The 115,343-nt window shown below is 32.4% G+C and carries 87 protein-coding genes and 2 tRNA genes (2 of these 89 running past the window's edge); 41 read left to right on the plus strand and 48 right to left on the minus strand.

Annotated features, from left to right (window positions below):
- The 5 genes from ACKTTR_RS13350 to ACKTTR_RS13370 form a co-directional block, all read left to right on the plus strand.
- Positions 1–5,623, plus strand: partial view of a DUF6443 domain-containing protein gene (locus ACKTTR_RS13350; RefSeq protein WP_408028312.1) — the 3' portion only. It extends 572 nt beyond the left edge of the window; only the last 5,623 of its 6,195 coding nucleotides appear in the window; its start codon lies beyond the left edge, outside the window; the stop codon is at positions 5,621–5,623.
- An 8-nt stretch (positions 5,624–5,631) separates the two neighbouring features.
- Entirely contained in the window at positions 5,632–6,147 is a 516-nt protein-coding gene (locus tag ACKTTR_RS13355) for a hypothetical protein (protein ID WP_408028313.1), read from the plus strand.
- Between the two features lie 31 nt (positions 6,148–6,178).
- Positions 6,179–6,712 carry a hypothetical protein gene (locus ACKTTR_RS13360; protein WP_408028314.1) on the plus strand — a complete coding sequence of 178 codons (534 nt, stop codon included), beginning with the start codon at positions 6,179–6,181 and terminating at the stop codon, positions 6,710–6,712.
- A gap of 262 nt (positions 6,713–6,974) precedes the next feature.
- Complete coding sequence (locus ACKTTR_RS13365; RefSeq protein WP_408028315.1) at positions 6,975–7,631, plus strand: IS1 family transposase; 657 nt, start codon at positions 6,975–6,977, stop codon at positions 7,629–7,631.
- A 358-nt stretch (positions 7,632–7,989) separates the two neighbouring features.
- Positions 7,990–8,664, plus strand: coding sequence for an IS1 family transposase (locus ACKTTR_RS13370; RefSeq protein WP_408028316.1), 675 nt, complete (start codon positions 7,990–7,992; stop codon positions 8,662–8,664).
- A gap of 191 nt (positions 8,665–8,855) precedes the next feature.
- Here the strand turns inward: ACKTTR_RS13370 and ACKTTR_RS13375 are convergent.
- The 16 genes from ACKTTR_RS13375 to mraZ form a co-directional block, all read right to left on the minus strand.
- Positions 8,856–8,929 (minus strand) — tRNA-Arg (locus ACKTTR_RS13375).
- A gap of 11 nt (positions 8,930–8,940) precedes the next feature.
- A complete protein-coding gene (locus tag ACKTTR_RS13380) occupies positions 8,941–9,387 on the minus strand; it encodes a GatB/YqeY domain-containing protein (RefSeq protein ID WP_408028317.1) in 447 nt (148 codons plus the stop codon).
- A 70-nt stretch (positions 9,388–9,457) separates the two neighbouring features.
- Positions 9,458–11,320, minus strand: a complete 1,863-nt coding sequence (gene ftsZ / locus ACKTTR_RS13385; protein WP_408028318.1) for a cell division protein FtsZ — start codon at positions 11,318–11,320, stop codon at positions 9,458–9,460.
- Positions 11,321–11,405: 85 nt separating this feature from the next.
- Positions 11,406–12,746, minus strand: coding sequence for a cell division protein FtsA (gene ftsA, locus ACKTTR_RS13390; protein WP_408028319.1), 1,341 nt, complete (start codon positions 12,744–12,746; stop codon positions 11,406–11,408).
- Positions 12,733–13,473, minus strand: coding sequence for a cell division protein FtsQ/DivIB (locus tag ACKTTR_RS13395; RefSeq protein ID WP_408028320.1), 741 nt, complete (start codon positions 13,471–13,473; stop codon positions 12,733–12,735). The genes ftsA and ACKTTR_RS13395 overlap by 14 nt, the downstream gene beginning before the upstream one ends.
- 1 nt (position 13,474) lies before the next feature.
- Entirely contained in the window at positions 13,475–14,821 is a 1,347-nt protein-coding gene (gene murC, locus ACKTTR_RS13400) for a UDP-N-acetylmuramate--L-alanine ligase (protein WP_408028321.1), read from the minus strand.
- Positions 14,821–15,912: an undecaprenyldiphospho-muramoylpentapeptide beta-N-acetylglucosaminyltransferase gene (gene murG / locus ACKTTR_RS13405; RefSeq protein ID WP_408028322.1), complete on the minus strand. Its 1,092-nt coding sequence runs from the start codon at positions 15,910–15,912 to the stop codon at positions 14,821–14,823. Before murG ends, murC begins: the two co-directional genes overlap by 1 nt.
- 72 nt (positions 15,913–15,984) lie before the next feature.
- Positions 15,985–17,175 carry an FtsW/RodA/SpoVE family cell cycle protein gene (locus tag ACKTTR_RS13410; protein WP_115901785.1) on the minus strand — a complete coding sequence of 397 codons (1,191 nt, stop codon included), beginning with the start codon at positions 17,173–17,175 and terminating at the stop codon, positions 15,985–15,987.
- 16 nt (positions 17,176–17,191) lie between these two features.
- Positions 17,192–18,526, minus strand: a complete 1,335-nt coding sequence (gene murD / locus ACKTTR_RS13415) for a UDP-N-acetylmuramoyl-L-alanine--D-glutamate ligase (RefSeq protein WP_408028323.1) — start codon at positions 18,524–18,526, stop codon at positions 17,192–17,194.
- A gap of 2 nt (positions 18,527–18,528) precedes the next feature.
- The gene (locus tag ACKTTR_RS13420; RefSeq protein WP_408028324.1) at positions 18,529–18,906 is read right to left on the minus strand and encodes a four helix bundle protein; all 378 of its coding nucleotides are present in this window, start codon (positions 18,904–18,906) and stop codon (positions 18,529–18,531) included.
- A 38-nt stretch (positions 18,907–18,944) separates the two neighbouring features.
- On the minus strand, positions 18,945–20,171 hold the full coding sequence (gene mraY, locus ACKTTR_RS13425; RefSeq protein ID WP_408028325.1) for a phospho-N-acetylmuramoyl-pentapeptide-transferase: 1,227 nt from the start codon (positions 20,169–20,171) through the stop codon (positions 18,945–18,947).
- 3 nt (positions 20,172–20,174) lie between these two features.
- Entirely contained in the window at positions 20,175–21,641 is a 1,467-nt protein-coding gene (locus ACKTTR_RS13430) for a UDP-N-acetylmuramoyl-L-alanyl-D-glutamate--2,6-diaminopimelate ligase (protein WP_408028326.1), read from the minus strand.
- Positions 21,642–23,654 (minus strand): penicillin-binding protein, encoded by a 2,013-nt coding sequence (locus tag ACKTTR_RS13435; RefSeq protein ID WP_408028327.1) that lies wholly within the window; start codon positions 23,652–23,654, stop codon positions 21,642–21,644. It abuts the gene before it with no gap.
- A 6-nt stretch (positions 23,655–23,660) separates the two neighbouring features.
- Positions 23,661–23,990: an FtsL-like putative cell division protein gene (locus tag ACKTTR_RS13440; RefSeq protein WP_408028328.1), complete on the minus strand. Its 330-nt coding sequence runs from the start codon at positions 23,988–23,990 to the stop codon at positions 23,661–23,663.
- Positions 23,990–24,886, minus strand: a complete 897-nt coding sequence (rsmH, locus tag ACKTTR_RS13445) for a 16S rRNA (cytosine(1402)-N(4))-methyltransferase RsmH (protein WP_408028329.1) — start codon at positions 24,884–24,886, stop codon at positions 23,990–23,992. Before rsmH ends, ACKTTR_RS13440 begins: the two co-directional genes overlap by 1 nt.
- Complete coding sequence (mraZ, locus tag ACKTTR_RS13450) at positions 24,873–25,340, minus strand: division/cell wall cluster transcriptional repressor MraZ (protein ID WP_124590512.1); 468 nt, start codon at positions 25,338–25,340, stop codon at positions 24,873–24,875. The genes rsmH and mraZ overlap by 14 nt, the downstream gene beginning before the upstream one ends.
- A gap of 203 nt (positions 25,341–25,543) precedes the next feature.
- On the opposite strand from mraZ, the gene ACKTTR_RS13455 reads away from it, so the two are divergent.
- From ACKTTR_RS13455 to ACKTTR_RS13485, 7 genes are all read left to right on the plus strand, one after another.
- Complete coding sequence (locus ACKTTR_RS13455; RefSeq protein ID WP_408028330.1) at positions 25,544–26,308, plus strand: alpha/beta fold hydrolase; 765 nt, start codon at positions 25,544–25,546, stop codon at positions 26,306–26,308.
- A gap of 23 nt (positions 26,309–26,331) precedes the next feature.
- Positions 26,332–26,943 (plus strand): ribosome biogenesis GTP-binding protein YihA/YsxC, encoded by a 612-nt coding sequence (yihA, locus tag ACKTTR_RS13460; protein ID WP_408028331.1) that lies wholly within the window; start codon positions 26,332–26,334, stop codon positions 26,941–26,943.
- 31 nt (positions 26,944–26,974) lie between these two features.
- Entirely contained in the window at positions 26,975–27,661 is a 687-nt protein-coding gene (locus tag ACKTTR_RS13465; protein WP_408028332.1) for an RluA family pseudouridine synthase, read from the plus strand.
- A gap of 33 nt (positions 27,662–27,694) precedes the next feature.
- The gene (locus ACKTTR_RS13470; protein ID WP_408028333.1) at positions 27,695–28,726 is read left to right on the plus strand and encodes an alkane 1-monooxygenase; all 1,032 of its coding nucleotides are present in this window, start codon (positions 27,695–27,697) and stop codon (positions 28,724–28,726) included.
- 3 nt (positions 28,727–28,729) lie between these two features.
- A complete protein-coding gene (locus ACKTTR_RS13475) occupies positions 28,730–30,103 on the plus strand; it encodes an aldehyde dehydrogenase (protein ID WP_408028334.1) in 1,374 nt (457 codons plus the stop codon).
- 50 nt (positions 30,104–30,153) lie between these two features.
- Positions 30,154–30,888: a nitroreductase family protein gene (locus ACKTTR_RS13480; protein WP_408028335.1), complete on the plus strand. Its 735-nt coding sequence runs from the start codon at positions 30,154–30,156 to the stop codon at positions 30,886–30,888.
- Between the two features lie 269 nt (positions 30,889–31,157).
- A complete protein-coding gene (locus ACKTTR_RS13485; protein WP_408028336.1) occupies positions 31,158–31,385 on the plus strand; it encodes a hypothetical protein in 228 nt (75 codons plus the stop codon).
- A 38-nt stretch (positions 31,386–31,423) separates the two neighbouring features.
- Here the strand turns inward: ACKTTR_RS13485 and ACKTTR_RS13490 are convergent, their stop codons facing one another.
- Positions 31,424–33,808 (minus strand): penicillin acylase family protein, encoded by a 2,385-nt coding sequence (locus ACKTTR_RS13490; RefSeq protein WP_408028337.1) that lies wholly within the window; start codon positions 33,806–33,808, stop codon positions 31,424–31,426.
- A 260-nt stretch (positions 33,809–34,068) separates the two neighbouring features.
- Between ACKTTR_RS13490 and ACKTTR_RS13495 the strand changes: the two genes are divergently transcribed.
- From ACKTTR_RS13495 to ACKTTR_RS13505, 3 genes are all read left to right on the plus strand, one after another.
- Positions 34,069–34,377 (plus strand): hypothetical protein, encoded by a 309-nt coding sequence (locus tag ACKTTR_RS13495; protein WP_408028338.1) that lies wholly within the window; start codon positions 34,069–34,071, stop codon positions 34,375–34,377.
- 63 nt (positions 34,378–34,440) lie between these two features.
- On the plus strand, positions 34,441–34,761 hold the full coding sequence (locus ACKTTR_RS13500) for a hypothetical protein (protein ID WP_408028339.1): 321 nt from the start codon (positions 34,441–34,443) through the stop codon (positions 34,759–34,761).
- A 115-nt stretch (positions 34,762–34,876) separates the two neighbouring features.
- Positions 34,877–36,214 carry a sigma-54-dependent transcriptional regulator gene (locus tag ACKTTR_RS13505; RefSeq protein ID WP_408028340.1) on the plus strand — a complete coding sequence of 446 codons (1,338 nt, stop codon included), beginning with the start codon at positions 34,877–34,879 and terminating at the stop codon, positions 36,212–36,214.
- Here ACKTTR_RS13505 and ACKTTR_RS13510 read toward each other — a convergent pair.
- Positions 36,207–38,630 carry an ATP-binding response regulator gene (locus ACKTTR_RS13510; protein WP_408028341.1) on the minus strand — a complete coding sequence of 808 codons (2,424 nt, stop codon included), beginning with the start codon at positions 38,628–38,630 and terminating at the stop codon, positions 36,207–36,209. The genes ACKTTR_RS13505 and ACKTTR_RS13510 overlap by 8 nt on opposite strands.
- Before the next feature lie 195 nt (positions 38,631–38,825).
- On the opposite strand from ACKTTR_RS13510, the gene ACKTTR_RS13515 reads away from it, so the two are divergent.
- The 3 genes from ACKTTR_RS13515 to ACKTTR_RS13525 all read left to right on the plus strand — a co-directional run bounded on the left by ACKTTR_RS13515 (position 38,826) and on the right by ACKTTR_RS13525 (position 40,837).
- Complete coding sequence (locus ACKTTR_RS13515) at positions 38,826–39,953, plus strand: DegT/DnrJ/EryC1/StrS family aminotransferase (protein ID WP_408028342.1); 1,128 nt, start codon at positions 38,826–38,828, stop codon at positions 39,951–39,953.
- A 16-nt stretch (positions 39,954–39,969) separates the two neighbouring features.
- Positions 39,970–40,371, plus strand: a complete 402-nt coding sequence (locus ACKTTR_RS13520; protein WP_408028343.1) for an MFS transporter — start codon at positions 39,970–39,972, stop codon at positions 40,369–40,371.
- 271 nt (positions 40,372–40,642) lie between these two features.
- Positions 40,643–40,837: a hypothetical protein gene (locus tag ACKTTR_RS13525; protein WP_408028344.1), complete on the plus strand. Its 195-nt coding sequence runs from the start codon at positions 40,643–40,645 to the stop codon at positions 40,835–40,837.
- A gap of 77 nt (positions 40,838–40,914) precedes the next feature.
- On the opposite strand, the gene fabD is transcribed toward ACKTTR_RS13525, so the two are convergent.
- Positions 40,915–41,799 carry an ACP S-malonyltransferase gene (fabD, locus tag ACKTTR_RS13530; protein WP_408028345.1) on the minus strand — a complete coding sequence of 295 codons (885 nt, stop codon included), beginning with the start codon at positions 41,797–41,799 and terminating at the stop codon, positions 40,915–40,917.
- Positions 41,800–41,864: 65 nt separating this feature from the next.
- Between fabD and ACKTTR_RS13535 the strand changes: the two genes are divergently transcribed.
- The 5 genes from ACKTTR_RS13535 to ACKTTR_RS13555 are packed head-to-tail and all read left to right on the plus strand — an operon-like array spanning position 41,865 to position 46,182.
- On the plus strand, positions 41,865–42,554 hold the full coding sequence (locus ACKTTR_RS13535; protein WP_408028346.1) for a queuosine precursor transporter: 690 nt from the start codon (positions 41,865–41,867) through the stop codon (positions 42,552–42,554).
- Between the two features lie 13 nt (positions 42,555–42,567).
- Positions 42,568–43,833 carry a mechanosensitive ion channel family protein gene (locus tag ACKTTR_RS13540; RefSeq protein WP_408028347.1) on the plus strand — a complete coding sequence of 422 codons (1,266 nt, stop codon included), beginning with the start codon at positions 42,568–42,570 and terminating at the stop codon, positions 43,831–43,833.
- Positions 43,826–44,893: an ABC transporter permease gene (locus ACKTTR_RS13545; RefSeq protein WP_408028348.1), complete on the plus strand. Its 1,068-nt coding sequence runs from the start codon at positions 43,826–43,828 to the stop codon at positions 44,891–44,893. Before ACKTTR_RS13540 ends, ACKTTR_RS13545 begins: the two co-directional genes overlap by 8 nt.
- Before the next feature lie 34 nt (positions 44,894–44,927).
- Positions 44,928–45,371, plus strand: a complete 444-nt coding sequence (locus tag ACKTTR_RS13550) for an acyl-CoA thioesterase (protein WP_133537781.1) — start codon at positions 44,928–44,930, stop codon at positions 45,369–45,371.
- 1 nt (position 45,372) lies between these two features.
- Positions 45,373–46,182, plus strand: a complete 810-nt coding sequence (locus tag ACKTTR_RS13555; protein ID WP_408028349.1) for a DNA/RNA non-specific endonuclease — start codon at positions 45,373–45,375, stop codon at positions 46,180–46,182.
- Positions 46,183–46,274: 92 nt separating this feature from the next.
- Here the strand turns inward: ACKTTR_RS13555 and ACKTTR_RS13560 are convergent, their stop codons facing one another.
- The 5 genes from ACKTTR_RS13560 to ACKTTR_RS13580 are packed head-to-tail and all read right to left on the minus strand — an operon-like array spanning position 46,275 to position 53,037.
- Complete coding sequence (locus ACKTTR_RS13560) at positions 46,275–46,844, minus strand: TetR/AcrR family transcriptional regulator (RefSeq protein WP_408028350.1); 570 nt, start codon at positions 46,842–46,844, stop codon at positions 46,275–46,277.
- Positions 46,845–46,854: 10 nt separating this feature from the next.
- Complete coding sequence (locus tag ACKTTR_RS13565; protein ID WP_408028351.1) at positions 46,855–48,255, minus strand: efflux transporter outer membrane subunit; 1,401 nt, start codon at positions 48,253–48,255, stop codon at positions 46,855–46,857.
- A 2-nt stretch (positions 48,256–48,257) separates the two neighbouring features.
- The gene (locus ACKTTR_RS13570) at positions 48,258–51,395 is read right to left on the minus strand and encodes an efflux RND transporter permease subunit (protein WP_408028352.1); all 3,138 of its coding nucleotides are present in this window, start codon (positions 51,393–51,395) and stop codon (positions 48,258–48,260) included.
- 11 nt (positions 51,396–51,406) lie between these two features.
- Complete coding sequence (locus ACKTTR_RS13575) at positions 51,407–52,528, minus strand: efflux RND transporter periplasmic adaptor subunit (protein WP_408028353.1); 1,122 nt, start codon at positions 52,526–52,528, stop codon at positions 51,407–51,409.
- A 14-nt stretch (positions 52,529–52,542) separates the two neighbouring features.
- Entirely contained in the window at positions 52,543–53,037 is a 495-nt protein-coding gene (locus ACKTTR_RS13580) for a GbsR/MarR family transcriptional regulator (protein WP_408028354.1), read from the minus strand.
- Positions 53,038–53,828: 791 nt separating this feature from the next.
- Here ACKTTR_RS13580 and ACKTTR_RS13585 point away from each other — a divergent pair.
- Genes ACKTTR_RS13585 through ACKTTR_RS13595 form a run of 3 tightly spaced genes read left to right on the plus strand, consistent with a single transcriptional unit; the run spans position 53,829 to position 63,304 of the window.
- Positions 53,829–60,392: a DUF7507 domain-containing protein gene (locus ACKTTR_RS13585; protein WP_408028355.1), complete on the plus strand. Its 6,564-nt coding sequence runs from the start codon at positions 53,829–53,831 to the stop codon at positions 60,390–60,392.
- Between the two features lie 15 nt (positions 60,393–60,407).
- Entirely contained in the window at positions 60,408–61,343 is a 936-nt protein-coding gene (locus tag ACKTTR_RS13590; RefSeq protein ID WP_408028356.1) for a PorP/SprF family type IX secretion system membrane protein, read from the plus strand.
- 11 nt (positions 61,344–61,354) lie between these two features.
- Positions 61,355–63,304 carry an OmpA family protein gene (locus ACKTTR_RS13595; RefSeq protein WP_408028357.1) on the plus strand — a complete coding sequence of 650 codons (1,950 nt, stop codon included), beginning with the start codon at positions 61,355–61,357 and terminating at the stop codon, positions 63,302–63,304.
- A gap of 82 nt (positions 63,305–63,386) precedes the next feature.
- On the opposite strand, the gene cls is transcribed toward ACKTTR_RS13595, so the two are convergent.
- On the minus strand, positions 63,387–64,829 hold the full coding sequence (cls, locus tag ACKTTR_RS13600; RefSeq protein ID WP_408028358.1) for a cardiolipin synthase: 1,443 nt from the start codon (positions 64,827–64,829) through the stop codon (positions 63,387–63,389).
- A 131-nt stretch (positions 64,830–64,960) separates the two neighbouring features.
- Here cls and ACKTTR_RS13605 point away from each other — a divergent pair, with 131 nt between their 5' ends.
- Positions 64,961–66,322, plus strand: a complete 1,362-nt coding sequence (locus tag ACKTTR_RS13605; protein ID WP_408028359.1) for a TlpA family protein disulfide reductase — start codon at positions 64,961–64,963, stop codon at positions 66,320–66,322.
- Positions 66,323–66,399: 77 nt separating this feature from the next.
- On the opposite strand, the gene ACKTTR_RS13610 is transcribed toward ACKTTR_RS13605, so the two are convergent.
- Positions 66,400–66,481, minus strand: a tRNA-Leu gene (locus ACKTTR_RS13610).
- 101 nt (positions 66,482–66,582) lie between these two features.
- Between ACKTTR_RS13610 and ACKTTR_RS13615 the strand changes: the two genes are divergently transcribed.
- From ACKTTR_RS13615 to ACKTTR_RS13640, 6 genes are all read left to right on the plus strand, one after another.
- Positions 66,583–67,971, plus strand: coding sequence for a dipeptidase (locus ACKTTR_RS13615; RefSeq protein WP_408028360.1), 1,389 nt, complete (start codon positions 66,583–66,585; stop codon positions 67,969–67,971).
- Between the two features lie 136 nt (positions 67,972–68,107).
- On the plus strand, positions 68,108–68,476 hold the full coding sequence (locus ACKTTR_RS13620; protein WP_408028361.1) for a BlaI/MecI/CopY family transcriptional regulator: 369 nt from the start codon (positions 68,108–68,110) through the stop codon (positions 68,474–68,476).
- Positions 68,476–69,972: a M56 family metallopeptidase gene (locus tag ACKTTR_RS13625; protein WP_408028362.1), complete on the plus strand. Its 1,497-nt coding sequence runs from the start codon at positions 68,476–68,478 to the stop codon at positions 69,970–69,972. Before ACKTTR_RS13620 ends, ACKTTR_RS13625 begins: the two co-directional genes overlap by 1 nt.
- 98 nt (positions 69,973–70,070) lie before the next feature.
- A complete protein-coding gene (locus ACKTTR_RS13630; protein WP_408028363.1) occupies positions 70,071–71,171 on the plus strand; it encodes a DUF4407 domain-containing protein in 1,101 nt (366 codons plus the stop codon).
- A gap of 72 nt (positions 71,172–71,243) precedes the next feature.
- A complete protein-coding gene (locus ACKTTR_RS13635) occupies positions 71,244–73,157 on the plus strand; it encodes a DUF3857 domain-containing protein (RefSeq protein ID WP_408028364.1) in 1,914 nt (637 codons plus the stop codon).
- A 5-nt stretch (positions 73,158–73,162) separates the two neighbouring features.
- A complete protein-coding gene (locus ACKTTR_RS13640) occupies positions 73,163–75,178 on the plus strand; it encodes a DUF3857 and transglutaminase domain-containing protein (RefSeq protein WP_408028365.1) in 2,016 nt (671 codons plus the stop codon).
- 59 nt (positions 75,179–75,237) lie between these two features.
- Here ACKTTR_RS13640 and ACKTTR_RS13645 read toward each other — a convergent pair whose 3' ends face one another.
- Complete coding sequence (locus ACKTTR_RS13645) at positions 75,238–75,696, minus strand: Lrp/AsnC family transcriptional regulator (RefSeq protein ID WP_408028366.1); 459 nt, start codon at positions 75,694–75,696, stop codon at positions 75,238–75,240.
- A gap of 164 nt (positions 75,697–75,860) precedes the next feature.
- On the opposite strand from ACKTTR_RS13645, the gene ACKTTR_RS13650 reads away from it, so the two are divergent.
- The 3 genes from ACKTTR_RS13650 (at position 75,861) to ACKTTR_RS13660 (ending at position 79,238) form a co-directional block, all read left to right on the plus strand.
- Positions 75,861–77,060: an aminotransferase class I/II-fold pyridoxal phosphate-dependent enzyme gene (locus ACKTTR_RS13650; RefSeq protein ID WP_408028367.1), complete on the plus strand. Its 1,200-nt coding sequence runs from the start codon at positions 75,861–75,863 to the stop codon at positions 77,058–77,060.
- A gap of 194 nt (positions 77,061–77,254) precedes the next feature.
- Positions 77,255–78,742, plus strand: coding sequence for a Na+/H+ antiporter NhaC (nhaC, locus tag ACKTTR_RS13655; protein ID WP_408028368.1), 1,488 nt, complete (start codon positions 77,255–77,257; stop codon positions 78,740–78,742).
- A 37-nt stretch (positions 78,743–78,779) separates the two neighbouring features.
- A complete protein-coding gene (locus ACKTTR_RS13660) occupies positions 78,780–79,238 on the plus strand; it encodes a GNAT family N-acetyltransferase (RefSeq protein ID WP_408028369.1) in 459 nt (152 codons plus the stop codon).
- Here the strand turns inward: ACKTTR_RS13660 and ACKTTR_RS13665 are convergent.
- Both ACKTTR_RS13665 and ACKTTR_RS13670 read right to left on the minus strand, forming a co-directional pair.
- On the minus strand, positions 79,215–79,451 hold the full coding sequence (locus tag ACKTTR_RS13665; RefSeq protein WP_408028370.1) for a hypothetical protein: 237 nt from the start codon (positions 79,449–79,451) through the stop codon (positions 79,215–79,217). The two genes, ACKTTR_RS13660 and ACKTTR_RS13665, sit on opposite strands and share 24 nt — an antisense overlap.
- A gap of 1 nt (position 79,452) precedes the next feature.
- Positions 79,453–81,402: a putative porin gene (locus ACKTTR_RS13670; RefSeq protein ID WP_408028371.1), complete on the minus strand. Its 1,950-nt coding sequence runs from the start codon at positions 81,400–81,402 to the stop codon at positions 79,453–79,455.
- Positions 81,403–81,472: 70 nt separating this feature from the next.
- On the opposite strand from ACKTTR_RS13670, the gene ACKTTR_RS13675 reads away from it, so the two are divergent.
- Positions 81,473–82,072, plus strand: a complete 600-nt coding sequence (locus ACKTTR_RS13675) for a ribonuclease HII (protein WP_408028372.1) — start codon at positions 81,473–81,475, stop codon at positions 82,070–82,072.
- Positions 82,073–82,105: 33 nt separating this feature from the next.
- The gene (locus ACKTTR_RS13680; RefSeq protein WP_408028373.1) at positions 82,106–83,161 is read left to right on the plus strand and encodes a nucleoid-associated protein; all 1,056 of its coding nucleotides are present in this window, start codon (positions 82,106–82,108) and stop codon (positions 83,159–83,161) included.
- Positions 83,162–83,228: 67 nt separating this feature from the next.
- Here the strand turns inward: ACKTTR_RS13680 and ACKTTR_RS13685 are convergent, their stop codons facing one another.
- On the minus strand, positions 83,229–83,819 hold the full coding sequence (locus ACKTTR_RS13685; protein ID WP_408028374.1) for a PhnA domain-containing protein: 591 nt from the start codon (positions 83,817–83,819) through the stop codon (positions 83,229–83,231).
- Positions 83,820–83,870: 51 nt separating this feature from the next.
- Between ACKTTR_RS13685 and ACKTTR_RS13690 the strand changes: the two genes are divergently transcribed.
- The gene (locus ACKTTR_RS13690; protein WP_408028375.1) at positions 83,871–84,374 is read left to right on the plus strand and encodes a GNAT family N-acetyltransferase; all 504 of its coding nucleotides are present in this window, start codon (positions 83,871–83,873) and stop codon (positions 84,372–84,374) included.
- On the opposite strand, the gene rimM is transcribed toward ACKTTR_RS13690, so the two are convergent.
- The 3 genes from rimM to ACKTTR_RS13705 all read right to left on the minus strand — a co-directional run bounded on the left by rimM (position 84,371) and on the right by ACKTTR_RS13705 (position 85,781).
- Positions 84,371–84,898, minus strand: a complete 528-nt coding sequence (rimM, locus tag ACKTTR_RS13695; protein WP_408028737.1) for a ribosome maturation factor RimM — start codon at positions 84,896–84,898, stop codon at positions 84,371–84,373. The two genes, ACKTTR_RS13690 and rimM, sit on opposite strands and share 4 nt — an antisense overlap.
- A 16-nt stretch (positions 84,899–84,914) precedes the next feature.
- Positions 84,915–85,418 (minus strand): 30S ribosomal protein S16, encoded by a 504-nt coding sequence (locus ACKTTR_RS13700; RefSeq protein ID WP_408028376.1) that lies wholly within the window; start codon positions 85,416–85,418, stop codon positions 84,915–84,917.
- A gap of 171 nt (positions 85,419–85,589) precedes the next feature.
- Positions 85,590–85,781 carry a cold-shock protein gene (locus ACKTTR_RS13705; RefSeq protein WP_028891302.1) on the minus strand — a complete coding sequence of 64 codons (192 nt, stop codon included), beginning with the start codon at positions 85,779–85,781 and terminating at the stop codon, positions 85,590–85,592.
- A 240-nt stretch (positions 85,782–86,021) separates the two neighbouring features.
- Here ACKTTR_RS13705 and dnaE point away from each other — a divergent pair, with 240 nt between their 5' ends.
- Both dnaE and ACKTTR_RS13715 read left to right on the plus strand, forming a co-directional pair.
- A complete protein-coding gene (dnaE, locus tag ACKTTR_RS13710) occupies positions 86,022–90,395 on the plus strand; it encodes a DNA polymerase III subunit alpha (protein WP_408028377.1) in 4,374 nt (1,457 codons plus the stop codon).
- 8 nt (positions 90,396–90,403) lie between these two features.
- Positions 90,404–90,760, plus strand: a complete 357-nt coding sequence (locus ACKTTR_RS13715) for a hypothetical protein (RefSeq protein WP_408028378.1) — start codon at positions 90,404–90,406, stop codon at positions 90,758–90,760.
- Between the two features lie 4 nt (positions 90,761–90,764).
- On the opposite strand, the gene ACKTTR_RS13720 is transcribed toward ACKTTR_RS13715, so the two are convergent.
- The 15 genes in view from ACKTTR_RS13720 to ACKTTR_RS13790 are tightly spaced (at most 46 nt apart) and all read right to left on the minus strand, a layout consistent with a single transcriptional unit that may run on beyond the window.
- A complete protein-coding gene (locus tag ACKTTR_RS13720; RefSeq protein WP_408028379.1) occupies positions 90,765–91,586 on the minus strand; it encodes a hypothetical protein in 822 nt (273 codons plus the stop codon).
- A gap of 11 nt (positions 91,587–91,597) precedes the next feature.
- The gene (locus ACKTTR_RS13725) at positions 91,598–92,950 is read right to left on the minus strand and encodes an ATP-binding protein (RefSeq protein ID WP_408028380.1); all 1,353 of its coding nucleotides are present in this window, start codon (positions 92,948–92,950) and stop codon (positions 91,598–91,600) included.
- Between the two features lie 36 nt (positions 92,951–92,986).
- Positions 92,987–93,682, minus strand: a complete 696-nt coding sequence (locus tag ACKTTR_RS13730; protein ID WP_408028381.1) for a hypothetical protein — start codon at positions 93,680–93,682, stop codon at positions 92,987–92,989.
- Positions 93,675–98,033, minus strand: a complete 4,359-nt coding sequence (locus ACKTTR_RS13735) for an eCIS core domain-containing protein (RefSeq protein ID WP_408028382.1) — start codon at positions 98,031–98,033, stop codon at positions 93,675–93,677. Before ACKTTR_RS13735 ends, ACKTTR_RS13730 begins: the two co-directional genes overlap by 8 nt.
- A gap of 46 nt (positions 98,034–98,079) precedes the next feature.
- Entirely contained in the window at positions 98,080–99,138 is a 1,059-nt protein-coding gene (locus ACKTTR_RS13740; protein ID WP_408028383.1) for an eCIS core domain-containing protein, read from the minus strand.
- Between the two features lie 24 nt (positions 99,139–99,162).
- Complete coding sequence (locus ACKTTR_RS13745) at positions 99,163–100,938, minus strand: contractile injection system tape measure protein (protein ID WP_408028384.1); 1,776 nt, start codon at positions 100,936–100,938, stop codon at positions 99,163–99,165.
- Positions 100,938–106,040 carry a hypothetical protein gene (locus ACKTTR_RS13750; protein ID WP_408028385.1) on the minus strand — a complete coding sequence of 1,701 codons (5,103 nt, stop codon included), beginning with the start codon at positions 106,038–106,040 and terminating at the stop codon, positions 100,938–100,940. Before ACKTTR_RS13750 ends, ACKTTR_RS13745 begins: the two co-directional genes overlap by 1 nt.
- 45 nt (positions 106,041–106,085) lie before the next feature.
- Positions 106,086–108,824, minus strand: a complete 2,739-nt coding sequence (locus tag ACKTTR_RS13755; RefSeq protein WP_408028386.1) for a hypothetical protein — start codon at positions 108,822–108,824, stop codon at positions 106,086–106,088.
- The gene (locus tag ACKTTR_RS13760; protein WP_408028387.1) at positions 108,812–111,985 is read right to left on the minus strand and encodes a baseplate J/gp47 family protein; all 3,174 of its coding nucleotides are present in this window, start codon (positions 111,983–111,985) and stop codon (positions 108,812–108,814) included. The genes ACKTTR_RS13755 and ACKTTR_RS13760 overlap by 13 nt, the downstream gene beginning before the upstream one ends.
- 8 nt (positions 111,986–111,993) lie before the next feature.
- On the minus strand, positions 111,994–112,407 hold the full coding sequence (locus ACKTTR_RS13765; RefSeq protein WP_408028388.1) for a GPW/gp25 family protein: 414 nt from the start codon (positions 112,405–112,407) through the stop codon (positions 111,994–111,996).
- A 2-nt stretch (positions 112,408–112,409) separates the two neighbouring features.
- Positions 112,410–112,700, minus strand: coding sequence for a PAAR domain-containing protein (locus ACKTTR_RS13770; protein WP_173359354.1), 291 nt, complete (start codon positions 112,698–112,700; stop codon positions 112,410–112,412).
- A 4-nt stretch (positions 112,701–112,704) separates the two neighbouring features.
- Positions 112,705–114,450: a type VI secretion system tip protein VgrG gene (gene vgrG, locus ACKTTR_RS13775; RefSeq protein WP_408028389.1), complete on the minus strand. Its 1,746-nt coding sequence runs from the start codon at positions 114,448–114,450 to the stop codon at positions 112,705–112,707.
- Positions 114,451–115,137 carry a CIS tube protein gene (locus tag ACKTTR_RS13780; protein WP_408028390.1) on the minus strand — a complete coding sequence of 229 codons (687 nt, stop codon included), beginning with the start codon at positions 115,135–115,137 and terminating at the stop codon, positions 114,451–114,453.
- Positions 115,137–115,298: a DUF5908 family protein gene (locus ACKTTR_RS13785; protein WP_408028391.1), complete on the minus strand. Its 162-nt coding sequence runs from the start codon at positions 115,296–115,298 to the stop codon at positions 115,137–115,139. Before ACKTTR_RS13785 ends, ACKTTR_RS13780 begins: the two co-directional genes overlap by 1 nt.
- A gap of 1 nt (position 115,299) precedes the next feature.
- On the minus strand, positions 115,300–115,343 hold the 3' end of the coding sequence (locus ACKTTR_RS13790; RefSeq protein ID WP_099215620.1) for a phage tail protein. 394 nt of this gene lie beyond the right edge of the window; 44 of the gene's 438 nt are visible here — the last part of the coding sequence; the start codon falls outside the window, past its right edge; the stop codon is at positions 115,300–115,302.

Raw genomic sequence — 115,343 nt, forward strand, 5'->3', positions numbered from 1 at the left:
TAGCGTAAGAAGTGTGAGTTATAGTATCAATACGGTACCTAGTACTCCATCAACACCAACAATTACTAAAAATTGTGGAAATACAGTACTAACAAGAGGTACTCCTCCTAGTGGAATCACTTGGTATTGGCAAAGTACCAGCTCTGGAACCAGTACTGCTAATTCAAGTACGAGTATTACCAGAACTAGCGGAACAATCTATTATCTAAGAGCTAGAAATAACACTACAGGCTGTTGGAGTAGCTCTAGAAGTGTAAGTTATTCTATCAATACAGTACCTAGTACTCCATCAACACCAACAATTACTAAAAATTGTGGAAATACAGTGCTAACAAGAGGAACTCCTCCTAGTGGAATTACTTGGTATTGGCAAAGTAGTAGCTCTGGAACCAGTACCGCTAATGCTAATTCAAGTATTACCCGAACGAGTGGAACTGTATACTACTTAAGAGCTCGTAACAATACCACAGGGTGTTGGAGTAGCACAAGAAGCGTAAGTTATACGATTAACACCCTACCAAGCACACCATCAGCACCAACAATCACAAAAAATTGTGGAAACACAGTGTTAACAAGAGGAGCTCCTCCCAGTGGGATTACTTGGTATTGGCAAAGTACCAGCTCTGGAACCAGTACTGGTAATTCAAATACTAGTATTACGAGAACTAGCGGAACTGTTTATTATCTAAGAGCTAGAAATAATACAACAGGGTGTTGGAGTAGCACAAGAAGTGTAAACTATAGTATCAATACGGTACCAAGCACTCCAAGTACACCAACAATCACTCAAAACTGTGGAAATACAGTGCTAACTAAAGGAAGTTCTCCTAGTGGGGTTACTTGGTATTGGCAAAGTAGTAGCTCTGGAACTAGCACTTCTAATTCAAACACGAGTATTACTAGAACTAGCGGAACTGTTTATTATCTAAGAGCTCGTAATAATACCTCAGGGTGTTGGAGTGGCGTTAGAAGTATTACTTATAGTATTGACTCTCCTCCAATATGGTACGCTGATACAGACGGGGATAGTTATGGTGATGCGAATACCACAACTAGTGCTTGTCAAGCTCCTAATGGATACGTAAGTAACAATGATGATTATGATGACAGTAATAATTTAATTACCAATATTGCGCCAAAGAATTACTATCGAGATATAGATAATGATGGTTATGGAAATTTATCTGTAAAAGTATATCAAAGTAGCGCACCAACTGGCTATGTTACCAACTCTTTAGATTGTAATGATAGTAATGCTGCACTTCACCCCAACACTAAATGGTATGCTGATACAGATGGAGATGGTTTTGGAGACCCTAATTCAGTTAAAACTCAATGCGCTCAACCTAGTGGCTATGTATTAAGTAAAGAAGATAATTGCCCTACTATAAAAGGCACTTATTTTGGTTGTGACGAAACTCAGACGAATTATAGTGCCCCCAATTTAAGTGATGAAAACTATGTGTTTATTAGAGAGTATCAAGAGGCCAAGGCTACGCCTAGTATGATTGCTAAAAATAGTGATGTAATAGAAAATATCACATATTTTGATGGATTGGGAAGAGCCAAGCAACAAATAGCTATTAGAGGAGGAGTTAAACAAAGTTCTTCAGCAGCTCTTAATTTATTAGCTTCTGATTGGTTAGAAGGTATGGGTAGCACTTCTTTTTATAACCAAAATGGTTCTACAGCTGAAAACCAAAGAGTATTAGGAGCTAGTCCAAGAGGAACAAAAGAGGTGTTATGGTTATGTGGAAATGATGTAACAAGTAATGCAGACGGAGGATGGAATACCGATTATATTGCTATAGACAATACTAAATCATACCGTTATACAGTATGGGTAAAACGAACTGGAAGTCAAAATGGGAGAACATACCATGGAACACAAAATGTAAACAACTTAAGCGGTACAGCTAATAACAATCCTTATTTTTGGAGTGGTGACTTACCACAGTTAGATACTTGGTATTTATTAGTAGGAATTATTCACCCAGCAGGATATACTGGCTCAGATAAAGGAATTAGTGGTGTGTATGATATTAATGGAACAAGAGTGATTGATGGAACTGAATTTGTATGGGATAGTAGCACTACCACATCTCGTTTTAGAAGTTACTTATACTACTCAACAGATGTTAATACTAATCAATATTTCTGGAATCCAGTGTTGGAAACTGTAGATGGTACAGAATTAAGTATTGATGCAATAGTAGGAATCACTAGTACAAAAGCAAATGACATTGTTACACATATAGAATACGATGAATTAGGACGCCAGACTAAAGAATACCTCCCCTATGCTGTTGAAAGCGCTAATGGGGCAATTGTAACAGGTGATGTAGCTACAGCTACAAAAAGCTATTACCAAATAAAGCATAGCGAGGATTTTGCAGGCGTAAACTTACCTGATGTAAATGCTTATTCAGAAAAACAGTTTGATGGCTCACCACTCAATAGAGTACTAAAACAAGCGGCTCCGGGGGAAGCATGGAAATTAGGTAACGGACACGAAATTGAATTTGATTATAGTTCTAATATTTCAGGAGAAGTAAAAAATTACTATGTTACTACTTCTTTTGCTGATAACACCTATACTCCTACTCTAGAGCTTAGCTCAGTGAATAATGGGTATTATGAAGCTAGAGAACTTTTTAAATCTATTACCAAAGATGAAAACCATGATGGAGGTGCAAGTAAGTTACATACAACTGAAGAGTTTAAAAACAAGCAAGGACAAGTAATTTTAAAACGAACGTATGCTTTAGTATCTGGTATTGAAACAGCTCACGATACCTACTATGTATATGACGATTTTGGAAACTTAACCTATGTATTACCACCAATGATTGATGCTTCAACAAATACTTTGGCTGTAATAAAATCTAAACTGGATGATTTAGGCTATCAATATGTATACGATAACAGAAACCGACTCGTAGAAAAGAAAATACCAGGAAAAGGTTGGGAATATATTGTTTATGATAAATTAGATAGGCCTGTACTTACTCAAGATGCTCTGATGAGAAAATCAAATAACTTAGATTTAAGCTATGATAGATGGTTAATTACAAAGTATGATGTCTTAGGAAGAGTGGCTTATACAAGCTATACAGAAAATAACGGTACTAGACCTTATTTACAAAATGTGGCTATTACAGGAAACTACACTCAATTTGAGACAATAACCTCAAAACAAACTTATGGAGGAGCGGATATTTATTATACAAAATCTGCTATCCCTAATGCGGTTACAGGTGTTTATACCATCAACTACTACGATACGTATATTGATTTACCAGATGGTTTAGAACAAACTGTTACTACCAGTTACGGAATAACCTCCACTAGTCGAACTAAAGGTTTAGCAACGGTGTCTAAAGTCAGAGTTTTAGGCACAAACAACTGGATCACTACAGTTACCTATTACGATGAAAAAGCACGTCCTATTTATGTGTATTCTAAAAATGATGAATTAGAAACTACTGATATTGTAGAAAGTAAGCTAGATTTTTCTGGTAAAGTATTAGAAACCAAAACTACGCATAAAAAGTCAGGTAAAGCTGACATTGTAACTATAGATAGCTTTGAGTATGACCATGTAGGAAGAATGACCAAGCAAACACAAAAAATAAATGCACAAGCTACAGAAACTATTGTAGCTAATGAGTATGACGAGTTAGGACAATTAAAAACCAAAAAGGTAGGTGGTAATTTACAAGAAGTAGACTACACCTACAATATCCGAGGTTGGTTAAAAAATATAAACCAAGATGGTAAAAATGATAACGATTTGTTTAACTTTACTATCAACTACAACAATCCAACAAACGGAGCTACGCCCCTGTTTAATGGGAATATAAGCGAAACTTCTTGGAATACATTAAGTGTGAATAATACAAGTAATCCCGTGAGTACTAATTATGTTTTTTCGTATGATGCACTGAACAGAATCACAGCAGCGACAAGCGATGCAAGCGGAAATTATAACGTATCAGGAATCACTTACGACAAGAATGGTAATATCAAAAACTTAACCCGAAACGGTTGGCAAAACAGTGCTACATTTACCAATATGGATGTTTTAAGTTATGACTATGGTAATACGAATCAATTAAATTATGTTACTGATGGAGGTAATAATAATTACGGTTTTATAGACGGTAACAAATCTGGTAATGATTTTGAGTATGATAGTAATGGTAATATGATTATTGATAGAAATAAAGGTATTACCAACATTACTTACAATCATCTAAACTTACCTCTAGAAATAAAGGTTGATAACTCCGATAGTAAAAAGATAAACTATACCTATGATGCTATGGGGACTAAGCTAAGGAAGGTGATTAATGACAATGGGAATATTACAACCTTAGACTATGCGAATGGGTATACTTATGAGAATAATACATTGGAATATTTTCCAACAGCAGAAGGTTATGTAAAGAAAGACAATACAGGGTTTAAATATGTATATCAATACAAAGACCACTTAGGAAATGTACGATTATCATATACAGACAATAATAATGATGGCATTATCACTGCTAGTTCAGACCCAAGCACAACCGAAATTATAGAAGAAAATCACTACTACCCATTTGGTTTAAAACATGAAGGTTATAATACAGCTAAGAATATAGGTGTTGGTAGTCATATAGCTCAAAAGTTTAAATACAATAGTATAGAACTAGAAGAAGCTTTAGGGTTGGATTTATATGAAATGGATATGCGTCAGTACGATCCTACAATAGCTCGTTGGACTTCCATAGACCCAATAACTCATTATTCGTTTTCAACATATAGTGCTTTTGATAATAACCCTGTCTATTTTGCAGATCCATCAGGTGCAGACAGTTGGACATATGTTTCAGATGGAATATATAGAAATAATGAAACAGGAGAAGAAACAACAAATTGGCAAAGAGCCATCTCTGAAACCCAAAGTCATTTTGGAGAAGATTCAGAAAAGAATCCAAGTTTTAAAATAAACATAAATAACTCACAATCAATAGCTGGACCGCATGTAAGTATTCAGGGACAAGTTACTTGGGGGATACAATTTAGAGAGGGACAGAAATTTTTAGGTTTTGGAGAAAAGGTAGATGCAGGACTATATAAAGTACTTGGAAAAGCAGAGCTATTATGGAGTAGTAAAACTGGGTTTATACTGAATGTGGAACTACCTGAGAGTATTGAAGAGTTTTTAAAACGGGAAAGTGACTATACATTAGGTTACAATTCATCGATGGGAATTGGAGGTCAAATTTCAGGAACAATTGATGCAACAGGTAAAGCCACTTTGGATGAAGGAGGTTTTAATGAAGGTCCTTTTAACCTTACACTTAATAATTCTGGAGGAAGTGCAGGTGTTGAAATTTATTCTAAATCCAAAACTATATCTATGTTAAGCTTTAGTGGTTCAATATCAATAGAAAATGTGGACGTTAGAACGAGAGGGTACGGTGGCACTTCTGCTGATGGTATGGCATTAAGTAAAACCGCTCGTGATGGTTACTTGAGAATGATGCAGCATAATAGAGTTGATAGAGAAAATCGAAAGTGGATTCTATTAGCTAAGGCTTTAAGAGCAATAAGAAGTGGTAAAGGAGCAAAATAAATTTCATTATGTATTTATCGTTATTTAATAATTTTATAGGGAATGAAGCTAATTTTCATTATATGAAGGGTAGTCAAGACTTAATCAAGAAGGAAATTAACTATCAAATAGGTTTAAAATTTGCACAAAGCCACCTATTTACTAGCCATGTAAAGAATGATTTTGATTTTGATTTAGAAAAAATCAAAAAAAGTATATTAATAGGAAAAGATTTTTCATACAGAGTTAAAGGAAATATTGTTAATGACAATAAAGGTATATATATTGAATACTATCTGAGCTTGTCAAAATTTTGGCTTAAGCACTTAAGTTTATGTATCACTCCTACTATTATTTTTATGTTTATTTTTAGTCATTATAATCTTATTTATCTATATATCCCTCTGGGATATTATTTGGTTTCTGATTTTTTATTTAGTATACTAAAACTCCGTAATAATATTAAAAGTAGAGAGGATTTTACAACCTTTTTAAATGAAATAAATGATAAAATTAAAAATAATAATACTAATTCTAGGAATTAGTTGTTTTCAGTGTTTAGCTCAAAAAATTAATTTGAAGATTAATAATTTAGAACTAAATCTTGATGAGAACCTAATTTTAGAAAATAGGTGTGAATATAAAGCGAGTGAATTTGGATACTTTGAACAATTTAAGGGCATTAGTTTATATCTACCTGTTTCTACACTTAAATACAAGTCCCTAAACGAAAAAGACAAATCTTATATTTATGACTTAAAAATAGACAACAGTCGCATTATCTTAACTGTTACTGAATATCCTGAAAAGGATATATCATTAGAAGATTTGGTTTTATTGGATTTTTTAAAATTAAAATCAGATCGTCAGTTACTTAAAAACTATCGTTTTGGGTTGGAAAGAATACAAGACAGTTCTTTTTATTGGGTTAGAGAAGTAACTCCAAGTCTAGAGTTTAAATTATATAGTACAATGTTTTATTATTTTAATAATCATTCAAAAAAAATATATCTTCTAAACTTTTCTACATCTGATTTTAATAACTGTAAAAATAATAAATTGATGATAGATGTTTTGAATGAAATAGTAGTGAGTAAAGGGTCGGATTAGCAGGTAGTGTATCAAACTGTTGCCATTCTCTCTCCGAGATATTTCTACAAAAAACTGTTCTATATAAGGGAATTGGTAGTGTAGTAAAAAGGTGCTTTTATAAAATGACAGAAATTTTATATTGATAATCAGTTAATTAAATAGACAATAAGCCTCTGTTTAGAGGCTTATTCACGTTCATTGAAATAGTAGAAGCCTCTTAAAACCCATTATTATTGAGTTCGTATCCGCTTAATGTAGTAAATTGGTGCTTAAAAAAGTTATGAATTGTAGCTACTGTACTTCTTCCAATGCTATTAAAAAAGGAAAGCGAAACAATAAACAACGATTTTACTGTAAAGAGTGTAATAAAAGTTTTCAATTAAATTATAGTTATCAAGCATATAAAGTTGAAACTAATAATTTTATTAGAAGCTTATTAAAAGAAAGCTGTGGAGTTAGAAGTATTGGACGAATACTGAGTATTTCTACTAAGACCGTTTTGTCAAGAATGTTAAATATTAGTAAGCAAATTCGAGTTCCATACTTTAACACCTTTGGATGTAAATTTGAAGTAGATGAACTATTTATAAAAATAGCGAATGGGAAATCACAAAACTGGTTAACCTACGCTATAGAACAACAAACCAAACAGGTAATTGGATTTATAATAGGTAGTAGAAATACAGAAACCCTTAAACAGGTTATTGACAAGGTTTTACTACTAAAGCCGAAAAGGATTTATACAGATAAATTGAATATCTATCTGAGTATCATTCCGAAAGAAATTCATAAACGATTTCAGTATTGTACCAATCGAATCGAGCGAATGAATTTAAACTTGCGAACGCATATAAAAAGATTAAGTAGAAAAACGATTTGTTATTCTAAAAAACTAGAGTATTTAGAGGCACATTTAAAGGTATATTTTTGGGGATAAGTGAGATTAATTTTTTATATTTAGAGTAGCTATGAAATATTCAGCCACATATCAAAATTTTTCATTTTTGGGGAACACTGCCCGAAAAAAAGCGACCGCAAAAAATTTTTTTCGTGTTAACTATAGGTACGACGCACTGAACAGAATCACAAGTGCCACCAGCGATGCAAGGTAGTGTAGTAAAATAGCGCTTATTGAAAATAAGGTTTTATTTTATTTAAAAATCAAGAGGTTAAATAAAGATGTCGTTCTAAAAAGGACGGCATCTTTTGTTATTTGAAATAGTAAAAATTCATTAGAAACTATTAAGTCTAAGTTTCTTTCCGCTTCATGTAGTAAATTAGCACCTAAAAAAGCTATGAATTGTACAAAGTGTAATTCTTCCAACTATATTAGAAAAGGATTACAAAATAATACGCAGCGGTTTTACTGTAAAAATTGCAAAAAATATTTTCAATCAGATTATAGATATCAAGCATACAAATCAGAAACAAATGATTTCATAAAAAAATTGCTTGAAGAAGGTTGTGGAATCAGAAGTGTTAGTCGAATTCTGAATATTTCTAGTAAAACTGTTTTATCAAGAGTTCTAAAAATAAGTAAACAGATAAAAACTCCGTATTTTAATAAGTTTGGGTGCAAATTTGAAATTGATGAAATGTGGAGTTTTATTGGTAACAAGAAAAATGTTACTTGGATAACTTATGTATTAGAAAGAGAAACAAAAAGTATTGTAGACTTTTATGTTGGTAGAAAATCAAAAGAAACAATAAAACCGTTAATTAATAAAGTTCTCTTACTTCAACCAAGTAAAATTTATACCGATAAATTGAATATTTACCCAAGTTTAATTCCCAAAGAAATTCATAAACGATTTCAGTATTGCACAAACAGAATTGAACGAATGAACTTGAACTTAAGAACACACATTAAGCGATTAAGTAGAAAAACTATTTGTTTTACAAGAAGTCATAAATACCTAGAAGCTCATTTGAAAATTTATTTTTGGGGTAAAATGTATCATTTATTCTAATATTATCAATCGCTACACATTCAATAATATTTATCAACATATATTAATGTAAACTTCAAATATAAGTTGTGTAATTTAAGTTACATTAGTTCATGTCAATCTTTTGTAATATTACCTCAGTTGAGCAATTTTTCCTAATATTTCCCTTAAAAAACAGCAGATACAATTTGTATCTGCTATTTTGTTTTTTGCGACCCAGAGAGGACTCGAACCCCCAACCCTCAGAGCCGAAATCTGATGTTCTATCCAATTGAACTACTGAGTCTAAAAATCTTATTAAGCTAACTTGGCTTTTACAATTGCTGAAATTGTTTTCCCATCTGCTTGTCCTGCTAATTGCTTCGACACTATTCCCATTACTTTCCCCATATCTTTCATTCCTTCTGCACCAACATCTGCAATAGTTTTCTCAACAATATTTCCAATTTCTTCTTCGCTTAAAGCTTCTGGTAAAAACTGTTCTAAAATTACCGCTTCTGCCAATTCTGGTTCTGCTAAATCGTCACGCCCTTGTTCTGTAAACACAGTAGCACTATCTTTACGTTGTTTTACCTGCTTTTGAATAATTTTTAATTCTTCTGCTTCTGTAAGCTCTCCTGCTCCTGCTTCAGTATTTGCTAGCATAAAAGCTGATTTTAATGCTCTTAAAGCTGTTAAAGCTACGGTATCTTTGGCCTTCATAGCTTCTTTCATTTTATCCATTACCTGTTTTTGCAAACTCATAATTTTATGTTTTTAAAGTATTAAAAAATCCCGATAAATCGGGATTTTAAAAATAAGTGTTATTCTTTTATTAATCTACATTATCGTGTAAAAACGAGTTGTTAGAGCGTAATAAATCGTTGTTATCTGTATTTAATGCTGTATCTGACTTACTAATGTCTGATCCTGCTTCAATATCAACTCCTAATCTTTTATAAGCTGGTTGACGCTCAATTTCATCTATATTTTTACTAACCTGGTCGTTAAACTTGTAGTTAAAACCTTTCATCTTTTCACGTCTTTCTTGTGCTCTTTTTTGCAATTCAGAAATTGTTAAGTCTAACGGAGAAACTTCTTCGCTTGAAGTGTTTATGTTATTAATTTCCTCTTGCGTTTTAGATTTCACCTCAAATTGTAACTCTTCTTCCACCTCTTCCTTAATTGTTGGAGTAGAACTTTTACCAATTGTTGGTTGTGCACTAAAATCATCTAGTACATAACGTTTTTCAACTTTATGATACTTTACTTCTTCGGCTTTTACTTCAATATTTTTAATCTCGCTAGTTGTTTCAACTAAATGAGAAGCTGGTTTTATTTCTTCGTAAGAGTTTAATGGTAAATCAAACAACAGGTCTTGTTGAGTCGGTTGCTCTTTTATTTCTCTTTCTTCTACTTTAGGTTCAGCTATATTTGTGATGATAAAATCGTCTTCAGAAACTGTTTCTATTTCAACCTCATCATATACTACATCAATATTTTTTATTGCTTCTGTTGTAGGAATAATCTCAGACTTTGGCTCAGGCTTTTCTTCCTCTAAAACATGAACAACTTTATTTGATGGTGTATTTCTTATAGGCTCGTCAATTGCTGGAGAGGTTTGTACTTGCTGATCTCCAAAATTATAAGTTGCCTTTTGTTCATCTTCTAAAGTATGAACTATTTTTTTTACCTCTGTATTGGTAATATTTCCTTGTTGATCAGCAGCGAAACCCGTAGCTACAACTGTTACTGCTATTCCATCTTCTAATGTTTCATCCTCACCAATACCCATAATTATATTGGCATCATAACCTGCTTCATCTTGAATGTAATCATTAATTTCACCTATTTCATCTAGGGTAACTTCATTACCTCCAGAAACGATTAATAATAACACGTTTTTAGCTCCTGTAATTTTATTATCGTTCAACAATGGTGAATCTAATGCTTTTACAATAGCATTTTTAGCTCTGTTAGCTCCTGTTTCTTTTGCAGACCCCATAATTGCTGTACCACTATTTGATAATACCGTTTTTGCATCATGTAAATCGATATTTTGCTTGTAGTGATGGGTAATTACCTCTGCTATACCTTTTGCTGCAGTTGCTAATACTTCATCTGCTTTAGAGAATCCAGCTTTAAACCCTAAGTTACCATAAACTTCACGCAGTTTATTATTATTGATAACAATTAGTGAATCTACATTATTACGTAGCTCATCAATTCCTTTTTGAGCTTGTTTTGAGCGCATTCTTCCTTCAAATTGAAATGGCATAGTAACGATACCTACCGTTAAAATGTCCATATCTTTAGCAATTTTAGCAATGATTGGAGCTGCTCCTGTACCGGTACCTCCTCCCATACCTGCGGTAATAAACACCATTTTGGTATGTGTACTCAACATTTGTTGAATTTCCTGCATACTTTCAGCCGCTGCTTGTGCTCCAATTTCTGGATTTGCACCTGCTCCTAACCCAGAGGTTAAGTGTGCACCTAATTGAACTTTATTAGGTATCGGACTGTTTTCTAATGCTTGTGCATCTGTATTACAAATTACGAAATCTACTCCGTGAATTTGTTTACTATACATGTGGTTTACTGCGTTGCTTCCTCCCCCACCAACACCAATTACTTTAATGGCATTCGATTGTGTTTTTGGCATGTCGAATGAAATGTTATCAAATTCAGCGCTCATAATAACTTTTCTTTTTTATTAATTCTTATTCAATTTTACACTCCTTTTTAGGGGATTAATCAGGAGTATTTCTTATATATACTAATTACTCTGCGTTATCTAAAAACTCTTTGAATCGTTCTGTAAACTTATCAAAAAACGATTTAGATTTTTTCGCTTTGTGTTCCTTCTCTTCTTGGATTTCTTCTATTATTTCTTTTTCTTCCTCAATAGCTTCTTCTACTAACGCCTCTGGCGCTTCTTCAATAACTACTTTTTCTTCTGTTTCCTTTTGTAAACCTTCCATCAACAACCCTACAGCTGTTGCAAATGCTGGACTCGATAATGCTTCATCAGAGTCTCCTGCTAAATGTTCATTTGGATACCCAATACGAACGTCCATTCCAGTAATATATTCTACTAACTGACGTAAATGTTTTAATTGAGCTCCACCTCCAGTTAATACAATACCTGCGATTAATTTTCCTTTTTGAGTTTCGTGGCCGTAGTTCTTAATTTCTAGGTATACATGTTCAATAATTTCTTGAACTCTCGCATGGATTATTTTTGATAAATTTTTAAGCGTAATTTCTTTAGGTTCTCTTCCTCTTAACCCTGGAATTGAAACAATTTCCGTTTCTTTATTTTCTCCAGGCCATGCTGAACCAAACTTAATTTTTAATAATTCTGCTTGTTTTTCAATTATTGAACAGCCTTCTTTTATATCTTCTGTTATTACATTTCCTCCAAAAGGAATGACTGCTGTATGGCGAATAATTCCGTCTTTGAATATCGCTAAATCTGTAGTACCGCCACCTATATCAATCAATGCTACACCTGCTTCTTTTTCTTCTTGACTTAATACTGCTGATGCTGAAGCTAAAGGTTCAAGGGTAATATCAGAAAGATTTAATCCTGCACTTTTGATACATCTGCCTACGTTTCGAATAGAAGACACTTGACCTACTACAACGTGAAAGTTAGCTTCTAATCTTCCACCATACATTCCGATAGGTTCTTTTATATCTGGTTGGCTATCAACTTTAAATTCTTGTGGTAATACATGAATAATTTCTTCACCAGGCAGCATAACCAATTTATGTACCTGACTCACTAAATTTTCTATGTCAGTTGCATCTATTACTTCTTCAGACTTTTCTCTTGTTATATAGTCACTATGATGCAAGCTACGTATGTGTTGACCAGCAATACCTACTACAACATTTTCTATCTTGTAACCCGAAATACTTTCTGCTTCTTCAGCTGCTTGCTGAATAGATTGAATAGTTTGCGTAATGTTATTAACTACCCCACGTTTTACACCTAAACTTTTCGCTTTACCAATACCTAAAACTTCAAGCTTACCGTATTCGTTTTTACGACCAATCATGGCAACAATCTTGGTTGTACCAATATCTAAACCAACTGCAATTTTATTGTTTTCCATCTTGATTTTGTTTTGTGCACACAACTTGGTTGTGGTATTTTACATTTATCGCTTTATAGTTATTAATGGTTTTGTCTGTAAATGCTTTGTTATAAAAAGCTGTTAGCTTTTTAAACTTCATTGAAGCATCTGTTAACTCTCCAAAAATTATCTTATAATCGCCACTACGAACTGTAAATGTGTATTCGTTTTGGGCGTCTCTTTGAATAGCAATAATTTCTTTAGCGAAAAAACTGTTGCTATTTATGGTCTTTATTAACGTTGTTAATTCTTTGATTTCTTCTGGCTCCCTTACTCCTAAAACTAATGGTACTCTTGCTGAAAAATTTGTTGATAAAGGAATTTTTACTCCATACTTATCAACATAAAAAGATTTATCTTTATCAACAATTCGAGCTATCGGTGTTCGTTGTTTTATGGTAGTTTTTAACACCCCATCTACGGTTAAAAACACAGCTGTTTTTTCAACATACGGATTCGCCGAAACATTAGCCTCTAGAAAGTGTAAATCTACCAATCTTTTTGGTTGGTTTTTAACAAATTCATTATTTTGTATTAACATTTTATCAACCATACTGTGTGTCAAAAAGTTATTGTCCCCTGCCTTGAACTCAACTATGGGCCCTTTTACCTTTTTTAGACCATTTCTTTTGGTTGTAAACCCATACAAAAACGCCAAAAACATCAACAACAAGAAAAAAGAGAGATATGTTGCTACTTTTTTCATACTAGATTTTATGTTTTTCTTTAATTTTATTTTTTACTTTATCAACTAATAAGCCAATATCTCCAGCTCCTAGCATTGCTACAATTTTTGACTCTGATTTTATGATTTCGTCACTTAGTTTTTCCTTAGATACTAACTTTTTAGTATCGATGGTAATTTTCTCTAACAACCAGCTTGAGGTAACTCCTTTTATTGGTAATTCTCTTGCTGGGTATATATCTAGTAATAACACTTCATCAAACAATGATAAAGCTTCTGCAAAGTCATCTGCAAAATCTCTTGTTCTACTAAATAAGTGTGGTTGAAATACAGCCAACACTTTTTCTTTAGGATACATTTCTCTGACAGATTGCGCTACTGCTTTTATTTCAGTAGGATGATGCGCATAATCGTCAATTAGTACAACTTCTTCTGTTTTTATCTTATAAGAAAACCTACGTTGTACCCCTTTAAAACTTCCTAATTGTTCTTTAATTTTTTCTAGTGACACTCCATAAACATCTGCAATAGCCAATGCAGCCAAAGCATTCATCATATTATGATTTCCGGGTAAATGAAATACTACATTTTTAATTTCTGATGTTGGTGTTTTTACATCAAAAACATATTTTCCTTCTTCTATTTTTACATTATAGGCTTTGTAGTCTGCTTCTTCATTAACAGCATATGTTAAACCTTTTAAGGGTAATCCTTTTGCTACAATTAAGGTATCTGAAACTTTACTTGCAAAATCTCTAAATGATTGTTGTAAAAATTCGTTTTCTCCATAGATATCTAAATGATCAGCATCCATAGAAGTTACACACGCAATGTTAGGTGACAACTTTAAAAACGAACGGTCAAATTCATCGGCTTCAACAACAGAAACCTTATCTTCTCCTAAAATTAAATTAGAATTGTAGTTTTCTGCAATACCTCCTAAAAACGAAGTTGCTTTTTCAGGCTGCATAATATGCCCTAAAATTGAAGAAGTTGTTGTTTTCCCATGTGTTCCTGCTACAGCCAAACAAAAAGTATTCTTTGTGATTTCTCCCAACACTTCTGCTCTTTTCAAGACTGTATATCCGTTATCTTTAAAATAATTTAATTGTACGTGATTTTTAGGAACTGCTGGTGTATACACCACCAATGTTTTTTCTTTATTTAAGAATGAAATCGGAATATTCTTTACAGCATCTTCAAAATGTACTTCAATTTCTATTTCTTCTAAACTCTTAGTGATAGGTGTTGGTGTTTTATCGTATCCTGCAACTACTTTTCCATTGACAGAAAAGTAGCGAGCTATAGCACTCATTCCTATTCCGCCAATACCTATAAAATAAACGTTATGTATCGTTTTTAAATTCACTAACTAATTAATTTTTCTATTTCGTTAACGATATTACTTGTTGCATTTGGCAACGCTAACTCGTTAATATTTTCACTTAAACTTTCTTGCTTCCCTTTGTCTTTTAATAATGTTTCTAATACAACAGGAAAGGTGTCTAATTCACTCTCTTTAACGACTAGAGCTCCATGTTTGTCGGCAATAGATTTTGCATTTTTTGTTTGATGATCTTCTGCCACATTTGGTGATGGAATAAAAATAGTGGGTTTACCTACTATACATAATTCCGATACTGAACTTGCTCCTGCTCTCGACACGATAAAATCTGCAGCAGCATACGCTAAATCCATTCTGTTCAAAAACTGATGTACTTGAACATTTTCTAGTTCATCATACTTTTTATATTCTTCATAATACAGCTTACCACATTGCCATATCAATTGAACTCCTTGTTTTTTGAAGAAATCTAAATTTGATTCAACTAACTGATTTATCTTACGAGCACCAAGGCTTCCTCCTAATATTAAAATTGTCTTTTTTGATGTATCTAATTCAAAAAACTCTTTTCCTTCTTCTATCTTCGTATGAATAAATAGTAAATCTTGACGAACTGGATTTCCTGTTTTTATTATTTTATCTTCAGAGAAAAAGCGTTCTAAATTATCATACGCAACACATATTTTTTGTGCTTTTTTTCCTAACAATCTATTAGTTATTCCTGGATACGAATTTTGTTCTTGAATTAAAGTTGGTATTCCTTTTCTATTGGCAACCATTAATGTTGGTCCACTTGCAAACCCTCCTGTTCCAACAGCAACATCTGGTTTAAATTTTCGTATAATTCTATATGCTTTCCATAAACTACTTACTAGTTTAAAGGGAAATATTAAATTCTTTAAGGTCAGTTTTCTTTGGATTCCTGAAATCCAGAGTCCTTTGATTTCATACCCTGCTTGTGGAACTTTTTCCATTTCCATTTTATCTTTTGCTCCAACGAACAAAATATTTGCCTCAGGATAACGAACTTTTATTTCGTTAGCAATTGCTATTGCAGGATAAATATGACCTCCTGTACCTCCACCACTTATTATGACATTAATCGACTGTTTCATACAATCTTTTTTATTTTAACATTATGGTTGTATGTAAAACACATAATAGTTCCAACCCATAAACCTGTATTTTTAGTCAAGTGTTTCATGCAAAATATCTAAAGGGTTATCATCTAAAATTGTTTCTTCAGTTTCGTTTTTAGAAGCGCTTACACTTAAAATCATTCCTAATGCGAAACATGTCATCCAAATTGAGGTACCTCCACTACTAATTAGCGGGAGTGTTTGTCCTGTTACTGGTAAAATATTCACTGCTACTGCCATGTTAATCATTGCTTGAAAAACAATGGGAATTCCCACACCCACAACTAATAAAGTTGCAAATATGGTAGTAGCTTTTTTGGCAGTTATTAAGATTCTGAAAAGCAACAAGAAATAAATAAATATGACCACTATTGCTCCAGCAAAACCGTATTCTTCAACAATAATTGCATAGATAAAATCGGATGAAGACTGCGGCAAAAAGTTTTTCTGTACACTTTTCCCTGGTCCTTTCCCTATTACTCCTCCTGTTGCAATTGCTATTTTGGCCTTTTCTACTTGGTAATCTTCTTCTCCATCTGACTGAGAAAAACTTTCAATTCTACTTTTCCATGTATTTACACGGTTAGGCATTGCATCTGGAAATGCTTTAGCTACTAAGATGAAAAACAGAAAAGCAAAAAGTCCTATCCCTAATATATACCCTATATATTTTAGTGGATATCCTCCAATAAATGACACCATTAAAATCATAAAGAACACCATAGCTGTGGTTGAAAAGTTTGCAGGTAATATCAATACTAATACTAAACCAACCGGAAGCCATAACTGTAGTAAACTTTCTTTAAAAGAAATTACTTTTTCTTTATTTTTTGCCAAATAACGTGCAACATATACCATTAATACTAAACCTGCCAATGTAGAAGTTTGAAACCCAATACCTACAAAGGGAATACGAATCCATCTACTTGCATTAGCTCCTCCAATGGTAGTTCCTTGTGCTAAGGTAAAAACCAGCAGTAAAACAACAACAGGTAACATTAAAACAGAGCCTCCACTGAAATATCTGTATGGAATTTTATGTACTCCATAAATGACTGCAAACCCTGTAATTAATAATACAATATGTTTTACCAAATGTCCTAAGGTAGACCCATTACCAACTACGTATACCAAATTGGTGCTTGCACTGTATATTGGCATAAATGAAAATATTGCCAACACTGCAACTATAGCCCAAATGGCTCGATCTCCTTTAATATGTCGAAAGATGTTTTTCATCAATCTTTAGTGTGCGTTATATATTTCTTACAGCTTCTTTAAATTTCCTTCCTCTATCTTCATAGCTTTCAAACAAATCAAAGCTTGCACATGCTGGCGATAATAAAACTGTATCTCCTTTTTGCGCTATTTTATATGCTACTTTTACTGCTTCTTCAGCTCCGGCTGTTTCTACCATAACATCTACTACATTTGCAAAAGTGTCTATGATTTTTTGATTATCTAACCCTAAACAAACTATTGCTTTTACTTTTTCTCTTACTAAAGGTAGTAAATCGGTATAATCATTTCCTTTATCAACACCTCCTACAATCCAAACTGTTGGATTATCCATACATTCTAATGCATAAAAAACCGCATTGACATTGGTAGCTTTACTATCATTAATGAATTCAATTCCATTTACTTTTTGCACTTTTTCTAAACGGTGTTCTACACCTTCAAAATCAGACAAACTTTCTGCAATTGTTTCTTTTCTTACTTTCAATAACCTTGCAGCCATTGATGTAGCCATTGCATTTTTAGTGTTATGCTTTCCTTGTAATGTTAGCTCAGAAACCTTCATTAATTTTTCTTCTGTATTAAATTTCATTATTATCGTGTCTTGTCTTAAAAAAGCTCCGTACTCTAATTCTTTTTCCATTGAAAATGGCACTAACGTTGCTTCTGTTTTGTTATTTTTTAACCAAGTTTGAATTGCTTCATCATCGGCATCATATATTAAAAAATCATCTTTTGTTTGATTTTTTGTAATTCTGAATTTTGAGTTTATATAGTTTTCAAATTCATATTCATATCGATCTAAATGATCTGGTGTTATATTGGTGATTATCGCAATATGTGGCCTAAATTTTTCAATTCCATCTAATTGAAAGCTACTTAGCTCTAACACATATTGATCATATTTATCTTCAACCACTTGTTCAGCAAAACTATCACCTATATTTCCTCCAACTCCCACATTTAAACCTGCTCTTTTTAATACATAATGTATTAACATGGTTGTGGTTGTTTTTCCGTTTGAACCTGTAATTCCCACAATAGTTGCTTCTGTAAACTGAGCAGCAAATTCTATTTCTGAAATCACTTTAATTCCTTTTGAAACTAACTTTTGCACAAGTGTAACTTTTTCTGGAATTCCAGGACTTTTCATCACCACATCAGCATTTAAAATTTTATCTTCTGTATGCTGGTTTTCTTCAAAATCAATTGAATTATGTAAAAGAACTTTCTTATATCGTTCTGCTATACTTCCTTTATCTGAAACAAAAACTTCATATCCTTTTTGCTTCCCTAAAAGCGCTGTTCCTACACCACTTTCTCCTCCACCAAGCACAACTAATCTTTTCATTTTTAATTAATGATTTTAGATTTATTGATTGATGATTTACTTTTCACTGTTTTTATAGAAGTTACGATAATTGAAGTCAATTCGTTTGCCTCATTATGCAGTCTTTTCAATTCTTCTTGATTATTTTCATGAATCGACATAAAAACCTCTAAAAAAAACATACTTTCATCTACTTCTTCTTCAACAATTTTTAATTTATGAATAAAGTCAGCTGAAGATTTTGCCCTACAAGCAGCTCTATAATTAGCTCCAACCGAACTAGAACATCTTATCAATTGTCTACAATACGCATCAAACTCTCTTGTTTTAGGATATTCTTTGCATAACCTCCAACAATCGATAGCAAATTGTTTTGTTCTATTTTTAATCTGTTCTTTCATTTAACCTTATATCTTAAATCAAAACTCCAAAATCTCCTTTATCTTAACTTCAATGTTACTATGGTAAATACCGCTAACAAAATTCCTACGATCCAAAAGCGTACTACAATTTTACTTTCGTGATAGTTTAATTTTTGATAATGATGATGTAGGGGTGACATTTTAAAAATTCGTCTTCCTTCTCCAAACTTCTTCTTTGTGTACTTAAACCATGAAACTTGTAGTATTACTGATAAATTCTCTACTACAAATATTCCTGCTAAAACTGGCAACAACAATTCTTTTCTGATGGCAATTGCTATTACCGCTATGATACCTCCAATAGTTAAACTCCCTGTATCCCCCATAAACACTTGTGCTGGATAGGTGTTATACCATAGAAAACCGATTAAAGCTCCTGCAAAAGCCAAAATAAATACTGTCATTTCTCCAGACTTTGGGATGTACATTACATCTAAATAATCTGCAAAAATGATATTACCAGATACCCATGCAAAAATTGCCAGCGTTATCACCATAATTGCTGATGAGCCTGCTGCTAAACCATCAATACCATCTGTTAAATTCGCACCATTTGAAACTCCTGTAACAATAAAAACAGCAACAAAAATGAAGACTATCCATCCATATTTTTCATATCCATCTCCCAAGAAGCTTAACGCTTTTGCATAGTCTAACTCGTTATTCTTTAAGAAAGGAACTGTTGTTTTTGTCGATTTATGTGCTTCTCCAAATACCTTCTTTTTACCATCTACTTGCACAACTTGTTCTGAAACTGGCAGTTGTTCTTTTATGGTTACATCTTGATGAAAATACAGCATTGAACCTACGATTACCCCTAATCCTATTTGTCCTAAAACCTTGAACTTCCCTTTTAACCCAGCCTTATCTTTTTTAAATACCTTTATATAATCATCAGCAAAACCAATAAGCCCCATCCAAACAGTGGTTATTAATAGAATAATGATGTATATATTTTCTAGTTTTGCTAAAAACAGTACAGGAATTAATGTTGCAAGGATTATAATTACACCTCCCATAGTTGGTGTTCCTGCTTTTTGCACTTGACCATCTAAACCTAAATCTCTTACTGTTTCTCCTACTTGTTGTCTTCTTAAGTAATTGATAATTTTTTTACCAAAAATGGTTGAAATCAACAGAGATAATATGAATGCCATCGCAGATCGAAATGTGATGAATTGAAACACACTTGCTCCTGTTAAGCTAAATTCACTTTCTAAATATTGAAATAAATAATACAGCATTCGTTAGTGTTTTTTTAGTTGATTAAAATAGTTGGTTACTTCTTCTAAATCATCAAAATGATGCCTAACACCATTTATTTCTTGGTAGGTTTCATGACCTTTTCCTGCAATGAGTACAATATCTCCTGAAGTTGCTAGCTTACAAGCTGTTTTAATAGCTTGTCTTCGATTTACAATTGATAATGTTTTTTTATAATTTTCTGCCGCAACTCCAGTTTCCATTTGATCAATTATCGACTGAGGATCTTCTGTTCTAGGGTTATCTGAAGTAAAAACAACTTGATCGCTTAACTGAGAAGCAATTAATGCCATTTTTGGACGCTTTGTTGTATCTCTATCTCCACCGCAACCTACAACTGTAATCACTATTTCATTTCCTGTTCGGATATCGTTAATAGTTTGTAATACATTTTTTAGTGCATCTGGTGTATGTGCATAATCTACTATTGCAGTAACTCCCTCTTCAGAAACTGTGTATTGAAATCTTCCACTCACACTTTCTAACTCACTTACGATACGTAAAATTTCTATTTTTTCAAGCCCTAACAACTCTGCCACTCCATAAATAGCCAACAAATTATACGCATTAAACTCCCCTATTAACTTCGTCCAAACTTCTACTCCATTGATTGTTAATAAGGTTCCTGAAAGGCGTTTTTCTAACACTTTTGCCTTAAAGTCTCCGATTGTTTTAAGCGCATAGGTTTGTTTATTTGCCTTTGTATTTTGCAACATTATTTGCCCATTCTTATCATCAATATTCACTAAAGCAAATGCTGATTTTGGCAATGAATCAAAAAACGATTTTTTAACATCACGATACTCTGCAAATGTTTCATGGTAATCTAAATGATCATGCGATAGGTTTGTAAACACTCCTCCTGCAAACTCTAATCCTTCAGTACGTTTTTGATGAATTCCGTGAGAGCTTACCTCCATAAAACAATAATCAACCCCAACTTCTACCATTTTTGATAAATATTTATTTATCGCTACTGAGTTTGGTGTTGTATGTGTTGCTTTATATTCTTCTTCATCAACCATTACTCGGACTGTTGATAACAACCCAACTTTATATCCTGCTTTTTTAAACAGTTGATACAACAAGCTTGCAATTGTAGTCTTACCATTTGTTCCTGTTACTCCTACTAACTGCAAGCTTTTTGACGGGTTGTTATAATAATTTGCTGCTATTATTGCTAATGCAGCATTAGAATCTTCTACTTCAATATAGGTAACCTCTTCATTTTTATCGTCTGGAATGAACTCACAAACAACGGTCTTGGCACCTAACGATACTGCTTTCGCTATAAACTGATGCCCATCTACTGTCACTCCTTTTTGAGCAACAAAAACATCATCTTCCTGCACATGTCTACTATCAAACTGAATATTGTTTATACCAATATCAGTATTTCCGTAAACTTCTTTTACAACTACCTTATATAATATGTCTTTTAATTTCTTCAACTATGATAATTTTAAATATATCGTTGCACCTTGTGAGACTTTTTCTCCTCTTTCTACAGATTGCTCTGTTACCTTTCCTACTCCTGAAAATTTAACTTTCAATCCCATATTCTCTAATAATGCAATCGCATCCATTCCGCTCATCCCAATTACTTTAGGCATAATTGTTTTATACTTCCTTAATTTCTGATAATATTCTTGATACTCTTTATCAAGAGTTTCTTCCGAAATTCCATCAGAAACAAGCTGATTATTGATTGCTGTTGAAGTATAAATTTTTTGAGCTATTTCTTTAAATATAGGAGCAGCTACCGTAGCTCCGTAATATCCTTTTTCTTTTTTAGGACTATGAACTACTACAATGCAAGAGTATTTTGGTTCATCTGCCGGAAAGAAGCCTGCAAAAGAAGCTACATATTTTTGGTTTGAATAATACCCTCCTTCATACTCTCCCTTGGCATTTTTAGTTCTTGGAATATATTTTTTTGCTGTCCCAGTTTTTCCTGCCATAGAGAAGTTTGGGGAATATATTTTTTTCCCTGTTCCATACTTTATGGTATTTTCCATCACTTTTCGAACCTTATCTATGGTTTCTTGTGATGCTATCTTTTCTTTTATCACTTCTGTACCAAAGCTTTCTTCTACTTTCCCTCCAACTCTTAACTCCTTAACAAAGTATGGTTTTACCAATTTTCCATTATTTGCTACTGCATTATAAAACGCTAATGTTTGCAATGGCGTAAGAGAAACTCCATAACCCCAAGCCATCCATTCTAATGAAATTGGGCTCCAACTTTTCTCTGTAGGTTCTGGTATATATGGTTTTCCCTCTCCTTTAATTTTAACTCCCGTTAATTGATCTAGACCAAAAGACTTAATTTTATCAGTAAATTTTTTAGGGTTTTTATCGTAATGTTTTTGTATTGTTTTCACAATTCCAACGTTTGAAGAAACCTCAAACACTCTTCCTAACGATATTTTTCCGTACCCTCCTCTTTTACTATCTTCTACTTTACGGTTATTAATGTAAATCCTTCCTTTTTCACAATCTACCACAGTAGAAGTATCTACTACCTTATCTTCCAAAGCCACCATTAAGCTAGCCAACTTAAAAGTTGATCCAGGTTCATGACTTTCCCAAACAGCGTAGTTTCTTTTTTCGTAATATTTACCTTTAGAAGTTCTTCCTAAATTAGATATTGCTTTAATCTCACCTGTTTCAACTTCCATCACTACAGCACAACCATGATCTGCTTCAAAATACTCCATCTCTCTTAACAAAGCATGATGTGTAATATCCTGAATATTTACATCTATTGTAGTAATTACATCACTACCATCTACCGGCTCCTTCTCATTTACATCATTAATAGGCTTCCACTGTCCTTTAGCTATTTTTTGCTTTAAACGCCAACCATTTTCACCTTGCATATAATCTGCAAAAGCACCTTCAATTCCTGCACCTCCTCTATAATCATCGTAACCAATAGTACGCTCTGCTATTTTCCCTATAGGATGTACTCGTACTGTTTTTTGCTCTGCTATAAAACCTCCTCGATATACCCCCCTGTTAAAAATAGGGAAGCTTTTCATTTTCACGTAATCATTGTATCCCACATTACGTGCTATTAATAAATAACGGTTTCTACGTTTTTTTGCATTGCGTAATTTCTTTTGATAATAGCTAGCTGGTTTCCCCAACAAATCAGAAAGTGCTTCCGAAAGTCCGCGAATATTTTTCTCAAAAACCTCTGAATCTACCGCTACTACATCCATACGAATGGTAAACTTTGACATTGAAGTAGCTAGCAAATTTCCATCTGCTGCATATACATTACCTCTATTTGCAAAAATAGTGTCGTTTTTAACTGTTTTTTCTTCAGAAAGTTTTCTATACCTATCCCCTTCTACATATTGAAGTTTAAAAAGTCTAAAAATGATAACCACAAAGAAAAGCGTCATTAAAACAACAATCACATAGAGTTTGTTTAATATGCCTTTTTTTATTACCATTTTATATTACTCTTTATTATATGTTACTTTTATTTTTTGGGGCGGTTTTTTCGCAGGGTACAACCCTTTACTTTTTACTTTATCTCGAATACTGCTCTCTAACTTCATTCGCATTAGCTCAGTACTCGTATCTACATCTTCAGCCCGCAACTCTCTTTTCTTCTTATTAAGCGCTGCTATTTGCACCACTTTTGCATCTGCACTATGCGAACTATAAATCATTACTAACAATAGCACCACCACAAAAATTAGAATCCGCCAGTTTTTAAATGAGCTTTCGTCTGTAAGAAAACTTCCCCTTAAAAGATCGTATATATTCTTCCTGACTTTAGACATTACTTTAATGTTGCTATTCTTAGTTTCGCACTACGTGCTCTATTATTTTCTTTTATTTCTTCTTTTGTTGGCACAATCATTTTTCCAACTTTTTTAAGCGGCTCATTGGTATTACCATAAAAATCTTTTTCTGGCTCACCACTAAACAACCCTGTTCTTATAAATCGTTTTACCAACCTATCTTCTAACGAGTGATATGAAATCACACTCAATCGCCCATCTTCATTCAACAAATCTGGAATCTGCTGCAAAAACTCCTTCAGCACCTCTAACTCTTGATTTACCTCTATTCGTATTGCTTGAAAGATTTGTGCTAGAATCTTATGCTCTTTCGCTTTCGGAAGGAACCTTTGTAACACCTCTTTCAACTCAAAACTTGTTTTGATTTCTTTATCCACCCTAGCTTCCACAATAGTTTTTGCCAAGGTTCTTGCATTTCGCAACTCTCCGTACAAAAACAACACATCTGCCAAATCTTCTTCAGAATATGTATTAATGATTTTTTTTCCTGATAATTCAGATTTCTGATCCATTCGCATATCTAAATCCGCATCAAAACGAGTTGAAAACCCTCTTTCTGCTTCATCAAACTGATGCGAAGACACTCCTAAATCAGCCAACACCCCATCCACTTTCTTCACTCCATAAAAACGTAAAAACCTCGATATGAATCGAAAGTTCTCACCAATCAAAACAAAACGCGGGTCATCAATTTTATTTTGTTGCGCATCTGGATCTTGATCGAAAGCAAACAACCTTCCCTTTTCTCCTAATCGACTTAATATTTCTCTAGAATGCCCTCCACCTCCGAAGGTAACATCTACATACACTCCATCTTCCTTTATATTAAGTGCATCTACACTTTCTTTCAACAAAACTGGATTATGATAACTCATCTGCTTCCGTATTACCCATCACCTCTTCTGCTAATTCAGCAAAATCGACAACAGCATCATCAATTACTTTTTCGTACTTATCCTTATCCCAAATCTCAATAATATTCACCGCAGAAGAAAGCACTACTTGCTTTTCTATTCCCGCAAATTGACATAAATCTTTCGGAATCAATATCCTTCCTGAAGCATCCACATCTACCATTTTCACACCAGCTGTAAACCTTCTGATAAAATCATTATTTTTCTTTACAAATCGATTTAGTTTATTGATTTTTGCCATCATCAAATTCCACTCTTGCATTGGATACAACTCCAAACAAGACTGAAACACAGAGCGTTTAATCACAAAACCTTCTTGCAACACAGAAGACAACTGCTTCTTGAACGCCGATGACATCATCAACCTCCCTTTAGCATCTACCTTGCACTCATATGTTCCAATTAAATTTATCACGTAAAGAAACTATAGTTTGCATCAAAAATAAAAAATATTTACCACTTTTTACCACTTTTTACCACATTGTTAATAAGTTTTGGTTTTTAAGCTAAAAAACTGATACTAAAAGACTTCTATATCACTACTACACATGAAATAATAAAAATGAAAAAGTGATAAAAAAGAACTACATTTGTGGTTAAGTCAAATCAGAAACATATATGACTGAATTTTTAAAGAAAGAAGACAAATTTACATACGCTGAAGCAGGAGAAGGAAGCCCAATTATCATCCTTCATGGACTAATGGGTGCTTTAAGTAATTTTGACTCCACTTTTAATCATCTTTCACAAAAAGGATATCAAGTTTTTATTCCAGAATTACCCTTATACACATTACCTCTCCTTAAAACTAACGTAAAAAATTTAGCCAAATTTTTACATGATTTCATAGAGTACAAAGGACTTAAAAATGTTACTCTATTAGGAAATTCTTTAGGCGGACATATAGCTTTATACTATACAAAACATTATTCTGAAGATGTTAAAGCATTAGTTTTAACAGGTAGCTCAGGACTGTACGAAAACTCAATGGGTGATAGCTACCCTAAGAGAGGAGACAAAGAGTTTGTTAGAAGAAAAGCACAAGATGTTTTTTACGATAAAGCCATTGCTACAGACGAACTCGTTGATCAAGTATATGAAGTTATTAACGACAGAAACACCTTGATTAGAACATTAGCTATTGCTAAAAGCGCAATTCGTCATAACATGGCTAAAGATTTACCCAACATGAAACAACCTACTTGTTTAATTTGGGGAAAACAAGACAGCGTTACTCCACCAGAAGTTGCTGAAGATTTCAAAAAACTTTTACCTGATGCCGATTTATTCTGGATTGACAAATGCGGACATGCAGCTATGATGGAAACACCACAAGAGTTTAATGAAATTTTAGAAGGTTGGCTTTCTAAACGCGAAATATAACAGCTAAACTAGCTTAATATAGTATGAAAATAAAATCTGCTGAATTTGTAATGAGTAACAGCAATGTTACCAAAGCTCCTAAAGACAGAATACCTGAGTATGCTTTTATAGGGCGCTCAAATGTCGGAAAATCTTCATTAATCAATATGTTGATGGAGCGTAAAGATTTGGCAAAAACCTCTGGTAAACCAGGAAAAACACAACTTATCAATCATTTTAAAATTAATGACGAATGGTTTTTAGTAGATCTTCCTGGATATGGTTATGCACAAGTTTCTAAAAAGAAACGTCAAATTTTTCAATTTTTTATTGAAAACTATTTTAAAGAACGTGAACAGCTAGTTTGCACCTTTGTTTTAATCGATTCTCGCCATGATCCACAGAAAATAGACTTAGATTTTATGCAGTTTTTGGGTGAAAACCGCATTCCGTTTTGTATTGTTTTTACCAAAGCTGATAAACTAGGGAGTTCTAAACTCAACAAACAAATTACCGCTTACAAAAAGAAGTTATTAAATTACTGGGAGGAGTTACCTATTTCTTTTGTCACCTCGTCTTCTACAGGAATGGGACGTGATGAGTTTTTAAACTTTATCAATCAAGTTAACGAAGATGTAGCTGAGAATTTTAAATAATTTTCACCATCCCTTAAGGGAAGTATTAATAATGCACTCTACAAAAGAAAACTTACAAGTTCTACACGAAGACAATCACCTTATAGTGGTTAATAAGCGTGCAGGTGATATAGTACAAGGTGACAAAACAGGCGACAAACCGCTTTCAGATGTTGTTAAAGAATACATCAAAGATAAATACAACAAACCTGGAAACGTGTTTCTAGGAACCGTTCATCGATTAGACCGCCCAACTACAGGTATTGTCATTTACGCACGTACTTCAAAAGCATTAGAACGCCTGAACAAAATGTTGCGCGATAAAACCATCAAAAAAACGTATTGGGCAATAGTTCAACAGCAGCCTAAAAAAGCCACAGACACGTTAACAAACTATCTAAAAAAGAACCCTAAGAATAATAAATCAACTGCTTTTACTAAAGAAGTTGAAGGAAGCAAAAAAGCCATACTTCACTACAAAACACTTAAAAATTTAGATAATTATTCATTATTAGAGGTCGACTTAGAAACTGGACGTCATCATCAAATTCGCGTACAGCTTTCTAACATTGGCTCTATTATAAAAGGCGATTTAAAATACGGAGCTAAAAGAAGTAATAAAGATGCAAGTATCCATTTACATGCTCGAAAAATTCAATTTACACACCCTGTCAGTAAAGAGCTTATTAAAATCACTGCCCCAACCCCTTCTGATCCCGTTTGGGATGCTTGTTTGTAATTTGTATATTTAGACAAATTTCACTCAACCAAGATGAAAGCTCTTAAATTTTTAGCGATTTTAATACTTCCTGTCACCGTTTACATTTCGTTTACCAGCACAGGTTGGCTAACCTTACTCCCTTTACTAGTTTTCTTTGGTTTGGTTCCGCTACTTGAATTACTTTTTAATCCAGACAAACAAAATCTAAACAACGAAGAAGAGGAGCAAGAAAAAGAAAACAAGCTTTACACCTATATTCTATACGCAACAGTACCTATTCAATTAGTTTTCCTAGGATGGTTTTTATGGATGATGAAAGATGCACAATTAATTACCTTAGAGTATATAGGAAGAATTTCTGCTATGGGATTAATGTGTGGTGTAATTGGTATTAATGTAGGGCATGAATTAGGACATCGTAATAATCGTTTTGATCAATTATTAGGCGAAATTTTACTATTAACCTCATTAGATACTCACTTTTTACCCTACCATAATGCAGGACATCATTTTAATGTAGCCACCCCAAAAGATGCTGCTACCGCCAAAAAAAATGAAGTAGTATACCTTTTCTGGATTCGTTCTCATTTTCAAAGCTATTATCAAGCTTGGGAAGCAGAAAATACGCGTTTAAAAAATTCTGGAAGAAGTTGGTTTGACCTACAAAACAGAATGCTTATCTATACACTTTGCAACATATTATTGTTAGTAGGTATTTTCTTTTTATTCGGGTTAAAAGCATTACTAGCTTTTATCGCCGCTGCTGTTTTTGGAATTTTATTACTTGAAACTGTAAATTATATAGAACATTACGGACTATTACGTAAACAAAACGAAAAAGGTCGTTACGAACGAGTAAAAAGAACACATTCATGGAATTCAGATCATAGAATTGGTATGTTAATGCTGTTTAATTTATCTCGTCACTCTGATCATCACTATAACGGAAGTAAGCATTATCAACTTTTAAAATCACTCCCTGAAAGTCCACAAATGCCAATAGGATATCCAGGTATGATGCTAGTAGCATTGGTTCCTCCATTATGGTTTTCAATAATGAATAAAAAATTACAAGACTTATAGCTTATGAATATTCCCGAACTGGTTCAGTTGCAAAAAAACTATTTTGCTACCCAACAAACCAAAGATATTTCCTTTAGAAAAAGTACTTTAAAAAGATTGCAAAAAGAGCTTATTGCAAGAGAAAAAGACATCATAAAAGCATTACATGATGACTTTAAAAAACCGGAATATGAAGCAGTAATGACCGAAACTTCTATTGTGTTAGCTGAATTAAAAATGGCCATAAAAAACATACATTCATGGAGCAAACCTCAACGTGTGTTACCGTCTTTACTAAATTTTCCTTCCTCTGCAAAAATTTATAAAGAACCTTACGGAACTGCACTTATCATTGCTCCTTGGAATTATCCATACCAACTAGCTTTTGCACCTTTACTTGGCGCAATTGCCGCAGGAAATACCGTGGTACTAAAACCTTCAGAATTAACACCCAACACTAGTAAAATTACCAAAGAAATTATTGAAGCTGTTTTTGACAAAAACCATGTTACTGTAATTGAAGGAGGTGTAGATGTTTCCACAGAATTACTAGCACAACGTTGGGATTATATTTTCTTTACAGGTAGTGTTCCTGTAGGTAAAATAGTAGCCAAAGCCGCTGCCAATCATTTAACTCCTGTTACCTTAGAGTTAGGAGGAAAAAGTCCGTGTATCATTGATGAAACCGCCAATGTTAAATTGGCCGCAAAACGTTTGGTTTGGGGTAAATTCATTAATGGTGGACAAACCTGTATTGCTCCTGATTATTTATTGATTCATACATCGGTTAAAGAACAATTTATACAACAGTTTAAAGAAGAAATTTTTAGAGCTTATGGAGAAAACCCACAAAACTCTCCTGATTTCCCACGCATAGTAAACACTCGTAATTTTGATCGTTTAGCTTTAATGCTAGAAAATGAAAATTGCGTGATTGGCGGACAAACCGATAGAGACGATCGTTACATTGCTCCTACCTTAATTGATGAACCTAGTTTGGATAGTGAAGTAATGAAAGGTGAAATATTCGGACCTATTTTTCCACTAATCTCCTACGAAAACGAATCGGATATTGAAAAAGTCACTTCAAAATACGACAAACCTTTGGCCTTATACGTTTTTACTAATCGAAATTCATTTGCTAAAAAAATGATTCAACGTTTTTCATTTGGAGGCGGAACCATAAATGACACTACGGTTCATTTTGCCAATCACAGATTGCCTTTTGGCGGTGTAGGAGAAAGCGGTATAGGCGGTTATCACGGAAAGAAAACTTTTGATACATTTTCTCATCATAAAGGAGTGGTTTCTCGCGGAACATGGTTAGACATTTCTACTCGATATGCTCCATACAAAGGAAAATTGCAACAATTAAAAACTTTAATGAAACTGGGATAGTTTTGTTAGACAAAAGACAATCAGACACAAGAATCAAGACACCATAATAAATGAGTGAAAAAACAGTATCAGAAGCAGTTAACTATCGTCGTTCAGTAAGAGTGTACGACCCTGAAAAACCAATAGACACTACTGTTGTAAAAAAATGTTTAGAGCAAGCTAGTTTAGCTCCTACCAGTAGCAACATGCAACTATGGGAGTTTTACCATATCACCTCAAAAGAAACAATCGATAAAATAGCTCCGTTGTGTTTTAATCAAAATGGTGCTAAAACTGCGCAACAACTGGTGATTTTTGTAGTTCGTAAGGATTTATGGCGCAAACGTGCTAAAGCCAACTTAGCTTTTATGGACAAAACTTTTGGAGCTAACAACCCAAAATCGGAACAAAGCGGTAGGGAAAAAGTAGCGCGTAACTACTACGGAAAATTAATCCCGTTTACCTATTTTGACATTTTTGGAATTTTTGGTTGGCTTAAATACTTAATGATTCTTATTATTGGTCTTTTCCGACCTATTTATCGTGAAGTCCGCAATAGTGATATGCGCATTGTAGCTCACAAAACTTGTGGATTGGCAGCACAAACATTCATGCTCTCAATGGCTGCTGAAGGTTACGACACCTGTCCTATGGAAGGTTCTGATACTTGGCGTGTAAAACGTTTGCTGGAGCTACCTTTTGGTGCTGAAATTAATATGATTGTTTCCTGCGGAATCCGTAAACCCGAAGGAGTGTATGGTGAACGTTTTAGAATTCCTTTTGAAGAGGTTTATAAAGAGATGTAATCTACCTCAGACAAACTATTATCTTATCATAGATATATTTTAAAAATATTTTTATATATTGTTTTTTCATTGTTAGAAAAAGTTATTAGAAAAAGATAAAAAATTGACTATAGCAAGCTAAGATATTTTCATACATAAAGGATAGAGATTGCTCTGCAAAAATTAGTTTGTTTATTTTTTTCACAACTTCTTTATAATTGGAAAAAATAGACTCGAACCTTGAGTGTCTTTAAACAGTTCAGGAATTAACAATTTTTAAATTTTTATTTATGAAAAAATCAATTTTAAACTTAGGAAAAGCTTTAAGTAAAGCACAACAAAAAAAGGTGAGAGGAGGAGAAGGAACAGTAATTACTGAAGCTCCATTACCTGGAGATGAGTGTATCGAAGGAATGTGTAGCAACATGGTTAATCCAGACCATGATTGGAGATTTGGTGGAAGTGGTACTACCTTCGTTGAAGGTGTATGTAGAGATGGTAGATGCTATTATGAATAGACTTCTAATAAGGGAGGGGAATTTACCACCTCCCTTTATTACCTTTTAGGCAACAACACTAATTTATTGTTACTTTTGTTGATAGCTGTCTCATTAAGATTCATTTTTACAAACTCACCATTGACATATTTTTGGGCTTGGTCTTTGTAATACGGGCTAAACACATTTCCCGATTGTCCTGTTGGTAAAATAGCAATGCTATTTTCTACATCAGAAAAATCAATTACTCTTCGTGTTGAAGGCCCTCCGTGAATTTTATACACACCTGTACTATCCAATTTAAAAATCTGGTTATTAATCACCTCATTTCCTCCAATAGTTTCAAACGGGCCAACATTAAAGAACTTACGTAACAAACCACCTGCTTTACCAATAGCGTGTTCGTATTCCACTGAAATTACGCGATTCCACGTCCAATTATCTACATTTTCTCCCAATTGGTTTTGTAAAAACGCAATAGCTTTTTGAAAAGCTGTGGTAATTATTTCATTTCTAGTTTCAACTTTATTTGTTGTTGAAATATCATCCCACCAAACTGAGTGTTGTCTTTTAGCTTGTTGTGCTAATACTTGATCTTGTAATTGCGTATCAATAAACAACTGAAAACTATCTCCTAACTCATCTTTGTAAGTAGCGGTTAAGAATTCATATAAAAAGCGATTGTAAATCGTCGGAGCTACGTTGGTTTTTAAATATTCTCCATCCCACTTTTCTAACACCGAATATGCTTTTTTAGCCGAAGGAGATAGTGACGACTTATCTACACTTGCTAACAATTCTCTCCCAATTTCTGGAACTACAGGTGAGGTTACATCGTAAATCATTTCAGCTACGTCTTGTTTGGTGAAATCATTTTTAGACTCTAACAACCGTACAATTCTTTTTGCTCTGTCTTCTGGTTGATAATAGCCCGGATATAACTTCCCTCTTACAGAATCGGGTTGGTTATTTGCTGAATACACATAATTCCAACTAGGATTTTCAGCCTGTGGATTTTCTTCAAAATCTAAATACTCTATAATTTCATCCTTACCAGAAGCTCCATTTAAGTACATTTTAGAAGACAAACTATCTCTTAATTGATACAGTTTAGCAGATGCAAACCAACCTACATTCCCTTTAGCATCTCCATACATTACATTTAATCCTGGTGCATGAATTTTTGCTGTTCCTGTTTTAAAATCTTCTAACGAATTTGCATGCGACATTTTGTGTGACGCTTCTAACAATTGATTAGGCAACTGCGTATAAATCCAGTTCATTGCAATTGGTCTTTCATCTGCTACATGCTCTATCAATCCGTTCATAATAGGACCATGTTTACTCACTTTTACTTGATAAGTAGTGTCTTTTCCTCCCTTAACCTTTATATGCTTATCCCACAACTCATATTTCTGGTATCCATGAGGTGTTTTATACTCCATTGAATTTTCTGGATTGTTTTCTTCTTCATAAAAATTCAAGTCATCGTTTGCTAACATCGTCAACCCATAAGCATAGTCTTTATTATGTCCTAATAATGGGAATGGCATCAATGCTAAATTAAATCCATAGATTTCAAAATCTGGAGTTTTTATATGATTTTGATACCAAACCGAAGGTTGCGAAAAATTAATATGTGGATCGTTTGCAAAAATCACCTTTCCGTTTTTAGTTTTAGGTGGTGCAATTACCCAAGAATTACTTCCTATAAAAGGCGCAACTGGTAGTTGATCCATAATTTCACTCACCGCTAAAGACAACCCTGCTTTAATTGTTTTTTTATTGGTTGTTTTATTCAATGTTAAATTTTCGTTGAACGAGTTTAGCAATTCATTTACATACGGTTCTCCTAATTTCTCTTTTACTTCTGTTAGTAGCGGATCTGTTTTATGCGCAATCGCAAAGCTAAATGCCATGTAACCAAAAACATTATATACATCTTTAACTGTATAGTTTTCTTTATCCAATCCTACTAAATAAAATTCTAATGGTGTTGCTCCTTCTTCTATAAACTGATTAACTCCGTTTAAATATGCTTGCGTTAATTGATACGCTTCTGAGTTTTTATCTAATTCCTGAATAGTTTTTTCCGAAGCTTCTTCAATTCCTAATCCAGAGAAAAATTTATCTACCCTTACCAAATCTTTTCCAAAAATTTCTGCTAATCTTCCAGCTGCAATTCTTCTAATGAGTTCCATTTGCCACAATCGGTCTTGAGCATGCACATATCCTAAAGCAGTATAAGCATCTAGTTGATTTTGTGCATTGATATGCGGCACTCCAGCTTCATCATAATACACCGTGACTTCACCTGAAATATCAGCTAACGCTAACTCTCCTTTATACGTTGGGTGTAAGGTTTTTGTGAACAACCAAACACCAATACTTAATAGTACTAAAAGTAATAGAACAATTTTTAAAGACTTTTTTAATAACTTCATTAGGGATGATTTTCTTCAAAGATAACAGAATTATTTATTGTTTCTTTTATGAGTAAATCGTGTAATTTTTACACAGTTTCAGTTATTTACTTACACACTTTTTACACATAAAATTATTATTGACATCACCCCACAAAAACAACAAAACCCTAACAAACAACATATTACAAGCTTTTAATATTTTAACTACTGTTGATGGCATATTTATTTCAATACAACAAGCAAACAATAAATAATTGTAACTTAAAAAACTTAATATCATGAAAAATTTAATTTTAGCAGCGGCAATTTTAGCAGGAGCTTCAACTTATGCAACAGAAAACAATACTACTTCTCCTATCATTCCAATTCACACAGTTGTAGAAAATGGTTTTAAAGAAGTTTCTTTAGATAAATTACCAGCAGCTATTGTAAAATCTGTAAAAGAGAGCTTTCCTAAAGGTAAATTAAGTAAGGCTTTTGTAAATGAAAAAGAGCAATACAAATTAGAAATCAGTTTAGAAAATGAAAGCAAAACACTTTTTGCTGACAAAGAAGGAAATTGGTTAGACGCTAAAGAAGTAAAATAATCCATACATATTTCCCTTGTTGTATTACACTATTAAATAATTATAACTTAAAAACTTAATGTCATGAAAAAATTAATCTTAGCAGTAGCAATCTTAGCAGGTGTTTCAACTTACGCAACAGTAAACAACACTATTTCCCCTATTACTCCTGTTCATACAATTGTAGCAGATGGATTCCAAGAAATCTCTTTAGATAAGCTACCAGCAACATTAGTAAACTCTATTAAGGAAAGCTTCCCTAAAGCTACCTTAAGTAAAGCTTTTGTTAATGAAAAAGAGCAGTACAAATTAGAAATTAGTGCAAATAACACAACCAAAACTATTTATACTGATAAAGAAGGTAACTTATTAGACGAAAAAGAAGTTAGCAATTCAAAAAAGTAATTTTTTTATTTCCCTCCTCAATTTTATTGACGAAAGAGCGTTTTCATGTAAAACGCTCTTTTTGTTTTTTACAAAGAGCCTATATTATACAAACAATTTAGAATAAACATTTTTTATGAAAAAGATTTTACTGGTAGAGGACGATGTTACTTTTTCTAATATGTTAAAGCATTTTTTAGAGCGACATCAGTATACAGTAGAGGTTAGCTATACTATTAAAAATGCTTCTGCTCTCTTAAAAAAGCATTCTTATAATTTAATTTTTACTGATTTACGCCTTCCTGATGGTAATGGTATTGATTTATTAAAACAGAGTAAAAATACCGACAGTAATATTCCTGTTGTTTTAATGACAAGTTATGCTGAAGTTTCAACAGCTGTACAAGCGATGAAACAAGGTGCTTTCGATTATATTTCTAAACCTTTTAACCCTGATGAAGTTTTAGAAGTGATTAGTAATGCTCTTGACGTTAAACCTGAAGAAGTTACCCAAACAAAAAAGAAAGACAATAAAGTTTCTAGCTCAAGTTCTAATATTGTTTCTGGTATAAGTTCAGCTTCTAAAAGCCTATACGAGCATATTCATTTAGTAGCTCCAACTGACATGTCTGTTCTCATTACAGGTGAAAGTGGTACAGGTAAGGAAGTTGTTGCCAGCACAATTCATACCCAAAGTTTACGCAAAGACAAACCATTTATTGCAGTAGACTGTGGAGCCATACCTAAAGAAATTGCTTCAAGTGAATTTTTCGGACATCAAAAAGGATCTTTTACTGGAGCTATAAATGATAAAATCGGACATTTTGAAGCTGCAAATGGAGGTACTCTTTTTTTAGATGAAGTTGGGAACTTAAACTATGAAAGTCAGGTACAATTGTTACGCGCTTTACAAGAAAGAAAGATTAAGCCTGTTGGAAGTAGTAAAGAAATTATAGTAGATATTCGTTTGATTACAGCAACCAATGAAGATTTATTATTAGCTGTTGAAAAAGGTAATTTTAGAGAAGATTTATACCATCGCTTAAATGAATTTTCTATCAAGGTTCCTAGTTTAAAAGACAGAAAAGATGATTTAATTCTTTACGCAGACTTTTTTTTAGAAAAAGCTAACAAGCAACTCAATAAGTCAATTGCTGGGTTTTCTCAAGAGGTAGTAGCTCTATTCCAACAATATAATTGGCCTGGAAACTTACGAGAACTATCCAATGTTATAAAAAGGGCTACACTTTTATCTCAAACTGAAATTATAGAAAAAGATGTTTTACCCGAAGAGTTAAAGAATACTGAGAATCAATACAGCTTACCTAATGAATTTTCTACCAAGGAAAATGAAAAAAAACTTATTATTAGAGCTTTACATGAGGCTAAAAATAACAAAACTAAAGCTGCAAAACTTTTAAATATTACCAGAAAAACCCTGTATAATAAATTAAAAGAACACAAGATTAGTTAAGATAAGCTTTTAGTTCAATTAAAAAGGTCTTTACCTCTTTTTCAAAATTCCTCCATGAGACTTTATCTATCTCGTTACTAACCTCAAACTCTTCTAAAAAAACGATTAGTTTAGTCGCTTTTAATTGTTTTGACATTCCCAACATTTTATGGCTGATATTATTGAACTCTTCTAAGTTATTCTTGTTTACAAACTCCTTTAATAACAATAAGTTCTCTTCTATATCTTTTAAAAAAGATTGTAATGTTTTATTTACCTCTACCTCATCGTTATTTAAAAATGTTTTCAAGGAAGTTACATCAAAACTATTCGTTTTTTTATTATCACACTGATTATCGACCACATTTTTACCTTGGATTTTAAAATCAAAGAAACGTTGTAAAATTTCTTTTAACCTTTTAGAGTGAAAAGGTTTAATTAATGCATCTGAAAAACCATTTTTAATATATTCACTTTCCGATAAATTTGCCCTTCCAGTCATTGCTACGATGGGCTGACCTTTATAAGAATTATGCTTCTTTAAAGTCTCCATAAAATGGATACCATTCATTTTAGGAAGCTGAATATCAGTTAATACCAAATCGTAAGTAATATTATCTATTTCATTTAGTGCTTCTTGAGCATTACCAAAAGAGGTCACCATTACCCCTAACCCCTCTAAAACATTCTTTAAAAGTGATCTCAAAGAAGCATCATCTTCTACTATTACAGCATGAATACTAAGTGTTTCCTGTTGAGGTTCCACTTCTTTCTCTTTTGGTTTTCCTTCGGCAAAAGTAACAGGTACAAATAATGAAAATCTACTTCCTTTCCCTAAACTACTTTGTAGAGTTAAAGAGCCTCCCAAAAGTTCCGCTAGTCTTTTAGAAATAGTTAAACCTAATCCAAATCCGTTTTGTCCATTCTCTTTTTCGTGTACTTGTGTAAATTCTTTAAACACTTTTTCTTGTTTGTCTTTACCTATTCCTACTCCAGTATCAATTACCGCTATCTCTACATAACTTTTTTCTTTTACACTTCTTAACTTACTCTGTATTGTTATTGAACCTTCTTTTGTAAACTTACAGGCATTGGTTACTAAATTATATAGTATTTGTTTTATTCTAAAAGGGTCACTAACAATTAGTGAGTTTATTTTTTCATCATGCTTTACTTCTACTGAAATTGGTTTGTTCTGAACAAGGTTTTTAGCACTATTTGCGACCTCTTCTATGTTTCTCTTTAAATCAAAAGGAATAGCCTCAATAGTTATTTTACCATTCTCTAATTTAGAGAACTCTAAAAGATCTCCAACAAGTTGCCCCATGTAAACCGATGCATTTTGTATATGCACTACATAGTTTTTCTCCTTAGTATTAGCTATTGATTTTTGCAACAACTCACTAAACCCTGTAATTGTACTTAAAGGAGTTCTTAAATCATGACTTACCATAGATATTAACTGCTCTCTACTTTTTAAAAGTGACGAGGTTATTGCATTTGCACTTTCCAATTCTTGCCTGTAATGCTGACTTCTCCAAAAGTCATTTAAAATTATTATTGAAAAAAGCACAATGATCACAAAACCGACTCCCGTGGCTAAAAGAATTATATTCTTGCTACGCCCCAAAGTTTCTTCATGCTTTTTATGAGCTTGGTTTGCATTAAAAATAACATCCCTTTCTAGCACACTTAAAACCTCTCGTAACTTTCTTGATATTGTGATATCATTTTCTATTAACTCCCTTTCTTTTATTCGTAAAAACCTTCGTTTAATAGTTGTTTCTCTTTGAGCTTTTTGAAGTATTTCTTTAGAAGCAGAAACTAGAGAGTCTATTTGTTTTTGTTCTTCAGCGTTAACCGGCTTTTCCTCATCTTCTCTATCAAATAACTTAAGATACCTTTCTAAACTCAATCCTGTTTTTTTATTAAAAACCTCGGCATCATCAACAAGATCTTTTACTGATCCTTTTCCAAGTAATGAATCTATAGACCCTAGCTTATCTATGGCTTCGTTAATAGATTTCTCGGAAGCATTTCTTTGGTTTAACCTTCTTAAACTGGTTATGTTTTTCCGCTTTTTATTTAAAACTAACTTAACACTATCTAAAATCGATTTTTTTGACACATCTTTTGCAAGAAAATTAAGTGAATCAATCTTTTTTAATAACGATTTATTTTCCGTTACGTACTCATTATATCGCTTATAAGAATTCAACTGAATAGCTGCCCTCCCTAAATTTTCATTTTCATATATATCAGCAATTAAGCCTCCTGTTTGTATAATATTGTTTCTATCTGAAACACCTTGCTTTTGTATTTCTATATATGTTTTTATTTCAGAAAACAACAAGATTCCTGAAATAACAGCTAAAACCGCCAAAGTGGCATAACCTATTAAAACTTTAAAAGCTATTTTACGTTTAGATGTTTTCATTCAGTGATACTTAACCTTAGTTTCTGCTCTCTACAAAACGCCAATAATCAACCTTTGTTGCTCTATATTTTATTTATTAAACATATTGTATAATCTTATACAAGACATACTGTTATTGCTCTTATTATTTTCTGTAAAGACCTCGTAACAATCAAAGATAGTTTGTATTTTTGATGATTATAAAATCATGTCAAAATGAGAAAAATTCAAATGGTTGACTTACAAAGTCAATATCAAAAAATAAAAGATACAGTAGATACTTCTATTCAAGAAGTTTTAAATTCTTCAGCATATATTAACGGACCATATGTTCATGGATTCCAAGCAGATTTAGAGAATTATTTAGGTGTTAAACATGTAATTCCATGTGCTAATGGTACTGATGCTCTTCAAATAGCCATGATGGGCTTAGGGTTAGAACCAGGAGACGAAGTGATTACTGCCGATTTCACATTTGCTGCAACTGTTGAGGTGATTGGTTTATTAAAATTAACTCCCGTTTTAGTTGATGTTGAACCAGATACTTTTAATATTGACATTGAAGCTCTAAAAAAGGCAATTACTCCTAAAACAAAAGCTATTGTTCCTGTTCATTTATTCGGACAATGTGCTAATATGGAAGCTATTTTAGAAGTTGCAAATGCTCATAACTTATTAGTAATTGAAGATAATGCTCAAGCCATTGGAGCTGACTATACCTTTGCGGACGGAACTAAGAAAAAAGCAGGAACTATTGGAAATGTAGGAACAACATCTTTCTTCCCTTCTAAAAACTTAGGTTGCTATGGTGATGGTGGGGCTATTTTTACTAATGATGACGAGTTAGCTCATACGCTTCGCGGAATGGTTAATCACGGAATGTACAAACGTTACTACCACGATGTTGTTGGAGTGAATTCTCGTTTAGATTCTATTCAGGCTGCTGTATTAAAAGCTAAATTACCTTTATTGGATAGTTATTGCGATGCTCGTAGAAAAGCTGCGGAATATTATTCAAACGCGTTTGCTAATAACCCAAATATCATTACACCAACTATAAGTGATTTTACAACACATGTTTTCCATCAATATACATTGAGAATTACCAATGGAAAGCGCGATGAGTTACATCAATATTTATTAGATAACGGAATTCCAAATGCTATTTATTATCCTGTTCCATTACATGCACAAAAAGCATATCAAGATGATAGATATAATGAAGATGACTTCACTGTAACCAATCAATTGATAGATGAAGTTATTTCATTACCGATGCATACAGAATTAGATGAAGAACAATTAGCGTTTATCACAAAAACTGTGAATGACTTTATTCAATAATTTGGACTGAAATCTTATGGATCAAAAAATTAAAACCTTAAAAGTTATTCACCTTGCTTTAGTTGCTGGAGTTGCTCTTGCTTTTACAATTCTGGGTAATTTTAAAACTATATTTGATATGGTGATTGATAACTCATCGTTATTATATGCTTTTATTCCAGCGATAGCTTATGTTGCTAGTAACTTCATGTTTAAAAACATGTTGAGAAAAATTCAAAAAGATGCTAGTAATGAAGAAAAGCTTGCGATTTATCAGTCTGCTTCTATAGCTAGATGGGCTATTATTGAAGGGGCTTGCTTTTTGATTTTAATTTTAAAACCTGATTTTCTACTGTTAGGAGTAATCTTATTAATTTATTTAATTCTCTTAGCTCCAAAAAAAGTACAAATACTCCAAACCTTAGACATCAGAAACTAATATTTCTTATAAAAAAAGACAAAAATCACTCATTTTTGGTTATTTTTAATCAATTTTGAGTGATTTTTTATTCATTTTAACAGAAAACAGTTTTTTTTACACTTTTAATTTGTGAATTGTTTCCACCTCCTATTATCATATTCTTAAAATAGTACACTTCAAATTTAAGAACACATATTTATTGACTGATTTTTAATGTTTTAACGTTTATTAATTGACATCACGCTTTAAGCTTTTTAGCTTTGTACCCTAATTTAATGATAATAGAATAATGAAATTGATTAAAATTAAAAGAGAAACACGTTTAGAAAAACGATTTTCAAGAAAAATGGGTAAACTTCATACTAATGTTACCTACATTAAAAAAATGTTTTTAAATATTGTACCAATAGAAACGGTACACAAATACAGAGAAACCTACTATGGTGAAGTTAAAGACTGTGAAGATTGTGTTTTAGCTAGATAACAACTTTCTTTTTCACAAAACAAAAATCCCGTTCCAAAAGAACGGGATTTTTCTATATTATATTTTGTATTTACTATTTATGCTAAAGAAGCACCACTAGCAGCTACACTTCTATCAATCTTACGCATTAATCCTTGTAATACTTTACCTGGACCAACTTCAACAAAATCAGTACCTCCATCAGCAATCATTGCCTGTACACATTGAGTCCATCTTACTGGAGCTGTTAATTGCGCTATTAAATTTTCTTTAATTTCTGCAGGATTCGTTACTGCTTTCGCTACCACGTTTTGGTATACAGGACAAATAGGCTCATTAAATGTAGTTTCTTCAATAGCTGCCGCTAACTCCTCACGAGCTGGCTCCATCATTGGTGAATGAAATGCTCCTCCTACAGGTAAAAGTAATGCTCTTTTAGCGCCTTTTTCTTTTAATACTTCACAAGCTTTTTCAACAGCTTCAATTTCTCCAGAAATTACTAGTTGTCCCGGACAGTTATAGTTTGCTGCTACCACTACTCCATCAATCGACGCACAAACTTCTTCAACTACTGCATCTTCCAACCCTAATACAGCTGCCATAGTAGATGGCTGAATTTCACATGCTTTTTGCATTGCTAAAGCTCGTTTAGAAACTAATTTTAATCCATCTTCAAAAGACAATACATTATTAGCTACTAACGCTGATAATTCTCCTAAAGAATGACCTGCAACCATTTCTGGTTTAAAATCGTCTCCTAAAACCTTAGCTAAAATTACTGAGTGTAAAAAGATAGCTGGTTGCGTTACTTTAGTTTCTTTTAATTCTTCAGCAGTACCTTCAAACATTACGTCGGTAATACTAAATCCTAATATATTATTTGCTTTTTCAAAAAGTTCTTGAGCTAATGGAGAATTTTCATATAAATCTAATCCCATTCCTGTAAATTGTGCTCCTTGACCTGGAAAAATATACGCTTTCATTTGTTTGTTTTGTTGTTTATTTAACCCTGCAAACATACAACTTTTAAAATTACTATCTTCGTTTTATGACTGTACAACAAAAATCTCAAGCACTACTTATTTACCTAGTTTTAGCTTCGTTATTTATAGCCTCTCTTGTAACTTCAAACCTTATTTTTCAGAAGTTTTTTTATTGGGAACCTTTTAATTTATTCCGTTTTGAAGTATCTGTTGGAATACTTCCTTACCCTATTACTTTTTTAATTACAGATATTCTTTCTGAAATTTACGGTAAGAAAAAAGCGAATAGAGTTGTTGTAGCAGGTATTTTTGCTTCCTTTTTTTCTATGTTAATTATTTTAGTGGCTGATTACGCTCCTGCTATTGACAATTCTCCAATTGGTAATGAAACCTTTACCAAAGTTTTTGGGCTTTCTCCCTTAGCAGTATTAGCATCTATGCTAGCTTACTTAGCTGCTCAGTTTATAGATATTCGAATTTTTCATTTTTGGAAAAGACTAACTAAAGGAAAACATTTATGGCTTCGTAATAATTTTTCTACCTTTTTGTCACAATTTATAGATACTTTTACCGTATTATTTTTATTGAGTTCTTTTAAAATACTTCCTTGGAGTATTTTTGGTAGCCTTTTACTTAGCGGTTTTTTATTCAAAGTCATTATAGCAGCACTCGACACTCCTGTTTTGTATGTTGTTGTATATTGGTTTAGAAAAAAGTTTGGCTTGAAAATGGGAGAAGAGATCACAGAATTTTAACCTAACATCTACTATGTTAAACAAGTTTTTTTACAGAATTTTTAAAGAGCACTTTTCACTTTCGGAAACGCTTGCCATTTATCTAAATTTATTTGCAAACCTAATTGTGTTTGGAATTCTAGGCTATATCTTATTCAAGGTTTTCAGGTATTTTGGTAAAAGAACAGTGAATAAAATGGCTGCAAAAACATCAACTAGTTTTGATGACATGCTTATTAAAAACAAAACGTTTTTAAACCTTTCTAGAATTGTTATTCTTACTATTGTTTTTAATTTTTTAGAAGATCTTTTAGTTGATTTCCCTCACTTGTTTAATTACGCTGAACGTATTGCTACTATTGCCATTATTTTTACTATTGTTTGGTTTATACGCAGTATTTTACTGAGTGTTAAAGATTTTCTTCGCACCACAAATGCTTTCAAAGACAAACCTTTAGAAAGCTATGTGCAAATCTTTATGGTAATATTGTGGTTGATTGCTGCTATTTTATCTTTTTCAGTATTAACAGGGAAACCTTTAATTCGATTTTTAACTGCTTTAGGAGCTTTTTCAGCTGTATTATTATTAATCTTTAAAGATACCATTCTTGGTTTTGTATCAAGTATTCAGGTGGCAGTAAACGATACTGTTAGAATTGGAGATTGGATTACTATGGAAAAATATGGTGCTGATGGTGATGTGGTTGAAATTAATCTTACTTCGGTAATTATTAGAAATTTTGATAATACAATATCTAGTATTCCTACTTATTACTTAACATCTGATTCTTTTAAGAACTGGAGAACAATGAATACTTCAGGTGGTAGACGTATAAAGCGCTCAATTTTAATTAAAATAAATAGCATTCACTTTCTTTCCGATGAAGATATTGAACGTTTTAAAAAGATTGAATTAATTTCTGATTATATAGAAGAAAGTAGTAAAGAGGTTAAAAGATATAACGAAGAAAATAATATTGATAAGTCAGTTATACTAAACGGTAGAAACCTTACTAATTTTGGATCTTTCAGAATTTATTTAGATAAATACATTGAAAATCATCCAAAAATAAATCAGGATATGTTGTTAATGTCTCGTCAGTTAGAGCCTACTCCTAATGGGATTCCTCTAGAAATTTATGCCTTTAGTAGAGAAAAAAATTGGGTAGATTATGAACGAGTTATGGCTAATATTTTTGATCATATTTTAGCTTCTGTAAAATATTTTGATTTGGAAGTTTTTCAAAACCCATCAAGTATTGATATCAACAACTTGAAAGAAACACAAAAGAGTGAATAATAGTACCAGTACATCTTTGTGGCAAATAGCCATCCAAAAATTTAAACGTAGTAAAACAGGTATGTTTAGTTTTGGGTATATTATTTTATGCGGATTTATTGCTGTTTTTTGCTATGTTTTAGCTCCAGACAATAGCAACTCTGCTAATCAAATGCATTTAGAAATTCATTCTAAACCTCCTGGTTTTTCTATTCAACTATTAAGCATTCCTTCAGAAGCAAAAAACCAACAATCGTGGTTTTCTGTTTTTATGGAGGGAAAACAAAATTCATCAACACAAATACCTATAAAGTCTTTTTCTGTTGAAAACAATCAGTTAGAAATTATTAAGTACTCTGATGGTTTACCAAAAGAGTTTCCTGCTTCCTACGAAAAATACATTCAGCAAAAAACATTTTATTTAGGAACTGATAAATATGGTCGTGACTTATTAAGTAGGTTGTTGATTGGTGCTAGAATTTCATTTTTTATTGGATTTATAGCTGTGTTTATTTCTCTTTTAATAGGAATTCCTATTGGAGCCATTGCAGGTTATTTTGGTGGGAAGATAGATGATTTTATTATGTGGGTTATCAATATCACTTGGTCTATTCCAACTCTTTTACTTGTTATTGCCATCACTTTGGCTTTAGGTAAAGGTTTTTGGCAAGTTTTTATTGCGGTGGGATTAACTATGTGGGTAGAAGTTGCACGTGTAGTTAGAGGTCAAGTCATCACTACCAAACAACAACAGTATGTTGAAGCTGCTAAAGCTCTTGGTTTTTCTGACTTTAGAATTATTTTCAAGCATATTTTACCGAATATTTTAGCTCCTATAATTGTAATTTCTGCTGCTAATTTTGCAGCTGCAATTTTAATTGAAAGTGGGCTAAGTTTTTTAGGTATTGGAGCCCAACCTCCTACTCCTTCTTGGGGTGCTATGATTAAAAATCACTACAACTACATTATTCTTGGAAAACCTTATTTAGCACTTATTCCTGGAATAGCTATTATGAGTTTGGTAATGGCATTTATGTTAATTGGAAATACACTTCGTGATGCTTTGGATGTGAAAGCTTAAAATTTGTAAATTCGCTTTCTTAAATTTTTTTGATATGAGTTTTAGTGTTGAGTTTAAAACACGATGGGCAGATTTTGATGCCAACATACACATGCGTCATACCGCATACAATGATTATGCTGCTGAATTACGTTTACGTTTTTTTAAAGAGCATAATATTACAATTCAAGATTTCACTAAAGAAAACGTTGGTCCTATTTTATTTGAAGAAAACACCAAGTTTTTACGTGAAATACATATGGGTGAAGATATTACTGTAAACCTAAAGGTTATCGGTTTATCTAGCAAAGGTGAACGTTGGAAAATTCAACATGAAGTTTTTAATCAAGCAGGTAAACTTTCTGCAATTATCACTGTTTATGGTGCTTGGTTAGATTTAGTTAAGCGTAAATTAACGGTACCTCCTATTAAGTTTCAAGAAATTTTTAATGAAGCTGAAAAAACAGATGAATTCAAAGAAATTCTTTTAAAAGCTTAAAATGAGTACTTCAAGGAAAATAAAAGTAGTTATTACCATTGTTGCTTTGCTTGTAGGTTATTGGTTACAACAAAAAGAAGAAGTTAAGAACTCTTCTCAACCTACAACAGAAACAGCCAGTAATAAAGCTAATAACTTCAATTACTTTCCTACCTCAACAACTGGAGTCATTATAAAACATAATGGCTACCAGTTATCATATAGTGAAAAGCATGAGCAAGCTGAATGGGTTGCTTATCCTTTAAATAAAAGTGATATTGTTTATACCAATCGTAAACGTCCTTTTTTTATTGTAGACCCAAAGGTAAAGACAAAATCTGCCGATTGGAGGAATTATAAAAGATCTGGTTACGACAAGGGACACTTATGTCCTGCAGGTGATAGACGCGCCTCTAAAAGTGCTCATGATGAAACTTTTTACACTTCAAACATTTCTCCTCAAAACCATGAATTTAACGCTGGAATTTGGAATAAATTAGAGCAAAAAACTCGTTATTGGGCTAAAAAGTATAATCATTTATATGTTGTTACTGGTGGTATTTTAGAACCTAATTTGAAAACTATAGGAAAGGAAAAAGTAAGTGTTCCTAATTATTTTTATAAGGTTTTATTAGATTATACTCAGCCTGAAATTAAGGCCATTGCTTTTTTACTTCCACATAAGGAAAGTAATAAGTCTCTATCTGATTTTGTAGTTTCTATTGATGAATTAGAACAGAAAACAGGTATTGATTTTTTTCCTGAGTTACCTGATAACATTGAAAATCAATTAGAAGCTTCTGCTAATTATAAAAATTGGAGTTTTAGATAGGTTGAATTTCTTTATTCAAAAAAAAAGTGTCCTGCAGATATGATAACATACTACATGACACTTCTTATCAAAAACCACAAAAATTTGTGTATTTACTTAACGGGCTTTAGAGAGTTTAAATTATTAATAATCATATACTCTAATAGTACTTCTTTTGAGTAATCGTTAAACAAATTATCTGCATCAAACAAACGACTCTCTAGCCCGCTTAAATATAGCTTACTGAATAATTCAAGATCTACATCAGACCTTATTTCTCCATTCATTTTAGCTTCTTCTAGTAAATTCATTATATCTATAGAAACAACATCTGTAGTAATTTCTTTATAAGCATCGTAAGCATTAGGGTAGTATTTCTTTAACCCAAAAATAAATGAAGGTTTAAACTTTTCTACGTACTTAAAAATTACTTTATATATCTCTATTACTTTATTTAATGCTGTTTTATCAGATTTTAAAATAGGTTCTATATCAATTTTGAATTCATTTATTAATTCTTTGATACTTTCAATTATTAGTTCCTCTTTTGAAGAAAAGCAAGCATAAATAGTTTTTTTTGAAATTCCGAGTAACTCAGCTATTTCATCCATAGTAGTATGTTTACTACCAAATGCTATAAACTTTTCTTTGGCTACTTTAATAAGTTTTGACCTATTACTCATTATAATTTATTTACTTCCAACCGCCTCCTAATGCTTCATACAAATTTACTACGCTTAATAACTGATTTAGTTTGTTATTGATAACATTTAACTCAGCATTTAATGCTCTTTCTCTTGCTGTTAATAAATCTAAATAATTAGCATATCCGTTTTTTAACAGTTCTTCTGAATTTACCTCTGCTCTTCGTAAAGCCTCAACCTCATTTTGTCTGTATTCAAATTTCTCGGTTTCTGCTTTATAATCAAAAAGCGCATTTGAAACTTCATTTCCAGCAGTTAACAAAGTCTTTTTAAAACTCAACAATGCTTGTTCTTGTTGTGCTTTAGCTACCTCGTGCTGTGTTTTAATCTTTCTTTGATTGAAAATTGGTTGTGTTAAGCCTCCAATAATATTTGCAAATAAGGAGTTGGTACTTAACAACTCATCTAACTCTAAGCTTTGAAATCCACCATTTGCTGTTACTGTTAACGATGGATAAAAATTACTCTTAGCAACATTTGTCATCTCAAAAGCATTGATTAAACCATATTCAGCAGCCATAACATCTGGTCTGTTTCTTAATAATGTTGCTGGAACACCTACTTTAATAGCTGCATCTAATTGTTGTTGTGAAAGTTTACTTCTTTCAACAACTACTGATGTTCTTCCTAACAATAGATTTAATGTATTCTCTATTTTAAAAATAGCTGCTTCTAAATCAACTTTTAGTGCTTTTGCATTGTTATACTGTGCAATATTTTGATCTACTGCCACCTGATTTACCTGACCTGCATCTTTAAGAGCTTTGATAGTGTTTACACTACTTTCTCTTGTTTCAATAGTTTGTTCAGTAATTTCTAACTGAGCATCTAAAGCTATTAACTGATAATAAGTAGTTGCTATAGCTGAAACTAACTGAGTTTTCACTGCTTGGTGAGCAGCTACACTTTGTAAATAACCGGCTTTTCCTGCTCGTTTATTACTACGTATTTTACCCCAAATATCAGCTTCCCAAGAAAGATTTCCTGTTAACTCATATTGTTGTAAACTTCCATTGAAAAAAGATCCAAACTGACTGTTTTTTGCCAACTCTTGGTGTGTCGCTTTTGCTCCTACACCAATACTAGGTAAATAACCTGCTTTACCTTGTTTCATGTAAGCTTCAGCTGCAGCCATTTGTTGTATTGCTACACGGATATCTAGGTTATTTTTAAGCCCTTCATCAATATATTGTTTCAAGTGAGCATCAGTAAACATATCTTTCCAAGACACATCTGCCATTGAGATACTGTCTTTTGGTAAATTATCTGTTCTATACAAATGTTCTGTTTCCTTTAACTCAGGACGTGCATAATCCTTAGCAACAAAACAACTTTGTAAGGTTGTAGCCATTACAGCTACAACCAAGGTTTTATTTAGTATACGTTTCATAATTAATCTTCTTTAGTTTCAATAACAACTGGCTTGCTTGATACTTTTTCTTGTAACCATTGAAATACTACAAATAGTACAGGGATAACAAATACTCCTATTAAAGTACCTATTAGTAATCCTCCAGCTGCACCAGTTCCGATAGAGTTATTTCCTTCAGCTCCTACTCCTTTTGCTAATACTAATGGCATTAATCCAAGAATAAATGCAAACGAGGTCATTAAAATAGGTCTTAAACGAACTTTTGCTCCTTCAATAGCTGCATCATATAAGCTTTTTCCTTGTTTACGTCTTTGTATCGCAAATTCTACAATAAGAATCGCATTTTTAGCTAACAGACCTAATAACATAATTAAGGCTATTTGGAAATAGATGTTGTTTTCTAATCCTGCTAAATATGTTGTGTAATATGCTCCTGCTACCCCAATTGGTAATGAGAAAATTACTGATAATGGCAGTAAGTAACTCTCGTATTGTGCTGCTAATAAGAAATAAACAAACAAAATACTAATCATAAAAATAATGGTAGATTGTCCTGATGATGCTATTTCTTCTCTAGTAATTCCTGAATAAGCAACACTATATCCTTCTGGTAAATTATTTTCTGCTAGTTTATTTATTTTAGTAATTGCATCTCCTGTACTAAATCCTGGAGTTACACCTCCGTTTACTGTTACTGAGTTAAATAGGTTGAAACGATTTACCGTTTGTGGACCATATACACGCTTTAGACTTGCAAATTGGGAAATTGGTGTCATTTCTCCACTTGGCGTTTTTATAAACATGCTATTTAAACTTGCTTCATTTATCCTATCTTCTGGTAATGACTGTACGAAAACTCTAAATTGTTTTCCAAATCTACTAAAGTCTGCTGCATAGTTACCTCCAATATATCCTTGTAAAGCAGAAAGGATAGCACTTGTTGACACTCCTGCCTCTTTAGCTCTTTCTACATTAATATCTAATTCTAACTGAGGAAAACCAGTATCAAAAGAGTTAGACGCAAATGCTATTTCTGGTTGTTGATTTAAAAGACCTACAAACTCTTTTGCTGTTGCATCCATTTCTGTTAATGGTTTAGCACTACGATCTAATAATCTCATTTCAAAACCATCCGCACTACCAAAACCTGGTACACTTGGTGGTGTAAAGAAAATAATTTTTGCATCTGGTATCATCGCTGCTTTACCAAACAATTGCCCCACAATGCTTTGAACTGATTCTGCATCACTTTCTCTTTCACTCCAGTCTTCTAGAATAATAAACCCCATTGCATATGAACTACCTGAACCAGAGAAGAAGTTTCTTCCGCTAATAAATGATGCACCTTTTATTCCTTCAATTCCTTTGATGCTTTCGTATAGTTTTTCTGTTACTTCGTACGATCTATCTAATGAAGAACCTGCTGGTAATTCAGCATTCATAAACACTACACCTCTATCTTCTGATGGTACAAAACCTGTAGGTATTGTATTACTTGCCCATACAATGGCTAAAACACTTAATCCTAAAATACCTGCTGTTACCCATTTATGTTTTACTAAAAATCCTAAAGACTTGGTATATTTATTAGTTACCGCGTTAAATCCAGCATTGAAAGCATCATAAAATCGTTGTAACAATCCTTTTTTCTTATGATCGTCGTTGTGTGGTTTTAATAACAATGCGCTTAAAGCTGGTGTTAATGTTAATGCGTTTACTGCAGAAATTAAGATGGCAACCATTAACGTTACTCCAAACTGCTCATAAAACACCCCTGATGGCCCCTGTATAAAAGTAATTGGTACAAATACAGCCATCATTACTAAAGTAATTGATACAATAGCTCCACTAATTTCACTCATCGCAGAAATTGATGCTTTTTTTGCACTTTCTGCTCCGTCTTCCAGTTTAGCGTGTACTGCTTCTACTACCACAATGGCATCATCTACCACAATTCCAATTGCTAAGATTAAAGCGAATAAGGTTAGCAGGTTGATAGAGTATCCAAATAAATTAAGGAAAAAGAATGTACCAATAATTGATACTGGAACCGCTATTGCTGGTATTAAAGTAGATTTAAAATCTTGTAAGAAAATAAACACTACAATAAACACTAATAAAAAGGCTTCTATTAAAGTGCTTTTTACTTTGTTTACAGATGCTGTTAAGAATTTATTCGTGTCATAATTAATTATGTAATCTAATCCTTCTGGAAAATCTTTCTTTAAGTCTTCTAGTTTTACATAGATGTTTTCAATGATTTCCTGTGCATTAGACCCAGGTGTTTGGAAAACACCAAAGTTAAGTGCTGGATTTCCGTTTGTACGTGACAATGACGAATAAGAAAATGCATCCAATTCAACTTTTGCTACATCTTTAACACGTAAAAACTGCCCGTTACCTAAAGCTTTTACAACAACATTTTCATATTCTTTTGCTGTTTTATATCGTCCTTTATACTTGATTACATATTCAAAAGACTCTCCAGAGTTTTGACCTAAAGATCCTGCTGCTGCTTCTAAACTTTGTTCGTTAATTGCTGCTATTACTTCTCTAGGTTCTAACTTATACGATGCCATTTTTGCTGGATCTAACCATACGCGCATCGAATAGTCCTTTGCTCCAAATACATTTACAGCCCCTACTCCAGAAACACGTTGTAATTCTGGTTTCACATTTATATTCAAGTAATTCTGAATAAAAACATCATCGTATTCAGGGTTTGTTGAAAATATAGCTGCATATAAAAGTGCCGAGTTTTGTTGTTTTGCTGTAATAACTCCTGCTCTTGTAACTTCAGAAGGTAATAAAGCATTAGCTCTAGCAACTCTGTTCTGTACGTTTACCGCAGCAATATCTGGGTCGTAACCTTGTTCAAAAAATACTTGAATACTTGCTGTACCTGTATTACTCGCTGTAGAGGTCATATAAGTCATTCCTTCTACCCCGTTTATTTGTTCTTCTATAGGAACAATAACACTTTCTAAAATTGTTTCGGCACTCGCTCCTGGATAAGAAGCTGTAACCTGCACCGTTGGTGGTGCTATATCAGGATATTGCGTTACCGGTAATTGTGTTAATGACAGTACCCCTAATATTACTATGATAATAGAAATTACTGTAGAGAGTACCGGACGCTCTATAAATTTTTGTAACATGTTTTTCTTTATTATTTAAATACCGTATCGAATGAGTTAACTATACTATCTAAAGGTGTTGGAACTGGTTTAATTTTTGCTCCAGAACGTACTTTATTTAAGCCTTTAGCTAAAATGGTTTGTTCTTTTGTTAATCCTGACTTTACCACATAAAGCTTTCCTACTTGCGCTTCAACTTCAATAGTTTTTTCAGCCAAAGAATCATTATTTACTGTATAAACATACACCTTACCTTGACGTTCAAATGTAGATTCTGAAGGTATAATTAACGCATCATTATGTACTTTAGGTATTAAAATTGTACCACTACTTCCGTTACGTAACAAACCTGCTTTATTATCAAACTTTGCTCTAAAACTAATAGTACCTGTTTGCTGATTAATATCTCCTGCAATGGTTTTAATAACTCCAGTTTGCTCATACTCTTTTCCGTTAGCTAACAATAACTTTACTGGTGGTAATTTTTTAATTTTTTCATCCATTGTCTCTCCTTCTGCTAAGGCAATAAAGTTTAAAAACTCTTTTTCATTCATAGAAAAGTATGCATATACATTTTTTATAGAGGCTACCTTTGTTAAAGGCATTGCACTTTGTGCACTTACTAAAGCTCCTTTTCTGTAATTAATTGAACCTACAAATCCATTTACAGGACTTTTTATATTTGCATAGTTAATATTTGCAACAATACTGTTATAAGTACTTTTAGCCTGAGCTAAACTTGCCTTAGCTGTTTCTAATTGAACTGGACTAATAATATTCTTTTCTACTAATGGCTTTAGCTTATTAACTTCTACTTGTGCAGTGTTTACAGCCGCTTTTGCAGCTTCAGCATCTTGACTTAACGATTGTGTTTCTAACTTAAACAACAATTGTCCTTGCTTAACCTTTTGTCCTTCTTTTACTAAAACATTTTTTACATATCCAGAAACCTTTGGTCTTATTTCACTATTTACTTCACCTTCAATAGTTACTGGGTAACTTTGATAATTTGTTATTGTTTTTTCAGCAACCTTTACTACTGGAAAAGGTAGCGCTGGCATTTGTTGTTGGTTTTGTTGTTGTTTTCCACAGCTTGTAAAAAATAATGCAACAATGCTAAGAATAGCAATACCGTATATAGATTGATATTTCATTTTATATATAATAATTAGTGTTTGTGGTTTATAATTTTTTCTTTCAGTTTAGTAATAGATTCAATAGCTCCGTCTAAAAACTCAATAAAACTATCATGAAAACCTAGATCAAACCTGTCTTCTTCTTTCAATGTTCTATTAATATCTTCTTTATATTCTTTAACTTCTAGGTGTAGCTCTTTTTCTCCTTCCCATTCTTCTACCATATTGCTAATTCCTTGTAGCATGGTGTCACTATTAAGGATAAAGTATTTTTTCCTATCACCTGTTTTTGTAAAGTAACTTACTTTCTTCAACCCTTGTAAATGATTAAGGTGTGTTGAAATTGTACTTTTACTAGCACAAAGACCAGACACTAAATCTTCAAAGGTTGTTCCTTGTTTTCCTGTTAAAATAATATGTGAAAATATCCTTGCCGCCACTGGTGCTAGCTGTTCTTTTTTCTCTAAAAAAATACCTAGCTTCTCAACTAATTCACATTTTCTCTTTTCTACTTGATTCATCTTCATTAAAATTTACTATGCAAAAATAAGTTTAGTTCGGAACAAACCGAACTAAACGAAGTTAAAAAAATGTTAATACATTCTTAATAAAAATTGTAAGTAGTCATATTAACACTCTTAGCTAAGTAACTTTCTGAATTAAATAATTCTTACTGAATGAGATGCCTTAAATTAAAACAAAGTTGTTTTGAAAAATAAAAAAACAACAACAAAAAGAAACAAACATAGTTTAATCTATTTTATTTTAATTATTTTTTTACTATATTCACAAAAGATTAATAGATTAAATAGTTATTCAATAAAAATAACTTGCGTTTTTCTCTTAATAAAACCCCTTAAAGTTAAAATGCTATTTACTGTCAGTAATTAACTACTGATTGTTGAAAACTAAGTAATTTCCTATTTTGGTTTTACTGGTACACAATTAAGTTTTTTTAATTTAAGTCTCTCAAACCATGATTACTTATCTCTTACCTCATCAAAAAGGTTAGCTATAATTAATACTATTATTTCTCACCAAGATTTTTAAATCGACCTACTGCTATTTCAACAACCATGCTGTTGCTTATTAGGTTACCATTATTTGGTAGTCGTACAACTACATCTTATACTCATAACTAATTATACCCCCCGTAAAATGAACTCTGAATTATTGCTTTGTTAAAAAACTAGCTATTACACCTTAATATTTAAAAGCTATTTATCAACATTTTAAACTAATGTAATGACTGCCTGTGTCCAAAAACCACTATTAGGACTTGACGGCTCTTTTTACAATGTCTAACCAATCAACTATTATGAAAAGAATTACCCAAACGTACTTAACGTTGCAAAATATTTGCATACAATTCAAATTCACTTCAATACTTTTCTTGTTTTTGACTCTTTCTTCTTTTTCTGAAAAAAGTATTGTAAATAATATTAATTATTTTCCACCCATAACTGTTCCTTGTAACACCGATTCTCCAGTTGCAATTGTTTCATCTAGTTTTACCGATTTAACTGTAACTGAAGATACTGATGGTCTTTGTTTATTGGGATGTGGAATTTCTGATCTTAATAATTTAACAGATTCCGATCTTACAAATTACACCTCAGTTTCTACATTACTAGACCTAGGAGTAACTCATACAATAACAGTAACAGACAATACTACAGATGAATTTTTTGAAGCTGGTAGTTATGCAGGTTTTTTAATAGAAAACGGTTCTGTTGCTCAAATAGACTTGCTCGGTGCTATTACCGTAAAAACATATTTAAACGGAGTTGAACAAGAAACAAACTCTGGAACTTCCTTAGTAACACTAGATAGCTCTTTACTTAATAATGATCAGTTTTATGTAGGCTTCTACACTACATTAGATTATGATAGTATTGAGATATCAATAGCTAGCTTAGCTGGTATTGCTTCTAACACCTTTATTTATTATCCTGTTACCAATAGTTTTTGCGTTGGTCCTAATTTAGAATCTAACACCCCTACTTTAATAAATAAACCAGATTTTCCAGCTCGTATTGTTGATGAACATACTGGAATGGGTGGTGTTTTAAATGTTGGTACAGTTACAAACACCAATTCGGCTATAGATTCAAACAATAATACATATGCTAGTATTGACTTTACTTTAGGTGTTATAGCTACTGGAAGTATTTCTATAAAAGATGAATTAACAAACTATCCTGCACAAACTTATGTAGGTTTTGATATTGAAAATGCTTCTGTTTTAAATCTTGAACTACTTGATGGAATTACCATAACAACTTATTTAGATGGCGTTCAACAGGAAGTAAAAACAGGTAGTTCTGAATTATTATCAGTAGACAGTGGTTTATTATTTACTGGTACTGAACGCTCTCAAGTAGGTTTTTTAACTTCATTACCCTTTGATGAAGCTCAATTATCCATTCAACAAACTCTTTCTTTAGACTTAGGAAGTACCCGTGTTTACGGTCTTATATTAGAAGCCTTTAGCGAAGGGGATTTAAATTGTGATACTGCTACATTATTAAATAATCCTTCACATCCTGTAATAATCAACAATACAAATACAGGTGTAAACGGAGTAGCTTGTGTTGCCTGTGAAGTAGACAATGCAACAAATGTTATTAGTGAAAGTGAATCTGACTTTGCTATGATAAATGTAACTGCAGGCGTTGCCAGTACAGCCTCTATTTCAGTTGAAAACATTTTAAACAATTTTCCTTCAGGAAGCACTGCTGGATTTGTTATTAGAGATACAAACGACTTATTAGAATTAGACCTTTTAAATTCTCTGACTATAACCACTTATTTAGATGGTTCTATACAAGAAACACAATCTGGAAATAATTTACTAGCTCTCGAAGCATTAGGGTTAATAAATATAACTCCATCTACAACTAATGGTTTTTATTTGGTAGGATTTTCTACTTCACTTGAATACGATGAAATTCAGCTTACAGTTAGTTCACTCGCTGCTACTATTAATAGCATTGAGGTTTATGGTAGTTATGTAGACAACTCCATAAAAATATCAGGTAACACAATAAAAGAAACCTCTATCGGAGCTTCAGACGGAAGCATTTCTTTATCTGTATCTGGAGGAACACCCCCTTACACTTATCTATGGAATCCTGGAGGTCAAACATCTTCTTCTATTTCTGGATTAACTCAAGGAAGTTACAATGTAACAGTAACAGATGCAAACGGATGTCAATCTACAGCAGAGTATATTATTTATACAGATGGCGTACAATCCTCTATTCCCTGTAATACAGAAAATCCTGTAGCTATAACAAATGATAATTTTACAGATTTAACAGTAGGTGAAAATACTTCTGGACTCTGTGTAGTAGGTTGTGGTATTTCGGATGCTAGCAACATTATAGATACAGATTCTTCTAACTTTGCTTCTGTTTCAACACTTATCGGTCTAGGAGTAACACATACACTAACCGTAACTGACAATACAGCTGGTGAATTTCTCGAGTCAGGTGGTTACGCAGGTTTTTTAATAGAAAATACTTCAGTAATTCAAGCAGACCTTTTAGATGCCATTACTATAACAACTTATCTTGACGGAGCACAACAGGAAACCAATACAAGTACTTCATTACTAGCTTTAGATAGTCCTATTTTAGGAGGTGATCAATTTTACGTTGGTTTTTACACCTCAATGAATTATGATGCTGTTGAAATCTCCTTTTCAAGTTTAGCAGGAGTTGCTTCAACAACTAATATTTATACTGCGGTAACTAATAGATTTTGTGAAGGACCTGAGTTAGTTTGTAATACCGCTACACAGCTTACCAAACCAAACTTTCCTGTAAGAGCTGTAGAGGAACACACAGGAAATGGAGGTCTTTTAACACTAGGAAGTGTTAATAACATTAATAATGCTATCGATTCTGACACTTCAAACTATGCTTCTATAGACTTGTTAGCTGGTGTGGCTGGTACAGCATCTATAGCCTATAAAAATGAAATTACCGATTACACTTCAAATACTTTTGCTGGTTTTGACATTGAAAACACCACTCTTCTAAACACTCAACTGTTTGACGCCATAACTATTTCAACCTATTTAGACGGAGTACTTGTTGAATCTAAAACGGGCACAACTGAATTACTTCCTGTATATTCTGGTTTATTATTAACAGGTAGTGAATCGGTAAGATTAGGATTTATTACCACTGCTCCTTTTGATGAAGTACAACTTTCTATAACGCAAACTCTTTCTTTAGATTTAGGTAGTACCAGAGTTTACGGAATGGTACTTCAATCTTTCTGTCCAGGAATAATTAATTGTGAGGAGCCTTACGTAATATCAAATCCTAGTAACTCCGTAATCATAAACAATGATAATACAGGAACTGATGGTGTTGCTTGTGTAGCTTGTGAGGTTGATAATGCTGTGAATGTTATATCTGAAGACAACTCTGATTATGCACTGATAAACATTGTAGCTGGTGTCGCTGGAAATGCTTCTATATCAGTTCAAGATGTACTTGTTGATTACCCTGCTGGTACACAAGCAGGATTTGTAATTAGAGACACAAACGACTTACTTCAAGCAGACCTATTAAATACACTTACAATTACAACTTATCTTGATGGTGTTCAACAAGAACAACAAACAGCAAATAATTTATTAGCCCTCGAAGCTCTTGGGTTAGTCAATATTACTCCTACAAGTACAGATAATTTTTACGCTGTAGCTTTTAATACTAGCACTACTTTTGATGAAATTCAATTAACAGTAAACTCATTAGTTGCCGCTGTAAATTCAATCGAAGTTTATGGTGGATATATCGATGCCACTAACACAACTTTTTGTCAACAAGCAGGTATTGCCTTATTAAAACAAGGTGTTTTTAATGACCTTGATGGTGATGGATGTGCCAATGAAGGAGAAACAATTACATATACGTATACCGTAACCAATACTGGTAATGTAAGTATTACAAACGTTGAATTAACCGATCCTATTTCTCCATCTCCATTAACATTGGAGTCTGGTGATACTGACGGCGATAATGAATTAGATGTTGATGAAACATGGATATACTCACTAGAATATACTATTACTCAAGACGATATTGACAATGGTTCCGTTACTGGTCAAGCTACTGTAACTGGAGTAAGTACTGGAGGAACAAACGTAAGTGACTTGTCTGATGACAATAGCATATTAGAGGACGATCCAACTGTAATTAATATATGTCAAACTGAAGACATTGCACTTATTAAACAGGGTACTATTAATGATGAAAATGGCGATGGTTGTAGTGATGATGGAGAGACAATAACTTTTGTTCTTTCTGTAATAAATACAGGAAACACAACACTAAACTCAATAGTTGTAACCGACCCTTTACTTACAGTTTCTTACAGCTCAGGAGATACTGACTTAGATAATGAGTTAGATGTTGATGAAGTTTGGATATATACAGGTTCTTATATTGTTACTCCACTAGACATTACAAATACTTTTGTGCAAAATCAAGCTACGGTACAAGCTAGTACTGTTTCTGGAGGTACAGTTAGTGATCAATCTGATGACAACAGTATTCTGGAAGATGATATCACTACTATTGATTTATGTCAAACACCAGACATTGCTATTGTTAAAACAGCCACTTTTAATGATGAAAACTCAGATGGTTGTAGCAATACCGGAGAAACAATAACCTACACAATGACGGTTACAAATCAAGGTAATACTGGTTTAATTAATGTAACTGTAAATGATCCTTTATTAGGCGGACCTGTTACATTAGATTCAGGAGACTTGAACACAAACAACACACTTGATGTAGGTGAAATATGGGTTTATACAGCTGATTATATCCTAACTCAAGGCAATATCGATAGTGGGTCAATTACTAATCAAGCTACCGCAAGCGGAGAATCATCGCAAGGTGTCGTTGTCACAGACTTATCTGATAATGATAGTGTACTTGAAGACGACCCAACACAAACTACACTGTGTCAATCCGATAGTATTGCACTTATTAAAACGGCCACTTTCAATGATGAAGATACAGATGGATGTAGCGATGTAGGAGAAACGATAACTTACAACTTCACTCTTACAAACACAGGAAATACTACCATTACTAATGTAGTACTCATCGACCCAATGCTAGGTGGTACAATTACTCTTGCCTCAGGTGATACCGATAGTGACAATCGACTTGATGTAAATGAAATTTGGAGTTACTCTGCTAATTACACCTTAAACCAAGCAAATATTGATAATGGTTCTGTAAGTAATCAAGCAACTGTTACAGGTACAAGTATTAGTGGTAATAATGTAAGTGATTTATCTGATGACAATAGTACTCTTGAAGATGATCAAACACAAACCAATCTATGTCAGTCTGATGGAATTGCCCTAATTAAAACGGCTACTTTCAATGATGAAGACAATGATGGTTGTAGTGATATAGGAGAAACAATAACTTATAATTTCACTCTTACAAACATAGGAAACACAAGCATTACGAATGTGATTCTAACCGACCCAATGCTAGGTGGTACAATTACTCTTGCCTCAGGCGATACCGATAGTGACAATCAACTTGATGTAAATGAGGTCTGGAATTATTCCGCTAATTACACCATTACTCAATCTAATATTGACAATGGTTCTCTAAGTAATCAAGCAACTGTTACAGGTACAAGTATTAGTGGTAATAATGTAAGCGATCTATCTGATGACGATAGTATTCTTGAAGATGATCAAACACAAACCAATCTATGTCAGTCTGATGAAATTGCCCTAATTAAAACTGCTACTTTCAATGATGAAGACAATGATGGTTGTAGTGATTCAGGAGAAACAATAACTTATAATTTCACTCTTACAAACATAGGAAACACAAGCATTACAAATGTGATTCTAACCGACCCAATGTTAGGCGGTACAATTACCCTTGCCTCAGGTGATACCAACAACGACAATCAACTTGATGTAAATGAAACCTGGGTTTACTCCGCTAATTACTCCATTACTCAAACCAATATTGATAATGGTTCTGTAAGTAATCAAGCAACAGTTACAGGTACAAGTATTAGCGGTAATAATGTAAGTGATTTATCTGATGATAATAGTACTCTTGAAGACGACCAAACTCAAACTACGCTATGTCAACCTAATAATAGTATTTCTCTTGAAAAAATAAGTGTTTTTAATGATACTAATGGAGATGGATATGCTAATGTTGGAGAAACCATTACATATAGTTTTATCATATACAATACCGGAGATTCGACTTTATATAACATTACTTTACAAGATAATTTACCTGGTATTACCATTAATGGCAGCACTATTTCCCAGCTATTACCTGGTGAAGTAGACAGTACAACCTTTACTGCCATTTATGTTATAACCGAACAAGACTTAACAAACGAATCTGTTACTAATCAAGCCTTAATTACAGCAGAAGATTCCTCAGGAAATTCTGTAACTGATACTTCTGACGATCCAAACAACCTAGACGATATTGATATTGATAATGATGGTGACCCAGATGATCCTACAATTACAGATTTACCTGTTGAAGAAATTGCTTTTGAAATTTTTAATGCTGTTTCTCCTGATGAGGATGGAGCAAATGACTTCTTCCGTATTAATGGTATTGAAAATTACCCTAACAATAACCTAAAGGTTTTTAATAGATGGGGTGTTTTAGTTTATCAAACTAATGCTTATGGAATTAATGGAAATTTATTTAGAGGAATATCTGAAGGACGTGCAACTGTTAGTAAAGATCAAAAACTGCCCACAGGTACATATTTCTATATACTCACACGATGGAATTCTAACCAAGAAGCTATGACTAACAAAGGATATTTATATCTAAAAAGAAACTAAAAAGCGCTAAACCTAATGAAACATTATTCTATATTACTATTAATAATTATTAGTGTAAATGTGTGTTTTTCTCAACAAGACCCACAATACACTCAATACATGTATAATACTCAAGTTGTAAACCCAGGTTATATTGGTTCAAAAAATGCTCTTGGTTTAGGTTTACTATACAGAACACAATGGGCTGGATTTGAAGGAGCTCCAAATACTGGAACTTTTACTTTTAACATGCCTTTGGGTACCTTAAAACGAAACGCAATAGGACTTTCTATTATTAATGATGAAATAGGTCCTTCTAACGAAACAGGTATTACAATAGATTATGCATACTCCTTACTTTTATCAGGGCGTTCAAGAATATCCTTTGGTATTAAAGGAGGACTGAGTATACTAGATGTAGATTACTCTAAACTGAATATATATGATGAAAACGATTGGCAATTTGCAGAAAATATTGATAAAAAAGTACAACCCCAAATAGGTGCAGGTATTTACTATAATAACGACAGACTCTACCTTGGGTTATCAGTACCTAATTTTTTCAATTCTAAACATTATAATTCAGACAGTACCAATAACAGCAATGAGGACGCTATAGCTATAGAACGTTTACATTATTTCTTAATAGTAGGTTATGTTTTCGATATTAGTGAAAACCTAAAACTTAAACCTGCAACAATGTTTAAATGGGTTAACGGGTCTCCTTTACAAGCTGATTTATCTGCAAATTTTCTATTCAACAATAAATTTACCCTTGGAGCCTCTTATCGATGGGACGCTGCAATTAGCGCCATGGCAGGATTTCAAATAACTAATCAGTTATTCTTAGGAATGGGATATGATTTTCAAACTACTGATATCGAAGACCACAGTAATGGTTCTTACGAATTCTTTTTAAGGTTTGATATCTTCAATAATCCTGAACGTATACTAACACCAAGATTCTTCTAAACCTTAATATCATGAAAAAGCATTATTTAATTTTTTACTTTTTATTTGCTTTGTTAAACACCTCTGCTTTTGCTCAAATTGCATTGGTTGAAAAGGCAAACACAAAGTATAGTACCTACGACTTTATAGATGCCCGAAAAATCTATTTAAAAGTTGTTGAAAAGAACTACGGTTCAGCTGAAATATATAGAAAGCTAGGAAACACGTACTATTTTAACAGTGATTATTCAAAAGCTGCAAAATGGTATTACAATTTAATAGATCGATTTCCAAACGAAGCCCTTACAGTTGATTATTTTAGAGCGGCACAATGTTTAAAGAGTATCAACCAACCTGAAGAAGCTGAGAAACTCATGGAAATATATAGATTTAAAGGAGGAAAAATTACTTCTTTAGATTCTTATAAAAATGTCGCTGATACTTTATTTAAAAAAGGTGTACATGACAAGCTTTTTGAAATAGAAAAAATTCCTGTTAATACAGAATATTCAGATTTTGGACCAGCTTTTTATGGTGACAATATTGTCTTTGCTTCAAGTAGAAAAAATCCAACTTTATCAAAAGAACAAACTAATGAGCTTGCTGGGTGGGATGAACAACCTTTCTTAAACTTATATCAGGTATCATTAGATAAAAACATGAATTTTGGAAAAGTAAAAGCTTTTAACAAAAATGTTAACTCTCCTTATCATGAGTCTACTGCTGTTTTTACAAAAGATGGAAACACTATGTATTTCACTAGAAATAACTACATAAATGGTAAAAAGAAAAGAGATAGAGACCATGTAGTTAGACTCAAAATATACAAAGCTACCAGACACGGAAATACTTGGGAAAATATACAAGAACTTCCTTTTAATAATGACAACTACTCTGTAGGCCACCCAACTCTTAGTCCTGACGAAAATAAACTCTACTTTTCTTCAGATATGCCTGGTAGTTTAGGCATGTCCGATATTTGGTATGTAAAAATCTTGGGTGAAGATATTTATACAAGTCCTGTAAATCTTGGTAACAAAATTAACACGGCTGAAAGAGAAACATTCCCTTTTGTAAGCGATGAAAACAACCTATACTTCTCAAGTGATGGGCATTCAGGTATGGGAGGTTTAGACATTTTTGTAACAAAATTAGAAGAAAATTCTCATGGAGAAGTTTCTACTTTTGGAGAACCTATAAACAGTCCAAAAGATGATTTTGGTTTCATTATAAAAGAAGATAGAATAGGCTACTTTACATCTAATCGTGATGGTAAAGAAGGAAGCAAGAGCGACGACATTTATCAAATTTGGGAACGTTGTGAAATTACTATTCAAGGTCCCGTAACCGACAAAAAAACAGGTGAACTTATTCCTAATGCAGAAGTTACCTTAATAGATAGTAATAATAAAGAAGTAAAAACAGTCACTGTAGGTAGTGATGCTACTTTTACTTTTCTATTGAACTGTCAAGAACAGTATACTTTAAGAGCAAAGAAAGAAAAATACCACCCTAAAGAAAAGGTTATAGAAACTCCTAACAATCCTAAAACTATAAAAATGCCTATTAAGCTAAACATGCCTTTAGCTTTAGAACTCTCAGATCCTTGTCCTCCAAATGATTTAGGATGTAGATTAACATTACAACCAATTTACTTTGATTATGATAAATCTAATATTCGTCCAGATGCAGAAATTGAATTAGCTAAAATTTTAGCTGCTTTAAAAGAATACCCTACTTTAAAAATTCATATCGAATCACATACAGATTCAAGAGGAAATGATTCTTACAATTTAAAATTATCTGAAAGTAGGGCACAAGCCACATTAAGCTGGCTATTAAAGAAAGGGATTGATATAACTAGATTAACAGCAAAAGGATATGGTGAATCAGAACTCATTAACAAATGCACCAACCAAACTACGTGTACAGAAGACGAACATCAACTCAACCGTAGATCTATGTTTATAATTAAAGAATAACTTCAAAAGCTCTTTTTGAGGAATAAATAACGGTAAAACTTCTTTTCTTAAGGGGTTTTATCGTTACTCTTCTATAACTCAACTACAAAATAGGAGCTAACAATCTAGCTAACCTCTCTGTAAAACGTATTAAAACAGGTCTATTATTCCACTGACTTAAGTCTATTTTCTCACTATTTTTTAAATCTTCCATAAAAGCATTTTTCAACTGACTTGCAAAATCTTTATCATAAACTAATGCGTTAATTTCAAAATTTAAATCAAAACTACGTTCATCTAAATTTGCTGTTCCTACAGAACAAACCAACTCGTCAAACACCATTGTTTTTGCATGTACAAACCCTTTTTTATATCTATACACCTCTACTCCTATTTCTAACACTTCTTTATAAAAAGAATTTGACACCCCATTAACTAATTTCGAATCTGAAATACTTGGCACCAATAGTTTTATTGTAACCCCACTCAAACTAGCTATTTTAAGAGCATCTAAAAAAGACGCTCTAGGTACAAAATAAGGAGTAGTAATTAGTATTTCTTTTTTTGATAATAAAATTGCTTGAATTAGCGCATACATAATATCTGGGTGATCAGAATCTGGTCCGCTAGAAATTATTTGTACTAATTGTTGATAATCACTTGGATTTTCTTGATTCTCTACAGGAAAAAGTTCTTCTTCAATAACAACATTTTGATCAGCACAAAAGTTCCAATCTGCTAAAAAAACACGTTGTAAATTTAAAACGGCAAGTCCTTTAATTTTAATATGTGTATCTCTCCAATAACAATTAAACTTATTAGGATTAATATACCTTTCTGAAACATTAACACCACCTACAAAACCAACTTTACCATCAATAACAATAATTTTTCTATGATTTCGGTAATTAATTCTATTGGCTAATAACAACCATTTAATTTTATAAAAAGGGTACGCCTCTACTCCACAATCAATTAAAGATTTCACAAACGACTTACGAATATCCTTACTTCCAAAATCATCATAAATAAAACGTATTTTAATTCCTTCTTTAGCCTTTTCTTTTAAAACATCACCTATTTGTTTACCAATAGTATCATTTTGAAAAATATAATACTCTATATGTATATGATTTTTTGCTGCTTTTAAAGCCTTTATAACCTCTGGAAATTTACATTCTCCATTTAAGAGTAAACTAACTTTATTATTATTTGTTAAAACATTTTCTTTATGTATAAACTTCGTAAGGTTATAAAAATGTCCTAAATGATTTTTAGAGGTTGATAACGTTTTCTCAGTATAATTTTTGAGTTTTTCTTTAAGTTCAAAGAAAATGTTTTTGTCAACTTCTAGCTTTTTATTGTACAGTTTATATGTTCTATGATTTATCCCAATCGTTAAATAGATAATAATACCTCCAACTGGAAATAAAATAATTAAAAACAAATAAGCTATTGCTTTTGGTGGTGTTGAGGTATTAATAATAATAACAGCAACTGTAGCAACTATAGCTACATATAAAATTATAAGTAGTGTTGTTATCAAAATAAAAATATCTTTTTGCTAAAGATATTTAAAATATTAATACAAGTTAATTTTGAAAGTCAATATCTTATCTATAATTTTAACTCATAAAAAACGTTAATAAAAAATACATTAAACTTAAAAATAACACTATGAAAAAACTATTTTTTGGTATTTTAACTACCATAATTATTTCTTGTAACAAATCTAGACCTGTTAACTACACATTGTTTACAGGAACTATTAAAAATGCTAATAGTGAAAATTTAATAATTAAAAACAGCTCTAACGAAGTTGTTCGAGAAATTAAAATTTCTGATACTGGAACTTTTTCCGACACTATTTTTAACACTAATGGATATTATAAATTTAGTGATGGTAAAGAGTCTTCATCTATGTTTTTAAAAGATGATTATAATCTTCATTTAAATATGGATGCTAAAGAATTTGACGAAAGTATTATATATGCTGGTAAAGGTAGTGATGTCAACAACTTTCTAGCTCAAAAATTTTTAATTAAAGAAAGGACAGGAACAACACCAGAACTTTACTCTTTAGATGAAGTAGCTTACTTAGCTAAAATGAACGAACAAAAAAGCACCTTAGAAAAATCTTTAGCAAACTTACCTCCTGATTTTGTTGAGCAAGAAAAAACAAATATAAAATACGAATATATTAGTCATGTAATAAGCTATCAACCTGCTCATGGTTATTTCACAAAAAATAAAGACTTTAAAGTTTCTGAATCTTTTCCTAATGTTCTAAAAGACTTAGATCTTAATAATGAAAAACATTACGAACTATTCGACACCTACAAGGGTATTGTAGGTAATTACTTTTCTTCTTCGGCTAGAGAAAAAGCTGAAAAAGAGAACATTTCGTTCGAAGCAGCAGCATTACAGCTAATTAAAGAATCAAAAAGTAAAGTCATTGGCAACAATTTACTTGCCGACTTATCTCGTCAAGTATCAGTTCGTAATCCAAATGCAGAAGAACTTTACAATGGTATCATGAAACTTTCTTCAGACAAGGCTTTAAAAGAAAAATTAACAGAAAAATTTAATAAAATTCAAAAATTAACTAGAGGAAAGACTTCTCCAGTATTTGCTAATTACGAAAACAATGCAGGTGGAACTACATCTTTAACTGATTTAAGAGGAAAATATGTATACATTGATATATGGGCAACTTGGTGTCAACCATGTAAAGCTGAAATCCCTTTTTTAAAAGAAGTAGAAAAAAAATATCATGATAAGAATATTGAATTTGTAAGTATTTCTATAGACGCTGAAAAAGATCACAGTATCTGGAAACAAATGATCAAAGATAAACAATTAACAGGAGTACAGTTAATGGCAGACAATAACTGGAACTCAAAATTTATCACTGATTATGGAGTCCAAGGAATTCCTCACTTTATTCTAATCGATCCTTCTGGTAACATTGTGAATTCTTACGCTCCTAGGCCTTCTGATAAAAAATTAATCGAGTTATTTGATGAATTAAAAATCTAATTCCCAAACAACAAACAAAGTATTCAAATCAAAAAAACCTTAACTCTATACGAATTAAGGTTTTGTTTTTAAATCAGTACGGGCGGAGAGACTCGAACTCTCACACCTCACGGCACTAGATCCTAAGTCTAGCGTGTCTACCAATTCCACCACGCCCGCGTACTTTTGAAATTGTGGATGCAAATATAAACAATACTTACAAACTACCAAGAACAAGTATACTATTTTTCTTATTTTTGAAACTTATTAATACACAACACATGCAAAACGTAAAAGATTACATAGTTCAACATAAAGATCGTTTTATTAATGAACTTATCGATTTATTAAAAATTCCATCAGTAAGTGCAGATCCTGCCTTTAATCAAGACGTATTAAATACTGCTGATGCTGTAAAAGAAAGTTTAGAAAAAGCAGGCTGTGATAAAGTAGAAATTTGCGAAACTCCAGGATACCCAATTGTTTACGGAGAAAAAATAATAGATCCTAACTTACCCACAGTATTGGTATACGGGCATTACGATGTGCAACCAGCGGATCCAATCGATTTATGGACCTCTCCTCCATTCGATCCTGTTATCAAAAAAACAGACATCCATCCTGAAGGAGCCATTTTTGCACGCGGTGCTTGTGACGATAAGGGGCAAATGTATATGCATGTAAAGGCATTAGAATATATGACCCACACAGGGAATTTACCTTGTAATGTAAAATTCATGATAGAAGGTGAAGAAGAAGTAGGCTCAGAAAGTTTAGCCTGGTTTGTTCCTAGAAACAAAGAGAAACTTGCCAACGATGTAATTTTAATTTCAGATACAGGAATGATTGCAAACGACATTCCTTCTATCACCACTGGTTTACGTGGTTTAAGTTATGTTGAAGTTGAAGTTACTGGCCCTAATAGAGACTTACACTCTGGTTTATATGGTGGTGCGGTAGCGAATCCAATCAACATTTTAACCCAAATGATTGCTTCATTACACGATGAGAACAATCATATTACCATCCCAGGATTTTATGATAAAGTAGAAGAATTATCTCGTGAAGAACGTGATGAAATGGCAAAAGCTCCATTTTCATTAGAAGAATATAAAAAGGCCTTAGACATTGATGATGTTCACGGAGAAGCGGGTTATACTACTAACGAACGCAACTCTATTCGTCCTACCTTAGATGTGAACGGTATTTGGGGTGGATATACTGGTGAAGGAGCCAAAACAGTGATTGCTTCTAAAGCCTATGCTAAAATCTCTATGCGCTTAGTACCAGGACAAGAATGGGAAGAAATTACCGAATTATTTAAAAAGCACTTTGAAAGCATTGCTCCAAAATCGGTAAAAGTAGAAGTAAAACCTCATCATGGAGGTCAAGGATATGTAACTCCTATAGATAACATTGGTTACCAAGCAGCAAGCAAAGCATATCAAGAAACCTTTGGAGTAACTCCTATCCCACAAAGAAGTGGAGGAAGTATACCTATAGTTGCTTTGTTTGAACAAGAATTAAAGAGTAAAACCATCTTAATGGGATTCGGATTAAATTCTGATGCCATTCATTCACCAAACGAACATTTTGGTGTATGGAATTACTTGAAAGGAATTGAAACTATTCCGTATTTTTATCAGTATTTTACAGAGTTATCAAAATAATCAATTCTTAATAACACCACTAAAATAGCCTTGAAACAGTTTCAAGGCTATTTTTTTTGCAATAAATTTTAACTCTACACTTGTAGAATTAAAATTTATTTCTACATTTGTAGAGCAATGTTATACTTTTATCAAAATGCAATTATCGAAAACAGAAGAACAAGTGATGCAATATTTGTGGAAATTGAAAAAAGCGTTTATGAAAGACCTTTTAGCTGAATTTCCTGAACCAAAACCTGCTACCACTACAGTTGCTACTCTATTAAAAAGAATGAAAGACAAAGGTTTTGTTGATTACAAACTGTATGGAAAATCGAGAGAATATTTTCCTTTGGTTAAAAAGTCAGACTACTTCTCTAAACATGTGAACGGATTGATTAAAAACTTTTTTAACAACTCTGCGAGTCAGTTTGCTTCTTTCTTTACAGAGAAAACAGATTTATCAGTTTCTGAATTAGAAGACTTGAAAAAAATTATTGATCAGCAAATTAAAAAGCAACAATAATGGTAACGTATTTAATCAAATCAGGAATTTGTTTAGCTTTGTTGCTCGCCTTCTATCACTTGGTTTTAGAACGAGAAAAAATGCATCAATTCAACCGATTTTATCTGTTAGGTAGCGTGTTTTTTTCCTTTTTAGCTCCTTTTTATAAAATATACGTTCAGGCAGTTCCGAATACTTCGAGGATAACATCTCCTTTAATTACAGATGCTACTACAGTTATAAGTACTACTGAAGAGATTAACTACACACAATATCTTTTCATTGGATATTCATTCATAGCAATCGTTTTAGTAGTTCGTTTTACAAAGAACCTATTTGATATCGTCTTAAAAATAAAACAACATCAAAAAATTAATAAGAATAAAGTTACCCTTGTTTTGGTTGACGATTTAATTAGTCCACACACCTTTTGGAATTATATTTTTATTAATAAAGAAGAGTACAACACAAACAAAATAGAAACTGAACTTTATACACACGAATTAACACATGCCTTACAAAAACACACATTTGATGTGCTCCTAATTGAGTTTTTACAAATCATTTTTTGGTTCAACCCAACATTTATATTTCTTAAAAAAGCAGTGAAATTAAATCATGAGTTTTTAGCAGACAATAAAGTAGTTACTACACATAAAAACATTACCGAGTATCAATATTTACTATTAAACAGAGCTACTTGGAACAACGAATATTACTTGGCCAGTAATTTGAATTATTTATTAACTAAAAAAAGATTATTAATGATGACAAAACAAAGTTCTCGTACCAAAATTTTGCTAAAAAAACTGGCAGTAATACCAGTAATAGCAGGATTCACACTTCTCTTTGCTGAAAAGGTAGAAGCAGAAACAACAAAAAAACAGGAATACGAAGAAAAAACACATGTACTCTCTACTGAAACTTCAAAAGATTCAATTCCATCATCAGTAACAGTTTATAGAAAAAGAGTTAATCATGAAGACGCGGAAATAACTTACAATGATGAAAAAGGGAATAAAATAACTAAAAAGTTCTCAGAATTAACAGAGAAGGAAAAAGAACAACTCCCACCACCTCCACCAATAAGAAAGGTTAGTAAAAGAACTCCTCCTCCAAGCCCAACCACCAGGGTTGTTAGAAAAGGAGGCGCTTTAAACATACCACCTCCTCCTCCAATAGACGCTATCGAGTATATATATCAAAACAAAAATGCTGATTTCTATTTCGATGACAAAAAGGTGAGTTATAATGAAGTTATTAAGTTAACAAAAAATAAAGAGGGACTAAGAACCATAAGCCATGCTAAAAACAATAAAAAAATCATCAAGTTTTATAGCAAAAGGGTTACTAAAAACACAAGTAATATTAACACCTCTGATGTAAAATATTACTTAGATGGCAAGCTTATTTCTAAAGAAAAATTAGACAAAATTGCTCCTAAAGACATAAAAAAAGTTGATGTTAAAAAAAACAAAGATGGCACAGGATCAGTATATATTACTAGCAATAAATAACTGATATTCAAAACACATACTTGTTAAAAGCCTCTTAAATGAGGCTTTTTTTGTAACAAAACCCTAAATAACTCGTTATTAAAACATAAGCTTATTTTATGTTAAAACGATTTTTCCTTATTTGTTCTGGAGCAGATTTAAATTTGCTTGAAAATTGTGCTAATGGTGAACAAAACAAATACGCTGGTATTGGTGCTACCGTTTTCTTCACTGCTTTAATGGCTACCATTGCTTCTGCCTACGCTTTATTTACAGTTTTTAACAATATTTACACCGCTATTTTCTTTGGCATTATTTGGGGATTACTCATTTTTAATTTAGATAGATTTATTGTTTCTACTATTAAAAAAAGAAAGTCGAAACGAAAAGAACTTATACAAGTGCTTCCTAGATTATTACTTGCCATGATTATAGCTGTGGTAATTTCTAAACCTTTGGAGTTAAAAATTTTTGAAAAGGAAATCAACCAAGTGTTATTGACAGAGAAAAATCAGATGACATTAGATAACAAAACACAAATAGCACAACTGTTTACTCCTGAAATCGAAAAAATAAACACTGACATTGCTTCTTTAAAAAATGAAATTGCTACCAAAGAACAAGAAGTAAATACACTTTATGAGACTTATATTGCAGAAGCTGAAGGCAGAAAAGGAACAAAACTTCTTGGTAAAGGTCCTGTTTATAAAGAAAAAAGAGACAAACACGATGCTGCTTTATCCGAATTAAGCCAATTAAAGACTTCTAATAATGAAAAAATTAAAACTAAAGAAGAAATTATTAGGAATTTAACTCAACAACAAAAAGAAGCTGAATCTAAAACACAACCTATTATTTCTAATTTCGATGGATTAATGGCTCGTGTTAATGCTTTAAACAAATTACCTTGGCTACCTTCTTTCTTCATTTTCTTATTATTTTTAGCGATAGAGACTGCTCCTATCTTTACCAAACTTATTAGCTCAAAAAGTGAGTATGATTATAAATTAGAAAACCATGAATCTATAGTTAAAACTTGGATTCAACAACAAATCCATCAACGAGAAGCTATATTACAAACAGATGTAGACCTCAACGACAAAGTATATTCTGATTTGAAAACTGAAGAAGATTTGTACAATTACAAACAAAAAATGGCTCGTAACCTAATGAAGTTACAAACCGATTCCTTTTATAAGAATCAACAAGATATTTTATAATAATAACTACAATTTTTATATTCTATTATTTTTTATATTTTCGTTTTCTAGAAAACAAAATTAATTAATTGCATGAAAACCAACCAACTCACTATTCTTTCAATAGTGTTTATGCTATGTAGCAATATTTTTTCTCAAGAAAAAGAAAATCTTTCTTCTCTTTTTATTCCCAAAAAACTAAAAGAAAATGCTAATGCTATAATTAGACTAAACAAAACAGTCATAAATATAGAAGCCGTAGACCGTCTTGTAATCGAACAACAAAGAATTGTTACTGTTTTTAATAAGCTTGGTAAAAAACACATTAATGCATACAAGCACTATAACAAAGATACCAAGATAACCAAATTATCAGCTACTATCTATGATGCATTAGGTAATAAGATAAAAAAATATTCTAAAAGTGATTTTCAAGATGTTAGTGCAATTGATGGCGGAACTCTATATTCTGACTCAAGAGTTAAATTTCTAGAACACACACCTACTTCATACCCTTACACTGTTCTTTTTGAATCTGAGTATAAAAACTCCTCTACAGGATTTATACCTAAATGGTTTCCAATTGAAAATTACAATTTAGCCATTGAAAAAAGTGTATATGTAATAAATAATCCTCAAAACATCCCTTTTAGAAAAAGGAATAAAAATTTTGTTAACTTTCCTATTAAAAACTCTTCCAGTAATAATAATATAAACTATACATTAACAAACCAACCAGCTATTAGACCAGAATACTATACTTTAAATTTTGAAGAGCTTGTTCCAAACATGTCTGTCTCACTTGATTCATTTAGCCTAAAAGGAATTAAAGGGAATGCTAAGAATTGGGAAGAGTTTGGAAAATGGATGTATAGTAACCTTATTAGTGGCAAAAATCAATTACCTCCTTCCACTATTTCAAAAGTAAAACAACTTGTTAAAGACACTAATAATCCAATAGAAAAAGCTAAAATCATTTATGATTATATGCAAAATAAAACAAGATACATTAGTGTACAAGTAGATATTGGTGGTTGGGAGCCTATAGCTGCATACAAAGTAGACGAAGTTAGCTATGGTGACTGTAAAGGGTTAACCAACTATACAAAAGCTTTATTGGACGTTGTTGGAATAAAATCATACCATGCATTAGTTTACGCTGGTAATAAAAAAAACATTGACAGTAGCTTCACATCTATTCAAGGAAATCATATGATTTTAAATATTCCTAATGATGGAAAAGACATCTGGGTAGAATGTACTAGTCAAACGATGCCCTTTGGTTTTTTAGGGGATTTTACAGACGATAGAGATGTGCTGGTAATAACTCCTGAAGGAGGTGTAATTAAAAGAACTCCTGCTTATATTAACAAAGACAATTTACAACTTACCAAAGCTGATGTTAAGTTACTGCCTAACGGAAACATCTCAGCTCATTTTGAGAGGAAATCATACGGAACACAATATTATGACAAGTATTCTATAAAAGAATTTACTAAAAAAGAGCTCAATAAATATTACAAATCTACGGTTTGGGATTACAATAATAATTTAGAAGTTGATAACATTAAGCTTTCTAACAATAAAGAACAGATTGAATTTACTGAGAATCTTGACATTAAAATAGAAAAATTTGCAACTGTTAGAGATAGTAGTTATTTATTTAAGCTTAATATTTTTAATCGAATTACAGGAGTGCCTAAAAAATATAGAAATAGACAACAGCCTATAGAAGTTGAAAGAGGGTTTACTGATAAAGATGAATTTACTTTTACACTCCCACAAGGATATAAATATACAAGTTTACCAGAAAAAAGAAATATCACCAATAAGTTTGGAACTTATAATATTCGTTTTGAAAAGATAGATGATACTACTTTCAAATATAAAAGAGAGTTTTCTCTTTTAAAAGGAATATACCCAAAAGAAGATTACAAAGCCTATAGGAAATTTAGAAAAACAGTTGTCAAATACGATAACTTAAGAATAGAATTAATTAAACAATAAAAGCTATGAAAAAAATACTATCTATTTTCACGTTAATTATAACGATTCACTTAAATGCACAGGAAATTAAATTCGGAAATGTTTCTAAAGAAGAACTTGAAGAAAAATTTTATCCTTTAGACTCAACAGCAGATGCTGCTTATCTATTAAAAGAACGAAGAACTTATTTTGAATATGATTCAAATAAAGGTTTTCAAGTTGTTACTGACTACCATGAACGTATTAAAATTTATACAAAAGAAGGATTTAATTATGCCTCAAAAAAAATAAAATTCTACAATCCCGACTCTGGAGAGCAAGAAAGAATTAGCTCATTAAAAGCTTATACTTATAACTTAGAAAACAACAAAATTGAAAAAGTTAAACTCTCTAAAAAAGATGTTTTTGATGAAAAACTAAATAAATATAGAAGCCAAAAAAAAATAACGTTACCCAACGTTAAAGAAGGCAGTGTTATTGATTTAAAATATACCTTAACTTCACCTTATTGGGACATCAAAACTCTGAATTTCCAGTATGGAATTCCAGTTAAAAATTTAAATTACAAAGTAGAAATCCCTGAATACTTTACTTTTAACAAAAGATTAAAAGGCTATTACAATATCCCTTTAAAAGAATATAAAAAAAGAGCCTCTATAAATATTTCTTCAAAAACTAGAAGTGGTTACCGTACTGTAAAAACATCTTTTAACAATACAAAAATAGATTACTCTAATTTTGTCTCTGAGTTTTCTGCCACTAACATTCCTGAGATTAAGGAAAATGAACCATATTCTGGAAATATTGACAACTATAGGGGCGGAATTCAGTTTGAACTTTCTGGAACAAACTTCTTAAAAACAGGAGGAGGAATAAAAAACTACACCACAACATGGGAAGACGTATGTAAAACGATATACAAGTCATCTAGTTTTGGAAATGAATTGGAAAAGAGCAGTTATTTTGAAGATGATTTGAAAAGTATTTTAACACAAGCTAAAAATGATTCTGAAAAAATTGCTTTAATATTTCAATTTGTAAAATCTAAAATAAAATGGGATGGTTATTATGCTAAATATACAGATGTGGGCGTAAAAAAAGCCTTTAAAGAAGGAGTGGGTAATTCTGCTGAAATTAATTTAACACTAACATCTATGTTACGCAGTGCTGGACTAGATGCGAACCCTTTGTTAGTAAGTACTAAAAACAACGGAGTTCCTTTATTCCCTACTTTAGAGGGATTCAATTATCTTATTTCTAAAGTAAATTTATCAGACGGTAAATACATTTTACTAGACGCTACTGAAAAATATTCTACAATAAATATTCTTCCATACCGAACTTTAAATTGGTATGGTAGAGAAGTTCTTAAAGACGGTTCGTCAACTAAAATCAATTTAATTCCTTTAAATCACACTGAAGAAAATAACATATTACATGTAAAAATTGATGAATCTGGAGAAGTCATTGGAATGTATAGAAAATTATTAACAGGTCATTCAGCCATGTTTTATCGTCAAAAAAACAACCTTAAGAAAGAAGAAGAAATTATTAACACCATAGAAAGTGACCATGGTATAGAAATCGACGAGTTCAAAGTTTTGAACAAAGAAAATTTGTCTAAACCTATTATACAAAATTTAAAATTTTCAGGCGAGGATTTTATTGAGGAAATAAACAATAAACTATATTTTTCTCCTTCATTCTTCCTAGCTACAAAAGAGAACCCTTTTAAATCTATAGAACGAAACTTCCCCATAGATTTTAGTATGCCATGGCAAGATCAATATTCTGTTTCCATTACAGTTCCCAATAGTTACTCTGTAGAGTCGTACCCAGAAGAATTAGCAATAGGGCTACCTAATAATTTAGGAATATTTAAATACAAAGTACTGGTACAAGGAAACAAAATTAAACTCTCTTCAGTAGTTCAGTTTAACTCAAATATAATAGCTCCTCAATATTATACTATCGTAAAAGACTTTTACAATCAATTAGTAAAAAAACAAACTGAAAAAATTGTATTAGTTAAAAAACAATAAAACCTCAAGACGTATTTATTGAAGTTGAAAAAAGCGGGTAGTTATTACTCGCTTTTTATTTATAACGCTATCGCTATAGAATTTTTAACTTCACCAATTGTAAAAACACTTCTAGTATTACCAACATATTTTAATGCTGTAAGTTTGTTCACTATAAAATCTCGGTAAGCATCCATATCCTTTACGTAAACCTTTAAAATATAATCGTAATCTCCACTTACATGAAAACATTCAGTTACCTCCTCTAACCTATTAACTTCTTTCTCAAAAATCGCTATATGATCTCTATTATGCTTCTCTAACTGAACATGGCAAAAAACTAAAAACGATTTTTCTATTTTATCTTTATCAACTACCGCCACGTATTGCGTGATAACCTTTTCTTTTTCTAATTTCTTTATTCGCTCGTAAACTGCCGTAACAGACAACCCCAATTGTAATGACAATTGTTTTGTTGTTTGTTTACTATCTGTCTGAAGCAACCCTAATAACTTCTTATCTATCTTATCTAACTTCATCTGAAAAAAAATCTGTTTTTATTACAACCTACCTGAACACAAACTAATAAAAAACTAAATACAAACACAAAATTAGTATAATTTTCTACAAAAAACGCTTTGTATTGATTTTTAAACAACTAAAACAGAACTTAGTAGTCTACTAATAATTAACTTTAATAGATATGAAATTTAAACCTGCAAACAACATACAAGATCTACAATACTTTGGAGAATTCGGTGGTGTGAACCCATCTATATCAGATTCCTCAACCTATACTTTTTTATCGGCAAAAACCATGTTTGATACCTTTGAAGGAAATACAGATGGTTGTTATTTATACTCTCGTCATTCATCTCCTTCAAACTTATACCTATCTGAAGCTTTAGCTGCTATGGAAGGAACTGAAACAGCTAATGTTTCAGCCACAGGTATGGGGGCAATTACTCCTACTATTTTACAAATATGTGGAGCTGGAAATCATATCGTTTCAAGTAGAACTATTTATGGAGGAACCTATGCTTTTTTAAAGAATTTCACACCTAAAATAGGCATAGAAACTTCTTTTGTTGATATTACAAAACTAGATGTAGTGGAGGCAGCCATTACTAAAAAAACTAAAATGATTTACTGCGAAACAGTAAGCAATCCTTTATTAGAAGTTGCTGATATTAAAGCCCTATCAGTATTAGCTAAAAAACATAACTTACAATTAGTTGTAGACAATACGTTTTCTCCTTTATCAATTTCACCTGCTCAATTAGGGGCCGACATTGTTATTCACAGCTTAACAAAATTTATTAATGGTTCTTCCGATACTATGGGAGGAGTTATTTGTGGAACTACAGATTTTATCAATTCTCAAAAAAGTGTGATTGATGGAGCAAGTATGTTATTAGGTGCCTCTATGGACTCAATGCGAGCTGCTTCAATCTTAAAAAACATGAGAACCTTACATATACGAGTAAAACAACACAGTAAAAATGCGAGTTACTTAGCTGAAAAATTTGAAGCTAACGGATTAAAAACGGTATATCCAGGTTTAAAATCACACCCATCACACGAAGTTTTCAAATCAATGATGAATGAAGAATATGGTTTTGGAGGAATGTTAACTATCGATACTGGTTCATTAGATAAAGCAAACGCTTTGATGGAGTTAATGCAAGAAAGAAACTTAGGGTATTTGGCTGTAAGTTTAGGTTTTTACAAAACCTTGTTCTCTGCACCAGGTACTTCAACTTCATCAGAAATTCCTTTAGATGAACAAAAAGAAATGGGATTAACAGATGGATTGATTCGTTTTTCTATTGGATTGGACAACGATATAGAACGTACTTACCAAATGATGAATGCTTGTATGAAAGAAGTAGGCGTTTTGTAAAACACCCATAACATCTTTTCATTCTTGTCATTTTAAACAAAGCGAGAGACACTAGACTATTTCTCATTGTTTAAAATGACATTTTTGTTTATCTACCATTTCTATTCAATTTTTTCTAAAGAATATTGTAAACTAATTCGATTTGTGTAATTCTTCACAAAGTCGTAACATTACAAGCCGAAAAAATATCATACATGCAAGACAACAAAAGCCTATCTGAAATTGAAATAGAAAATCAAAAAATAATTCAAAATAAAGAATTAAGCATATGGGAAGCTTTGATTCCTGTTTTCGCTCTAATTGGTATGCTTGCATATAATGTATACGTATTTGGAGACGATGCTTTAAGCGGAAGCAATCAGTTTATTTTATTATTAGGTGGGGCTGTTGCTGCTATTGTAGGTTTTAAAAACAAGGTTTCTTATGAAAGAATGATTGAAGAGGTTGCTGAAAACATAAAATCTACCGCAGGCGCTATCTTAATTTTGTTAATGGTAGGCGCGCTTGCTGGAACATGGCTTGTAAGCGGTATTATTCCTTCAATGATTTATTACGGACTTCAAATTTTAAACCCAACTATCTTTTTAGTAGCTTGTTTAATAATTTGTGCTGTTATATCTGTTGCTACTGGAAGCTCTTGGACAACCTCTGCAACTGTAGGTATAGCTTTAATTGGCATAGGTGAAGCTTTAGGAATTTCCTTAGGTATGACTGCTGGTGCAGTTTTATCTGGCGCTTATTTTGGTGATAAAATGTCACCAATGTCAGACACTACAAACTTAGCTCCAGCCATGGCTGGAACAGATTTGTTTACACACATAAGATACATGGCTTACACTACTGTACCTACATTTATAGTAACCATTATCTTTTTTATCATTTTAGGTTTTACCCAAACGACTACTGGTGATGCGAATACTCAACAAATGCTTAGCGACATTAATAAAGCTTTTAATATAACTCCTTGGTTGTTTCTTGTTCCAGTATTAGTTGTAGTTTTAATTATTAAAAAAACACCTCCTTTAATAGCCCTTTTAGCTGGAACCATACTAGGTGGTGCTTTCGCTTTGATTTTTCAACCTCATGTAGTAGCTCAAGTTTCTGGAGTTGAAAAATTAAGTTTTGAGTCTGCTTATAAAGGAATAATGCAAGCGATAACTGTTGAAACTTCAGTAGCTACGGACAACGAAGTGTTAAAAGATTTATTCACCGCTGGTGGAATGAAAAAAATGCTTGGAACAGTTTGGTTAATTTTATTAGCAATGGTTTTTGGTGGAGTTATGGATGCTATCGGAGCCTTGGCTAAAATTAGTAGTTTCATGTTAAGTTTATTTGATTCAGTATTTGGGTTATTTGCTAGTACTGTTGCCACTTGTATAGGTTTAAACTTTACCGCTTCTGATCAATATTTAGCGATTGTTGTACCTGGAAAAATGTATGCACAAGCTTATAAAGACAAAGGGTTAGCCCCTGAAAACTTAAGTAGAACCTTAGAAGATTCTGGTACTGTTACTTCTGTTTTAATTCCTTGGAATACTTGTGGAGCTTACCACTCTGGCGTTTTAGGTGTTCCTGTTATAGATTATGCTTTTTATGCCATGTTTAATTGGCTAAGTCCTTTTACAACATTACTATTTGCTGCATTTAGAATTAAAATAAAACAACTAGCTTCTAAAGAATAACATTTATAAACCTCACCTTTCGTGAGGTTCTTTTTTTATGATTGTAAAAGCTCAAATACAAGACGCTAACTTATTAACTAAAATTGCTATAAGTTCAAAAGCACACTGGGGATACTCCAAAGAACAAATGGAACTTTGGAAAGACGACCTAACGGTCACCCCTAAAATGTTTGCCGATTGTAATATTTATAAATTTCAAGTTAACGATATTACAGCTGGTTTTTACGTTTTATATCGAGCTAATATTAGAACAAGTTTTTTAGATTTTTTATTTGTTACTCCTAAATTTATAAACCAAAGAATTGGTTCTAAACTACTAGAACATGTCAAAAAATCTTGTATAAGTGGTTCTTGTGCTGTATTAAATGTTTTATCGGATCCAAACTCAGATACCTTTTATTTAAAACATGGTTTTGAAATAATTGGTAAACGAGAGAGCAGTATTAAAGGGCGTTTTTTATCTGAAATGGAGCTATATTTTCCTGAAAACATGTAAAAAAATTGATACTATTAAAAGTACCCAAGGAGTTCCATGCAAAAAAACATCAAACCAATCCATAAACTGCATAGCGTGCTCTCCTGAAAAAGCGTTTCCTCCTACTATCCATTGTAATTTTCCTACAATGTGTGGTGGCCTAAAAGGCGCTAACCCCAAGGTTAAACTTGCTATTAAAAACAACTTCCAATTTTTTCGTAACTTTTCTTTCATTTTATATAAACCAGTTCCACACTACTCCAAAACGAATTACAAAATCTCTATACGGATAATTTGGTGCCGAAAAATAATTCTTTTTTAATACAAAAGAACTTATGTTGTCTGCTTTAAAATAGATTCTAGTTCTACGAACCCTAGCATTAAAAAACAAATCAACGGTTGGGTATCCTATTTCTCTGTCATTTTGTAAAGTAAATTCTGCTAACAACGGGTTATACGCATTCGCTTTATATTCTGAAAAGTACTTAAATGTAGCTCCTATTTGCACTAACAAAGGTTTTCCTTTAAACCATTCATCAGTATAATAAAGTGTATTACGAGTAACAAATTCTGGAACCCTAAAAACACTGTTTCCACTTGCTACTTTTTGATACATTAAAGTGTTATCTAAAGCAAACTTTCCAAAAGTAAACTCTTTAGAGGCTTTTGCTTTTAAGTAATTAACATCTCCTGAAAATTGTTTCGGTTGACCGTTTTCATCAAAATACGTGTGATTACTAATATTAGTGATATCCAACGAGGCATTTCCCCATTTAGACTCAATAACTCCTCCCAATGTACGTGTTCCTATTTGAGAAAAATTATTTTCCCAGTTAAAATCATCATAACTACTTTGATGTAGTAAAAAATTAAAATTAGGTGATTTGTTACTTATTCCTAACCTTCCTTTCACTGTTAATACACTATCTTTTTTATAGAAAGCTTCTCCTGAAAGATGATTTCCTGATAATCGACCACTTCCTGGTGTAAAACTTCCAGAAGCATTTACATGAAAGTTTCCTATCCTTCCATTCCAATCAGCCCCAAACGAAATTGCATCTCCCTTCAGCTTATTCTTTGTAATTCCAACTGTATTATTCTGTAAGTTTTCATATCCATATGTATAATTTGATAATTCTGTTTTTACACGGAACCTCCCTAGTACATATTTTGAATTAAAATCTAAAAAAAATTGATTATTGTACAGTAAATAAATAGTTTTATTATTAATGTTACTCGAAATATTTGCATCACCAAACATATCTGATGCTGTACCTTGAGTAAATCGATAAAACTTGGAATCTCTAGTAAATGAATGTCCCAGCTTTAAATTGGAAAAGTCTTTTTGACTCACACTATCTTTTGAAGAAAGTAATTTAAAAGTATGTTCAAAATACAACCTCTTAGCATCTAAAGTACTTTCAGCACTACTCAAATTCACATCCATCCTGCCTCTGTTTCCACTAAAATTAGGGTCATCTGCTAAAAATGCTTCTAAAGATGTCTCTGTCAATCCTCCACTTTCTTGATTAAAAAAATCTTGATTTACAGCATGTCCTCTAATTGCATATTGTCTCTTAGGAGTCTCGTAACTAAAACTTACTCTAAAATTACCTGTACTAGATAAAGAGCGCCTATATGTTCCTAATGAACGGAGTCCTTTGTAAGCTATTGCAAGATTAAATCGTTTAGAAAAATTTGTTGTAAAAAGCGCATCCAACACCTGACCTTGCTCTAAGCCTGTACGATACATTATTTCTGTTGTGGGCGTAGGCACATGGTAATAGTTCACATCTTCAATTTCAAAATAATTGAACATCTTTGCTCTAAAACCTATATTTGGGAACTTAGAAATATTGGTAAAATCGTATCCTAAATTGTTAAAAGTTTGTCCCTGATTATGAAAAGCCAATAATTCAAAATTATCTTTTCTTAAGAAATTGAACTTGTACTCTTTTTGAATTGTTAATGTGGTGTCTACAATTGTAGTATCATTCTTGTGTGATATAATTTTATAGTCAGTATACTTAGTTTTTCCACTAAGCTTTACGTTTATTTCATTATCTGGTAGTGAGTCTATCCCTCTTCTAGGAACCTTACCAAAACTTCCATCAACATTTCTAATTTGAGAAAAAATTACTTGGACACTTATCAAACAAAAAAGTACTAAAATATTTTTCTTCATAACAGCAAAAGTAAAATAATTTAACGACAAAAATCACGATTAATTTCTTTGAAATCTGTTAATTTGTAGCATGTTGCAATTAAATTATAGCGGATGTAAATTAGAAGCAGGAACAGATGAGGCTGGTAGAGGCTGTTTATCAGGACCTGTTGTAGCTGCTGCTGTTATTTTACCTGACAATTTTCAACATCAGCTATTAAACGACTCTAAACAAATTTCAGAAAAAAAACGACAAAAACTTAGACCTTATATTGAAGAACACGCTCTTGCATATGGAGTGTCTTTCATACATCAAGAAGAGGTTGATGAATTGAATGTTTTACAAGCATCTATTACTGGAATGCATCGTTCAATAGAACAATTATCTATTCAACCAGAATTTATTATTGTTGATGGAAATAAATTCAAACCATTTGAAGAAATCCCACATCAAACCATTGTAAAAGGAGACGCTAAATTTATGAGTATAGCAGCTGCTTCTGTACTTGCAAAAACTTATCGTGATGAGTATATGGAAAAAATTCATCAAGAATTCCCTCAATATAACTGGCAGAAAAACAAAGGATATCCTACAAAAGAACATCGCGAAGCTATTCGTCAATTTGGAGCAACTCTCTATCACCGAAAATCATTTAAATTGTTACCAGAACAATTAAAATTGGAACTTTAATTTTTCTATTTTTGTCTTCCAATTTTTTAGAAGATGATTAAAAGAACTCGTACCGAAATTAACAAGTGTATTATTCACAAAGTAGCTAATAAGTATAATAGTGGACAAAATGCTTTTTCTGAAAGTTTAGTGCGTTTTGATGAAGAGAGTTACGAACTGTTACTCCCCTTTTTACTAAAACCTTTCGGTTCAGTTACACAAAGCTATCGTTTTAGTCATCACGCTGATGTTCGTTTAAACGAAATTAACAAGTACACTTCAGATATTTTTGAAGATGATAGTAATGAAGTTTTTATTGAGCACTCTAAAAACATTGTTAATCATTTATATGAACAATCTAATTCTGCCAATATTAAAACGGGCGATGTAATTGTAGCTTATTTTGAAGGTATTGAGTACAAAGATGTTTTAACTGAAGCTGTTGGTATTTTTAAAATTGAAAGTAAAGTAGACTTCTTTCAAACCTATTTAGATGATGACAGTTTTGATGTAGTAGTTCAAAAAGGAATTTCAACCAAGAGGTTAGATAAAGGTTGTTTAATTTTAAACTCCACCGATGCAGAAGGAACTGTAGTTTTATCGGTAGATAACAACCAATACGATGCACAATACTGGATTAAAAACTTCTTAAGTGTCAAATATGCTGATGATCGTAACTTACATACTCAAAATTACTTAGAAATGTGTAAAGAGTTTTCTGAAGAGGTTATAAAACCTGAATTTGGAAAACAAGAACAAAGCAATTTCTTAGCCAACACTGTTGATTATTTTAAAGAGCATGAAAGCGTAGATTATCACGGGTTTAAAGATGAAATTTTTGAAGAAGACAAACATAAAGATCTTTTTGAAGATTACAAACAGCACTTTGAAAAGTTAAACGATGTACTAATTCGTAACAATTTTGAAGTATCTGATGTTGTTTTAAAGAAGGAAAAAAGTAAGTTTAAAACAGAAATCAAATTAGATACCAATATTCAAATTAAAATTGATGTTGATGCACCTGATGCTTCTGCTGAATACCTAGAACAAGGGTATGACGAAGACAAAAAAATGAAGTTTTACAAGGTGTATTATAATACAGAGAAGTAATTAGTAACAAAGTTTCAAAGTTCTTCTTACTTTGAAACTTTGTTACTCTACCTATTTAAACTAAAAATTATTCTTTTTCAGCCATTTTCTTTACATAATCTGTAATAATCACAATAGTTTGTGCTCCCACTTTTCCTTCTATATATTTAGCATTTTCAGGATCTAACGAAATTCTACGTACCGCTGTTCCCTGTTTTGCCACCATACTAGAACCTTTTACTTTTAAATCTTTAATCAACACAACATTATCTCCTGCTTGTAAAATAGCTCCATTCACATCTCTATGAATTATTTTTTCACTTTCATCTAAATGTTCACCTGTAGCTTCAGCGAAACGCAATTCCTCGTCCTCTAAATACATCATATCCAACAAGTCTTGTGACCATCCATCTTTTTTAACACGATGCAACATTCTCCAAGCTACAACTTTCACAGCCCTAAACTCACTCCACATACTATCATTTAAACAACGCCAGTGATTTGCTTCTGTTTTGTCAGTATCTTCAATCTGCTCAATACAAGTAGCACAAGCCAACAAACTACCGTCAACGCCTCCTGTTGAAATTGGTGGCACTTCATAAATTGACAAATCGTTTTTTGATGCACATAATTCACATTGATTTCCGCTTCTATCTTGTAATTCTTGTAATAAACTCATTTTATTCTTTTTTTGCTTCGCAAAAGTACATTTTTAATTTATATTTAGGCTATGTTATTAGAAAGCGAACGATTAATTATTAAAGAGGCTCTTGTTAATGATGCTCCTTTTTATTTTCAATTATTTAACGATCCAGACTGGATTCAATTTATAGGTGATAAAAACTTAAAATCTATTGAAGAAACTCGCGTTTACTTAAAAGATGTTTTATTCAAAAACTCGAAATTAGGTGGTTTGGGATTTTTTACTGTAATTTTAAAAGAAACCAACAAACCCATTGGAGCCTCAACAGCACTACAAAGAGACAAGTTAGATTTTATTGATATTGGGTATGCTTTTTTACCTGAAGGAAGAGGTAAAGGATATGCAACTGAAGCCACAAAACTAATTATAGAATACGTTCGTACTAAATTTAAACAAGAAAAAGTGTTAGCTTTAACTATGCCTAAAAATGAAAAATCTCAAAAACTATTAAAAAATATAGGTTTTGAGTTTATTGGAATGCAACAAGTTTTTGAAAGTGGAGAAGATTGTGTATTTGAATATATATATTAACTCAAATATAAATCAATTAACCCTTCTGGTGTTTCAACTTCAATAGTTCTATTGCCTCTATCTATTTTTTTGATAAAGTCATCAATCATAGGAATAAAAATTTCTTTTCCTTCTCTATCAATTTCAAATAAGGGTTGTGCTGAAGAATCATTGATACTCACTATACTCCCTACTTCTCCGAAAACTGTATCAATTACCTTAAAACCTATTACTTCATGATAATAAAATTTATCACCAGAAAGTTTAGGAAGCATATCTAATGGCAAATAAACTTCAGAACGTAAAATAGCTTCAGCATCTGCTTCAGTATCTACGTCTTCAAATTTCACTCTAAACATAGTTCCTTTACTAAGGGTAGACTTTTCAATAAAAAAAGGAATCAGATTATTGCCTAAATCGACAAAAACTGATTCCAAATTTTCGTAAAGATCGGGTTCGTCAGTATCTAACTTAATAACTACCTCGCCCTTAAAACTATGTTTTTTAACGATTTTGCCAAGATAAAAGCAATCTTCTTTTTGCATCATCGTAGTACAGTTTTTATTCTTCGCTATCAGCACCTGATTCAGCAGCAGCATCCTCGCTATCTTCTACAGCAGGAGTTGCAGCAGCAATACGCGCTTCATTTACAGCTTTCTCAGCTTCTAAAGCTTTTGCTTTAGCTTCTGCTTCTGCTTTTACTAAATCATCTGTTTTACCAGCAACTTTAGCTTCTTTTTCTTCTAACCAAGCATTAAATTTAGCTTCTGCTTGCTCTTCAGTTAAAGCTCCTTTCTTTACTCCTCCAGCTAAGTGATTCTTTAATAAAGCTCCTTTATAAGATAAAATAGCTCTAGCAGTATCAGTTGGTTGAGCACCATTCTGTAACCATTTTACAGCTCCGTCAACATCTAAATCAATAGTTGCAGGATTAGTGTTTGGGTTATAAGTTCCGATTTTCTCTAAGAAACGACCGTCTCTTTTAGCTCTTGAATCAGCAGCTACTACCCAATAAAATGGTTTTCCTTTTTTACCGTGTCTTTGTAATCTAATTTTTACAGGCATAATTTTAATTTTTAAGGTTCGCGACCTTGATTATTAATAAATCTTATCATCTCGTGATAAGTGGGCGCAAATTTATAAAATCTTTTTTATTTAAAAGCAAAAAAATAACTTTATTGCAATAAAAAAGAGCCTGTTAAACAGGCTCTTAAGAAAAATAAATTGTGAGATATATTATAATACTCTAACGCTAACTGCGTTTAATCCTTTTTTTCCTTCTTTAAGTTCAAACTCAACAGTATCACCTTCTCTAATCTCATCGATTAAACCTGATACGTGTACAAAATGTTCTGTGTTTGATCCTGACTCTGTAATAAATCCAAAACCTTTAGATTCATTGAAGAACTTTACTGTTCCTTCTTTCATTGTAAAAAATATTATATTAAAGTGCAAATGTAATCTTATTAATTGATTATCAACTACTTTTTTTCATTTTTCTTTTAAAAATTAACCTACACTTAACACCTGTTTTTTATTACATTCAGCTATTCAAGCCTTTACCTTAACCAAAAACACTCGTTAATAACTTCTCTTAATAGCAATGTAAATTCTTCGTATTTTTACACTTTGTTTTACCCAAGACACTTCAATAAGTAATTTTTGCCCATGTATTTAATTTTCGATACCGAAACTACTGGATTACCTAAAAGTTGGAACGCCCCAATAACCGATACCGATAACTGGCCAAGAGCCATACAAATTGCATGGCAATTACACGATGAATTAGGAAACTTAATTGAACACAACGATTTTTTAATTCAACCCGAGGGATTTAATATTCCGTATGATGCTGAACGAATTCATGGAATTTCAACCGACTTAGCTATCGAACAAGGAATTCAGTTAAGTGAGGGGTTAGAATTATTCAATAACGCATTACAAAAAACTAAATTTATTGTTGGTCAAAATGTTGGTTTTGATGTCAACATTATGGGGTGTGAGTTTCATCGTTTAGGTGTTGAAAATAATTTAACAGAGTTACCTGTTTTAGATACTTGTACCGAGCATACAGCACAATTATGTCAAATTCCTGGTGGTCGTGGAGGGAAATTTAAACTTCCAACTCTTACCGAATTACACAATCATTTATTCGGAACTGGTTTTGGAGAAGCTCACAATGCAACCGCCGATGTAGAAGCAACTACAAGATGTTTCTTAGAATTAATTCGTTTACGTCAATATACAGAAGAACAGTTAGATGTTTCTTCTGATTATTTCCAACGTTATACAGAAGTAAATCCAAACCCGATACAAGTAATCGGACTTACTCACTTAAATCTAAAAAAAGAAAGTGATAAAATCCGAAAAAGAAAATCTTCAGAAACAGAAGAGGCTAATACTATTTCTACCGCAGAAGGATTAGCTGAACTTGAAGGTGTTAAGTTTGCTCATTTACACAACCATACACAATATTCTGTTTTACAGTCTACTATTCAAATTGGTAATATTGTAAATGCTGCTGCTAAGGACAATATGTCTGCAGTTGCCATGACCGACACTGGTAACATGATGGCTGCTTTTCATTTTGTACAAGCTATACTAGGTCATAACAAAGCAGCTGAAGCAGCAAACAAAGAGGCTATAGAAAAAGGAGAAGAACCTACACAAAGTATTTTAAAGCCTATCGTAGGTTGTGAATTCAATATTTGTGAAGATCATACTAACAAAAGTCAAAAAGATAACGGGTATCAAGTTGTTTTACTTGCTAAAAATAAAAAAGGATACCACAACTTAGCAAAAATGTCTTCTATTGCGTTTGTTGATGGTTTTTATTACGTTCCAAGAATTGACAAAAAAATTATCGAGCAATACAAAGAAGATGTAATTGTATTAACAGGGAATTTATATGGTGAAGTTCCTAGTAAAATATTAAATGTAGGTGAAGCTCAAGCAGAAGAGGCGTTACTTTGGTGGAAAGAACAATTCGGAGATGATTTATACATTGAATTGATGCGCCACGGGCAAGAAGATGAAAGAGTTGTAAATGAAACTCTTCTTTCGTTCTCAAAAAAGCATGATATTAAAATTGTTGCTACTAATAATACTTTTTACTTAGATAAAGAAGATGCTAACGCACATGATATTTTATTATGTGTAAAAGATGGTGAAAAACAAGCAACACCTAAAGGTAGAGGAAGAGGATATCGTTATGGGTTACCTAACGATGAATACTATTTCAAATCTACTGAAGAGATGAAAAAACTCTTTGCCGATTTACCTGAAGCCATTATTAACATTCAAGAAATTGTAGATAAGATAGAACCTTTTGGCTTAGCACGTGATGTATTATTACCTGCTTTCGATATTCCTGAAGAGTTTAGAGATGAAAAAGATCTTGAAGATGGAGGAAAAAGAGGTGAAAATAATTTTTTACGTCATTTGACTTATGAAGGAGCCAAAAAACGTTACGGAGAAATTACCGACAAAATCCGAGAGCGTTTAGATTTTGAGCTTGATGTAATTGCCAAAACAGGATATCCAGGATATTTCTTGATTGTAGAAGATTTTATTCGAGAAGCCCGAAACATGGATGTGTCAGTAGGTCCAGGACGTGGTTCTGCAGCTGGTTCAGTAGTTGCTTATTGTTTGTGGATTACCAATATAGATCCTATTCAGTACGATTTACTTTTTGAGCGTTTCTTAAATCCTGAACGTGTATCGATGCCCGATATTGATATTGACTTTGATGATGAAGGTCGTAGCCGTGTAATGGATTATGTAATTGAAAAATATGGTGCTAATCAAGTAGCACAAATTATTACCTACGGTACTATGGCTGCTAAATCATCTGTACGTGATACTGCTCGTGTACTTGATTTACCACTGTTTGAAGCTGATAGAATTGCCAAATTAATTCCAGGAATGAAGTTGAAGAAAATCTTTTCTTTAGATGAGAAAGGATTAAAAGAAAAGCTTCGTTCTGAAGAAATTGAAATGGTAAATGAGCTAAAAGCTATTGCTAATGGTAATGGACTGGAAGCTGAAACTATTAACAAAGCTCGAATTTTAGAAGGTTCAGTTCGTAATACTGGAATTCACGCTTGTGGTGTAATTATTACTCCTGATGATATTACCAAATTCGTACCTGTATCTGTTGCAAAAGATTCTGACATGTACGTTACTCAGTTTGACAACTCGGTAGTAGAAAGTGCTGGATTATTAAAAATGGATTTCTTAGGGTTAAAAACATTAACCCTAATCAAGGATACGGTAAAAATTGTAAAAGCACGTCATGGAGTAGAACTCGACCCAGAGAATTTCCCTATTGATGATGAGGAAACTTATGCGCTTTTCCAACGTGGAGAAACTGTAGGTATATTCCAATACGAATCTCCTGGGATGCAAAAATATATGCGTGAATTAAAACCTACGGTGTTTGCCGACTTAATTGCAATGAACGCACTGTATCGTCCGGGTCCTTTAGAATACATTCCTTCTTTCATTAGAAGAAAACATGGGGATGAAGAAATTCAGTACGACCTTCCTGCTATGGAAGAATATTTAGCAGAGACCTATGGAATTACAGTATATCAAGAGCAAGTAATGTTACTTTCTCAAAAGTTAGCTGATTTTACCAAAGGTGAAGCCGATGTACTTCGTAAAGCAATGGGTAAAAAGCAAGCTGCAGTACTTGCTAAAATGAAACCTAAGTTTGTTAATCAAGCAAAAGCCAATGGTCATGATGAAAAAGCACTAGAAAAGATTTGGAAAGACTGGGAAGCTTTCGCATCCTATGCCTTTAACAAATCTCACTCTACTTGTTATGCTTGGATTGCCTATCAAACGGCTTATTTAAAAGCCCACTACCCTGCAGAATACATGGCAGCAGTACTTTCCAATAACATGAACGATATTAAAACAGTCTCGTTTTTTATGGAGGAATGTAAACGTATGGGGTTAGAGGTATTGGGTCCAGATGTAAATGAATCGTATGCTAAATTCTCTGTAAATAAAGATGGAGCTGTTCGTTTTGGTATGGCAGCAATTAAAGGTGTAGGTGGTTCTGCTGTTAAAGCAATTATTGATGAACGCAAAGAAAATGGACATTACACTTCTATTTTTGATGTAGCCAAACGTGTTGATTTACGTGTTGCTAACAAAAAAGCTTTTGAAGGTTTAGTATTAGCTGGTGGTTTTGATTCCTTTACTGAAACCCATAGGGCTCAGTATTATGTGAAAGATGAAAAAGGACAAACTTTTTTAGAAAAGGCTATTCGCTTTGGGAATAAGTTTCAAGAAAATCAGAATTCATCTCAGGTTTCTTTGTTTGGAGAAGCTTCGGAAGTTGATTTACCAGAACCTTTAATTCCTGAATGTGAAACATGGGGAACTATGGAATTGTTAGCTCGTGAAAAGGAAGTAGTAGGAATGTACATTTCTGCACATCCACTTGATGATTTTAAAAACGAACTAAAATTCTGCAATGCTTCTCTAGCGCATTTTAAAAACATCGCTCAATATGAAGGTTTAGGGCTTTCTTTTGCTGGAATTGTTACTGATGTACAACATCGTGTATCAAAAGCAGGTAAAGGGTGGGCTGCTTTTACAATGGAAGATTATAACGATAGTTTTGAATTCCGAATTTTTGGTGAAGATTACTTAAAGTTTAAACACTTTTTGGTTCCAAATTCATTCCTATTTATCAAAACTACTATCAAACCTGGTTGGACTAATAAAGAAGGTGTGAAAGGTGAGCCTAGAGTTGGATTTAATGAGTTTTTACTATTACATGATATTATGGATAAAATGTGTAAAAAACTCACTATCAAAATTCCTCTACAAGAAGTAAAAGATAACACCATAAAAGAGCTACAACATCTGTTTGCTACTAACAAAGGCTCACAAAGTTTGTATTTTACCATTTGGGATGGCGAAGAAAAAATAGAGTTAAACTTACCTAGTAGAACAACTAAAATTAAAGTGTCTAGTGAGTTTTTAAAAGCCTTAGATGAACAGTTTATAAATTATAAGTTGAATTAATAACCAAAATGCTACCTATTTATCAAAACAGTATCGATCTATTAACAAATGTGGCTAACCAAAAGTTATATAAACAACTTATAATTCAACTTAACAAAGATTTTAGTTTAACTGGAATTGATTTAGATTTTTCTGTAAATAATGCTCCTTCAGAGTTAAAAGAAAAGCTCCAAAAGTCAGTAAAGGAATTAATTTTACATGATTTTAATTCTTATACCAACCTTTTATATCGTATAGATGTTTCTGAAAAAGACACACAAATTGTTAACTCAACAAATATCGATGCATATATAGAGAATGTTACTTTTTTGATTTTAAAAAGAGTTTGGAAAAAGGTTTGGTTTAAAAATCAGTTTTCCAAATAAAACTTTAGGCTATAATTTCTTCTATAATGGCATCCAAGTTATGAGTTTCTTCAAAATCTCCTAACCAAGTTGCTGTTTCTTCGTGATCTAAAAAACTATTCAATGCTTCCCTAACAACTATTCTGTTTTGTTGTGGTAAATTTTCTACAACTTCTGTTAAATTACTTAATAAATGCTTTGGAGAAGTATTTTCTTCATATAACTTAAATGCTATTTTACCAGTGATATCTAAAAACTTTACATAATTTGCCTTTGTAGTAATAGGTGTATTTATTCCTAATTTTTCAAAAACTTCTTTTACCACTCCTGAAGTTTGTCTTCCCCATATACCATCCACCAAAATTTCTTCTTTATAAATATATTTCAACACTAATTGCAAATACAATGTTTCAGATTTTGATGTTTCATTGTAATCAACAGGAACACTGATATCTACATGCCAATGGTCTTTATGGTTCGGATAGTAATAGTTTAATACAATTCCAAAATGCTTTCTTAAAAAAGATTCTATCCCTAAATACAGTTCTTTTTGATGTATAAAATTAGCGGTTACCAACGTTTCATTACTCCAAAAAACAGCATCTATATCAAATGCTTTTCCATGTCCGTGCTGCCCTGGTTTGTCTACAAAAATCCCTGCTGTTGTAATCACTTCGGGAATTCCTAATGGACAGTTATTAAAAACCTCTTGAAAAGCATTTTCTAATACACCCAAAAAACTTTCTTCAATTAAAAAATTACGTTGTTCACCCCTTGTTCCATAAGGATGATTAGTTAATCGTGCATAATGCAAAGGAATATCATTTATTTGATTGATTGTTTTCATTACTGCTCTTTTTAAAGTTTGATATTAATTGTTTTTCCTTCTTTGGTATACTCTCTCTTTACTCCTTCTAAAATATATTGTCTCTGTATTTTATTTTCTTTATTCGCTATTGTCTTTAAACATGCATATTGAACCGCATTTACAATATTAGCTCCAGTTATATTGAACTTTTTTGCTAATTCCTCTATCGTAATTTCCTTTTCTAACTCTATGTTTTTAGGCAAATTATTTTTCCACAACATTAACCTTTCATCATAGTTTGGTGCTTCGAACTCAATAATATTATTAAAACGACGAGTAAATGCGGTATCTATATTGTTCTTAAAGTTGGAAGCTAGAATTATGAGCCCTGGGTGCATCTCTATTCGTTGTAACAGATACGATACTTCTTGATTTGCATACTTATCGTGAGCATCTCTCACATTGGTACGTTTTCCAAAAATTGAATCTGCTTCATCAAAGAATAATATCCAATCTTTATTAATAGACTTGTCGAATAGTTTGGATAAATTTTTCTCTGTTTCTCCAATATATTTTGACACTACCATTGACAAATCTACTCTATACACATCTTTACCTGTATGTTTTCCTAACAAACCTGCAGTTAATGTTTTTCCTGTTCCTGGCGCCCCACAAAACAATACACGATATCCTGGTTTTATTTTTGAAGACATCCCCCAATCGTTCATCAATATTTCTTTATAGGCTAGCCAACTTTCAATCTCTTTTACATCGTTTAATGTTTTTTCTTGTAATACTAAATCTTCCCAGTCTAAATCTGTAGTAATTAAGCTAGCTGGAAAGTCTTGACTTAATTGTGGTTTTAGTTTTTTTCCTGTTAAAAAAAAGTACATATACTCCTCTGAAAGAATTAATTTTCCACTCATTTGTGGTTCTCCATAAGGAACTTTTTCTATCTCAATTACAGCTTTTCTAATTAGTTTGCTCTCGCACAATATGAAGTTTGACATCTGCTTACGCTCTTCAATATCATTTCCTGCTAATATGTACAAAGCTGTCTCTACTGTAGGAATAATTCCTCTATGGTTTTTCCCTTTTACTCCTCCAAACTCAGGTAGTTCACCTCCATTGGGTAAAAAATCTGAAATAATAGTACTGTAAAAATTAGGTAAAACATGAGGTATTATACTTAAGAGTAATAATATTTTATCAGAATACTTTAGTTTATTATCTCGAATGAAAGAAGCTACATAAGAATCATTTTTTTCAAAACTCATATCTAGTTTTAAAAAATCATTACCATGAAATTCTGAAGACAATCTAGCATAAATTATTTCTTTTAAAAAAGAAATTGCTTGTTGTAAATCTGCTTTTGTTTCTATATTATTAACCAATGTATTCATAACTCTCTAAGTTTAATTTTAAGTTGAAAAAGAGTTTTACTCTATTCCAAAAGGTTTTAAATCCAATTTGATGTGAGGTAGTATTTTTGGTAAAAACCGTTTCATTAATTCGAAATATTCTGACTTCTCTTTAAATAAATATATTAGCTGCCAATAATGGAGTGCTTTAGCTTGATATGCAAGATTTAAATATTCTTCTATGGTAATTTTCATATTATAAATAGCGTTTGCATCTGTATGAACTATCCATATATTATCTACTATTTTATTTCCTTCTTTTTTTAAACAGGCTGTTACACTCCAACAGATATCAAAAGGATAAAAATCATCTTGATTTTCTTCCAATTTGGATAATGTATAGTAATATCCTTGCTCTTTACAAAAAATCGGATTAAATACATCTTCTACTTTAGTTATATTTATAAATCCACTTAAATACTCATGTACAACACTCCAATCGTAATTATTTTCGAAGTATTTTTCTTTTAAATACTTATTTTCTTTAAACTGTTTTGTATTTTCTTCTGTATTCTGTAACTCCCACAAAAGTTCTAACTTTGATGTTTGCTCATAAAAATCAATTAAACCTTTAGGTATATCCAATTGAATATTCTCTATTTTGTGAGAAGGCAACGCGTATGTTACTGGTGTTTTTATACTAACTCCATGTTCAAAAGCATAACCAACCTCTTCTAACATTTTAAATAAAAACAATTCTTTGATGTTAATCATATTCTAAAACATTTGTATTAATTAAATTATTAAACTTAGTAAAGGCAGCCATAAATGCATCTTGATTAGTATATAGTGCCGAAACAACAGATCTTACCTGTACTATATTTTGGTATCCTCCTGATGGTCTTCCACTAACTAACCTGTCAAAAAAACCTGATAAACCTGTTCCATTACTACCTCCTTCGGCTAGAGCTTTTGAATTCAAAGCTCCAGAACTTGACTCATTTATTGTAACTTTTACACTTGTTGTTGGAGGTGCTTGGGTAAACCTTTTTGTTTTTGTAGGACTTTCTGGTAAATTCGTCTCTGTATTATAAGGTCCAAAACTCATTACCACTATAGTTGGTATATCTTCAAATACACCTGTATTACCATAAGAAACATCTACATTGTAGTAAATAACTTGATTATTGTCCCAAACTGCTTCTTTAGCAAAATGTTCTACTTGATTCTCCATGTCTCTTAAATTCATATCTCTAGTCCCTGGAAAAAGATTTTCTCTAGTCCCTGGTCCATGTAATCTATGATTCAACATATGAGCTCTTACCCACGCCCCACTTCTTCTCAAAGAAACTGGAATATTAGTCCATCCTTGTGGGTCTTGCGTAGGCGTAGATCCTCTAGTATTCCCCGGTATTTTAGATAATGGCGCTGCTCTTAATATATATGCTCTACCCTTACTGTCTGTTTCAAAAGAAACTCGAGAAATTGGGAGTTCAATTGTATGCTCAAGAACACCTATTATTACTAAATCAGCAGCTATGTTAGTTAAATTTGTCACTATTAAATTATATGCACTTCTTATCGGTTCATTACCATGACCTGCTGTGTAAGCATTATCTACTGCTCTTTTATAAGCACCAATATTGGTTCCTAATACTCTTTTCTCATTGAACAAGTTTTCTATTGCTCTCGACTTAGCTTCATATTCTGAATCAGATTCACGATTTTCGTGAATCTCTTGTCTCTTATCATTAAGTAGTCCGTTTAAAGTTTGTTTTTCACTATAAACATTAATTTCTACCCTTTCTATTGTTCCTTCTATTTTTAACGTGTGGCCTCCATCTACGTTAATAGATTTAGACATACCTATTATACTTTCTACTGCTTCTGAGTTTGTATTTCCTCCATTCTCTTCAACTCCTTGTTCATCAGAACTACTTGATTTTATTTTACCCGTTTCCGTTTTACTTTCATTCCCATAATCAATAAAATAATCCCAAGTATTACCTCCGTCTACAACTCTTACATTCTCAATAACAAGATGTTCTCTTTTCCATAATTGTAACATAGAATCTGCAGCAGATTCTTCCATAGTCCCATCTTCATTAGCAGCACGACTCTCTTTTCTTCTCAAATCTTGTAAAGCTTCTTCTAGTATTCTCAAACGTTCCGCCTCACTCATTAATGGTATTTGTAATAAATGTCTTCCATTATTTTCTTCTCCATGTTCTACATAAATAGCTACTCTTTCAGCTTCTTCGTTTCTGGTTTGAATTCTACGGATACCATATCTGCGTTTCACCGTATTGATTTTATCTTCTACTACTCCAATAGTAGGTTTCGGATTGGCATTTTCCATTTGAGACAATTCATCTAAAGCACGCATATATTTTTGCTCTTCTGAAAGATTGCTTAAATCTTCTTCTCTTCTTCCTGGTGGTAATCCTTCTCCTTCTCCTGTAATTTCAGGATTTTCATTTTGACTGCTATTAGGATTTTCTCCTTGCCATTCTCCATCAGGATTTGATTCACTATCACCCATCGTTCGTGGAGGTGGATCCGCCATCACATCAGCTGTAAACTTGTCTGGATCAAACTCTACAGGAGACATTTTTAATTCTGGTGGCTCTTCTCCTCCAACTAACCAATCTACATCAGCTCCAATACCTATGCTGTCTCCTATTGGGTACTGCACTTCTCCTAATGGGAATTCTTCTCTACCATCAGGTGCTGGTGACCACCAAGGGCTATCCAATTCATAAAATAAGGCTCCTGATAGTTGTAAAAACAACTGAGCAGCTGCTTCAAAATGCCCTTTTAATCTTGATTCTCCTACTTTTCCTCCTTCTGGAGAAGCTTCTTCTTTATATTCAAAAGTTGGTGTCGCTTCTGCATAGGCTCTTAACCCTGCTGCTGCTGTAACATTTACCCCTGCTTTTACATCGTGCCCTATCAACGTAACCCCCACTCCTGCCTCTGCTTCTAAACCAAGTACTGCAAAAGCATTGATTCCTAACGTTCCTGTAATGCTAAACTCTTGTAATACGGATGGATCTGTAGAATAAGTTCCTGTAAAACCAACATTTTTAAGTACTAAAGGTCCAAAACCAGCATTGGCAAACATTCCTATACTTGCAAATAAAAATACTTGTCCTACCAATGGTATACCATATCCTGCTCTTATTTCAACTTGGAAAATATCTACTTTCTTACCGCGTTGCTCCATCAGCTCAATCTCATCTGGAACCACTATTTCGCCTACAATGGTTACGTGTCCTTCATTATCAATTCCTATTTTAGCAGTCCCTTCTAACCATGGTGTAATGGTTGCTTGTACCTCACCCCAGCCAGCTAAAACTTGGTTATCTTTTGTTTTTGGAACGGGTGCTTGCTCTTGAGCTGGAGCTTCTGCTTCTTGATCCATACTTTCTACCCCTAACGCAGCATGCATCATTTGCCTAGATCGAGTTGCATCGGTTACCAACAAGGTAATTTCTCCAGAGAATTTATCTGAATTCATTCTACCTGTACCTTGAATAGTTACTGCACCATCATCGTATTCTATAGTTAAGGAAGCACTTACATTCGCTATATCAGCAGCAATATTAGCTTGTCCACTTAACTTTCCATCGGCTCCTCTTGCTACATTAAACTCTCCAGAAGCCAAACCAGCAATATCTACGGTAGAATTAAGCTCAAAACTTAAATTAGAATCTGTAATTCCTAAACTACCTGTAGCTTCTATATAGCCATCTATATTTGCTGATAAATTGTTTGCTCTAAAGTTTAACCCACCATTTTCAAATCTGTTTTCTAAGCCTTCTGCAACTTCAATAGGACTCAAGCCTAAAAAGCTCATTGCCTCAAGATTTTCATTAATTTTATGGATAATCCCTAGTGCATCCCTAGTAAAAACGTTCTCTCCTGTTCGAATACTTAAAAAACCCGTGGTATTTTGTTCTTCTCCAAACCTATTTAATACTAATACAGGAAATACACCAGCATCTCTCAAAGGATTTAAAAACGACATTCCACGGACATCTAAATGATTATTTCTTCTCCTATTTGAAAGTTCAAATTTTTGTGATTCTCCTTCTGCTGGTCTTCCTAACTTTTTGATTTTAATCGTTCCTTCGAATTGTGTTCCTATTTTAACATTTACATCAAAATTTCGTGTTCTTGATTCTTGTTCTATATACGCTAACCAATCATCAGACAACTGTAATCCATTCGTGATATCTACTGCTTCGGTAGGAGCTACTAAAGTTACGGTAGCTGTTTCTCCTTCTGATTTTTGAACACTATTTGAAGTAGGTGATGCTCCTTGCTGTACTGTATGAGTTAACTCGTGTGCTAACAAATGTTTTCCAGATTCAGAAGTTGGATTGTATTTTCCTTCGTTAAAATAAATATTATTCCCGTTGGTAAATGCTTCAGAACCCAACTCCCTATTCATTTGAACGGCATTGCTATCGTTATGAACACGCACACCACTAAAATCCGCTCCAAAACCCGATTCCATTTCATTTCTAGTATCTGTACCTAACGGAATTCCTCCTCCTTTTGAGTTACTCAAATTACTTTCTAATGAAGAGTTTTCATCTCCACCTGACATTTGTAATTGTTGAATTTCTTCTTCCTCTTTTTCCTGAATGTCTTCCTCTTCTTTTTCTTGAATATCTTCTTCAGTTTGTTGCTGAATCCCCTCTCCTACAGATGGTATTTCTGATGCCTCTTTTTTTGTTTGAACTTCCTCTTCGGGAGATTTCTGCACATCTTCCTCTTCTTTTTGTTGTAATTCTTCTTCTTGCTTTTGAAGATTATCATCTGATTTTAATTGTACTACAGGGCTTATGGAGTCAACTAAAGGTTTTTGCTGAATTTCTTGCCCGTTTGATTCTTGTTTTTGAACCTCTTCTTCGTTTTTCTTTTGAACAGTTGGTGCGAAAAAAGAGTTTGGAGTTTCTTTTCCCTTAGCTACTATTTCGTCAGCAGCTTTATCTGCCTCAACCTCATATTTATCACCTGGTTTCCCAACATTTAATTTAGGTTGAATAAAGCTCCCTCCTCCATTTGGTTTCGAAGAAGTTGGCTTTGTTGTATGCTGGATCTTTGGTGAAAACATATTTTTATCTAGTTTGTCTTTTTAAATTTTTAGGTAATATTATTTTTTATGTCCTTACACTTACATCCCCTTGTAAAACACAATGTGGATTAGTATTGGGGACATGAAATGTAATATAGTAAGTCCCATCTGGCAAACTACTCCAATTAGCTGTATTTGATCGAGTTACAGAGAATGTTTTTTCGTCATAACTGGAATCATATATTATTCCTTTTTCATGTAAAACAACCCAATAATTCCCTGAACCACAATTACCTGCACCTCTATCCCATTGTGCATTACTTGTCAAAGTCACACTACCATTTGAGACCTGAAATTCTCGCGACTTTAAATATCTATGTCTAATAGATATAGTACTGTTAAACCCTCCTGATCCTCCTGATTGCTTCTGTATTGTTTTTGTTTGTTGAATTGTATGTGTTAACTCGTGCGCTAACAAATGTTTTCCTTCTTTGGAGTTTGGATTGTATTTTCCTTCGTTAAAATAAATATCGTTTCCATGAGTAAACGCTTGTGCTCCTATTTCTTGACTCATTTGTGCTGCTTCTGAATCGTTGTGAATGTTTACATGGTTAAAATCAGCTCCAAAACCTGACTCCATTTCACTTCTGGTTTGTCCATCCATTTTTTGGCCTCCTTTTCCTCCTCTTAATTTACCTTCAAATGAAGTAGAATTATTTGTTGAACTGCTATTTTCTGATTTTGATTGTACCACTTCCTCTTCTTCTTGTTTTTGTACTTGTTCTTCTTTTTCACAATCGTCACACTTGGCTTGTACTGCTTCTTCCTCTTCTTTGCTTTGTACCGCTTCTTCTTCCTCCATCTTTTGAACGGGTTGTTCTTCTTCTGACGCTTCTACTTTTTGTACAAGAGAGCTTACTTCAGAAGCTAATGGTTTTTGCTGAATCTCTTCTTCATTTTCTTTTTTTTGTATTGAATTAACTTCATTATTATTTCCTACAACTTTATCAGCCATTTTATCTGCTTCAACTTCATATTGATCTCCTTTTTTTCCAAACGCTAGCTTTGGTTGAATAAACAAATCCTTTTTTTTATCCTTTGCTTGAACGTTATTAGCTTCTGGTTTTTTATCTCTTTTAAACATGACTTCTAAAGTTTTAATTATATTTTACCAATTCGTAAAGATTAATTCCTTCATCCAAGGAAGTTTACATAAACTTAAATTCCATGGTAATTTGGTATCTAATAAGATATCTTGTGTTTTTCTTTCAACTGTTAGCGTAGGATTATCCTTAGTTAAGTCTAGCTTTCCTTCTCTTTGTAAATACTCATTACGCAATAGGTCATTTGAAGAGTTTTTTAAAATTGACCAATTTTGAAGTACTGCGCTTAACAATTCTTCTGACTTTTCTTTAAGCTCATCACTCAATACTATATTTCTTTCAATAGAACTTTGTATTGGTAGGTTGCACAAAAACTTTTCGAAAATTAAATTGTTTTCAAACTGTTGTTCTTTTTTAGTTGCTACATAATGTAGTAAATGAACTGCTTCATTAGGCTTGATAATTTTATTCTCTTTATCTAAAAAACCACATGAATTGAAAAACTGTTTTAAAAAGGGGTGTAATAAAATTAATCCAGCGTTTCTTATAAGATGTGATTTAGGCTCACTTACAACTTCTTTTTTACTTGAGAAAGTGTTTTTTAACGCTTCTTGATGTCTCCTTTTATATTCAGCTCTCTTTTGGTCGTCAGTAATTTTCTCCGTTTTTAAGTTTACTCCTTTACCTTCATAAGGATTCTTACTTTTCGCTTGCATTTTTATTCTTAATTCTTCTTTTACTTCTTTACTTTTTTCTTTTGATGATGTTTTCTTCTTTAAGACTTCTTTTTTGTTTTGTTTATCTACTTTTTCAGGAGTTTTTTGTGAATTAGATTTACTTGATTCATTCTTTGGAAGAGTTAATTCTTCTGCTTTGTTTTGATTTTTTTTGACCCCTACTTCATCTAGTTTATCAATACTTACATTTGATTTTTTTTCTTCTTTTTTACCTATAAACTCTTTATTGACAACCTCAATACTACTTCCTTCTTTTTTCTCTTTTAACCCTTTCTGTTCTTTACTATTAAACTGACTTCTAAATATTCTTTCTTGAGAAGTTAGCTCTTGTAAAAATTGAGTTAGATTTTTTGAAGAATTAAAAGCCTTTGTACTTTTGCATATCTCTATTTCTTCTTGAACTTCATTTACTACTCTTGAAAAATCACCGTTAATTGTCGCTTTGATAAAAAACTCCCACACGCTGTTCTTTATCTCATAATTCTTAAAATCAAACTTTTTGATCGTTGATAGGAAAGCCTCATACCCCTCTGGTTTATTGAAAACTCCTAAGAACAGTATTTGTAATTCTTCAGATTTAAACTGCTGAATCAATCGGTTCTTTTGAGTTGGGTTTCTCAAAGACTTTAAAAAACGTTCTTCAAAAAATTGGCTTTCAGTTATTTCAAACAATATCTTTTTTGTAAAACTTTTCTCTTCTTTTTGATTCCACCAAGCTGTTGTACCGTTTTCTAAAAAGTGAAAAAAGGTATTTAATTTAGATTCTGATGTAGTAACCTTTTTTATAGCTACCTCATGTAGTTCTGGAGCTTTGAAAATTGCTTTTAGCTTTGTTATAAGTTGTTCTTTTATTTCTCTCTTTGTACTGCTATCGTTTATAGATTTATTACTACTTGATATCTCTACTTCAATATTCACATTTTCTACTTGTTGAATACACAACTCATTGTCAACCTCCTGAGAGTTAAAGTATTTTTCAATTTCTGGAAATACTTCTTCTTGTAAAAAACTCTCTATAGAGTTTTTATACTCATCAGCTACTTTTTTACTTTTCGTATTTACCTCAACAAATACTTTTTGAACGGTATGTTCTTTGGCAATCATTATACGGTTTGTATTAAGTTTTCTTTTATAAACTTAGAAATGTATTCGGCTTGAATTTCTACTGAACATTTTCTTAAAAACTCTAATAAAGCTTCTTCTTTTTTTATTTGTCCTTCAGTAAACCCTGTATTAATTTCTGCCAATAAATCTTGAATATCTTGTCTGATTTCATCTGACTCTAAAACTGTTTGTTTTTGACAATGAAGAATATTAAAGAATAATCTTACCTGTGCTTTATAATATTTTACAAGTAAAGTTCTGTTATCAGTATCCTGTAAAGAAAGCATCCATGTATTATTTAATAAATCTAAAAACAGTTCAGTTAATTGATTGTTGTTTTCTCCCATTAAATAAGAGTTACTTTCATCGTCTATTATTTTTGTATATACATCATTTGTAGGAACTACTACAGTCATGTTAACCTTACTCCCAACAACTCCATCATTCATACTAAATTTATTCAATCTATAGTAATTGTCTATTTCTCCTTTTGTTATTTCCTCACAGGTTTTATCTTGTATTTTCCCTATTTCTATAACTTCTGTTGATGTGTTCTCTCCACACTTACTTGCTACCGTTAAAGAGACTTTTACTAAGTCTCCATCAAAATTGCTTAGGTCTTCTGTTATTGTTGTTCTATTTATTTGAGGTTCTCTTTCAACTCCATTAATTACCCAAACATACTTGTCTCCTTTTTCTGAAGTATTTGTTAATGATAATATTCTAGTTTCTGGATCAAAACTATGAGTAAAGCTTGCTTGTGGTGTTGCTGTTAAATTAATAGTCTGTGTAACAAAAGTTCCTACAAGACTTATACTTACAGTACCTGAATCTGTTAATCCTGAATTGGCTGGTACAAACTCCCATAATTTTATTTCTTCATTAAACTTTACATTTCCACCTGTAAGTTGCACCCCTTCAAATTGTGGTCTTACTACAACAGGATAAGATTCTTTATCACTTAAGCAAAAAGTGGTATTTGGTAAGCTTATTGTAAATTCAGGGAAGGTTATATTCTTTGTAAAATCTGCTTTAGAAAAACATCCGTTGCCATCAGTAACTATTAACTTTATTGTGTATGAATTCCCAACACCTTCTTTTACTAGTAACTGGGGATTAAACAACTCTGTCTCCGACTCAATGTTATTTACACTCCAATTGAATTTTAATCCTTCTGGTTTTACATCTTCTGGAAGTATTGCCTCGAAAGCTGCTTCATAGAACAACTGTCCGTCTTTCCATATATATCTTGATTCGCTTCGTTCTGTAATGCTTATTTGTTTCACTTCATGAATCGTGATTCGCGCATTGGTGGGTTGTCCGTCTTCTAAAAACTCAATGGTTTGATCGTAGCTTTTAAAAGTGGCTACATCAATTACCAATTCATTATTTTCAATGGTTACTCCTTCAATAGTACCTCCTGCTATGGTTATGGTTCCGTTTACATTGGTAAATGGAATTCTTGCCTCCTCTTCTTTACCAAAATCCAAGCAATATTTTGGTCGTATGGCTAGTTCTGATGGTGTTAGCGTATCAAATTTTATGGGTTTTATAGGGACTTCTTTTGAGCATGGACCCAATGAAATTGTTAATGCCGGGGTTACCTCATTGTTTATATCATCAATTGGCAATATATATTTCTGAAAGACTTTATTGTTTATTGGCGTACGTTCTACTCTTGTACCATCTCCCATGAAATCCCAAGAATACTTGATACTTGCAAAGAAATCAGTATTAACAAAATCAGTGTCTTTCCAATGCAACACATATGTTACTCTTGCTTGTGATTTATCATCATTATATTCTATAGGTTGTTCTACTTCAACCAACAACTCTAATGCTGGATATACAATAAGTTCACAATCGGTAGGTTCATCGTTTACTGTAAACTTCATAGGTTTACCTAATAGACTTTTGTCAATTTTAGTAACATCTATTTTCCATTTTTCATCTTCTGGATCTTTAAACACTCCAGTTGTTACTCCTTCTGGAGCAATTGCTTTCACTTCTCCATCCACAGGTCTCACAGTAAAAATTAAAGGTTCAATTACAGTCTCTTTTTTCAAACATATAGTACTTACTGGTAAACTTAAAAATGGTGGTTCTTTAGGGATTATGAAATTTACTGGTGCACAGTCTGAACAACACATATAGGGCAAAGAAAAATCTGCTACTACTGTATTTTTTAGTGTTTCGTTTTCACTAATCACTTCATTTTCGTCAAAATATAAACGTTTGGTAGTTTCTAAAACAATAGGATTATAGATCTGGAAAAAGTATTCGCCTTTAGGTACTAAATGATCTTTGATAGTAATACGCATCCCTACAGAACCATCTTTATACATTGTAGTTTCTTCTGCATTAAGAATTTTAGATACACCTGCTCTAAACCAAGTTCTGTTTAAGAACGCTGTAAAATTGCTTACTGTTTCGACTAATGTTTTTCCTACTAAAACAACGTCTTGTTCAGAAAACAATCTATTTTCTAAGTTAAAGTAACTTCTATCTACAAATGAAAAATTAATACTTGAGCTTTTATCCCATAAATTAATAACTCCACCATTTTTGTATAATGTTTCTTTATCTAATAAGATTTCTTTTGAAGCTGAAAATTCATCTTTTATAATCCCTGTATCTGATAATATAGGCTGATTTTTAAATACAACATCTAACACTACATTATCAAATGTATTTTTATCTGCTGCGTTTTCTGTTACGTATACCATTACAAAGGTTCCTCCTGGAACAACTCCTGCTTTATGTTCAAGACCTGGGTGTTGTTTTACAAACTCTGAAAGCTGAATTCTTTCTAAAATTTTTTTCGTCCTTTTATCTATTTCTGCAAGTAATGTTTCTAACTTTTTTCCAGAGCAACAAACAATTGATAACTGGTTAATTAATAGGCCTAAAATCTGTTTGGTTGATAACTCTAATGAAGTACTGTTATACTTTGCTTGTAGTTTTTTTACCTTTTTACATAGTTCTGCTATGGTTAGTTTATAATTCGTTAATACAAGGCTATCAATATCTCTTATATGTAATGGAATTTTTGTATCTAAAATGTACGTGTGTACTAACGTTTCAGTAAGATCTGTTAAAATAAAATCACTCAACGTTGGTTCTTCCTTCCAGACTTCTTTTTCTTTTAAGAATTCCGTTTCTCTATTTAACTCGTAAATAATATCGCTTGCTGATCCGTCTTTGTTTTTATCAATTACTCGGTCAATCAAAAAACCTATCGAATCTTCCTCTTTTGTTAAACTCTCTTTAACTATATTTTCTTCCTCTAAAAATCTATTATATTCTTTGGTTCCGATATCATACTTGTATGTAAAATCTTCTTTAACACTTGCCTCTTTAGAAAGTAAATCCATTCTACTTACGTATTCTTTTACTAATGGAATTTCTTCTTTTATGAGATCTCTTTCTAAAACATTTATTTTGTCTTTATAATTAACTACACTATCTACTACTGTATTAACTTTTGGATTAGTTAATTTGAATGCTGAAAATGTTTTACTTACTTCTGATAAAATGCAATTCTGTTCAGCTCTCCATGCGTTCAACAACATTTTTAAGTCTTCAAATTCACATTCGTAATTATTTATATTTATTTTTTGTTCAACTGCATTAATAGAAAGTGTTTTAACATCAAAACTTAACCCGTTGTCTTTTTTAAGTTTTAAGATTTTTGCTAAGGCATCTCTATACATTTTTCCTTGATGTCCTTCAATTCTGTAAAAATCATTTTTATCAATATTGTATGATAATGGTTTTTGAATTGCTAAGGAGTTTGAAAGGTTCTCTTTATGATAACTTAAGTTTTGATTTGCTCTGTAGTTTTTTGTTTTGTTAAAGTCCCAATTCTTTAAAAACTGTGAAGAAACATTGTAATAAAAAGGAATTGCTTTATCGCTTAAAGGAGTATGTGCTTGTGATGGCGTGATAATAACTTCTTCAGACTTTGTTTTTCCTATATAACTATTCACCATTGCAATTGCTCTATTAATTAACAATTGTACTTTTTGAAGGTTTTCATTTTCATGACCTACAATAGTTGATTTATAAAATCGGTGACGTAATTCTGGATAATCTTCTGTTTGTTTCAATTTTCCCAGCATGATATGCTTTGGAAAAGCACCTATGTTTGGACAACAGTTTACGTTTATGTGAAGAAGTAGTTCTTTAATCTCATTGTAAGTATCTAGCAAGTCTTTTATAACATCATATCGATATTGAAAATCTAATGGAACAGCCAAAGAACTAAAACTAAATAATGATTTTATTTTAGTAGCTATTGAGGGTTTTTGAAACTTTGAAAATATAGCATCAAATCCTTTTATTAAATCTACACTAACACTTTCATCTTTAACAACATTATCAAACTGTGCTTTTAATTCTGTAAATGTTTGTGTGTTATTTTCATTTAATACGACTCTTTTTGCTTCTACAATAGGTAACTCGTCATTAATTTTATACCAATTATGCTTTAAAAATATAGTATCCTTTGTTGTAATTGCTTCTAAATCTTCAACGCTAATAAGTAATACTCGCAGCTTATTAATTTGTTCGATACCTTGATTATCACATGTCAACTTACTACACAATTCATCTTCATTCGAGTACTGCTCTAAGTACAACAAAACAGCCATTTTTTGTATCTCAGGAAACTCAACTAAATTGGTGTGCGACTCATCTTCTTCCGTATGTAATTCCCATAAGTTGTACTGTTTTTCTTGAGAATCTTTAAAACGCTCATAATTACCATCAGTGTCTTCAAACTTTTTATAGAATGAAAATGTTTTTGATTGTAAATTTTCTTCTATTAAATCAAAAAACTGAACTAAATCTCCATCAGTAGTTACCGAAGTTCCTTGCGTTATTTCAATACTTGTAACAGCAGCTTTATCTATAGTAAACTGAGGAGTTACTTTAAAACCACAAACCAGACCAACACCACTCAAACCTAACCTCGATAAACGGTTTTGATCATCGAAATAATCAATAAATGTGTTTAATTGTGTTTCTGTTAATACTTGATTGGCATTAAACTTACTATATTCAGTTGTAATTTCTTTTAGTTTTAGGTTAGTCGTTTCCATACGTATTATGTTTTGGCTGTGTTAATAAATAAACACGTACTATTTTTATGAGTTTTCTTCGTTATTATTTTCTTTTTCTGCTCCAATGCTTCCTATACTGGATTGATTTAAAATGATTCTTCCGTCTAGGGCTTCATCCTCTGCACTACAATCAGTTAATCTTCCTACCGGATAAATTGTATTTAGCTGATGCATTGCGTGTATTAAATTTTGTAATTCACCATTTTCTGTTGGTTGTTCTTGCTCTAGATTTGTTTTAGCGAACAAATACTCTTTATAAGAGTTTTCGAACTGTAACAAGTCATTTTCATTATCAGGTACAATTCCTTTTCGTTCTCCTACCCAACAAATTCTTGGTAAAACATGTGCAGGAAGTTCTTGTCTGATAACATCTTCCATATAGCGTCTAAAATCTGGGTTTGAAAAACGATAAGTATATCCTGGCAAAACGATACTTATTCTGTAAGAATACGGATCAATAGTTCCGCAATCTTCACAGTCTTTTGCACAAATAGGCAAGAAATTTTCTGCTTCATTATCGGTAACATCTGGACGCAATAGCATATGTTCAACTAAAAACATCCCTTCTTCAGTGAAATCTTTTTTTAGAAAAGAAATCACCTCCAATAATGCTTCTTTCAAATCATTGATGTTAGCATAATATTTGTACTGTTTGGCTATGATATAATTGGAACTACTAACTGGTTGCTCTGGGTCAATTACATCGAAAGAGTATTTAACAGGAATGGATGGTTTGGAAGGAGTAGATTTATGAATTCTTATAAATCCTACTTGCATATTATCTACAAGCCCATTCTGAAAAGCTTTTTCTATGTCTCTTTCTTTAGTTTGTACAACCTGTAATACTGCGAAATACAATTCTTCAATAGCGAAAGCTACTTTCGCATAATTTTCAGTAGCAGATAAAAGTATGTTTCCTTCATTATCTCTCAACCTCCATCTATATACTGTGTGATCATCACTGTCTGTTAGTTCGTATATTTCTACATTGGTTTCTGTTAAGTGTCTTCGCTTCTCATTAGCAATCCCCATTAAACGTGCTGTACGTTTTTGAAATCCTGATACATTATTTGTGTCCCATAAATTTTCTTGGGGTTGTTTGTAATAGTTAAAAGCTACTCCTCTTTCACTACTTATTACTTTATAATCCTTTAAAAAGGCTTCTTTATTTGATAGCACAATTTCATCGGTAGCTGTTCCATACAACGCTTTCATAATAAATGTGTATTCTCCAAATCGTTCTGCAAAACGAGCTAATAAATGATCTAAAATAGAATTTCTGCGTTCCACATTATTATCAAACTGATTAAGCAATAGCTTTGTTAATTCATCATTGTCAGATTGTGGATATTCACTAACGAGTTCATCGAAATCTTTAATATCTTGAACAGCTTGTGTGAAAAAAGTGCGTGTTTCTTGTCCACTAACAGAAAGTAACGTTCTTACTTCTGATAAATGCTTGAAATAGCTCGCTAAGATTTGATCGAAAAACGTTAAATAGGCTTTTAATTGTTTTGCTTTTGCTTTCCTTTCATTGGTAACATGTACAGCTAATCCTTCTTGACCAATTCCGTAAGTATCTGGGAAATCATTTTGAATAGTGGTGTACTCGTTAGCTTCTATAGAACTTCCTTTTGGCAACGATAAAACCTTATCTTCATCTGCTATTTGTTGCGATTCAATTTCGTCTTCTTTTAATTGTTTTAAATACTCATCTACTCTGTTGTAATTTAAGTTTAACGGAAGAAATCCTTTGCTAAAATTAAAAGTGCTCTTTTCACATAACACAGGTTTTTTATCTGGATCAATACAAACCACCCATTTATTTTCTTGAACAATGTTTTCATCACAAAATCCTACAGAAATATCTTTAATTAGCTTTACTCCGTCAATATTCATGATGATTTTCATCACATCAGAAAGACGTACTTCTTTTCTTAATTCAGCTTTTTTAAGTTCTTCTGTATCTATAAATCCTTTTGTTAATACCGGACCATCAAACACCTCATCGGTTGTATACCCCTTACCTAACATTTGTTGGATTGAATAGAACTTTAAAGATGGTGATAGGTAGTTTTCTATTTGGAATAAAATATTAGCGTATACCCATTCTTCGTCTGCTTCAGGAATTACATCAACATTCGCACAGATAGCTATCGGTTGAGTGTCTACTTCTTTTATTTCTATTAAGTCTTCACATAAGTTCCTGTTTTTATGATAAGCTGTTTTGATATTCGGAAAAACCTGCTCTCTTGTATAACCCTCTTCTAAATCAACCAATAATGAATACAGTCCCTTTAACTTAAAGTCTTTTTGAAACTCTGGTAAAATACCTTCAAACTTTTTATAGCTTAATTTGTTATTCTTACAATCAACAAATACTTGTTTATCATAAATTCGCAGCCAACAGTTTTTTACTCCTTCTAAATCAATAAACAACTTTCTATAATCTAATTCATTGACTGGTTTTGTTGGAAAAATTTCTGATGCTTTATAAAACTGTGCTTGTAGTGATAAATTCGGATCTTTAGATGCTAATAAATCTTCTAGTGGTGTATTGATACGCATTCCTAAATCGGTAATAGCATAACACAACATTTCTAAAATAGTTACTCCAGGATCGTGCGAATTGAAGTCAGTCCATAACTTACCTCCAAATGTTTCTAAGTAAGAAATTCCTTCTTTTCTTAAAAAAGAAAAATCTAAATCGTCTTTGGTAGATATATTCTTCGGAATATTGATATGTTCGTTTATAGCTGACATGTTTGTTCTATGATTTTTTTGGTTCCTTTACAAGTGGTTAACACTGTACTTACATTATGCTTCTTTGCTGATACTAATATTGATTTTGGATCACTTGGTTCTATTTTATACACATTAGCATCCTCATTCATCGTTACATTTTGCAAATAATCTACATAAGGCAGTTTTTCTAAGTAATCAATTAAGACACTTTTATGTAACATTATTCCGAAGGTTACTTCTTTGGTCTCATCAAACGCCCAAGGAGATAGAAACTTTGTAATGTCTGTTTTTAGTTGTTCGGTATAGAAATTCTCATCATATCCTTCATAAAAACTAACCTCTAACCCAATCGTTACTTCTTCATAATTAGGATTGATAACCTCAGCATTTACATGCAAGGTGTTTAAAGAATTAATATAGGTAGTAACACTGTTTAAAGTAGCTTTGCTAACCCTTGGTTGATAAATATCAAATACATTCTTATTTACGGTATCTGGTACCACAATCAAAGTAACATGACCAGCTGCAGTAAAACTTGTTTCTGAAGTATGATTTAAACACTTCACTTTATAAATTTCTGGAAACTCTTGAAGGATTAAGTGTTCGTAATCCCATAAAGTTATAGCTCTGTTTTTGTGACGTAATCGCTCGCTTATTCTTCTATAAAAATTGGCGTCAGATTCTTCTGTACTTCCACCAAATGCATTGTATGGCTGCGAAACCGATTTAATTTGCGGAATGCGTGTCACCATTTTTTTGATGGTCTCACTAGGCAACCCGTTTTTTAAATGGCTTACCTCATTATCGTTATTTTTGAAGGTAGCCAATACTGCTTGAGCATGAATTCCAATTGCTTTACATACTGCATCATATGACTTATTCATCTGGGCTCTAATCCAAGTATAGCCTGATGGTAATAAAGTATTATCATTCGTTGCTTCTTTAGGAATTGAGAATTTAACAATTCCTGATTTTAAGAAATTATCGGTATTGTTTGCAATGATATTATTCTCAAGCGTTTTCCATTTATTGCTGCAAAGAATTGACCATTGGATTTTTTCATTCTCTTCAAAACTTTCTACTAGCGGGTTTTCACTTCCTTCTAACACCTGAACTAGTAAGGATAGGTTTTGTTGAGGTTCTAAGTTTTCTATTCCTAAAAATAAATGTCCTCCTAAACAGTATTTAGGTACCAAAAAAGTTTGAATGGTATCTTTATCAAATACATCTATAATTTCTTTTTCTTCTTGAAGATACTTTTTCTCCGCATAGTTTTCTTCGTGTTGCCCAAAAGGATGTTCATGAAACAATTGAATGCGATTCCCTTCCAAATTCATTTCTTTCATTACTATGCTTTCTTCTGCTGTATAATCCACAGAAATAGATTCCACCAAAGGTGTATAGGGTTCATTAGGAAGGTTAATAAGTCTGCTTCTTGAACTAACTGCTAATGCATATAATTTAGGATATAATTCGTGAAAAAATGATTGCTGTAATGATAATTGTAAAGGTCCTGCCTTATCAATTTCATATGAATTTCCTGAATTTGTTGCTGTAAAAACAGCTGTGTAAAATACCTCTTCATTGTCTCCGTCTTCAACAACCTCTTTTTTAAAAAGTTTTACTATTTCTCCAATAGTCTCTTTAGCTTCTCCTGCAGCATGTAACAATCGTTTTTCTACTTTAAAATAACCTTCACCAGTAACTATTTTATTCGTATCATCTCCAAGTGCGGCAACATAACTATTTACTGATAAATTATTAGATGATGATACATACGCTTGATACCAATCTTTAAAATCTTCTGGAGTATTTTTCCAACGGAGGTTTACTGTAAAATCTTTCCATTTTTTCGAAAAAGCTTCGTTATAATCCACAGTAAAATTCGACCCTTCAATAGGACGTGTTGTGAAAGGATGAAATGGTTTTTTGGTTCTTACCGCTCCATTATCATTTTCAACGGTTGCTGATTTTACTCCTTTAACATCTGTTTTTATAGTTACTTTTTCAAGTGTATTCCCTGCCAACAACCTATAAAAATCGTATCCATTCGTGTTGGAAACATCAAAAACAAAACGAACTAATGGATGTGATGTATTATATTTTTTAAGTAAAAACTCTTCATTATATGCTACCAACGCTTCTGAATCAAGTCCTAATGTGAATGTAAAACTTACTTCGTTGGTAATTTCCAAATTACCTTCGTTTACATAGTTAATGGCAGTTAACCTTAGTGTTATCCATTTTTCATTTCCACTTCCAAAAAGTTGAATGGTTGGGATTAATTCACTTACCTCAAAAGACGACGCTTCAAAATTGTTTTTAAATTTAATTGTAACTGTTACTGTTCTATCTCCTTCTTGTAACCACAACATTGGTGAAGCAATGGAAAACCCAAGTTCAGCATCTGCTAACTCAGTAGCATTCTTTTCACTTGCTGGATATCCAAAAGGATACCAATATGGAGCATCTTCTGGTAATTCCTCTTCAATTCCATCTTTCGTATTTGCTACCTTACTTGCTTTTATCTTTTTTAATTCTGCTGTGTTGTTATTATAAACTGTTTTTATAGCTCCTACTGATGCTTTATTGACAATTAACTCTTCTTCTGTTTCGTATACTAACGGATTACCAAGACTGTCTTTTTTCGCATCTAATAAAGTTCCTTCCTCTATTCGTTCATCCGTTATTTTTTTAGCTAGTTCAAAAATTACATGTGCTTGATCAGGAATGGGCTCTCTTTTTTGAACTTGAAGTATTTCTTTGTAGTAAAAGTCTAAGTGACGTTTAGTTAAGTTGTTAAACCGTTCTTTTGAAAGTTCTAATAACTTTAAAAAACATACAAATAAAGTTAAGTGCGGACTTAATTTCCCTTCTTCGGTATATCCCTCAAGAATTGCCTTAATACTTTCTTTTAACTTATTGTACTCTCTTGTTCCTCTAAAAGGAATATTTTCAGTAGTTAGCTTTTTGAAAAAATGTTGCCAATCTCCTGAAGCCACTTCGTGATTTTCTGTAGGAAAATAATTGAGCTTTTTGGCAAAATTATAGGCAAACAATATCCAATCTTCTATGGTAAAATCGTGAAGTTCGAAATTTTCAGGATTTAACGCTTCAATATAACGCAGCTCTTGTCCTGTTCCGTTTCGTTGTAATATGTTAGAAATGATTTTACTCATAATGTATCTTAGTTTATATCGGTTCCTTCCCCTTTATAGAAAGGAAAAACCACATTGGTTCTACTATTAGTAGCTCTAATTCTATATTCAATTTTTATAATCAACATTCCTTCTAAAGGATCTGTTTCTGAAACATCAATATGAATAACATCTATTCGAGGTTCGTGATATAAAATTGCTGTTTCTATTAAATCTTTGGCATAGGTTATTAGAGTTCTATCTAACTTTTCAAAAAGAAGCTCTTGCAAATTGCAACCATAGTTAGGTAGCATAACGCGTTCTCCTAATCGAGTAGTTAACAGTATTTCTAAACTACTTTTAATGTCTTCATCTTCAGAAATCATAATGACTTCACTTAGATCTTTTGAAAACTCTGGCGGAAAATCCCAACCTATTCCTAAAAATGCTTTTTTATTTTCCATTATTATCCTATTAAAACTGTTGGTTCTCCTAGTACGATGGTACCTCCGTGTGATGTACTATCTCCCATTCTTGCAGCTGGCATTCCACCTATCAATACGGTTCCTGATCCAGCCACTATACTATCTGGTGGTCCTGTACAAGTAGCCATATCACCTACTCTAGCTGCTGGTAACCCTCCAATTAATACGGTAGGTTCTCCTGCTGGTAAAATTGGTCCTCCAACGTGAGGAACCGTTCCTGTTACCATTGGGCATACATGCATGTCTGTTATTCTTGCTGCTGGATTTCCCATTTTTTTAATTTATTTGAACTAATGAGCCTTTTAAAACAGCTATAGCACTTGTTGAAACTTCTGCTCCAGCACTACCTTCTGCTTTAAACTCGGCATTGGCTGCTATGCTGACATTAGTTCCTTCAATATTTACATCTCCTGACGCTTTTAATGAAATATCTCCTGCACTTTCCATTGATATCCCATCGCTGTTTATCGTAATTATATTAGAGTTGTCATCTTCAATTGTTATTGCTCCTTCATCTTCATCCAGCGAAATAATTTTTCCTGCGGGTGTTTCAATAGTGATTATTTTTTTATCATCATCAAACAACACTTTCATTTCGCTTCTGGTAATGATTCCTTTTTCATGATTGTCGTCTGTTGCTGTTATTGGTGATGGTTTTGCACTACTGTGTAACATTCCCAAAACAATAGCATCATTAGGGTCTTGATTGATGAATCCTACAATGACCTCATCTCCTATTTCTGGACGGAAAAAAATACCTCTGTTTTCTCCTGCATCCGGTGAAGCTACTCTACACCAAATACCTTCTTCTTCGTTATTTACAATTGGAATTTGTACTAGAATTCTATCTTCTCCATCTGGATCTTCTTCTAATTGAGAAACAATTCCTACTTGTAAGCCTTGAATGGCTGGTAATAACCCTGAAGCTGGTTTCGCAGATATTTCAAAGGTTTCAGAAAACCACTCTGTTGACAATCCAAACTGAGCATTGACAACCCAATTCCCTCCTGAAATTACATGCTGAACTCCTGTTACATATACATTTCCGTTAAATCGGTCTCCTACACCTTCTAGTTTTAAAATGGTGTTTGGTTTTACCGATGGAATTCCTTGAAACTTTACTCTACCTCTTACTTTTGCTAGTTGTTGAAATAACCATTTAGCATCTGCCCAATCTTGTAATTCAGTATCCGTTACAGCACCACCATGTCGTAATTCCATACTTTCTAAGCCAATAGTTTTGTTTAAATCTGAAACCGATAAGTTTCCGTTTAAACTTACATTTGGATCTTTTCCTTCAATTTCGATTACTTCTTGATCGGCATGATTCCAGCTATAGGCAGCTACTTTTTTTACTTGATGACGTGCATCAATTTCTGCATCAAAGTCTAATAAGGATCCTCCAAAAGTTACAGTTTCTATTTCTGACTGACTTACATTGGGTTTAGCTATGGTTATCGTTCCATCATCTATAAAACACAATTTCCCATTTGCTTGTGCTCTTGAAACCACAAAATCCCAATCTGAAGCATTGTATTGTACTAATTCTGCATGATTATAATTGGTTGCTTCTACCTCTTTAGACAAGCCATATTTTCCTATAATTTCTTCAAAAATGTCACTATCGGTACTTTCATAGAAGTATTTGCTTTTTCTACCTACGGTCATCTTTACCGCTTCATCTTTACATTCAACAATTAACTGTGCTGAACTGGCTCTAATTCTTAAATTATGCTTAATAACAATTCCTTTAAAAATGGTTTCTTCATCAGAATGGTATCCTGCAGTAATTTCAATTTCTTTTCCAGGAATTAATAACTCTTCATTACTTAATTTAAAATCTCTCTCTGAAGCTTCACCATCTAATAAAACAATTTGAGCCATTGGTATTTTATTTACTTCTTTCGAAACAGTAATATTTTTCACCTCGTATTGTTTCGAGAGTTCTTCTCCTTCAATCAAGATTTTAAAAGTGACTAAATCGGCACTTTTTGAAGTTTGTATGGTTCCTGTATTATTCATTTATGCGAATTTTTGTAAGGGTGGAAAAAAAATTTCTTGCCCAGGTTGCAATTTTCTGAACTGCATTATTTTATTAACACGAGCTACTTCTAAATAATACTTTGGGTCTCCATAGATACGATGACACATAAGTGGCAAAGTATCTCCTGATTTTACTTTACGATAATGTGTTAAATCTGGTGATTGATTATTTTCTCTTGCTACTCGTAAATCATCATCAATAGTACCTTTTACCTTAAGTTTTGCATTGGCACGTAATGGTGTTCCATCTGGTGCAAACAATTTATATTCAATAGAAAGATCGACTAAAGAGCCTTTAAAAAGGAGAGCTCCCCATTTAATCATTAAATAGTTGGGTTTGTGCTCCTCTCCTTTGTATTCAAAAACAATTTTTTTAAATGCTTCTATTTTATCTATGATTCCATCTTTTAAATCACTTTTACCATCAATGGCTCCACTACTATCAAATAGCAAGTCTAAATCTAATTCTTGAGGAAGTATTCTTGTAAACTTAGGTTGAGAACCACTTGTACCTTGCCCTTGCTCTTCAGTATATTCTGGCTTATACGCAACCATATACTTTTCTGGGTTTATAAGTGTTGTAAATTCTCCATTGGCTACTTCCTCCTTAAATTTATCGTCAGAATACGCCTTTATTACTAATTTTTTTAACTCTCCTTGACTCATTATCGTTGTTTTTGTCTTTCAAGAATATCCATTACTTCTTCCACACATGCTGAAACTATAGCTGCCGTATTTCCTTTTTTTGATCCACTTGTTTTTCCTTGTGATTCTGATTTTTCATCCACGTTAATCTTGATATGTAATTCTTTGATAGTAATAGGCATCTTATACTATTTTAAAATAATTATAGGTTAATTCAAGTGTCTCAA

This window comes from Tenacibaculum litoreum, from assembly GCF_964513915.1.
Lineage (GTDB): Bacteria > Bacteroidota > Bacteroidia > Flavobacteriales > Flavobacteriaceae > Polaribacter > Polaribacter litoreum.

Coding starts and splice junctions, on each gene's coding strand:
- ACKTTR_RS13355 (WP_408028313.1), top strand. CDS start 5,632: ATGTATTTATCGTTATTTAATAATTTTATAGGGAATGAAGCTAATTTT.
- ACKTTR_RS13365 (WP_408028315.1), top strand. CDS start 6,975: ATGAATTGTAGCTACTGTACTTCTTCCAATGCTATTAAAAAAGGAAAG.
- ACKTTR_RS13370 (WP_408028316.1), top strand. CDS start 7,990: ATGAATTGTACAAAGTGTAATTCTTCCAACTATATTAGAAAAGGATTA.
- ACKTTR_RS13380 (WP_408028317.1), bottom strand. CDS start 9,387: ATGAGTTTGCAAAAACAGGTAATGGATAAAATGAAAGAAGCTATGAAG.
- ftsZ (WP_408028318.1), bottom strand. CDS start 11,320: ATGAGCGCTGAATTTGATAACATTTCATTCGACATGCCAAAAACACAA.
- ftsA (WP_408028319.1), bottom strand. CDS start 12,746: ATGGAAAACAATAAAATTGCAGTTGGTTTAGATATTGGTACAACCAAG.
- ACKTTR_RS13395 (WP_408028320.1), bottom strand. CDS start 13,473: ATGAAAAAAGTAGCAACATATCTCTCTTTTTTCTTGTTGTTGATGTTT.
- murG (WP_408028322.1), bottom strand. CDS start 15,912: ATGAAACAGTCGATTAATGTCATAATAAGTGGTGGAGGTACAGGAGGT.
- ACKTTR_RS13410 (WP_115901785.1), bottom strand. CDS start 17,175: ATGAAAAACATCTTTCGACATATTAAAGGAGATCGAGCCATTTGGGCT.
- murD (WP_408028323.1), bottom strand. CDS start 18,526: ATGAAAAGATTAGTTGTGCTTGGTGGAGGAGAAAGTGGTGTAGGAACA.
- ACKTTR_RS13420 (WP_408028324.1), bottom strand. CDS start 18,906: ATGAAAGAACAGATTAAAAATAGAACAAAACAATTTGCTATCGATTGT.
- mraY (WP_408028325.1), bottom strand. CDS start 20,171: ATGCTGTATTATTTATTTCAATATTTAGAAAGTGAATTTAGCTTAACA.
- ACKTTR_RS13435 (WP_408028327.1), bottom strand. CDS start 23,654: ATGGTAATAAAAAAAGGCATATTAAACAAACTCTATGTGATTGTTGTT.
- ACKTTR_RS13440 (WP_408028328.1), bottom strand. CDS start 23,990: ATGTCTAAAGTCAGGAAGAATATATACGATCTTTTAAGGGGAAGTTTT.
- rsmH (WP_408028329.1), bottom strand. CDS start 24,886: ATGAGTTATCATAATCCAGTTTTGTTGAAAGAAAGTGTAGATGCACTT.
- ACKTTR_RS13455 (WP_408028330.1), top strand. CDS start 25,544: ATGACTGAATTTTTAAAGAAAGAAGACAAATTTACATACGCTGAAGCA.
- yihA (WP_408028331.1), top strand. CDS start 26,332: ATGAAAATAAAATCTGCTGAATTTGTAATGAGTAACAGCAATGTTACC.
- ACKTTR_RS13465 (WP_408028332.1), top strand. CDS start 26,975: ATGCACTCTACAAAAGAAAACTTACAAGTTCTACACGAAGACAATCAC.
- ACKTTR_RS13470 (WP_408028333.1), top strand. CDS start 27,695: ATGAAAGCTCTTAAATTTTTAGCGATTTTAATACTTCCTGTCACCGTT.
- ACKTTR_RS13475 (WP_408028334.1), top strand. CDS start 28,730: ATGAATATTCCCGAACTGGTTCAGTTGCAAAAAAACTATTTTGCTACC.
- ACKTTR_RS13480 (WP_408028335.1), top strand. CDS start 30,154: ATGAGTGAAAAAACAGTATCAGAAGCAGTTAACTATCGTCGTTCAGTA.
- ACKTTR_RS13485 (WP_408028336.1), top strand. CDS start 31,158: ATGAAAAAATCAATTTTAAACTTAGGAAAAGCTTTAAGTAAAGCACAA.
- ACKTTR_RS13490 (WP_408028337.1), bottom strand. CDS start 33,808: ATGAAGTTATTAAAAAAGTCTTTAAAAATTGTTCTATTACTTTTAGTA.
- ACKTTR_RS13495 (WP_408028338.1), top strand. CDS start 34,069: ATGAAAAATTTAATTTTAGCAGCGGCAATTTTAGCAGGAGCTTCAACT.
- ACKTTR_RS13500 (WP_408028339.1), top strand. CDS start 34,441: ATGAAAAAATTAATCTTAGCAGTAGCAATCTTAGCAGGTGTTTCAACT.
- ACKTTR_RS13505 (WP_408028340.1), top strand. CDS start 34,877: ATGAAAAAGATTTTACTGGTAGAGGACGATGTTACTTTTTCTAATATG.
- ACKTTR_RS13510 (WP_408028341.1), bottom strand. CDS start 38,630: ATGAAAACATCTAAACGTAAAATAGCTTTTAAAGTTTTAATAGGTTAT.
- ACKTTR_RS13515 (WP_408028342.1), top strand. CDS start 38,826: ATGAGAAAAATTCAAATGGTTGACTTACAAAGTCAATATCAAAAAATA.
- ACKTTR_RS13520 (WP_408028343.1), top strand. CDS start 39,970: ATGGATCAAAAAATTAAAACCTTAAAAGTTATTCACCTTGCTTTAGTT.
- ACKTTR_RS13525 (WP_408028344.1), top strand. CDS start 40,643: ATGAAATTGATTAAAATTAAAAGAGAAACACGTTTAGAAAAACGATTT.
- fabD (WP_408028345.1), bottom strand. CDS start 41,799: ATGAAAGCGTATATTTTTCCAGGTCAAGGAGCACAATTTACAGGAATG.
- ACKTTR_RS13535 (WP_408028346.1), top strand. CDS start 41,865: ATGACTGTACAACAAAAATCTCAAGCACTACTTATTTACCTAGTTTTA.
- ACKTTR_RS13540 (WP_408028347.1), top strand. CDS start 42,568: ATGTTAAACAAGTTTTTTTACAGAATTTTTAAAGAGCACTTTTCACTT.
- ACKTTR_RS13550 (WP_133537781.1), top strand. CDS start 44,928: ATGAGTTTTAGTGTTGAGTTTAAAACACGATGGGCAGATTTTGATGCC.
- ACKTTR_RS13555 (WP_408028349.1), top strand. CDS start 45,373: ATGAGTACTTCAAGGAAAATAAAAGTAGTTATTACCATTGTTGCTTTG.
- ACKTTR_RS13560 (WP_408028350.1), bottom strand. CDS start 46,844: ATGAGTAATAGGTCAAAACTTATTAAAGTAGCCAAAGAAAAGTTTATA.
- ACKTTR_RS13565 (WP_408028351.1), bottom strand. CDS start 48,255: ATGAAACGTATACTAAATAAAACCTTGGTTGTAGCTGTAATGGCTACA.
- ACKTTR_RS13570 (WP_408028352.1), bottom strand. CDS start 51,395: ATGTTACAAAAATTTATAGAGCGTCCGGTACTCTCTACAGTAATTTCT.
- ACKTTR_RS13575 (WP_408028353.1), bottom strand. CDS start 52,528: ATGAAATATCAATCTATATACGGTATTGCTATTCTTAGCATTGTTGCA.
- ACKTTR_RS13580 (WP_408028354.1), bottom strand. CDS start 53,037: ATGAAGATGAATCAAGTAGAAAAGAGAAAATGTGAATTAGTTGAGAAG.
- ACKTTR_RS13585 (WP_408028355.1), top strand. CDS start 53,829: ATGAAAAGAATTACCCAAACGTACTTAACGTTGCAAAATATTTGCATA.
- ACKTTR_RS13590 (WP_408028356.1), top strand. CDS start 60,408: ATGAAACATTATTCTATATTACTATTAATAATTATTAGTGTAAATGTG.
- ACKTTR_RS13595 (WP_408028357.1), top strand. CDS start 61,355: ATGAAAAAGCATTATTTAATTTTTTACTTTTTATTTGCTTTGTTAAAC.
- ACKTTR_RS13605 (WP_408028359.1), top strand. CDS start 64,961: ATGAAAAAACTATTTTTTGGTATTTTAACTACCATAATTATTTCTTGT.
- ACKTTR_RS13615 (WP_408028360.1), top strand. CDS start 66,583: ATGCAAAACGTAAAAGATTACATAGTTCAACATAAAGATCGTTTTATT.
- ACKTTR_RS13620 (WP_408028361.1), top strand. CDS start 68,108: ATGCAATTATCGAAAACAGAAGAACAAGTGATGCAATATTTGTGGAAA.
- ACKTTR_RS13625 (WP_408028362.1), top strand. CDS start 68,476: ATGGTAACGTATTTAATCAAATCAGGAATTTGTTTAGCTTTGTTGCTC.
- ACKTTR_RS13630 (WP_408028363.1), top strand. CDS start 70,071: ATGTTAAAACGATTTTTCCTTATTTGTTCTGGAGCAGATTTAAATTTG.
- ACKTTR_RS13635 (WP_408028364.1), top strand. CDS start 71,244: ATGAAAACCAACCAACTCACTATTCTTTCAATAGTGTTTATGCTATGT.
- ACKTTR_RS13640 (WP_408028365.1), top strand. CDS start 73,163: ATGAAAAAAATACTATCTATTTTCACGTTAATTATAACGATTCACTTA.
- ACKTTR_RS13645 (WP_408028366.1), bottom strand. CDS start 75,696: ATGAAGTTAGATAAGATAGATAAGAAGTTATTAGGGTTGCTTCAGACA.
- ACKTTR_RS13650 (WP_408028367.1), top strand. CDS start 75,861: ATGAAATTTAAACCTGCAAACAACATACAAGATCTACAATACTTTGGA.
- nhaC (WP_408028368.1), top strand. CDS start 77,255: ATGCAAGACAACAAAAGCCTATCTGAAATTGAAATAGAAAATCAAAAA.
- ACKTTR_RS13660 (WP_408028369.1), top strand. CDS start 78,780: ATGATTGTAAAAGCTCAAATACAAGACGCTAACTTATTAACTAAAATT.
- ACKTTR_RS13665 (WP_408028370.1), bottom strand. CDS start 79,451: ATGAAAGAAAAGTTACGAAAAAATTGGAAGTTGTTTTTAATAGCAAGT.
- ACKTTR_RS13670 (WP_408028371.1), bottom strand. CDS start 81,402: ATGAAGAAAAATATTTTAGTACTTTTTTGTTTGATAAGTGTCCAAGTA.
- ACKTTR_RS13675 (WP_408028372.1), top strand. CDS start 81,473: ATGTTGCAATTAAATTATAGCGGATGTAAATTAGAAGCAGGAACAGAT.
- ACKTTR_RS13680 (WP_408028373.1), top strand. CDS start 82,106: ATGATTAAAAGAACTCGTACCGAAATTAACAAGTGTATTATTCACAAA.
- ACKTTR_RS13685 (WP_408028374.1), bottom strand. CDS start 83,819: ATGAGTTTATTACAAGAATTACAAGATAGAAGCGGAAATCAATGTGAA.
- ACKTTR_RS13690 (WP_408028375.1), top strand. CDS start 83,871: ATGTTATTAGAAAGCGAACGATTAATTATTAAAGAGGCTCTTGTTAAT.
- rimM (WP_408028737.1), bottom strand. CDS start 84,898: ATGCAAAAAGAAGATTGCTTTTATCTTGGCAAAATCGTTAAAAAACAT.
- ACKTTR_RS13700 (WP_408028376.1), bottom strand. CDS start 85,418: ATGCCTGTAAAAATTAGATTACAAAGACACGGTAAAAAAGGAAAACCA.
- ACKTTR_RS13705 (WP_028891302.1), bottom strand. CDS start 85,781: ATGAAAGAAGGAACAGTAAAGTTCTTCAATGAATCTAAAGGTTTTGGA.
- dnaE (WP_408028377.1), top strand. CDS start 86,022: ATGTATTTAATTTTCGATACCGAAACTACTGGATTACCTAAAAGTTGG.
- ACKTTR_RS13715 (WP_408028378.1), top strand. CDS start 90,404: ATGCTACCTATTTATCAAAACAGTATCGATCTATTAACAAATGTGGCT.
- ACKTTR_RS13720 (WP_408028379.1), bottom strand. CDS start 91,586: ATGAAAACAATCAATCAAATAAATGATATTCCTTTGCATTATGCACGA.
- ACKTTR_RS13725 (WP_408028380.1), bottom strand. CDS start 92,950: ATGAATACATTGGTTAATAATATAGAAACAAAAGCAGATTTACAACAA.
- ACKTTR_RS13730 (WP_408028381.1), bottom strand. CDS start 93,682: ATGATTAACATCAAAGAATTGTTTTTATTTAAAATGTTAGAAGAGGTT.
- ACKTTR_RS13735 (WP_408028382.1), bottom strand. CDS start 98,033: ATGTTTTCACCAAAGATCCAGCATACAACAAAGCCAACTTCTTCGAAA.
- ACKTTR_RS13740 (WP_408028383.1), bottom strand. CDS start 99,138: ATGTTTAAAAGAGATAAAAAACCAGAAGCTAATAACGTTCAAGCAAAG.
- ACKTTR_RS13745 (WP_408028384.1), bottom strand. CDS start 100,938: ATGATTGCCAAAGAACATACCGTTCAAAAAGTATTTGTTGAGGTAAAT.
- ACKTTR_RS13750 (WP_408028385.1), bottom strand. CDS start 106,040: ATGGAAACGACTAACCTAAAACTAAAAGAAATTACAACTGAATATAGT.
- ACKTTR_RS13755 (WP_408028386.1), bottom strand. CDS start 108,824: ATGTCAGCTATAAACGAACATATCAATATTCCGAAGAATATATCTACC.
- ACKTTR_RS13760 (WP_408028387.1), bottom strand. CDS start 111,985: ATGAGTAAAATCATTTCTAACATATTACAACGAAACGGAACAGGACAA.
- ACKTTR_RS13765 (WP_408028388.1), bottom strand. CDS start 112,407: ATGGAAAATAAAAAAGCATTTTTAGGAATAGGTTGGGATTTTCCGCCA.
- ACKTTR_RS13770 (WP_173359354.1), bottom strand. CDS start 112,700: ATGGGAAATCCAGCAGCAAGAATAACAGACATGCATGTATGCCCAATG.
- vgrG (WP_408028389.1), bottom strand. CDS start 114,450: ATGAATAATACAGGAACCATACAAACTTCAAAAAGTGCCGATTTAGTC.
- ACKTTR_RS13780 (WP_408028390.1), bottom strand. CDS start 115,137: ATGAGTCAAGGAGAGTTAAAAAAATTAGTAATAAAGGCGTATTCTGAC.
- ACKTTR_RS13785 (WP_408028391.1), bottom strand. CDS start 115,298: ATGCCTATTACTATCAAAGAATTACATATCAAGATTAACGTGGATGAA.